Source organism: Corynebacterium propinquum DSM 44285, from assembly GCF_000375525.1.
GTDB lineage: Bacteria > Actinomycetota > Actinomycetes > Mycobacteriales > Mycobacteriaceae > Corynebacterium > Corynebacterium propinquum.
In genome coordinates, this window is the sequence record NZ_AQXC01000002.1 from 1 (window position 1) to 115,343 (window position 115,343).

Annotated in this window: 105 protein-coding genes, 1 tRNA gene and 2 pseudogenes (1 of these 108 running past the window's edge); 55 read left to right on the top strand and 53 right to left on the bottom strand. The window is 55.5% G+C overall.

The genetic code is table 11. From position 1 onward, the window contains the following. The 3 genes and pseudogenes from B142_RS11580 to B142_RS13125 all read left to right on the top strand — a co-directional run. Nucleotides 1–246, top strand: a pseudogene (locus B142_RS11580) (IS256 family transposase); the annotation flags it as partial. A gap of 154 nt (nucleotides 247–400) precedes the next feature. Continuing rightward, the gene (locus B142_RS0102025) at nucleotides 401–688 is read left to right on the top strand and encodes a transposase (RefSeq protein WP_018119877.1); all 288 of its coding nucleotides are present in this window, start codon (nucleotides 401–403) and stop codon (nucleotides 686–688) included. Between the two features lie 115 nt (nucleotides 689–803). Further along, nucleotides 804–1,616, top strand: a complete 813-nt coding sequence (locus B142_RS13125; protein WP_018119878.1) for an IS3 family transposase — start codon at nucleotides 804–806, stop codon at nucleotides 1,614–1,616. Nucleotides 1,617–1,640: 24 nt separating this feature from the next. Here B142_RS13125 and B142_RS11585 read toward each other — a convergent pair. Beyond that, nucleotides 1,641–2,312, bottom strand: a pseudogene (locus B142_RS11585) (IS3 family transposase); the annotation flags it as partial. A gap of 18 nt (nucleotides 2,313–2,330) precedes the next feature. Further along, nucleotides 2,331–2,519: a hypothetical protein gene (locus B142_RS13130; protein WP_018119880.1), complete on the bottom strand. Its 189-nt coding sequence runs from the start codon at nucleotides 2,517–2,519 to the stop codon at nucleotides 2,331–2,333. A 335-nt stretch (nucleotides 2,520–2,854) separates the two neighbouring features. On the opposite strand from B142_RS13130, the gene B142_RS11595 reads away from it, so the two are divergent. Then, nucleotides 2,855–3,160: a DUF6973 domain-containing protein gene (locus tag B142_RS11595; protein ID WP_375544281.1), complete on the top strand. Its 306-nt coding sequence runs from the start codon at nucleotides 2,855–2,857 to the stop codon at nucleotides 3,158–3,160. Then, entirely contained in the window at nucleotides 3,157–3,636 is a 480-nt protein-coding gene (locus tag B142_RS12810) for a hypothetical protein (protein WP_018119882.1), read from the top strand. The genes B142_RS11595 and B142_RS12810 overlap by 4 nt, the downstream gene beginning before the upstream one ends. A gap of 206 nt (nucleotides 3,637–3,842) precedes the next feature. On the opposite strand, the gene B142_RS0102055 is transcribed toward B142_RS12810, so the two are convergent. From B142_RS0102055 to B142_RS0102095, 9 genes are all read right to left on the bottom strand, one after another. Further along, nucleotides 3,843–4,136, bottom strand: a complete 294-nt coding sequence (locus B142_RS0102055; RefSeq protein ID WP_018119883.1) for an antibiotic biosynthesis monooxygenase family protein — start codon at nucleotides 4,134–4,136, stop codon at nucleotides 3,843–3,845. A gap of 102 nt (nucleotides 4,137–4,238) precedes the next feature. Further along, nucleotides 4,239–5,060, bottom strand: coding sequence for a class I SAM-dependent methyltransferase (locus tag B142_RS0102060; protein WP_018119884.1), 822 nt, complete (start codon nucleotides 5,058–5,060; stop codon nucleotides 4,239–4,241). A gap of 324 nt (nucleotides 5,061–5,384) precedes the next feature. Beyond that, complete coding sequence (gene glnA, locus B142_RS0102065) at nucleotides 5,385–6,821, bottom strand: type I glutamate--ammonia ligase (protein WP_018119885.1); 1,437 nt, start codon at nucleotides 6,819–6,821, stop codon at nucleotides 5,385–5,387. A gap of 125 nt (nucleotides 6,822–6,946) precedes the next feature. Next, complete coding sequence (pth, locus tag B142_RS0102070; RefSeq protein ID WP_018119886.1) at nucleotides 6,947–7,531, bottom strand: aminoacyl-tRNA hydrolase; 585 nt, start codon at nucleotides 7,529–7,531, stop codon at nucleotides 6,947–6,949. A 67-nt stretch (nucleotides 7,532–7,598) separates the two neighbouring features. After that, nucleotides 7,599–8,285, bottom strand: a complete 687-nt coding sequence (locus B142_RS0102075; RefSeq protein ID WP_018119887.1) for a 50S ribosomal protein L25/general stress protein Ctc — start codon at nucleotides 8,283–8,285, stop codon at nucleotides 7,599–7,601. Between the two features lie 244 nt (nucleotides 8,286–8,529). Continuing rightward, entirely contained in the window at nucleotides 8,530–9,300 is a 771-nt protein-coding gene (locus B142_RS0102080) for an SDR family NAD(P)-dependent oxidoreductase (RefSeq protein WP_018119888.1), read from the bottom strand. Continuing rightward, nucleotides 9,300–10,289, bottom strand: a complete 990-nt coding sequence (locus B142_RS0102085) for a ribose-phosphate diphosphokinase (RefSeq protein WP_018119889.1) — start codon at nucleotides 10,287–10,289, stop codon at nucleotides 9,300–9,302. Before B142_RS0102085 ends, B142_RS0102080 begins: the two co-directional genes overlap by 1 nt. Before the next feature lie 25 nt (nucleotides 10,290–10,314). Continuing rightward, nucleotides 10,315–11,823: a bifunctional UDP-N-acetylglucosamine diphosphorylase/glucosamine-1-phosphate N-acetyltransferase GlmU gene (glmU, locus tag B142_RS0102090; RefSeq protein WP_018119890.1), complete on the bottom strand. Its 1,509-nt coding sequence runs from the start codon at nucleotides 11,821–11,823 to the stop codon at nucleotides 10,315–10,317. A 90-nt stretch (nucleotides 11,824–11,913) separates the two neighbouring features. Beyond that, nucleotides 11,914–13,185 carry an MFS transporter gene (locus B142_RS0102095; protein WP_018119891.1) on the bottom strand — a complete coding sequence of 424 codons (1,272 nt, stop codon included), beginning with the start codon at nucleotides 13,183–13,185 and terminating at the stop codon, nucleotides 11,914–11,916. Between the two features lie 364 nt (nucleotides 13,186–13,549). Here B142_RS0102095 and mfd point away from each other — a divergent pair, with 364 nt between their 5' ends. The 3 genes from mfd to B142_RS0102110 all read left to right on the top strand — a co-directional run bounded on the left by mfd (nucleotide 13,550) and on the right by B142_RS0102110 (nucleotide 18,618). Further along, nucleotides 13,550–17,290, top strand: a complete 3,741-nt coding sequence (mfd, locus tag B142_RS0102100; protein WP_039733645.1) for a transcription-repair coupling factor — start codon at nucleotides 13,550–13,552, stop codon at nucleotides 17,288–17,290. Nucleotides 17,291–17,304: 14 nt separating this feature from the next. Continuing rightward, nucleotides 17,305–17,913 (top strand): DNA-3-methyladenine glycosylase, encoded by a 609-nt coding sequence (locus B142_RS0102105; RefSeq protein WP_018119893.1) that lies wholly within the window; start codon nucleotides 17,305–17,307, stop codon nucleotides 17,911–17,913. Between the two features lie 105 nt (nucleotides 17,914–18,018). Next, nucleotides 18,019–18,618 (top strand): TetR/AcrR family transcriptional regulator, encoded by a 600-nt coding sequence (locus tag B142_RS0102110; RefSeq protein WP_161797457.1) that lies wholly within the window; start codon nucleotides 18,019–18,021, stop codon nucleotides 18,616–18,618. Here B142_RS0102110 and B142_RS0102115 read toward each other — a convergent pair. From B142_RS0102115 to B142_RS0102130, 4 genes are all read right to left on the bottom strand, one after another. Continuing rightward, on the bottom strand, nucleotides 18,581–20,659 hold the full coding sequence (locus B142_RS0102115) for an FAD/NAD(P)-binding protein (RefSeq protein ID WP_018119895.1): 2,079 nt from the start codon (nucleotides 20,657–20,659) through the stop codon (nucleotides 18,581–18,583). The genes B142_RS0102110 and B142_RS0102115 overlap by 38 nt on opposite strands. Next, nucleotides 20,656–21,618 (bottom strand): carboxylating nicotinate-nucleotide diphosphorylase, encoded by a 963-nt coding sequence (gene nadC / locus B142_RS0102120; protein WP_018119896.1) that lies wholly within the window; start codon nucleotides 21,616–21,618, stop codon nucleotides 20,656–20,658. The genes B142_RS0102115 and nadC overlap by 4 nt, the downstream gene beginning before the upstream one ends. Then, the gene (gene nadA / locus B142_RS0102125; protein WP_236658163.1) at nucleotides 21,619–22,734 is read right to left on the bottom strand and encodes a quinolinate synthase NadA; all 1,116 of its coding nucleotides are present in this window, start codon (nucleotides 22,732–22,734) and stop codon (nucleotides 21,619–21,621) included. A gap of 139 nt (nucleotides 22,735–22,873) precedes the next feature. Next, nucleotides 22,874–24,439: an amino acid permease gene (locus B142_RS0102130; RefSeq protein WP_081604905.1), complete on the bottom strand. Its 1,566-nt coding sequence runs from the start codon at nucleotides 24,437–24,439 to the stop codon at nucleotides 22,874–22,876. Between the two features lie 82 nt (nucleotides 24,440–24,521). On the opposite strand from B142_RS0102130, the gene B142_RS0102135 reads away from it, so the two are divergent. The 8 genes from B142_RS0102135 to B142_RS0102170 all read left to right on the top strand — a co-directional run bounded on the left by B142_RS0102135 (nucleotide 24,522) and on the right by B142_RS0102170 (nucleotide 30,809). Further along, nucleotides 24,522–25,157, top strand: a complete 636-nt coding sequence (locus tag B142_RS0102135) for a MazG nucleotide pyrophosphohydrolase domain-containing protein (RefSeq protein WP_026167760.1) — start codon at nucleotides 24,522–24,524, stop codon at nucleotides 25,155–25,157. Between the two features lie 12 nt (nucleotides 25,158–25,169). Continuing rightward, complete coding sequence (locus tag B142_RS0102140) at nucleotides 25,170–25,973, top strand: lytic transglycosylase domain-containing protein (protein WP_049148224.1); 804 nt, start codon at nucleotides 25,170–25,172, stop codon at nucleotides 25,971–25,973. A gap of 108 nt (nucleotides 25,974–26,081) precedes the next feature. Next, entirely contained in the window at nucleotides 26,082–27,359 is a 1,278-nt protein-coding gene (gene eno / locus B142_RS0102145; protein ID WP_018119901.1) for a phosphopyruvate hydratase, read from the top strand. A 31-nt stretch (nucleotides 27,360–27,390) separates the two neighbouring features. Beyond that, nucleotides 27,391–27,996, top strand: a complete 606-nt coding sequence (locus tag B142_RS0102150) for a septum formation initiator family protein (RefSeq protein ID WP_018119902.1) — start codon at nucleotides 27,391–27,393, stop codon at nucleotides 27,994–27,996. Nucleotides 27,997–28,049: 53 nt separating this feature from the next. Next, entirely contained in the window at nucleotides 28,050–28,595 is a 546-nt protein-coding gene (locus B142_RS0102155; RefSeq protein ID WP_018119903.1) for a DUF501 domain-containing protein, read from the top strand. A 24-nt stretch (nucleotides 28,596–28,619) separates the two neighbouring features. Continuing rightward, nucleotides 28,620–29,606, top strand: a complete 987-nt coding sequence (locus B142_RS0102160; RefSeq protein WP_018119904.1) for a Ppx/GppA phosphatase family protein — start codon at nucleotides 28,620–28,622, stop codon at nucleotides 29,604–29,606. A 46-nt stretch (nucleotides 29,607–29,652) separates the two neighbouring features. After that, nucleotides 29,653–29,729: transfer RNA gene (locus tag B142_RS0102165), tRNA-Leu, on the top strand. A gap of 237 nt (nucleotides 29,730–29,966) precedes the next feature. Then, entirely contained in the window at nucleotides 29,967–30,809 is an 843-nt protein-coding gene (locus B142_RS0102170; RefSeq protein WP_026167761.1) for a Bax inhibitor-1/YccA family protein, read from the top strand. 140 nt (nucleotides 30,810–30,949) lie between these two features. On the opposite strand, the gene B142_RS0102175 is transcribed toward B142_RS0102170, so the two are convergent. The 3 genes from B142_RS0102175 to B142_RS0102185 all read right to left on the bottom strand — a co-directional run bounded on the left by B142_RS0102175 (nucleotide 30,950) and on the right by B142_RS0102185 (nucleotide 32,842). Continuing rightward, entirely contained in the window at nucleotides 30,950–31,570 is a 621-nt protein-coding gene (locus B142_RS0102175) for a hypothetical protein (protein WP_018119906.1), read from the bottom strand. A 14-nt stretch (nucleotides 31,571–31,584) separates the two neighbouring features. Beyond that, a complete protein-coding gene (gene greA / locus B142_RS0102180) occupies nucleotides 31,585–32,109 on the bottom strand; it encodes a transcription elongation factor GreA (protein ID WP_018119907.1) in 525 nt (174 codons plus the stop codon). 259 nt (nucleotides 32,110–32,368) lie between these two features. Then, nucleotides 32,369–32,842: a DUF4307 domain-containing protein gene (locus B142_RS0102185; RefSeq protein ID WP_018119908.1), complete on the bottom strand. Its 474-nt coding sequence runs from the start codon at nucleotides 32,840–32,842 to the stop codon at nucleotides 32,369–32,371. Between the two features lie 92 nt (nucleotides 32,843–32,934). Here B142_RS0102185 and mca point away from each other — a divergent pair, with 92 nt between their 5' ends. Genes mca through B142_RS0102200 form a run of 3 tightly spaced genes read left to right on the top strand, consistent with a single transcriptional unit; the run spans nucleotide 32,935 to nucleotide 34,897 of the window. Continuing rightward, nucleotides 32,935–33,801 carry a mycothiol conjugate amidase Mca gene (gene mca, locus B142_RS0102190; protein ID WP_018119909.1) on the top strand — a complete coding sequence of 289 codons (867 nt, stop codon included), beginning with the start codon at nucleotides 32,935–32,937 and terminating at the stop codon, nucleotides 33,799–33,801. Next, nucleotides 33,801–34,127, top strand: coding sequence for a hypothetical protein (locus B142_RS0102195; RefSeq protein ID WP_018119910.1), 327 nt, complete (start codon nucleotides 33,801–33,803; stop codon nucleotides 34,125–34,127). Before mca ends, B142_RS0102195 begins: the two co-directional genes overlap by 1 nt. 2 nt (nucleotides 34,128–34,129) lie before the next feature. Continuing rightward, entirely contained in the window at nucleotides 34,130–34,897 is a 768-nt protein-coding gene (locus B142_RS0102200) for an isoprenyl transferase (RefSeq protein ID WP_018119911.1), read from the top strand. Nucleotides 34,898–34,936: 39 nt separating this feature from the next. Here the strand turns inward: B142_RS0102200 and coaA are convergent, their stop codons facing one another. Continuing rightward, nucleotides 34,937–35,851: a type I pantothenate kinase gene (gene coaA / locus B142_RS0102205; RefSeq protein ID WP_018119912.1), complete on the bottom strand. Its 915-nt coding sequence runs from the start codon at nucleotides 35,849–35,851 to the stop codon at nucleotides 34,937–34,939. 81 nt (nucleotides 35,852–35,932) lie between these two features. Between coaA and glyA the strand changes: the two genes are divergently transcribed. The 4 genes from glyA (at nucleotide 35,933) to B142_RS0102225 (ending at nucleotide 41,247) form a co-directional block, all read left to right on the top strand. After that, the gene (glyA, locus tag B142_RS0102210; protein ID WP_018119913.1) at nucleotides 35,933–37,201 is read left to right on the top strand and encodes a serine hydroxymethyltransferase; all 1,269 of its coding nucleotides are present in this window, start codon (nucleotides 35,933–35,935) and stop codon (nucleotides 37,199–37,201) included. Between the two features lie 3 nt (nucleotides 37,202–37,204). Then, complete coding sequence (locus B142_RS11605; protein ID WP_018119914.1) at nucleotides 37,205–39,394, top strand: chorismate-binding protein; 2,190 nt, start codon at nucleotides 37,205–37,207, stop codon at nucleotides 39,392–39,394. 101 nt (nucleotides 39,395–39,495) lie between these two features. After that, nucleotides 39,496–40,428, top strand: coding sequence for an ABC transporter substrate-binding protein (locus B142_RS0102220; RefSeq protein WP_018119915.1), 933 nt, complete (start codon nucleotides 39,496–39,498; stop codon nucleotides 40,426–40,428). A 27-nt stretch (nucleotides 40,429–40,455) separates the two neighbouring features. After that, nucleotides 40,456–41,247, top strand: a complete 792-nt coding sequence (locus tag B142_RS0102225) for an aminotransferase class IV (RefSeq protein WP_144736693.1) — start codon at nucleotides 40,456–40,458, stop codon at nucleotides 41,245–41,247. A 22-nt stretch (nucleotides 41,248–41,269) separates the two neighbouring features. On the opposite strand, the gene B142_RS11610 is transcribed toward B142_RS0102225, so the two are convergent. After that, the gene (locus tag B142_RS11610; RefSeq protein ID WP_039733647.1) at nucleotides 41,270–41,620 is read right to left on the bottom strand and encodes a DUF5997 family protein; all 351 of its coding nucleotides are present in this window, start codon (nucleotides 41,618–41,620) and stop codon (nucleotides 41,270–41,272) included. A 177-nt stretch (nucleotides 41,621–41,797) separates the two neighbouring features. Continuing rightward, on the bottom strand, nucleotides 41,798–42,163 hold the full coding sequence (locus B142_RS0102235) for a PH domain-containing protein (RefSeq protein WP_018119918.1): 366 nt from the start codon (nucleotides 42,161–42,163) through the stop codon (nucleotides 41,798–41,800). Between the two features lie 129 nt (nucleotides 42,164–42,292). On the opposite strand from B142_RS0102235, the gene B142_RS0102240 reads away from it, so the two are divergent. Both B142_RS0102240 and B142_RS0102245 read left to right on the top strand, forming a co-directional pair. Beyond that, a complete protein-coding gene (locus tag B142_RS0102240; RefSeq protein ID WP_018119919.1) occupies nucleotides 42,293–43,087 on the top strand; it encodes a type 2 periplasmic-binding domain-containing protein in 795 nt (264 codons plus the stop codon). Nucleotides 43,088–43,232: 145 nt separating this feature from the next. Next, nucleotides 43,233–43,760, top strand: coding sequence for a GNAT family N-acetyltransferase (locus tag B142_RS0102245; protein ID WP_018119920.1), 528 nt, complete (start codon nucleotides 43,233–43,235; stop codon nucleotides 43,758–43,760). Between the two features lie 69 nt (nucleotides 43,761–43,829). Here the strand turns inward: B142_RS0102245 and B142_RS0102250 are convergent, their stop codons facing one another. The 4 genes from B142_RS0102250 to B142_RS0102265 form a co-directional block, all read right to left on the bottom strand. Continuing rightward, nucleotides 43,830–44,684: a 5-oxoprolinase subunit C family protein gene (locus tag B142_RS0102250; protein WP_018119921.1), complete on the bottom strand. Its 855-nt coding sequence runs from the start codon at nucleotides 44,682–44,684 to the stop codon at nucleotides 43,830–43,832. Further along, on the bottom strand, nucleotides 44,678–45,304 hold the full coding sequence (locus B142_RS0102255) for a 5-oxoprolinase subunit B family protein (RefSeq protein ID WP_018119922.1): 627 nt from the start codon (nucleotides 45,302–45,304) through the stop codon (nucleotides 44,678–44,680). Before B142_RS0102255 ends, B142_RS0102250 begins: the two co-directional genes overlap by 7 nt. Further along, the gene (locus tag B142_RS0102260; protein WP_018119923.1) at nucleotides 45,298–46,071 is read right to left on the bottom strand and encodes a 5-oxoprolinase subunit PxpA; all 774 of its coding nucleotides are present in this window, start codon (nucleotides 46,069–46,071) and stop codon (nucleotides 45,298–45,300) included. The genes B142_RS0102255 and B142_RS0102260 overlap by 7 nt, the downstream gene beginning before the upstream one ends. A gap of 93 nt (nucleotides 46,072–46,164) precedes the next feature. Continuing rightward, entirely contained in the window at nucleotides 46,165–47,454 is a 1,290-nt protein-coding gene (locus B142_RS0102265; protein ID WP_018119924.1) for an NRAMP family divalent metal transporter, read from the bottom strand. Nucleotides 47,455–47,684: 230 nt separating this feature from the next. On the opposite strand from B142_RS0102265, the gene B142_RS0102270 reads away from it, so the two are divergent. Genes B142_RS0102270 through B142_RS0102280 form a run of 3 tightly spaced genes read left to right on the top strand, consistent with a single transcriptional unit; the run spans nucleotide 47,685 to nucleotide 50,441 of the window. Then, nucleotides 47,685–48,305, top strand: coding sequence for a GntR family transcriptional regulator (locus B142_RS0102270; protein WP_018119925.1), 621 nt, complete (start codon nucleotides 47,685–47,687; stop codon nucleotides 48,303–48,305). Nucleotides 48,306–48,324: 19 nt separating this feature from the next. Then, nucleotides 48,325–49,479: a hypothetical protein gene (locus tag B142_RS0102275; protein WP_018119926.1), complete on the top strand. Its 1,155-nt coding sequence runs from the start codon at nucleotides 48,325–48,327 to the stop codon at nucleotides 49,477–49,479. 38 nt (nucleotides 49,480–49,517) lie between these two features. Further along, nucleotides 49,518–50,441: a hypothetical protein gene (locus B142_RS0102280; RefSeq protein WP_155860912.1), complete on the top strand. Its 924-nt coding sequence runs from the start codon at nucleotides 49,518–49,520 to the stop codon at nucleotides 50,439–50,441. Between the two features lie 33 nt (nucleotides 50,442–50,474). Here B142_RS0102280 and B142_RS0102285 read toward each other — a convergent pair whose 3' ends face one another. The 5 genes from B142_RS0102285 to glpX all read right to left on the bottom strand — a co-directional run bounded on the left by B142_RS0102285 (nucleotide 50,475) and on the right by glpX (nucleotide 57,518). Continuing rightward, nucleotides 50,475–52,421, bottom strand: coding sequence for a hypothetical protein (locus B142_RS0102285; protein WP_155860913.1), 1,947 nt, complete (start codon nucleotides 52,419–52,421; stop codon nucleotides 50,475–50,477). A gap of 78 nt (nucleotides 52,422–52,499) precedes the next feature. Next, nucleotides 52,500–53,159, bottom strand: coding sequence for a DUF3558 domain-containing protein (locus B142_RS0102290; RefSeq protein WP_018119929.1), 660 nt, complete (start codon nucleotides 53,157–53,159; stop codon nucleotides 52,500–52,502). Between the two features lie 1,151 nt (nucleotides 53,160–54,310). Next, a complete protein-coding gene (locus B142_RS0102300; protein WP_026167764.1) occupies nucleotides 54,311–54,676 on the bottom strand; it encodes a zinc ribbon domain-containing protein YjdM in 366 nt (121 codons plus the stop codon). Nucleotides 54,677–54,929: 253 nt separating this feature from the next. Further along, the gene (locus B142_RS0102305) at nucleotides 54,930–56,333 is read right to left on the bottom strand and encodes a class II fumarate hydratase (RefSeq protein ID WP_018119931.1); all 1,404 of its coding nucleotides are present in this window, start codon (nucleotides 56,331–56,333) and stop codon (nucleotides 54,930–54,932) included. A gap of 174 nt (nucleotides 56,334–56,507) precedes the next feature. Then, nucleotides 56,508–57,518: a class II fructose-bisphosphatase gene (glpX, locus tag B142_RS0102310; protein WP_018119932.1), complete on the bottom strand. Its 1,011-nt coding sequence runs from the start codon at nucleotides 57,516–57,518 to the stop codon at nucleotides 56,508–56,510. Nucleotides 57,519–57,710: 192 nt separating this feature from the next. On the opposite strand from glpX, the gene B142_RS0102315 reads away from it, so the two are divergent. Then, a complete protein-coding gene (locus B142_RS0102315) occupies nucleotides 57,711–58,286 on the top strand; it encodes a DUF4245 domain-containing protein (RefSeq protein WP_026167765.1) in 576 nt (191 codons plus the stop codon). Nucleotides 58,287–58,336: 50 nt separating this feature from the next. Here B142_RS0102315 and glnA (B142_RS0102320) read toward each other — a convergent pair whose 3' ends face one another. The 4 genes from glnA (B142_RS0102320) to xseA all read right to left on the bottom strand — a co-directional run bounded on the left by glnA (B142_RS0102320) (nucleotide 58,337) and on the right by xseA (nucleotide 62,762). Then, nucleotides 58,337–59,773: a type I glutamate--ammonia ligase gene (gene glnA / locus B142_RS0102320; protein WP_018119934.1), complete on the bottom strand. Its 1,437-nt coding sequence runs from the start codon at nucleotides 59,771–59,773 to the stop codon at nucleotides 58,337–58,339. A gap of 121 nt (nucleotides 59,774–59,894) precedes the next feature. Further along, nucleotides 59,895–61,040 (bottom strand): ornithine cyclodeaminase family protein, encoded by a 1,146-nt coding sequence (locus B142_RS0102325; RefSeq protein WP_018119935.1) that lies wholly within the window; start codon nucleotides 61,038–61,040, stop codon nucleotides 59,895–59,897. Between the two features lie 117 nt (nucleotides 61,041–61,157). After that, nucleotides 61,158–61,445: an exodeoxyribonuclease VII small subunit gene (locus tag B142_RS0102330; protein WP_018119936.1), complete on the bottom strand. Its 288-nt coding sequence runs from the start codon at nucleotides 61,443–61,445 to the stop codon at nucleotides 61,158–61,160. Nucleotides 61,446–61,523: 78 nt separating this feature from the next. After that, nucleotides 61,524–62,762, bottom strand: a complete 1,239-nt coding sequence (gene xseA, locus B142_RS0102335; RefSeq protein WP_026167766.1) for an exodeoxyribonuclease VII large subunit — start codon at nucleotides 62,760–62,762, stop codon at nucleotides 61,524–61,526. 107 nt (nucleotides 62,763–62,869) lie between these two features. Here xseA and B142_RS0102340 point away from each other — a divergent pair, with 107 nt between their 5' ends. Further along, nucleotides 62,870–63,859 carry a 4-hydroxy-3-methylbut-2-enyl diphosphate reductase gene (locus B142_RS0102340; protein ID WP_018119938.1) on the top strand — a complete coding sequence of 330 codons (990 nt, stop codon included), beginning with the start codon at nucleotides 62,870–62,872 and terminating at the stop codon, nucleotides 63,857–63,859. 44 nt (nucleotides 63,860–63,903) lie between these two features. Here B142_RS0102340 and B142_RS12815 read toward each other — a convergent pair whose 3' ends face one another. The 3 genes from B142_RS12815 to B142_RS0102355 are packed head-to-tail and all read right to left on the bottom strand — an operon-like array spanning nucleotide 63,904 to nucleotide 67,475. Continuing rightward, nucleotides 63,904–64,737, bottom strand: a complete 834-nt coding sequence (locus B142_RS12815) for a DUF6542 domain-containing protein (RefSeq protein ID WP_155860914.1) — start codon at nucleotides 64,735–64,737, stop codon at nucleotides 63,904–63,906. A gap of 11 nt (nucleotides 64,738–64,748) precedes the next feature. Beyond that, nucleotides 64,749–65,945, bottom strand: coding sequence for a DNA recombination protein RmuC (locus B142_RS0102350; RefSeq protein WP_018119940.1), 1,197 nt, complete (start codon nucleotides 65,943–65,945; stop codon nucleotides 64,749–64,751). A 27-nt stretch (nucleotides 65,946–65,972) separates the two neighbouring features. Continuing rightward, complete coding sequence (locus tag B142_RS0102355) at nucleotides 65,973–67,475, bottom strand: AI-2E family transporter (RefSeq protein WP_018119941.1); 1,503 nt, start codon at nucleotides 67,473–67,475, stop codon at nucleotides 65,973–65,975. A gap of 86 nt (nucleotides 67,476–67,561) precedes the next feature. Here B142_RS0102355 and ychF point away from each other — a divergent pair, with 86 nt between their 5' ends. Genes ychF through B142_RS0102370 form a run of 3 tightly spaced genes read left to right on the top strand, consistent with a single transcriptional unit; the run spans nucleotide 67,562 to nucleotide 70,153 of the window. Then, on the top strand, nucleotides 67,562–68,647 hold the full coding sequence (gene ychF, locus B142_RS0102360) for a redox-regulated ATPase YchF (RefSeq protein WP_026167767.1): 1,086 nt from the start codon (nucleotides 67,562–67,564) through the stop codon (nucleotides 68,645–68,647). A gap of 5 nt (nucleotides 68,648–68,652) precedes the next feature. After that, nucleotides 68,653–69,345, top strand: a complete 693-nt coding sequence (locus B142_RS0102365; protein ID WP_018119943.1) for a queuosine precursor transporter — start codon at nucleotides 68,653–68,655, stop codon at nucleotides 69,343–69,345. Nucleotides 69,346–69,388: 43 nt separating this feature from the next. Next, complete coding sequence (locus tag B142_RS0102370) at nucleotides 69,389–70,153, top strand: PIG-L deacetylase family protein (protein ID WP_018119944.1); 765 nt, start codon at nucleotides 69,389–69,391, stop codon at nucleotides 70,151–70,153. Here B142_RS0102370 and B142_RS0102375 read toward each other — a convergent pair. After that, complete coding sequence (locus tag B142_RS0102375; protein ID WP_155860915.1) at nucleotides 70,134–70,880, bottom strand: hypothetical protein; 747 nt, start codon at nucleotides 70,878–70,880, stop codon at nucleotides 70,134–70,136. The genes B142_RS0102370 and B142_RS0102375 overlap by 20 nt on opposite strands. A 139-nt stretch (nucleotides 70,881–71,019) precedes the next feature. On the opposite strand from B142_RS0102375, the gene zupT reads away from it, so the two are divergent. Further along, nucleotides 71,020–71,787 carry a zinc transporter ZupT gene (gene zupT / locus B142_RS0102380; RefSeq protein WP_018119946.1) on the top strand — a complete coding sequence of 256 codons (768 nt, stop codon included), beginning with the start codon at nucleotides 71,020–71,022 and terminating at the stop codon, nucleotides 71,785–71,787. A gap of 11 nt (nucleotides 71,788–71,798) precedes the next feature. On the opposite strand, the gene B142_RS0102385 is transcribed toward zupT, so the two are convergent. Together B142_RS0102385 and B142_RS0102390 are read right to left on the bottom strand one after the other, a co-directional pair. Next, nucleotides 71,799–72,425, bottom strand: coding sequence for a ribonuclease FAU-1 family protein (locus tag B142_RS0102385; RefSeq protein WP_018119947.1), 627 nt, complete (start codon nucleotides 72,423–72,425; stop codon nucleotides 71,799–71,801). 14 nt (nucleotides 72,426–72,439) lie between these two features. Next, nucleotides 72,440–73,162: an Rv1157c family protein gene (locus B142_RS0102390; protein ID WP_018119948.1), complete on the bottom strand. Its 723-nt coding sequence runs from the start codon at nucleotides 73,160–73,162 to the stop codon at nucleotides 72,440–72,442. A gap of 371 nt (nucleotides 73,163–73,533) precedes the next feature. Between B142_RS0102390 and typA the strand changes: the two genes are divergently transcribed. The 6 genes from typA to B142_RS0102425 all read left to right on the top strand — a co-directional run bounded on the left by typA (nucleotide 73,534) and on the right by B142_RS0102425 (nucleotide 80,914). Further along, nucleotides 73,534–75,438, top strand: a complete 1,905-nt coding sequence (typA, locus tag B142_RS0102395) for a translational GTPase TypA (protein WP_018119949.1) — start codon at nucleotides 73,534–73,536, stop codon at nucleotides 75,436–75,438. 72 nt (nucleotides 75,439–75,510) lie between these two features. Then, the gene (locus B142_RS11625; RefSeq protein WP_018119950.1) at nucleotides 75,511–77,445 is read left to right on the top strand and encodes an ABC transporter substrate-binding protein; all 1,935 of its coding nucleotides are present in this window, start codon (nucleotides 75,511–75,513) and stop codon (nucleotides 77,443–77,445) included. Nucleotides 77,446–77,541: 96 nt separating this feature from the next. Next, complete coding sequence (locus B142_RS11630) at nucleotides 77,542–78,393, top strand: PIG-L family deacetylase (protein WP_018119951.1); 852 nt, start codon at nucleotides 77,542–77,544, stop codon at nucleotides 78,391–78,393. Between the two features lie 397 nt (nucleotides 78,394–78,790). After that, the gene (gene fdxA, locus B142_RS0102415; RefSeq protein ID WP_018119953.1) at nucleotides 78,791–79,123 is read left to right on the top strand and encodes a ferredoxin; all 333 of its coding nucleotides are present in this window, start codon (nucleotides 78,791–78,793) and stop codon (nucleotides 79,121–79,123) included. 80 nt (nucleotides 79,124–79,203) lie between these two features. Continuing rightward, nucleotides 79,204–80,298, top strand: coding sequence for a succinyldiaminopimelate transaminase (gene dapC / locus B142_RS0102420; RefSeq protein ID WP_018119954.1), 1,095 nt, complete (start codon nucleotides 79,204–79,206; stop codon nucleotides 80,296–80,298). 112 nt (nucleotides 80,299–80,410) lie between these two features. Next, nucleotides 80,411–80,914, top strand: coding sequence for a GtrA family protein (locus tag B142_RS0102425; RefSeq protein ID WP_049148251.1), 504 nt, complete (start codon nucleotides 80,411–80,413; stop codon nucleotides 80,912–80,914). A 21-nt stretch (nucleotides 80,915–80,935) separates the two neighbouring features. On the opposite strand, the gene dapD is transcribed toward B142_RS0102425, so the two are convergent. Both dapD and B142_RS0102435 read right to left on the bottom strand, forming a co-directional pair. Next, nucleotides 80,936–81,907, bottom strand: a complete 972-nt coding sequence (gene dapD / locus B142_RS0102430) for a 2,3,4,5-tetrahydropyridine-2,6-dicarboxylate N-succinyltransferase (protein ID WP_018119956.1) — start codon at nucleotides 81,905–81,907, stop codon at nucleotides 80,936–80,938. A gap of 151 nt (nucleotides 81,908–82,058) precedes the next feature. Continuing rightward, entirely contained in the window at nucleotides 82,059–83,465 is a 1,407-nt protein-coding gene (locus B142_RS0102435) for an amino acid permease (RefSeq protein ID WP_018119957.1), read from the bottom strand. A gap of 283 nt (nucleotides 83,466–83,748) precedes the next feature. Here B142_RS0102435 and dapE point away from each other — a divergent pair, with 283 nt between their 5' ends. The 6 genes from dapE (at nucleotide 83,749) to B142_RS0102470 (ending at nucleotide 88,750) form a co-directional block, all read left to right on the top strand. Next, entirely contained in the window at nucleotides 83,749–84,885 is a 1,137-nt protein-coding gene (gene dapE / locus B142_RS0102445; protein ID WP_026167769.1) for a succinyl-diaminopimelate desuccinylase, read from the top strand. A 122-nt stretch (nucleotides 84,886–85,007) separates the two neighbouring features. Then, nucleotides 85,008–85,742 (top strand): LOG family protein, encoded by a 735-nt coding sequence (locus tag B142_RS0102450; RefSeq protein ID WP_026167770.1) that lies wholly within the window; start codon nucleotides 85,008–85,010, stop codon nucleotides 85,740–85,742. Then, a complete protein-coding gene (gene folP, locus B142_RS0102455) occupies nucleotides 85,735–86,559 on the top strand; it encodes a dihydropteroate synthase (protein ID WP_018119961.1) in 825 nt (274 codons plus the stop codon). The genes B142_RS0102450 and folP overlap by 8 nt, the downstream gene beginning before the upstream one ends. A 53-nt stretch (nucleotides 86,560–86,612) precedes the next feature. Beyond that, complete coding sequence (locus B142_RS0102460; RefSeq protein WP_049168439.1) at nucleotides 86,613–87,386, top strand: glucosyl-3-phosphoglycerate synthase; 774 nt, start codon at nucleotides 86,613–86,615, stop codon at nucleotides 87,384–87,386. A gap of 2 nt (nucleotides 87,387–87,388) precedes the next feature. Next, nucleotides 87,389–87,844, top strand: a complete 456-nt coding sequence (locus B142_RS13935) for a DivIVA domain-containing protein (RefSeq protein WP_018119963.1) — start codon at nucleotides 87,389–87,391, stop codon at nucleotides 87,842–87,844. Nucleotides 87,845–87,853: 9 nt separating this feature from the next. After that, entirely contained in the window at nucleotides 87,854–88,750 is an 897-nt protein-coding gene (locus B142_RS0102470; RefSeq protein WP_018119964.1) for a methyltransferase domain-containing protein, read from the top strand. A gap of 13 nt (nucleotides 88,751–88,763) precedes the next feature. Here B142_RS0102470 and B142_RS0102475 read toward each other — a convergent pair whose 3' ends face one another. Both B142_RS0102475 and B142_RS0102480 read right to left on the bottom strand, forming a co-directional pair. Beyond that, entirely contained in the window at nucleotides 88,764–90,245 is a 1,482-nt protein-coding gene (locus tag B142_RS0102475; RefSeq protein WP_018119965.1) for a GH32 C-terminal domain-containing protein, read from the bottom strand. A 120-nt stretch (nucleotides 90,246–90,365) separates the two neighbouring features. Next, complete coding sequence (locus tag B142_RS0102480) at nucleotides 90,366–90,995, bottom strand: O-methyltransferase (RefSeq protein ID WP_018119966.1); 630 nt, start codon at nucleotides 90,993–90,995, stop codon at nucleotides 90,366–90,368. Nucleotides 90,996–91,173: 178 nt separating this feature from the next. On the opposite strand from B142_RS0102480, the gene sigE reads away from it, so the two are divergent. From sigE to tatB, 3 genes are read left to right on the top strand one after another with little or no spacing between them, the layout of a single operon-like run. After that, the gene (gene sigE / locus B142_RS0102485; protein WP_018119967.1) at nucleotides 91,174–91,881 is read left to right on the top strand and encodes an RNA polymerase sigma factor SigE; all 708 of its coding nucleotides are present in this window, start codon (nucleotides 91,174–91,176) and stop codon (nucleotides 91,879–91,881) included. Nucleotides 91,882–91,895: 14 nt separating this feature from the next. After that, the gene (locus B142_RS12820; RefSeq protein WP_018119968.1) at nucleotides 91,896–92,447 is read left to right on the top strand and encodes a hypothetical protein; all 552 of its coding nucleotides are present in this window, start codon (nucleotides 91,896–91,898) and stop codon (nucleotides 92,445–92,447) included. Between the two features lie 40 nt (nucleotides 92,448–92,487). Next, entirely contained in the window at nucleotides 92,488–93,009 is a 522-nt protein-coding gene (gene tatB / locus B142_RS0102495; protein ID WP_018119969.1) for a Sec-independent protein translocase protein TatB, read from the top strand. A gap of 74 nt (nucleotides 93,010–93,083) precedes the next feature. Here tatB and B142_RS0102500 read toward each other — a convergent pair whose 3' ends face one another. Beyond that, nucleotides 93,084–94,208 carry an Mrp/NBP35 family ATP-binding protein gene (locus B142_RS0102500; RefSeq protein WP_018119970.1) on the bottom strand — a complete coding sequence of 375 codons (1,125 nt, stop codon included), beginning with the start codon at nucleotides 94,206–94,208 and terminating at the stop codon, nucleotides 93,084–93,086. A gap of 45 nt (nucleotides 94,209–94,253) precedes the next feature. On the opposite strand from B142_RS0102500, the gene B142_RS0102505 reads away from it, so the two are divergent. After that, the gene (locus B142_RS0102505) at nucleotides 94,254–95,003 is read left to right on the top strand and encodes a type 2 periplasmic-binding domain-containing protein (RefSeq protein ID WP_126843874.1); all 750 of its coding nucleotides are present in this window, start codon (nucleotides 94,254–94,256) and stop codon (nucleotides 95,001–95,003) included. Here B142_RS0102505 and B142_RS0102510 read toward each other — a convergent pair. Beyond that, nucleotides 94,987–95,889: a fumarylacetoacetate hydrolase family protein gene (locus B142_RS0102510; protein WP_018119972.1), complete on the bottom strand. Its 903-nt coding sequence runs from the start codon at nucleotides 95,887–95,889 to the stop codon at nucleotides 94,987–94,989. The two genes, B142_RS0102505 and B142_RS0102510, sit on opposite strands and share 17 nt — an antisense overlap. A gap of 128 nt (nucleotides 95,890–96,017) precedes the next feature. Continuing rightward, a complete protein-coding gene (locus B142_RS0102515; protein WP_018119973.1) occupies nucleotides 96,018–99,794 on the bottom strand; it encodes a multifunctional oxoglutarate decarboxylase/oxoglutarate dehydrogenase thiamine pyrophosphate-binding subunit/dihydrolipoyllysine-residue succinyltransferase subunit in 3,777 nt (1,258 codons plus the stop codon). A gap of 172 nt (nucleotides 99,795–99,966) precedes the next feature. Here B142_RS0102515 and B142_RS0102520 point away from each other — a divergent pair, with 172 nt between their 5' ends. Further along, a complete protein-coding gene (locus tag B142_RS0102520; protein ID WP_018119974.1) occupies nucleotides 99,967–101,544 on the top strand; it encodes a carboxylesterase/lipase family protein in 1,578 nt (525 codons plus the stop codon). Between the two features lie 24 nt (nucleotides 101,545–101,568). Then, nucleotides 101,569–102,267, top strand: coding sequence for a hypothetical protein (locus tag B142_RS0102525; RefSeq protein WP_018119975.1), 699 nt, complete (start codon nucleotides 101,569–101,571; stop codon nucleotides 102,265–102,267). A 48-nt stretch (nucleotides 102,268–102,315) separates the two neighbouring features. Here the strand turns inward: B142_RS0102525 and B142_RS0102530 are convergent, their stop codons facing one another. Next, nucleotides 102,316–102,822 (bottom strand): hypothetical protein, encoded by a 507-nt coding sequence (locus tag B142_RS0102530; protein WP_018119976.1) that lies wholly within the window; start codon nucleotides 102,820–102,822, stop codon nucleotides 102,316–102,318. Between the two features lie 127 nt (nucleotides 102,823–102,949). Here B142_RS0102530 and B142_RS0102535 point away from each other — a divergent pair, with 127 nt between their 5' ends. Next, entirely contained in the window at nucleotides 102,950–104,242 is a 1,293-nt protein-coding gene (locus B142_RS0102535) for an MFS transporter (protein ID WP_018119977.1), read from the top strand. 43 nt (nucleotides 104,243–104,285) lie between these two features. Here B142_RS0102535 and hutG read toward each other — a convergent pair whose 3' ends face one another. Further along, a complete protein-coding gene (gene hutG, locus B142_RS0102540) occupies nucleotides 104,286–105,230 on the bottom strand; it encodes a formimidoylglutamase (protein ID WP_018119978.1) in 945 nt (314 codons plus the stop codon). A gap of 114 nt (nucleotides 105,231–105,344) precedes the next feature. On the opposite strand from hutG, the gene B142_RS0102545 reads away from it, so the two are divergent. Continuing rightward, nucleotides 105,345–107,285, top strand: a complete 1,941-nt coding sequence (locus B142_RS0102545; RefSeq protein WP_018119979.1) for a DEAD/DEAH box helicase — start codon at nucleotides 105,345–105,347, stop codon at nucleotides 107,283–107,285. Nucleotides 107,286–107,428: 143 nt separating this feature from the next. Here B142_RS0102545 and B142_RS0102550 read toward each other — a convergent pair whose 3' ends face one another. From B142_RS0102550 to putP (B142_RS0102560), 4 genes are all read right to left on the bottom strand, one after another. Then, nucleotides 107,429–107,902 carry a hypothetical protein gene (locus tag B142_RS0102550; protein WP_018119980.1) on the bottom strand — a complete coding sequence of 158 codons (474 nt, stop codon included), beginning with the start codon at nucleotides 107,900–107,902 and terminating at the stop codon, nucleotides 107,429–107,431. A 70-nt stretch (nucleotides 107,903–107,972) separates the two neighbouring features. Next, nucleotides 107,973–108,764: an HNH endonuclease family protein gene (locus B142_RS13135; protein WP_081604908.1), complete on the bottom strand. Its 792-nt coding sequence runs from the start codon at nucleotides 108,762–108,764 to the stop codon at nucleotides 107,973–107,975. Nucleotides 108,765–108,877: 113 nt separating this feature from the next. Next, nucleotides 108,878–110,443, bottom strand: a complete 1,566-nt coding sequence (gene putP / locus B142_RS0102555) for a sodium/proline symporter PutP (protein WP_018119981.1) — start codon at nucleotides 110,441–110,443, stop codon at nucleotides 108,878–108,880. Nucleotides 110,444–110,665: 222 nt separating this feature from the next. Continuing rightward, on the bottom strand, nucleotides 110,666–112,237 hold the full coding sequence (gene putP / locus B142_RS0102560) for a sodium/proline symporter PutP (RefSeq protein ID WP_018119982.1): 1,572 nt from the start codon (nucleotides 112,235–112,237) through the stop codon (nucleotides 110,666–110,668). A 374-nt stretch (nucleotides 112,238–112,611) separates the two neighbouring features. Between putP (B142_RS0102560) and B142_RS0102565 the strand changes: the two genes are divergently transcribed. After that, nucleotides 112,612–115,343: the 5' portion of a DEAD/DEAH box helicase gene (locus tag B142_RS0102565; protein ID WP_018119983.1), read on the top strand. It continues 373 nt past the right edge of the window; only the first 2,732 of its 3,105 coding nucleotides appear in the window; it begins with the start codon at nucleotides 112,612–112,614; its stop codon lies off the right edge, out of view.

The window sequence follows — 115,343 nt, forward strand, 5'->3', positions numbered from 1 at the left end:
AACAATGAGCTGCGAAAAGCCACCCGCAATAGGGTGCAGTTCACCAACGATGAATCAGCACTGAAGACGTTGTGGTTGATGATCTGCAATATCGAAGATAAACGAGCTGCAAAGAGGGCGAAGCAGGGCAAACGAGTCTCGGCGACAGCCGGAAGGCTCATGGAAGGAGCCCGAGTTTCCGGCTGGAAACAAGCTATCAACCAAATGGCCGTGGCCTACCCCGACCGCTTCGACAAATACCTATAAACCTAACCCCACACACAAACAACTTGACACGCTCTAAAATTCGGTCTTCAATGTCGACCAAAATGATTCTGACATCGCGTTATCAAAGCACACACCAGTGGGGTGTGATGATTCTTGTTGACGGGGAAACCCGTAACCGACAAGGATTGAGAGTATGCCAAAGGCTTTTCCACCACAGTTTAAGCAGCAATGCGTTGATGCAGTGCTAGTGCTAGGAAAGACTCGGGAAGAAGTGGCCCGGGAATACGAGGTCTCAGCATCAGCGTTAGGACGCTGGGTAGCTGCTGCACAAGGCACGCAAGGTACTGGCTCCGGCTCGCACCTACGCAAAGCCGATCCCAACTCGCAGGATGCGGCCGAGTTATCTAAACGAGTTCGTGAACTGGAACTAGAGAACGAGTTTTTAAAAAAAGCGGCCGCCTTCTTCGCCAAGGGCATGTAGACGAGCATTCCTTTCCCGTGATCTGTCATTATGAAGAAGAAGGCTCACACAAGCCACGGTATACGGTGACTATGATGGCCAAGGTTCTACAGGTAAGCCGTGCCGGCTACTATCGGTGGAAAAGCGCCAAAACCAGAGTTATCCTTTATCTACCCCACGAGGATTTCGTGACCAGATTGCCGATGACGTCAAAGAAATCTTCGCCAAGCATAATGGTTTCGCCGGCGTACGTACCATCGCCACAGAACTGGCCACACGTGGTATTACAGCCACCTTGTACGCCGTGCGTAAAACCATGCGGAAGCTGGGGCTAGTAACTAAGTATCGCCGAGCGTTTAAACGCACGACTATTGCCGATGCCAATACTCAAGACCGCAGTGATCTTGTACGACGTAATTTCACACCACCAGTTCCCACAACGTATTTGTGTGGTGATATCACCTACCTTCGTACCGGGCAGGGCTGGATGTACCTGGCTACAGTCATTGATTTATCAACCAGGATGGTCACAGGCTGGCAAGTAGCTGATCGTATGACCAGCCAGCTGGTCATTGATGCCCTAACAATGGCTCAAAACGGTGGCTATGTAGCAGGTAACGCCATATTTCATTCCGATCGTGGCAGCCAGTACACCAGTGCGGAATTAAGTCAGTGGGCCGCAAACCATGATGTTCGCTTATCAGTCGGCGAGGTCGGCGTGTGCTGGGATAACGCTGTGGCGGAATCGTTCTTTTCTACCTTGAAGCTACATTTACTCTACGGGCGGAAACAGTTCGTTTCCAAGCTCGAAGCACGAATCAGCGTGGGCGAATGGATCGAGGCCTACTACAATCGTCGACGCATTCACACCAGCACCGGTGAAATCCCTAAGAAAGCAATGGACGACTTCCTGACCCCACCTGTGACTACCGCCGCGAAAGCGGCCTGACCAACAAACTAAAGAGTTTCACCGTCAACAAAAATTGACACAGCCCACAGTACGGCCGACCGATTGTGCAATCCCTAATTCTTGGCAGACCTGCCACAACTTCTCGCTCGTAAACTGAGTGCCGCGATCCGCATGGAATACAAGGCCATCTGGCACATCACCACGCAGGGTGTAAGCCATACGCAATGCGCGTTCAACCAGGTAAGAATCTTGCACACTATCCATGGACCAGCTTAGGACTCGGCGGGAGTGTCCATCGCGGATAACACACAGATATAGCCATCCTTCTCCGGTGCGTAGATAGGTTATATCTGACATCCACACCCGGTTGAGCTGACCTTGATCACATAGACGTTTCACCAGGTCTGGAAGCGTGGACTTCCGCCTGGATTGAATCGTCGTTACGGGAACAAACGCCCTCGGTGAAATACCCTCAATACCCATCATCCGCATACGCTTGGCCACGGTTTTGCGATTCACATAGACCCCATCCTCAGCGAGTTCTGCGGTAATACGTGGGGCACCGTAGACTTCGTCAGAATCCTCCCAGATTTCATGAATTTTCCTGTCTAACTGGTCGAGGAATCTTTGGCGCTGATTTTCACCACGATGCCGTACTGCTTGAGCCTTTTCCCATTTATAGTAGCCAGAACGGGAAACCTCTAATAACCTGCTCATACGTTTGATGCTGTAGTTCGCCTTGCTCTGGCTGCATTAGCTCAAATTTTTCCGATCGCGTTGCGACGCCACGAAGAAGGTGGTGGCTTTTGACAAGAACTCATTATCCATCTTGGCCTCAGCTAACTCGCGACGCAGACGAGCGTTTTCGGCTCGTATATCGGCATCACTGCGGCCATCTACCGAGCCTTGACGTTCTCGTTCAAGCTTGACCCATTTGCCCAAGAGGCCTTCGGCTACACCGATCTCCTTGAGCTACATGAGCGATTGGGCGCCCGGACTCAATGACTAGTCTGGCGGCCTCCTGCCGGTATTCCGGGGTGTACTTTTTCCTTGACGAACTCACAATGAACATCCTCTCCTACGGCCACAAGATCCGTACTAATTGGGTGTCCACTAAACGAGGGGTAACCTCAAAAACATAAAAAATCGGCTACGATCGAGGTTTGTGGGCTATACTCAAGGAAGGTTGAGGGAACTGTTAGAAGCTGCACGCTGTGTCTCGGTAGTTGATGTGCCCTCATGCTATAAAGCTAAAGAACTAGGAAGCAAAGCAGAGGTTGCGACCCAAAAAAGCTTTCGCCAAGTATACCCATAAAAATGGCCAGGGGAATGTTTTCCGGCACTGCTACTGGAGCGGATTGATGACTTTGCATTTGTCTGAAGATGCAGCGTTATGGATTGCGAATAACCACGAAGACGTACGGCCGAATGATCCAGGCGAAGCGGAGATGGATGTTTTTAACAATGCTGCAGGACGTGCTATTGGGTTGGTGATAAAAGGAAAAGGGAGTACGGATAAGGGAATCTTTTATGTCTGTAAGCATATGGCGAATACATCTTTGCTAAAGGCATTGCCGAAATGAGATATTCTTCCAGTTTTTCCTTGAGGTTTGGGCAGGGTAAAGCACTCCTTGCGTTGTCCTTGATGGCATTCTTGGTGGCTTGTTCAAGCGAAATTGAACAAGCGTTACCAGCTGCAAGTGAATCTGGGGGTCCGGTTACTATCTCGGTTCGCGATGCTTATGGTCAGCATTGGGTAGAATTTGGTGTCCAATGTCCATACACCAGTGCTGATGATATTTCCGAACATCTGGGTCTGGAGCCTGATGAGGCTTATGACTTAGGTAGCTACGACACTCAAGAGGTGGTGTACCTGAAAGATGCCGACGGTGACGTTGATTTTGACGTGCTCGATAGGCTAGATGTTACTTTGTGCTCCCATAGGGCCCCGGAATACTTTGGTTATCGTGGATGGTTACCGGCAGACCTGCCTCTGATTTTTGAGGTTAATTATGATGGCTGGGCCCTCACAGGGGTGGGGGATACAACCACGGAATAGATCATTCTGTAGCCTAAGTAGCTATACACCATGCCGGCCATTTGTGGGCAGCGGGTAAGCGGCCACGTGTGCTGCCGCACCGCAGTCCAATCAGCGAACTGGAAGTCGCGAGGAGTTGATGCACGGGTACTAGTGCCAGTGCCGATCAAAGCCGCGGGATCCGAGATTGGACCCGCGGCTTGTTTTATGTTTGCGTGGTGCCTAGGCTAGCTTTCCAGCTGGATGGATTCAAAGCCCAATACGTCGACAGACATGCCACGTTTTTCATCTTCCGTGTGATTGCCTGCCGGGCGGGCATCTGCCCACTTTTGGTAGTTTTCCTGGCTATCCCAGCGGGTGATGACGAAGTAACGATCTTCGCCGGAAACAGGACGGAGCAGTTCAAAGCTTTCAAAACCTTCGGCCTTGTCGACGCCCTTTGCGCGTTGCGCGAAGCGCTGCTCAATTTCTTCGCCAGCACCTGCCGGGAAGGTTAGCGCGGAGATATTTACATAGGTCATGGCTCATCCTTTCTATGGTTCGATCTATCCACAATTTTATCTAATGCACGTTATCGGCATGGTAGAAATTGTGTGATTTTTTACCAGGGTTTCTTGTGGTTGTTACTCTGGCTTCCTGGCCACCAGCGCTACACCGCGCAAGACATCGCTGTGTTGGCTGAAAAGCTTGCGCATCGCCAGCATTCGGCGCCTGGCGTCTGCATCGCGGAGTGCGTTTTTGAGAATGCGCAGGGTGCCCACTACACCTTCGTCAGCAAGATTTCGGCGCAGTTGTAGCAAGGCCATGGGGGCAGTGTCAGTCCATTCCACCTGCAAGCCCGCTTCTTCCACAAGCTGAGTCCACTCAGCAATGGTCAGCGGCCGGGCATTAACCTTAATCACTCGGGCGAGATTCTTGCGCAACTCGGTTTTGAAATCATTGTCAAGGTCGTCGGGTTGCAAACCAAGTTCGTGGATGGCGTACCTGCCACCGGGGCGCAGCATTCGGGCTGCTTCCTGTACGATTTTTTGCTTGCCGGTGGGTGACTGCATCGTCAACATCGCTTCGCCAATCACGACGTCTGCATGAGCATCGGGAATGCCGGTATCTGCCGCATCTGCGTGTACCATGCGGCCGGTATCTTTGACGATGTCGCCAGTAATGCGCACTGCATCTTCGTCTTTTTCGACGCCAATATAGCTGGCTGGCTGGTGTGTGAGAATCTCGCTGGCGGTGCGCCCCAGCCCGGGAGCAAGTTCGACGACGTCAGCGTCAGTGAGCTTGGCATTCTGTAGTAATGCGCGGGTGAGCTCTAATCCGCCTGGGCGCAGTACGCGTTTTCCGAGCCGTGCAAGCAGCCAATGTCCGGGCGCATCTTCTGCGCGGCGCTGCGCGTAGGGAAGTGGATTTGTCTTGCCATCGTTGTTCGAGGAGGTACGGGGCATGGTGAAGTCCTTTCTTTAAGGCCCACCAGCGTTAGACAGCGTTAGTCAACGTTAGTCAATGACAGATACATTAAGGCAGGCCTAATTCCGTATCTAATTCTCAGCCTACTAAAAGGGGCCTGTAAAGAATAGGATTACCAAAATTCTGTGATTTTTTCCGGGATATAGCGCCCCCGTTTTGGGTGAGCCAAGCTGATCTGTACGGCCGCGATGCAGCAGCGTAAATAGACGACCTAAAATTCGGTGGTTTAGTTTCCGCGAGATGATAGCCAACCAAAAAAGCGCCCCACCGAAAGTGGGGCGCTGGTGCGTGAAGCTTGGTGTTTAGCAGTCGTAGTACATCTCGAATTCCTGCGGGGTTGGGCGCAGGCGAACCGGAGTGATTTCCTCGTCGTACTTGTACTTGATGTAGGTATCGATGAGGTCTTCGGTGAAGACATCGCCCTCGGTTAAAAACTCGTTGTCTTCTTGCAAGGCCTTCAGCGATTCTTCCAGCGAGGTTGGTGCGGTTGGGATGTCCTGGGCTTCTTCCGGTGGGAGCTCGTAAAGGTCTTTATCCACTGGAGCGTGTGGTTCGATCCGGTTTTTAATACCGTCGATACCAGCCATCATCATCGCCGCAAAGCCCAAGTACGGGTTACCCGAAGGGTCTGGTGCACGAAATTCCAAACGCTTCGCCTTCGGGTTGTTGCCGGTGGTGGGAATACGCACGGCTGCCGAACGGTTGCGCTGGGAGTAGACCAAGTTGATTGGCGCCTCGAAACCAGGGACCAGACGGTGGTAGGAATTCAGCGTCGCGTTGGTGAATGCCAGAACCGCGCCCGCGTGCTCCAGAATGCCGCCAATGTAGTAGCGGGCCATATCGGACAAACCAGCGTAGCCGTCTTCGTCATGGAACAACGGCGAGCCATCTTTCCACAGGGACTGGTGTGCGTGCATGCCCGAACCGTTGTCACCTGCTACCGGCTTCGGCATGAACGTTGCTGTCTTGCCGTGCTGAAACGCAGTGTTTTTGATGACGTATTTAAACAGCTGAATCTGGTCTGCAGAGTGCAGCAAGGTGGAAAAGCGGTAGTTAATTTCCTGCTGCCCACCGGAGCCGACCTCATGGTGGAAGCGCTCCAGCTCAAAGCCGACCTTTTCCAGGTTCAACGCCATGGCATCGCGGATCTCTACGGATTGGTCATACGGCGCAGTAGGGAAGTAGCCACCCTTGGGGCGGGTCTTGTAACCAGGATTGGGTAGACCGTCGATGGTGGTTTCCTTATCGGTGTTCCACCAACCCTCGTCTGAATCCACCTCATAGAAACCAGCGTTGCTCGAGGTGTCGAAACGCACCTTATCGAACAAATAAAACTCAGCTTCGGCGCCGAAGAAGCAGGTATCAGCGATGCCGGTGGATTTCAGGTATTCCTCAGCCTTGCGCGCGGTGGTGCGTGGATCGCGCGAGAAAGGCTCACGAGTAAACGGATCGTGCACAAAGCACTTAATGTTGAGAGTCTTGGTGCTGCGGAACGGATCAACCACTGCAGAGTGAGGGTCCGGCAACAGCATCATGTCGGATTCATCAATGGTGGTAAAACCGCGAATCGAGGAGCCGTCGAAAGCTAGACCTTCTTCTGCTGCCTCCTCAGTAAACTCCGAGGCGGGGATGCTGAAATGGTGCTCTACACCTGGAAGATCGGTAAATTGAATGTCGACGAATTTAATGTCTTCATCTTCGATATGTTGGACGACATCCGAAATGGATTCGAAACTCAAGGGAACTCCTCGTTTTGGGTGCAACTGTGCAGTCGTGATTCCCACTATACCGACTAAGCGTGATTCATTTCTGAGATTCGTGGCACTGATTGCTTTGCGGCTTTGATTGATGCACCGTTGTGAATCTAGAGTAATTCCCGCCGGAGATAATCAGCAGCATCTGGAATCACGAAATCCAGCTCGTGTTCTTGGGCACCAGAAAATCTGCCCAGCACAAACGAAGAAGCATCCATTTTTCCGGGTGGGCGTCCAATCCCGATGCTCAAACGGGCATAATCTTTCGTGCCCATTGCTTTCGTAATCGATTTCAAGCCGTTATGGCCTTTATCGCCGCTGCCGTGTTTCAGGATAAAAGACCCAAAATCACGTTCCATATCGTCGTACACGGCGATGATTCCCGCCGGGGCGATACGATAGTACGTTGCTAAGGCATTAACCACGCCACCAGAGGTATTCATTGGCGTGGCGGTACGCGCCAAAATTAGCTTCGGAGCCCCGGAACCTAGCGCACCGGCCGGCATTTCAGCGACAAAAGCCCCGGTGCGTTTATGCAAACTAAAAGGCACCGGTTGAAAAGCAGTAGTTTCTGCTAATTCCTGCACAACGCGGTAACCGATGTTGTGCCGGGTGTCTGCATAACGAGCACCGGGGTTGCCGAGCCCAACCACAAGAACGCTGGAATGCTGAGAAAAAGCAGGTGCAGCAGGCATGGTCGGGGCTCGGCTTTCGTGTTTATTTGTCGACGCTACTCGGCGTCGATCTTATTCGGCGTCGATTTTAGTTATCGTCGGAGGACTCGGTGTCAGGGTCCAGACGGTCTGCAGGGGTCTCCTCGTCGGCTTCCTCTTCGGAGTCTGCACCAGCATCGGCGCCGCCTTCTTCGGCAGCGGCAGCAGCAGCCTCGAGCTCTTCGTCTTCCTGTGGCTCCATGACGGAGACGATGACGGTGTCTTCTTCCGCTACCAGCGTGGTGTTGCCAGGCATATCCAGCTCAGCTGCAGTAATGACGGTGCCGTCTTCTGCGCCTTCGATGGAAACTTCGATCTCTTCCGGAATGGAAAGAACGTCGGCCTCAACCAGCAGAACGTCGTTGTCCTGGATGAACATCAGGCCTGCAGCAGGCTCGCCGGTGATGGTAACTGGAACTTCAACCTCGACCTTTTCGCCGCGCTTAATCGACAGTAGGTCTACGTGGTCAACGTCGAGGGTCAAAACGTTCTGGTCGACGTTTTTCACCATGGACAGGTGCTTTTCGCCATCCACTTCCAACTCCAAAACGGCGTTCAAGCCGTTGTAACGAATCATGGTCTGCAGTTCCAGCAGATCTACAGAGAAGTGGATTGGCTCGGTGTTGGAGCCGTACAGAACGCCAGGTACGCGCCACTCACGGCGCAGACGGCGGGCAGCGCCCTTACCGAATTCGGTGCGTGGTTGTGCTGCAAGAGTAGGGGTCTTTTCAGCCATAATGGATAACTCCTCAGTGCGGTGAAAAATTTATACTGTGGACAAACGTGCACAGGCAAGGGCACATCCACGACCGGGGAGCTACCGGGTTAAGTGTAGATCGCGTCGATAACGGCCAAAAATGAATGGCCCTCGCCGAGACGAGAGCCATCATAGCAAAAAGCGTGCTAGCTAAGAAATACTGCGTCTGGCACGCGCCATCCAGTAACCGCGCAGTTACTGGTCAGGCAGCGCTGCATTTGGGCTAGACCGCAGTGTATCCGCCGTCCACAGTCTGTGCACTGCCGGTAATAAACGAAGCATTGGACGACAGCAAGAACAACACCATCGCTGCTACTTCCCGTACAGAGCCCAGCCGACCCAATGGGTGATCGTTGATCAGCTTGGTCAGCTCATCTTCATCCATGAAGTTAGCCAACAGGGCATTGCGGATATAGCCTGGGCAGACCGCATTCACGCGAATCGCCTTGGAACCGTATTCCACAGCAGCAGAACGTGTCAGACCAATGACACCGTGTTTGGCGGCAGAATAGGCCGCCTTGCCCTTGGCGGCAACGAGACCGTGTACCGAGGCGACGTTGACGATGGAGCATTCTGAAGTCATGTCCATGTCCAAGAATTGATCAATTTCATAACGCATGGCGTAGGCTACACCGTTCAAGTTGAGGTCGATCAAATCGCGCCATTGTCGGCCGCTCATCTTCCCAGTGTATTCACCTTCTCCACCGTAGCCTGGCGAATTAACCGCGTAGTGCAAGCCACCGAATTGCTCCACGGCGGTTTGTACCGCAGCCTTGTAGTCCGATTCGGCAGTCATGTCGATGTCAATGGCATAGGCCGAGCCTCCGTCTTCACGGATCTTTTCCGCGACGGCGGACGGTGCGTGTTCTGCGGTGTCGGCGACCACCACGTGGGCGCCTAATTCACCCAATTCATAGCAGATTTCTTCACCAATACCGAAGCCACCGCCGATGACCAAGGCTACTTTCCCACGGAATTCGTCAAAGCTTTTCATTAGGCAGACCCCTCGAACAGCGTCGTTACCGAACCGTTTTCAAAGATTTCATTGATGGTACGTGCCAGCAACGGAGCAATGGACAAAACGGTGAGGTTGTCCCAGCCCTCGGTTGATTGCGGGATGGTGTCAGTGGTGATGACCTCTTCAGCGCCACAGTTCGAGAGCTTCTCGCGGGCTTGGCCGGAAAATACGCCGTGGGTGCAGGCTACAACGACGGATTTGGCGCCTTCATCCTTCAAGATCTTTGCGGCACCCGCGATAGTTCCACCGGTGTCAATCATGTCGTCGACCAGGATGCAGTCTTTACCTTTGACATCACCGACGACTCGGTTTGCAACTACCTCGTTGGCAACATCGACGCTGCGGGTCTTGTGTACGAACGCCATTGGGGCGCCGCCGAGAACGTTCGCCCATTTCTCAGCGACCTTGACACGGCCCGCGTCCGGAGAAACGATGCACATGTTTTCGGTTGGGTAGTGCTCTTTGATGTAGTCAGTCAGCACAGGCATCGCGTGCATGTGATCCACCGGACCATCGAAGAAGCCCTGGATCTGGTCAGTGTGTAGATCTACCGAGACGAGGCGGTCAGCACCGGCAGTTTGCAGCATGTCGGAGATCAGACGGGCAGAAATTGGCTCGCGACCGCGGTGTTTTTTATCCTGACGTGCATATGGGTAGAACGGCAAGATAGCGGTGATGCGCTTGGCGGAACCACGCTTGAGCGCATCAATCATGATGAGCTGTTCCATCAGCCACTTGTTCAGATCGCCGCCCTCGACGGTTGCGTGAGATTGCATGACGAAGCAATCTGCGCCGCGGACTGATTCCTCGAAGCGCACGAAGATTTCCCCGTTTGCGAAGTCTTCAGCGCGCATCGGGGTGATGTGGGTGTCGAGTTCTTTGGCGACGGCTTCGCCAAGATCTGGGTGTGAGCGGCCATTGAAGACCATCATGTTCTTTTGGTTCATAGCGATCTTGCCAGTCATAGGATTAACCCTTCTGCTTTGGTGTCTACGCTTGTTCGGAACCCTGGTCACTGCCTGCGTCGGTGCTGCCGTTAGTGGCCTCGCCATTGTCAGCGTGGCTCTGTTCGGCAGCTCGTGCGGCCTGCGCAGAGGAGGTGTCGGGACGCTTTTTTGCGACCCAACCCTCGATATTGCGCTGTCGACCACCCGAGACGGCCAGTGCCCCTGGAGGAACATCGTCTTTAATCACTGTACCTGCCCCGGAATAGGCGCCATCACCGACGGTCACCGGTGCGATAAACATTGTGTCGGAACCGGTGCGCACGTGATCGCCCACCACGGTGTGATTCTTGTTCACGCCGTCGTAGTTAACGAAGACCGAAGAAGCACCAATATTTGAGTGCTTGCCGATTGTCGCATCACCCACATATGTCAGGTGCGGGACCTTGGAACCTTCACCGATCGTGGCTTTTTTGGTCTCTACAAAGCCACCAAGCTTGGCGTTATTACCCAAGTCTGTGCCCGGACGAAGGTAGGTAAACGGTCCGACATTTGCTTCTGCACCAATGCGCGAGCTTTCTGCGTGGGCACGGACCACACGTGCATTCTTGCCGACGGCAACATCTGTGAGCGTGCTATCAGGCCCAATCTCTGCGCCGTCCGCGATGGAGGTTTTTCCCCACAGCTGAGTGCCCGGGTGGATGGTGACGTCTTGTCCCACGGTGACACCAGCACCGATCCAGGTGGTGGCAGGGTCGACAATGGTTGCACCCCCGAGCATGGCTGCTTCTACGGTGCGGCGGTTGAATTCCTTGCCCGCTTCTGCCAGCTGCACGCGGTTGTTGACACCAGCGAGCTCGCCAGCGTCAGCTGCGACATAAGCACCGACTCCATGGCCCGCCTTGCGCGCAATTGCCAGGACATCAGTGATATACAGCTCGCCCTGTGCGTTATCCGTGTTCAGTTGTGTGAGCGCATCGCGCAGAACGGCGGCGTCGAAAGCAAAAACCCCGGAGTTGATTTCTTTAATTTCGCGGATCTCTTCCGAAGCATCCTTATGCTCGACAATTGCGGTGACCTGCTTATTATCATCGCGCACGATGCGGCCGTAGCCGGTGGCGTCGGCAAGTTCGACGGACAATACCGTAACGCCAGCTCGCGCGGATTCATGGTGCTCGCGTAGGTGATCGAGGGTTTCTGTACGCAGCAGGGGGACATCGGCATTGGTGACAATCACGGTGCCCTGGAAATCTTCCAACCCAGCCATCGCACATTGCACCGCATGTCCGGTGCCAAGCTGTTCTTCTTGCACGGCGGTGGTCAGCTCTGTGCCGAGCTCGTCGGCAAGCGCGTCGACGGCCGGTGCTACCTGCTCACGCTGATGGCCGACGACCACTACGACATTGTCTGGCTCTAAACCAGCCGCAGCGTGCACACTATGGGAAAGCAGCGAGCGCCCGCCAATTTCATGCAGTGTTTTCTGGGTCGCAGATTTCATCCGCGTACCGGCGCCGGCAGCTAAGACGATGACCGCGCAGGAAGATTGTTGAGCCACAGCGAGAATTCACTCCTGAACAAATGGGGGTTAACTAATGGCATCAATCATAACGATGTGTTCGCACACGCGCGGTTGACCGCGGGGCGGTTAGCTACCTTGTGAGACTTCCGGAAGCTTGCGAGCGGCCCAAACACCGACGAAACCGATAAGAGCCAAAAACACTAATGCCCAGGCAGGGCCTTGGAGTGCGATGACCGACGACAATGCGCCGACACCTAACAGAATTACGCCCATCAGTGTGTTTGCGGCACCGGTATAGCGGGTGCGTTGGTCGTTTTCAGCCATATCCACGAGATAGGTCGAACGAGCCACGCGTATGGCGGCGTGGCTGAGGGAAACTAAGAAAAATCCCAGTGGAAATAGTACGGAATTCCAGCCGGGAGGAAGAGTCAGTGAGCTTGCTACCAGCAGCAACAGCACCAATGAGGCCGTGCCAGCGGCGACGGACATCACGGTCTTGGAGGAACGATCAGACCAGATCCCGGAAATCCTTCCTGCAAGCAGCGCTGAAAGGCCAGAGACAAACACGAAAGCGCCCAAATCGGCGAAACTGCTGTCGTTGCGCGCGCTCAGTGTGACGATAAAAGCGGTGGAGAACGAAGAGACCAAGAGTAGAGAGCGCACGATGACGAATTGTCGGAAATGGGCGTCGTTAAGCAATAACTGCCAGGTATCGCTATACCAGGGAAGTGTGGTGCTGGGAAGGGCTGATTGCGCAGCATTCTTGGCCGGTCGAGTGCTGAGGTTTTCGTCGACACGCGCGAAAGATAGCGCTGCCACACACCAACCGAGTGCACCAATGCCAATGAGGACTGCACCGACCCAAACAGGAATTGGGGAGGGGACGAACAACAGCACGCCACCGACAGCGATAGTGACGATGCCCGATAACGTGGTTGCGGTGCCGGTGACCGCGCCGCGTTGTCCTTTGCTGACAGCCCGGCCCAAAACGTCTTTCCCGGAAAGTGAACACAAGGAACGAAAAATCGCTAGGCAGGCTAAAAGCGCCACGATCGCAACCCCCAGCGAGGTTCCGGTCAGTACTAATGCGGCAATTGCCATGAGTGCAGCACAGAGCGCTTGACCTAGTGAGCCCAGTAGCCAAATCCGTTTCCGGGATCCTTGAGATGTGACCCACCCCCGCAGTGCAGCCTGTGGGAGCATGGCTAAGGACTCGCGAACCGGCACCAGCAAACCAGAAAATGCTGCTGGCACTCCAGCAGCGGTAAATAGCCAGGGCAAGACAGTTTTGGCTGAGGCCGTCTGGTCACCAATGTTTTGTAGCGCGTTGGCGATGGCAATGTGGCGGCCATTGCTCTGCTGCTGATTGCGTGCGGTGCGCGGGGAGCCGAGATTCATAGTTCAAGGCTAATGATAATGGCGAGTGCGGGGCGAAAAGTCCTGGCTGTGTGTTGTATGGCCTGTTGTATGGAGCTTTGTGTGACCGGTGGTTTTTATTTCTTCACCTAGTTGTGTAAGATTGCAAGCCGTTGGTGCACAACTGCACATTCGTCTCGATGTCATCATCTGATGATGATTATCCCGAATGGCAACGTAATGATAATGCAGTAGCGCTGACGTTTCCCCATGGTGTAATCGGCAACACTACGGTTTTTGGTACCGTCATTCTAGGTTCGAGTCCTGGTGGGGAAGCTTTTTCATATCAAGGGGTAAGGCTCCAGCCACCAGCCATTTCAGTCAGGAGAATGATCCCGAAGTGAATATGCTCGCCGGCCTATTAAAAGTTGCTGCCAGCGATCCGAAACTCAAAGGGCTCATCAATCATGTTGGTGAACCAACCCTGCACATCACCGGCATTACGCAAGCTCGGCCCTGGGCTATCGGCACCCTGGCGCACCATGCCCCGGTGGTAGTGCTCACAGCCACCGGCCGTGAAGCTGAAGACCTACAGGCAGAATTAGCTGCCATGCTGGGTAATAAGGTCGCGATGTTTCCCGCGTGGGAAACTTTGCCACATGAGCGTTTGTCTCCGGGGGCAGATATCGTCGGTAAGCGTGCTGACGTGCTGCATCGCTTAGACGAGCTGGACGTTATCGTGACCCCAGCACGCGGATTGGCGCAACCAGTGCTGGAATCTGTCGACGGCCGGGTGCCGATTAGCCTGGCTGAAGACCAAGAATATGACTTTGACCAGCTGGTTGCTGAATTAGAATTCCGTGCATATTCGCACGTCGATATGGTCAGTAAAAAAGGCCAATTCGCCAAACGCGGCGGCATCGTCGATGTCTATCCCACGACCCTGGACTATCCAGTGCGCATCGAATTCTGGGGTGATGAAATCACCGATATCCGCCAGTTTTCTGTGGCAGACCAACGAACGATCTCTGAGATCGAAGTTGGCAAAGTTGCTATTTTCCCGGCTCGTGAACTGCCCATTACCGATGCGGTAGCAGCGAAAGCGGAAAAACTCGCACGCGAGTATGCTTCCAACGCGACGCTAGCGGAATTGCTCACCAAGATCTCGGAAAAGATCCCATCGGAAGGCATGGAAGCGTTGCTTCCGGTGCTGGCGGATACGCCGATGGTGTCGCTGTTGGACCTGGTGCCTGATAACACGCATGTTCTGGTCATGGACCCAGAAAAGGTGCGGCGTAGGGTAGAGGACCTGCACGATACCGACGCAGAATTTTTGGCCGCGAGCTGGGAAGCAGCAGCCATGGGGGCGGATGGCCCGGTGGCCCACAACAAACTTGACTTGTCGGCAGCAAACTACTTGTCCCTGGAACAATTAGAAGACATCACCCGGGAACGTGGCAGTTCCTGGTGGACGTTCGCCCCTCCAGGAATGTTTGCCGCAGATGAGGCCGCGACGTTGCCGCTCGAATTTGAGGCTGGTCCGCAGCCAAAAGGCGATGCCAAAGAAATCGAAGCGATGATGTCGCAGCTTCGCGCCCATTGCCAGTCGGGTGGACGCGCAGCATATATCGCCCCGGCAGCCGGTGCTATCAAACGCATGGCGGAACGATTCCGCGAAAACGGCATCTCGGCGCACGTGGCAGAGCCCGGCTGGCAACCCAACGCTGGCGAGATCACGCTGTATCAAGCATTGAGCCACGCCGGATTGGTCTTTCCGAAAGTCTGCAACCAGCACGACGGTGCGACACTGCCGTTGGTCGTGGTTACCGAAACCGATCTGACCGGTAACCGTGTCGGCGATATCGCCGGTGCCAAACGTCGACCCGCCAAACGGCGCAACCGAGTGGACCCGCTGGCACTGAAAAAAGGCGATTTCGTCGTCCACGAAACCCACGGCATCGGCAAGTTCATCAAGATGGCTGAGCGCACGATCAATGCTGGTGGGGAAAGCTCCCGCCGCGAATACATTGTGCTGGAATACGCCGCTTCGAAGCGCGGACAACCCGCAGACCAATTGTGGGTGCCCATGGAATCACTGGACCTGCTGAGCAAATACACCGGCGGGCAAGCACCGACGCTGTCGAAAATGGGCGGATCGGACTGGAAAAACACCAAGAAAAAGGCGCGCGCAGCGGTCCGCGAAATCGCTGGCGAGCTGGTGCAACTTTATGCGAAGCGCCAAGCCGCGCCGGGATATTCTTTTGCCCCGGATTCTCCTTGGCAAGCGGAGATGGAAGATAACTTCCCGTTCGTCGAAACCGAAGACCAGATGCTGGCCATCGAAGCAGTGAAAGCGGATATGGAATCGTCGGTCCCGATGGACCGTGTTGTCGTCGGCGACGTTGGCTATGGCAAAACCGAGGTTGCGGTGCGTGCTGCTTTCAAAGCGGTGCAAGATGGAAAACAAGTCGCGGTATTGGTGCCGACCACGCTGTTGGCACAGCAACACTACGACACGTTTGCTGAACGCATGGCAGGCTTCCCAGTTGAGATGCGGGTGCTTTCGCGGTTTAGTACCGCGGGAGAAGCCAAGCAGATCATTAAAGAGCTTGCCAACGGCACCGTCGATATCGTGATTGGTACTCACCGGTTGCTGCAGACCGGCGTGCAGTGGAAAAACCTCGGCTTGATCGTCGTGGATGAGGAACAGCGCTTCGGTGTCGAGCACAAAGAACACATCAAAGCCTTGCGTTCATCCGTCGACGTACTCACGATGTCTGCAACCCCAATCCCACGCACCCTGGAGATGTCGATGGCGGGTATCCGGGAAATGTCGACGATCCTTACCCCACCGGAAGACCGGCACCCGATCCTGACGTATGTCGGTGCCTACGAAGACAAACAGGTTGCGGCTGCGATCCGCCGCGAGCTGTTACGCGATGGTCAGACCTTCGTGATCCACAACAAGGTCGCGGACATCGAGAAAAAGGCCCGGGAAATCCGCGAACTGGTGCCTGAGGCTCGCGTCGTCGTCGCCCATGGGCAAATGAACGAGGACCTGCTGGAACGTACCGTGCAGGGGTTTTGGGATCGCGAATACGACGTGCTGGTATGCACCACGATCGTGGAAACCGGCTTGGATATCGCCAACGCCAACACCTTGATCGTGGAAAATGCCCACCAGATGGGGCTGTCACAGTTGCACCAGCTGCGCGGTCGCGTCGGACGTTCCCGGGAGCGCGGGTACGCCTACTTCTTGTACCCGCAAGGAGCCACACTTTCTGAGACCAGCTATGACCGCTTGGCGACGATTGCGCAAAACAACGATCTCGGTGCCGGTATGGCAGTGGCCATGAAAGACCTGGAAATGCGCGGAGCCGGAAACGTGCTGGGCGCCCAACAATCCGGGCATATCGCAGGCGTCGGCTTCGATATGTATGTCCGGTTGGTCGGCGAAGCTGTCGAAACCTTCAAAGCGCTTTCCCGCGGTGAGGCACTGGATGCCACAGATCAGTCGCCGAAAGAAATTCGTATCGACCTGCCGGTGGATGCGCATATCCCGGAACACTATATTTCTTCGGAACGCCTGCGTTTGGAGGTCTACCGCAAGTTGGCGTCGTCGCAGGATAATAAAGACCTACGCCTCGTCGTCGAGGAAATGGAAGACCGTTACGGCCCGATTCCGGAAGAGGTCGAGCGTTTGCTGGCCGTGGCACGCCTGCGCCACCAGGCACGGCGCGCCGGGGTTACCGACATCATGGTGCAAGGCACCCGGATCAAGGTCGGGCCGGTGGAATTGCCGGATTCGAAACAGGTACGACTGAAACGCACGCATCCTGGTGCGAATTATCGTGCCGCCGCCAAGGCTATTCAGTTGCCATTTCCGAAGGCTGGCCGCGGCAACGTGACGGACCCGAAGCTGCGCGATGTGGAACTTTTGCAGTGGATGGCGGATTTCCTGAGCGAGATGTTTGACGTGGAAGCCACCGATGTTTCTGGTGGCAAGAAACCGAAGGCACCCGTGCAGGATTCCGCTGGCGCCAGTTCCGGTGCCACCGGCACAACCACGACGCGGCGTAAAGGCTCGGCTAAGACTAAGACGCGGGCGCAAAAATCCGGTGGATCCGTGTTCTCCCTCAGTGAATAGGTGGTAGCGCGACGATGCTGGATTTTGGTGCAGACGCAGATGTCGTTGCTCCACAACTATTGGGCTGCACGTTGTCCTATGGACCCGTGGCGATTGAGATCACGGAGGTGGAAGCCTATCTGCATGGCACCGACGAAGCTGCGCACAGTTTCCGCGGCAAAACGCCTGCCAATGTTGCATTGTGGGGGCCGGGTGGCCATCTATATGTGTATATCTCGTATGGAATTCACCGCTGCTGCAATCTGGTGTGTGGGCCAGACGGCACTGGTCAGGGATGTTTGATCCGCGCCGGACGCGTGCTTAGCGGCGAGGAAGAGGCGCGTAGCCGCAGGGGTGAGGTGAGTTTTGCACGGTTAGCCTCTGGTCCGGGTAACGTAGGCAAGGCCTTGGGGCTGGGCACCGAGCACAATCATCTTCCCGTGCACCAGATTCCACACGACGCCCCGGACACGCATATTTACGCCGACGCACCGATGCATCCGCGACTTGAGGCGCGCTCGCAGGAACCAGCATGGGTGGCTGGGCCACGCATCGGCATATCCAAAAACGTCGATGCCCCGTTGCGGTTTTGGATTCCGGGTGATCAGACTGTGACCAGCCCGAAGCGCCCGCCGAAGAAGTAGACCGGTTTCATAGGGCCGGTGTACTAAGATAGGGCGGAAGAAAAACACCCCAGCACAGGCATAGTGACCGACTGCCTGATCCGCTCCGAGAAAGGAGCCGCACCAGTGCGCGCAGATGCCCAAGCAAACCGCGAAGCCATCATCCGGGCTTCTCATCGTCTGTTCCGGCAACAAGGGATTGATGTGACATTTCGCGCCATCGCTGCAGAGGCCGAGGTTGGCGTGGCCACAGTGCACCGGAATTTTCCGGACCGGTGGGCACTAATTTTGGCGGTCGGTGATTACGTCTACGCGCAACACCGTGAAATCATCGAAAAATATGATGCGCGCTGGGATGACGACCCGTGGCAAGCGTGGACCAATGTGGTCGTTGAACTCGTGGAACAGGGGATAGGTCCGTTGAGCGAGCAGGTCTCGCGGTATGCCGAACGCGAAGACCTTGTCGAACAATTCGCCAGCGTGGTGCGCAACCGCGATATGCAACCATTCGAAAAATTACTGGCAAAGGCCGCGCACCACGGTTTTGTGTCGGAGGATCTGCACGCCAAACGATTTATTATCACCATCGGCGTGCTGTCCCGGAAACTCACCAGCGTGGCCAGCGATATTATGCCTGACCACCAGCGGTGGATGACGCAGCTGGTGCTTGCAGGCCTTGCACAAGCACCTACGACTGTGGAGTTGCGTCGGGTAGATCCCGAATAATCGCGTGCAGGCTGCGTGCGGTGTGATCCGTTTCTTGCAGCATCAGTGGATCCGTTCCCGGCATCGGGGAAATCGTGGTATCAGGCATCTGCGCATGCGTAGGAATACCGATGATGTGCAGCCGAGAATCCTGGACGCCGTCCGGGTGAATCGTCCGGCGAGTATTGGTGTCAGTTTCCGGCGAACCAGTCTGGACACCGTCGACCACAAACGGACGGATTCGACCAGAAGCATACAACGACTGGCTGAGCAGATCCGCGGGGAAGCGGATATCGGGCTTCGGCAACCAAGCGTCGACAAGTGTGGCGGCACTAGCCCGGCGCGCAGTAACCCCAGAACCGCAGGTCAGCGTGAACTCGTCTGCGCTGATTTCCAGTTGTGGATAAGCCCCGAGGAATTCCACCAGGCCGGCGTCGACAAGCGCAAGCAACTGCTGGGACCGAAATAGTGGTGGTCCTGACCCCACCATCTGGCCCAAAGCCATGACCTCTTGCAGGCTGGGTGATGCGGAATCCGGGGTGAATTTGCCTTGGCTACCGGCAATGCCGACGTGTTTGCGACAGGAGGCAAATACCCACAGGGCGGCTTTGATCGGCGAATCTGTGCCCTTGAGGGCCTCGTCGATATCGCGGGCCAGGGAATCTGCAACCTGGCTGGTCGATTCTGCGCGCGGATGAAAATACGGCTGCAGATCACAGAAATCCGAAGTATGCCGTGCCAATGCGCTGTGGACACCGTGCGAGTCCAGCAGCACGTGCACCGGGGTGGAATCAATGACCGAGACAATCTCATCCAGACTGGTCACAATCGTGTCTGGGCGCACGTGTGCCAGGGTGCGGTAAAAAGCTTCGAACGCATCACGGATAATCGACGGGGCGAAATCGATGGAGAAATCAATCCGTTCCCAGTCTTGCGCTGCCGCCAATGCGTCCTGCAGCCGCGGCATCTGTGCCTTGGGTGGGAGTGATCCATAATCCGACTTGGGTAAGAAAGGATAACCCCGCCGGGAAGTCACCACGAACTGCGGCTCAGTGCCACTAGCTCGGTACCGTAACCCGGAACGGCTGGTGGGGTCCACCTCAAAGAAGCCGCCGCGCCCCAGGGTGCACAATGCCATGAGATCAAAAAATCCCATGCCCAAACCACGCACGAGCACCGGTTTCCCGGCAGGTATCGTCTCGACGGGCTGTTCCACAGGGTTATTTGGGCCGATCCAGCGTAGGTATTCCGACTGGTTGGCAGCACGCAATTGGTATTGTTCGTCGTTATCTGCGTTTAGTACCCAACCGGTGGCCAGCACGGTGGCGTGCGCGGAAATGGTGGTGCCGTCGGCCAGCGTGATGAGGTCATAGTTCGGGCTGCCAACATCTGCGGCGTCATAGTCTGATGCGCTGTCCGCGTTGCCAGCCTGCGCATCCCGGTCGGCCTGTTGGATGTCGGCCTGCTGGATACTGATAGCACGCGAGTTGTGCTCGACAACGTCCACGGAATCCGGCAATTGTGCCACGGCGACCCGGTATACCCAGCGTAAATACTCGCCATAAAGTGCCCGCGAAGGATTAGATTGTTCCACGCTGCCGGCTAGTTCCTCGCGGTAATCCTCAGCTATGCCATCCCGTGGTGGGTGCTGGCGGAAAAGCTCTTGTTTCGCTGCGACTACCTCGGCAGCAGTATCATAATTCAGAGAGCCGGCCTCGAGTGCTGCCAGCAGATCATCTCCACGAAGCAGGCGAATCCATTCGTAAAGCGTTGGCCCGGACAATACGGGTGCGCCGACCGAGGAACCGGGCTCTGTGAACAATGTGACGGCATCTGCCAGTGTGTTCATGCACAGCGTGCGGGTTTGGTCGGTATCCCAGACGCGCCCGGCACCGATTTGTGAATCATCGATGATGTGGACGGTAACGCGTGGGGCGCTCGGCTGCGCGTGCCCTGGCCGGGAGTGCTTGCCAGACGCTTCCTGCAGATACGCCGCTAGACGTTCTAGCACGGAGATTCCGCGCGGGCCGGCGCCAATAAGCGCGATGTGGGTTGTGCTCATGAAAAATCCAATCCAATATCCAACACGCGCACTGAATGGGTCAGTGCACCTACCGCAATATAATCAACCCCGGTGGTGCCATAGTCACCGGCCTGATCTAGCGACAAACCTCCGGAGGCTTCCAGCTTGGTGGCAGGGCTAAGCTCTTGCCGACGCGCTACGGCGGCGTGGACTTCAGCAGGAGTGAAATTATCGAGCAACACGATGTCTGGGTGCAGCGGTAGGATGTCGTCGAGTTGTTCCAGGGTATCGACTTCTACTTCGCAAGGAACACGCGGGGCGTGTTCGCGCACCAGGCGTAGCGCCTGGCTGACACTACCTCCGGCGGCGTGCACATGGTTGTCTTTGATCATGGTGGCATCGCCCAGGCCCATGCGGTGATTACTGCCACCACCAGCGCGGACCGCGTATTTTTGCAGCTCGCGCATTCCCGGCAAAGTCTTGCGGGTATCGCGGACACCGGCTTGCGGAATCACGGTGTGGTGTGTCGCTTTGTGGGCCGCCGCGTGCTCGATTGCACGCACCCACCGGCGGGTTTCCGTTGCAATACCGCTGGCGTGCGAGATGATATTGAGCAGTGTGCGTTCGGCAGCGAGTACCAGACGAGTGTTCGCAGTAATCGTCGCCAAGCGCTGCCCCGCGGCAACCTCCGTGCCGTCGCGGCATTCCAGCGTCAGGCGGAAAGCCTGTGGTGAGTGAGCATCGGCACGGCTATCGTCTGCGGGTGCGTCGGCAAGCGAGATGCCCAAGCTGGCTAGCCGCTGGGCGGTAGCGGAAAATACTGGCTCGATTAGCCCCAACCCAGCGATGACTCCATCCTGGCGCGCATTCAATTCGGCGGTGCAGGTGGCATCAGCGGCTACCGTCGCCACGGTGGTGTGGTCTGGCCCGTACGCGAAATCTTCTTCTAAGGCTCTGGTGATTAGGGCAGAGCAATCAGGTAACTGCAGGTGCGCCATTTACTCGGCACCACCGGGGTTGCCGATGGAGATCATGGCCTCGAGGGATTTGCGCGCAGCATCCGCGATATTGGTGTCCACCGTGACTTCGTCGGTTTCGGTTTCCAGGCAGCGCACTAGGGCTTCCGGCGTGATCATTTTCATGTATTTGCACTCAGCGCGGTCGTTGACGGCTTGGAAATCAATGTCCGGTGCTGCCTGGTGCAGTTGGTGCAGCATGCCGGTTTCGGTAGCCACAAGCACCTTGTTGTGCGGCTGCTTTTGTGCCTGCGTGATCATCTGCCCAGTAGAAAGCATGTGCACACGCTCCTGCGGCACCAAGCCTTCGTTCGCTAAGTACAGCGCGGAATTCGCACAACCACATTCGGGGTGGATATAGAGATCAGCCGAGGGGTTGTCCTGGGTTTGTTGCGTTAATTGTTCCGCACTGATCCCGGCGTGCACGTGGCATTCGCCAGCCCAAATGTGCATATTTTCTCGGCCGGTTTCGCGTTTGACATAAGCGCCCAAAAACTGGTCTGGGCAGAAAAGAATTTCTTGGTCGGCAGGCAGGGAGTTGACGACATCGACGGCATTCGACGAGGTGCAGCACACGTCGGTCAGGGCTTTTACATCAGCGGTGGTATTGACGTAGCTGACCACCAGTGCATCGGGGTGCTCGGCTTTCCACTCGCGAAGTTGTTTCGCCGTAATCGAATCGGCCAAAGAACAACCAGCGCGCGCATCCGGAATCAACACCTTCTTGTTTGGCGAGAGAATCTTCGCGGATTCTGCCATGAAGTGCACACCGCAAAACACGATGATGTCTGCGTCGGTTTCTGCGGCCTGGCGGGACAGCGCCAGTGAATCACCCGTGTGATGGGCGACGTCCTGGATTTCTGGAATTTGGTAATTGTGCGCCAAGATCACAGCGTTGCGTTGTTCTGCCAGCTCGCGCACCCGGTTGGCCCATGCGGTGTAGCCGCCTGCAAGGCTCCGGTTTGCGGCGGTTGCGGTCTTGTGCGGTGCGGCATTGTGTTCCGCAGTAGTGCTGGCGTCGAAATGAGGATCAGAAACAGTGTCAGTAGTAGCAGCGTCAGTAGTTGGACGCGTGAGATGCGCGCTGGTACGAGTCACAAAAGCTCCCAAAAAGAAGTCAAAGTCACAGGAAATAGTCACAGGAAACAGTTGTACATACCGTACTAAAAACCTTCAGCGAACTACCAGCTACGGCTAATTCGCGACCAGCGCACCCAGGGCATACAACACCGCAGAATTACAGCTGCAGCGAACCATTCGCCAGTCCCACGGCAGCGATAATCGCAGCGACGAAGACCAGGACCACGATTGACCACTCAAAACCGTTGAATAGCTTTTCCCGGCGCGAGATTCGCGTGAGCACGTAGGGGACAATTCCGGGCACAACTGCGAGTGCGCCGAAAAGAATATAAACCGGATCGGCGGCATAAATGAGCCACATCGAATAAATAAAAGCGACGGCGCCGATGAATAAATGCTTGCGGTTTTCCCGCCGGGAAATCTCGGGCCCGGAGAGATCAAACCTGGTGCCTGCGTGCGGATGGGTGATGCCTTTGCCACGCAGAGCCAGCAGCAATAGGTACAGCGAGGAGAAAATATAGGGCAGCAGGTACATGACGGTGGCCAGCTGCACCATGGAAATATAGGCAGTTTCGTTCAGGAAGAATACGATGACGGCGAATTGAATGACCGAGGTGGAAATCAACTGTGCCATCCATGGTGCCCCGGCCGCATTGATGGATCCGGTGCGTTTGGGCAGCAGGCCGTCGATAGCCATCATGGTCAGGGGTTCAGCACACAGCATCTGCCAGGAAACATAGGCACCCAGCACGGAAATGCACAATCCGATCGAGATCAGCAGCCCACCGACCGGGCCAATCGCTGCTTCGAGTACTGCAGCCATGGAGTTATCGGGCAAGGCGGCTAATTCCTCTTGGCTTAACACACCAAAAGACAGCGTTGCCACCGATACCAACAGCACGAGAACGGAGACAAAGCCCAGGACAGTGGCGCGTCCGACGTCGGTACGCTGCCTAGCCTGCTTGGAATACACCGAGGCGCCCTCCACACCGATGAATACCCAGACGGTAAACAACATGATGCCTTGCACCTGCTCGAACACAGAGCCTTCGCTGGAGTCATGGCCCCAAAAATCCAGGGTGAAGGTATCCCAGCTGAACCCAAAGAACAGCAGCAACACGATAAACGCCAGGATGGGCACCAGCTTGGCGACGGTCACTACGGTGTTCATGATCGCTGCTTGTTTCACCCCACGGCTCAGCAGGGCGAAAATCACCCAGGTCATCACACTGACCGAGAGGAAAGAGGCCCACCGGTTGGACTCGTGAAACAGTGGAATGTAGTGGCCGATGGTGTTGAAAAACAGCGTGGCGTAGCCCACCTGGGCGATCACCGAGCCCAGCCAATAGCCCCAGCCTGAGGCAAAGCCAATGAAATCGCCCAACCCAGCGCGCACATACGAATACACCCCGGAGTCCAAGTGCGGTTTGCGGTGCGCCAGAATCTGGAACACAAACGCCACTGAGAGCATGCCCACACCGGCGATTGCCCACCCAATGAGCATCGCGCCGGGCGCGGCAACCGAGGCGATATTTTGCGGCAATGAGAAGATGCCGGCGCCAACACAGGAGCCGATGATCAGTGCCACCAGTGACCACATTGTCACGGTGTGCTTGGATTTTCCCTCTCCTGAGTGCTGCGAATCTGCGCCGGTGGGGGATGTGGCTGCAGCCCCGCGTGAGGTTGCGGTGTTCGAAGTTCTCGCATGTGGCTCGCTGTGCATGATGGTAAAGCTACCCTGGAAAACTCTGGATGCGAAAGGTGGGGTGGGTATAGCGGGCATGGTTGCTTATAGGATTGTGGCCATGACTGTTCTGCTTCTTGATCCTCGTTGGCCCGAACAAATCCCGTTGGAAGTATTCAGTGGTGTCTATGGGCCAGTGAGTTATACCGAGGAAGTGCCTGTGTCGGTGCGGTGGACCCTCGGCGACATCATCAGTGGAACAGACCCTGTTGGCCAGGGTCTTTTGGTGAGTACTAACGAGGCAGATCAGCGAGTACTGGACCGACTGGATCGCGGCGAGCGTGTGATCGCTGCTCGTTCACGCGATGATCAGCTGCATATTGCCCGCCAGGTGATGCAGCGAGCCCGCGATATTGGCGAGTTTGAACTGCTGCAGACGCATAAAACTCTCGTGCCGTATTTGCGGGAGGAAGTCGCTGAGCTTGCCGACGTTATCGAGTCTGCCGACACCAATAGCGATATTGACGACGGCCAGCTGGTGCGCGAACTCGGGGATGTCCTGCTGCAATTGCTGTTTCATGCGGAGCTCGGGCGGCGTCGGCAAGCGTTTAGCTTGGATGATGTGGCAGCGAGTTTCATCGCGAAAATGCGTTCACGGGCGCCGTACCTTTTCGATGGCACCAGCACTGTGGTTTCGCAAGAAGAGCAAGACCGGCTGTGGGCAGAGGGTAAGCGTGCGGAACAGGCGCGAGGGTAGGTTTATTCCACCATGGATTATTCAGTGCAAAGTGGGAGATCAGGCTGCCTAAAAGTCGGTTGTGCTTCAGTGCTGGGGATCGTGTTGATCATCTCTGTGGTGCTGTGGCTACTGTCATTTGTTGATGGACCGTCGGTGACCCGCCAGTTGCAGCCGGTGCCGGATAACGTGCCGCCGGCGGCTGGGCAGGAAGTGCCCTCGATTGACGTGCATAGCGAAGGACGTACCGCCGATAAGCTCACCTACTGGTCTGATGGGCTTGCCGACGACACCGGGATCCCGGAGCAGGCGTTGCGGGCGTATGGCAACGCGGAGTTGATTGCCCGCGATGCGTGGCCGTCGTGCAATCTGGATTGGACGACGTTGGCGGGCATAGGTTGGGTCGAAACCCGCCACGGCAGTTATGCCGGTAACTGGTTCGATAGGCCTTCCATTGGGCAGGACGGCCGGGTAGATCCACCGATTATCGGGATCGCGCTGGATGGCACCAATAACACTGTGCACATCCCGGATACCGACGGCGGTGAATTTGATAACGACGAGGTTTATGACCGTGCGGTTGGTCCAATGCAGTTTATTCCGCAAACCTGGCACCGCTATGGTCTGGATGCTTCCGGGGACGGGTTTGCGGATCCACAGCACATCGACGATGCTGCGCTGGCAGCTGCGAAATTGCTGTGCACTGATGGCCGAAACTTGGATGATGCCCAAGCATGGACCGAGGCGATCCTGTCGTATAACAACTCGAATGATTATGTCCTCAAAGTCCGCGATGCCGCGAATTCTTATGCCATTGACCAGCCCGCATCCCGCTAGTGCGGGGTGCCTGTTACAGCTGGGAAGAAAATCTGGAACAATTAAGTGTGTTCACTGCACCTGACAAGGCGCACGACTGCGCATTAATTCTCTGAGGAGGCCCAGCCAGTGGCTGATATCATGCACGTTTTCGCTCGCGAGATCCTGGATTCGCGAGGCAACCCTACCGTGGAAGCAGAAGTTGTTCTAGACGACGGCGCCCATGGCCGCGCCGGGGTACCGTCTGGAGCTTCTACTGGTGAGCACGAAGCCCATGAGCTGCGCGACGGTGGCACGCGTTACCTGGGGAAGGGTGTTCTGCAAGCGGTCGAAAACGTCAACGAAGTCATTGCTGATGAGTTGGCTGGCCAGGTAGCTGATGATCAGCGCCTGATCGATGCAGCAATGCTGCAGCTGGATGGTACCGAGAACAAATCCAAGTTGGGCGCCAATGCGATCTTGGGTGTATCCATGGCAGTGGCCAAGGCTGCCGCTGATTCTGCAGCGCTGCCGCTCTACCGCTATATCGGCGGCCCGAATGCCCACGTGCTGCCGGTACCGATGATGAACATCCTCAACGGTGGCGCGCACGCGGATTCCGGTGTCGACGTGCAAGAATTTATGATCGCACCATTGTCTGCCACCAGTTTTGCCGAAGCGTTGCAGCAGGGCGCTGAGGTCTATCACGCGCTGAAGGCCGTGCTGAAAGAACGCGGTCTTTCCACTGGTCTCGGTGATGAAGGCGGATTCGCGCCGTCCGTGGAATCGACCCGCGCTGCCTTGGACGTGATCGTCGAAGCCATCAAGAAGGCCGGATACCAGCCAGGTAAGGACGTCGCACTGGCACTAGACGTGGCATCGTCTGAGTTCTACGACAACGGCTCGTATAAGTTCGAAGGCTCTGAGCTGTCCGGCGAGGAAATGGCACAGGTCTATGCCGAACTGATCGACGAGTACCCAATCGTGTCGATCGAGGACCCATTGGATGAAAATGACTGGGACGGCTACGTTAACCTCACCCGCGAGATCGGCGACAAGGTACAAATCGTCGGTGATGATTTCTTCGTCACCAATCCGCAGCGCTTGCGTGAAGGAATCGACAAGGGTGCAGCGAATGCGCTGCTGGTGAAGGTCAACCAAATTGGTACCCTGACAGAAACTTTCGATGCGGTGGAACTGGCACACCGTAACGGCTATCGCACGATGATGTCGCACCGTTCCGGTGAAACCGAAGACACCACCATTGCCGATTTGGCGGTTGCACTATCGTGCGGTCAGATCAAAACGGGTGCACCGGCCCGTTCTGAGCGTGTAGCCAAGTACAACCGTTTGCTGCGTATCGAAGAAGAACTCGATGCTGCAGCACGTTACGCTGGACGGGACGCATTCCCACGTTTCCGGGGCTAAAACCTGCGCTGGATGCTAATTCGAGGAGATCATGACTGAGCGTAAAAAATCTACGCTGCGGACACGGACCACCGTGCCCGTTTCTTCTCGTACCACCGGGCAGAATGGTGCTGCCCGGAATCCAAAGGCCACGAAAAAGCTGCACCAGCGATTCGATCTGGTCAGCATCGGCGTGATGGTCTCTGTGGTGCTGGTGATTTTGGTCTCTGTGGCAGTACCACTGCGCAATTATTATGAAGGCAGGGCAGAAATTGCCCGTTTGGAAGATTCCATCGCCGCGAAACAGGCCGAAAAGTCGGCGCTGGAAGAAGAAATAGAGCGTTATCACGACGAAGATTTTGTTCGTGAGCAAGCGCGACGCCGCTTTGGCTTGGTAGCACCTGGTGAGACTGCTTACCGTATTTTGGATCCACGTATTACCGATAATGATTCGGTCACGACTTCACGGCAAGACTATGAAGAAGCCCGGCCGTGGTATGAGGTGTTGTGGGATTCGATCACGGAACCACCGCAGGCAGTAGAGCCACCTGAGGCACCGGAGCCTGCCGGTGCGGGCGAAAGCTCGGATAATCCGGAAGAGCCGGGCGCTGAGTCAGCCCCGGATGCTCCAGAGCCAGCAGAAGAACCCGCCCAGTAAGCGTACTGGTACCGGTTGCGCGTAGCGAGTCGTTTCATGCGAGAATAGGCGGCATGAGTGTTTCTTCCGCCGAGCTTGCTGTCGTCGAAAAACAATTGGGGCGGCGACCACGCGGCGTCGTCGAGATCTCTTATCGCACCCCTGATGGTCAGCCCGCTGTGATTAAAACGACGCCGAAACTTCCCGACGGCACCCCGTTTCCCACGCTGTTTTACCTCACTGATCCGCGTCTTACGGCGGAGGCTTCCCGTCTCGAGGTGGCGCACGTGATGAAGTGGATGGAATCACGGTTGGCCGACGATGACGAGCTTGCCGACGATTACCTCCGCGCACACGAGGCCTTTTTGCGTGAGCGCAACGAATTGGAAGATCTGGGCACAGATTTTTCTGGCGGCGGTATGCCGGAGCGAGTGAAATGCCTGCATGTACTGATCGCCTACGCGTTGGCAAAAGGCCCAGACCACTTCCGCTTGGGGACGGAAGCTGTGGCCATGGCGGCAGATCATGGAAACCTGCGCGGGATTGCTATCCCGGTGGATTGGCCCTCGTGCGAAGCTTTGGGGATCAATCTCGACGATTTTGATTTCAGTAACGCCTAAATAACGCCAAGACGAAGGACTTTTATGACGCGCATTGCAGCCGTGGACTGTGGCACGAACTCGATCCGTTTGCTGATCAGCGATATCACCCGCACGAGTAGTGCGCCGTCGGGATTTACGGCTCACGAAGTCACGCGCCGGATGGAGATCGTGCGCCTGGGGCAGAGTGTGGATGCTACTGGCGAGCTTGCCCCGGATGCGATTGAACGTACTCGTAGAGCCTTGCGGAATTACGTCAACATCATGAAATTCGAGAATGTGGAAAAGGTGCGCATGGTTGCCACGGCCGCGGTGCGTGATGCGAAAAACAACCGCGAGTTTTTTGCCATGACTGCGGAGTTGCTCGGTGAAGTAGAAAGCGGCGCGCAGGCCGAAGTTATTACCGGCGAGGAAGAAGCGGAGCTGTCCTTTTTGGGGGCTGTGCAGGATCTTGCCGACGATGCCGGCCCGTTTTGCGTCATTGATTTAGGTGGTGGCTCGACAGAATTTATCGTCAGTGAAAAGGGCGAAGAGCTGCTTGGCGCACATTCTGCAGCAATGGGCTGCGTGCGTATTACTGAGCGTATGATGCCGTCTGATCCACCGAGTGAGACGGAGATTGAAATAGCTGATGATTTCGTCGCCGAGCGCATGTCTGAGGTGGAGAAACTGGTTCCGATTGACAAGGCACGTACCGTCGTTGGTTGTGCTGGAACCTTCACGACGCTGTCGGCGCTGGCACAAGGCCTGGAACACTACGAGCCGGAACAGATCCATGGTTCGGTGTTACGCTTTGCAGCGCTGCGAGTGTTGTTGGAGCAGGTAATTCATACTTCTGCTGCGCAGCGTGCGCAAAACCCCGTGGTGCACCCTGGCCGTGCCGATGTACTTGGTGGTGGGGCAGTGGCTGTGCGCGGCATCATGGATATGATTGAACGTCACAACGGAGTGCGTGAGTTCGTGATTAGTGAAAAAGATATCCTGGATGGGGTGATCTGGAAACTAGCGGGAACGCTTCCTGTGCTAAAGTAAGTATCCGTGCCACCCGCAGCTCGTAGTAGCTGATGGCGTGGTATTTGCCCCCATAGCCCAATTGGCAGAGGCGGTGGACTTAAAATCCATACAGTGTCGGTTCGAGCCCGACTGGGGGCACCATGACCAGCGGAAACTCTGGAGACGTGGGCACTAAAACGTGGTTGGTGTCCATGTAGTGTCCGTTATTAAATCACCCTCCCCATGACACCCCACAATATCCACAATGATGAGACGCACCGGTGATCAGGCACACCGCTGATAATTCATTCATGATTGTGGGAACTATTTTGCCTTTCGCATCGTTACACTAGATGAGAAACGTACAACCCATGACACGAAAGGCACGGGATTTCTACAGTGCGTAACAGCAACCCCGTTATGAGCAATTTGTCTGCTGGGGCCAATGGAAATGGCAACAGTGCTGGTTTCCAGCAGCAGATGGACTACAACGCTTACGATAATTACGGCGGGCAGGGCGGCTACGCCCCAATGAGCCAGCAGCAAGAAGCTGACCGCCCGATGACTGTCGACGACGTCGTCACCAAGACTGGTATCACGCTGGGCGTAATTATCTTGTTTGCCGTCGTGAACTTCGGCATCGGCATGGTGAATCCACAGATCGCGATGATGGCAACGTTTGCCGGTGCCATTGCCGGATTTGTCACCGTGTTGGTCGCTTCCTTCGGCAAGAAATGGGGTTCACCGGTTGTGACCCTGCTCTATGCCGTTTTTGAAGGCTTGTTTGTCGGTGGTATCTCGCTGGTCTTTTCTGGCATGTACGTCGGCGAAGCCAATGCGGCGAGCCTGATCGGTCAGGCCGTCCTGGGAACCGTGGGTGTCTTCTTGGGCATGCTCATTGTGTATAAGACCGGCGCAGTGAAAGTTACCCCGCGTTTCAACAAGATCCTGACTTCCTGCATCATTGGTGTCGTTGTTTTGATGCTGGGCAACTTCCTATTGGCGATGTTTACCGGCAATAACCCGTTGCGTGATGGTGGAATCCTGGCGATTATCTTCTCGCTGGTCTGCATTGGTTTGGCCGCTGCATCGTTCTTGACGGATTTTGACGCTGCTGATCGTATGATCCGCGCCGGTGCACCATCCAAGATGGCCTGGGGCGTTGCATTGGGTCTGGCTGTGACCTTGGTCTGGCTCTACACTGAGATTCTGCGTCTGCTGTCGTACTTCCAGCAGCGCTAGATGGTCGACTATTCGTAGCTTTCGCACGGGTAATTACCGTGCGAACAGTGGAAAACTCCGGTGGGCGTGTGATTGCTAATAAGCAGTCCGGCCCACCGGAGTTTTGTGTGTGCTATTCAGCGGCTACGGATTAACAGCGGTTATGGAGTAACCAGTTGTCCGTCGACCCAGATTTCTGAAAAGACGGTGCCCTGTGCAGACTCCACAGGGCTGCGGAGAACTAACGTCACGGTGTTATTGTCTGCATCTTGTGCGCTGGCTTTCGCCGAATCGGCATCCCACGAATCCCACTTGAGCTTGGTTAAGCGGTCGTCGGGGTGCGCGCAGTTCAACACGATATGGTCGGGTTTTTTCTCAGGGGTTCCTAGGCAGTTGATGAACCCGATTGTTTTCCCGGTGGATTTGCGCGGGCCAGTGGTTTTCGTGGCCCCTGCAGAACCCCTCGCGGAATCTCCAGAGGCCTTGGCTAATTCAGCGTCTTCGTCGTCGTCCAGCTCGGACTCGGTTCCACCGATGACGGTTTCCGTGGTCTGTACGGATTGACCGTTTCCACTGGTGCCAGTGCCTGTGGTGCTGTCGGTAGCAGTGGTGCCAGCTTCAGCGGTCTCAGTGCCCGTAGGGGCGCTGGAGGTTGGTGCCTCGAAAGTATTACCAGTTTCGACCTTCTGATCCGAAGGGTTTTCATTCGGAGGGGTGCAGGCAGCCAATGCGAGGGCTGCTGCAGAAACTCCGGTCACGGCGAATTTACGGTAGTTAGTCATGGGAAATTCCTTACTTATTTTTCGTCGCGTGGGGTAGCGTACAACGCGGAGTCATAAGGTGCGGCCGAGTCAATGGTGACCTTGATGACGTTGCCGTTTGGTGCGGAGTACTGGCGGGTTTCGCCTTCTTCGGCGCCCAGGATTGCTGCACCGAGCGGGGATTGCTCCGAGTAGGTTTCCAAGTTTTCGTTGTCGGTGGCCGCGGCGCGGGTACCGATCAAGAAGGTTTCTTTGTTTTCTGGATCCTCGTTGTAGTGCACGTGGACGACGGAACCGACGTTGGCAACACCTTCTTGCACACCGGTGCGCTCGGTGGTGGAGTTCGCGAGAATCTCCGAGATGTGCTTGATGCGGGCCTCTTCCTGGTCCTGCATCTCACGCGCAGCGTCGTAGCCGGCGTTTTCTTTCAAGTCGCCTTCTTCGCGGCGCTCGTTAATCTCAGCAGCGACTACCGGGCGGTGGTCGATCAGAGCCTGCAGTTCCTCTTCCAGCTTTGCCTTGGTTTCTGGCGTAATGTACTGCTTTCGGTTTTCAGCCATGTCCGTGTGAAGCCTTCCTTAGATTCTTCTGGTTGCGCAAATGGTTGTGCAAAAATTCTGGTGTTTGCACTCGCTGCGTTGCGACGATTCTGCCTAGATCTTAACGCATATGCCCGTGTAATTTTGCCCAGGGCTTCAGATATTCTGCCCGCACCATTCTCTGCGTAGTCTCCGTGCAAAGCCTTCTCGACGTACTCGGTGCGTGCGATGAATTACGGTAGGGTGTCTCCGCACTAGCTAATCGCTATCTAGTAACGAGCTAGTCACCGAGTTTCAGATGGGCTGGGATAGTGCCGGAACAACCATAGACACCACCCGCCACGGCTTTTTCGCCTGCGCGTACCGGTACATCGACGCTGAGGCGTTCAGTGCGTTTCTCACCGGGGGCCATGGGGATTTCTACACGACCCACCTCGGCCTTTTCATAGTTAAACGCTTGGACGATGCAATACGCAGGTACTTCCGGGTCATCGCGGGTGATATCTACCCATACCCGCAGCGTGTCATCATCGGGGTATTCCTGGCTTAAAAGCGTGATTTCGGCGGCGGGTGTGTCGGCATTAAATAACCGGAATAGCCCCCAGGAACCGATTGCCAGCATCAGCACTACAAGGGCCACGAGAATTTTGCCGGTGAGGTTGTTCCCGGAAGTAGTAGAGCCAATTGAGCCCTTCGAGCCATTCGGGCCTGTGGAGCCACGTGAACCGTACCGTGCGCGCTTGCGAGTGCTCATTCTTCGCATCTTAAGGCAGGTGTATCGGCCAGTACAATTAGGTAATATAATCAGTTCGAGCAAATATCTAGCGACTGTGCGAAAGGACCGATGTGAGCTACCGGTTGCTGTCTATCCATGCCCACCCCGATGACGAGGCATCAAAAGGCGCAGCGACGACCGCGATGTATGCGCACAATGGTCACGAGGTCATGATTGTCACCTGCACGGGTGGTGAGCGCGGCGATATTATCAACCCGGCAATGGATAAGCCCGGGGTGAAAGAAAACATACAGGCTGTGCGCCATGAAGAAATGGCCGAGTCAGTGCGTGCATTGGGGGTGCAGCACAAGTGGATGGGCTATGTGGATTCAGGCCTGCCGCAGGGGGACCCGATGCCGCCGCTTCCCGACGGCTGTTTTGCTCGTGAGGACAGCATGAAGGTCGCCACCGAGCTGATTGAAATCATTCGTGAGTTCAAGCCGCACGTCATCATGACGTATGACGAAAACGGCGGCTACCCGCATCCGGATCACTTGAAGGTCCATGAGATCAGCATGATCGCGTGGGAGCGCGCTGGTGATCCAGAGTTTCTTCCGGAAGTTCCTGCCTGGGAACCACTGAAGCTGTATTACAGCCACGGCTTCGTGTACCAGCGCATGGAAATGTTCCATAACCGGCTGTTGGCACAGGGGAAGTCCTCGCCGTATGGTCCGATGATGGAACGTTGGGATCCGCACTTGGCGGATATCATGTCGCGTGTGACCACGCAGGTGGAGTGCAGCGACTATTTCTCGCACCGTGAGGCTGCGTTGCGCGCACACGCCACCCAAATCGATCCTGCGGGTGCGTTCATGGCTACTGATGTGTCCACCCAACAGGAACTCTGGCCCACTGAAGAATATGAACTGGCGCGCAGCAGGGTAGCAACCGAGTTGCCGGAGACTGATTTATTCGCCGGTTTGGAGGGGACCGACTGATGCAGATTTCACTGCAGTCACTGCCGTCGACGTTGCATGCCTCAGTAACGCACGTCGCCTACACCGCCGATGAGGTATTTTACTGGGCACAAAACCAGGTGCACGAAGGCCCGATGGGGCCAGAGTTTGGCAAAGCCTCGCCGATCGGTTTGCTGGTTATCGTGTCCTTAGCGGTCGCGATTATGGTTTTGGGCTGGTCTTTTCACCGTCGCCAGTCGAAGTTCCGCCGTCGGCGCGCGTTTGCGGAAGATCATGGTTTGGATCCTTTTGACGTCGAGGCTGTTGAGGCTGCAATGCGCGAAGCCGGCGTGCACGATCGGCGGTAGAGATGAAACTGCGGGAATTGGTCTATCCAATTTATGAAGCACGCATTCGTCGTGGCCTGAAAGGACGCCCACAGCCGAAACACGTCGCGATCATGGCCGATGGAAACCGGCGCTGGGCGCGCGAAGCCGGGTTTACCGATATCAGTCAGGGGCACCGTCGTGGTGCACACAAGATCGCCGAATTAGTCTCATGGTGTGCAGAGACCGAAGTCGAGGTTGTTACCTGCTATTTGTTGTCCACGGAAAACCTGCGGCGTGCCCCAGAAGAGCTAAATCTGCTTTTCGACATCATCACTGACGTTGTGGTGCAGCTTGCACAGGGGGAACCAGATTGTCAGGTTCGCTTGGTGGGCCATTTGGATCTGTTGCCAGACGAGGTGGCCCAGCGCATGGAGCAAGCAGCGGCAACGACCCGGGACAACACAGGTGTGATCGTCAACGTGGCCGTGGGCTATGGTGGCCGACAAGAAATCGTGGATGCTGTACAAAAACTGATACGCGCCGAGGCGAACAAGGGGCTATCTGCCGACGAAATCGCAGAGGCCGTTACCGCGGAATCTATTTCGCGCCACTTGTACACCAAAGGTTTGCCCGATCCGGATTTGGTGATCCGAACTTCGGGTGAGCAGCGGTTGTCGGGTTTTTTGCTGTGGCAGGCAGCGTACTCGGAAATCTGGTTTACCGATACTTACTGGCCCGCGTTTCGCAAAATTGATTTCTTCCGCGCACTGCGCGAATTCTCGCAGCGTTCACGACGATTCGGTAAATAGGCAACCACGCGGGTAGATTCCCGCACACAGGTGCGGCGGTTATAGTTTGCGTAGCCGCACCTTTTCTACCAGGTGATCCTGGTTTTTTCGTAGGACCAACGACGCCCGCACGCGCGTCGGCAAGATATTTTCCACCAGGTTGGGCAGGTTGATGGACTGCCAGATCTCGCGGGCTTCGCCGCGTGCGGCAGCTTCGTCTAAATCCGCGAAGTGGGCAAAATGTGCGCCGGGCTCCCGGAATGCAGTGCGTCGCAGTTTTAAGAATCTCTCGATGTACCAGCTCTCGATATCGTCGATATGAGCGTCGACATAGACGGAAAAATCCACAAGGTCCGAAACCATGAGCGTGCGCCCGGTTTGCAACACGTTCAGGCCCTCAATGATCAATATGTCTGGTTGGCGGATGCGCTGGACTTCACCAGGCAAAATGTCATAGGCGGTGTGGGAATATACCGGTGCATGGGCCTCAGGTGCGCCGGATTTCACCTCTGTGACAAAACGCAATAACCCACGCTGGTCATAGGATTCTGGGAATCCCTTGCGCTTCATCAACCCACGCTTCTTCAATTCTGCGGTGGGCAACAAGAAACCGTCGGTGGGCACGAGGTCAACGCGCTGGTGTTTATCCCACTTTTGCAACAACACCTGCAGCAGGCGGGCGGTAGTGGACTTGCCGACGGCTACTGACCCCGCGACTGCGATGATAAACGGCACCTTTTCTGGTGGATGCCCCAAAAACTGCTGGGCGGCATCGTTGACCCGGCGGTGGGCTTCGATCTGGAAATGCAGCAGACCAGCCAGTGGCAGGTAGACGTCGGCGACTTCGTCGAGGTCGATATTTTCCCCGATCCCGGCAAGTTCGGCGACCTCATCTTCCGTCAATAATTGGGGAACGGATTTACGCAGGTTACGCCAGTGTTCGCGGGAAAAATCCAGGTAGGGGCTGGTAGTCATAGTAGGTATTGTCTCATTGCTGCTTGGTGTTATTGTTATAAGCATCATAATCGCCACCTGCGTGCAGAAAGGCCCGCTTTGATGTTTGAATCCCCGCTGTCTGAGTTTGACCCAGAGGTAGCTGCTGCCATCGACGGAGAAATCTCCCGTCAACGTGGAACCTTGGAAATGATTGCCTCGGAAAACTTCGTGCCACGCGCGGTGTTGCAGGCACAAGGTTCGGTACTGACCAACAAGTACGCTGAGGGCTACCCGGGTCGTCGCTACTACGGCGGTTGCGAGCACGTCGATGTTATTGAAGATCTTGCACGTCAGCGCGCCAAGGAACTGTTCGGAGCGGAATTCGCTAACGTGCAGCCACACTCCGGTGCACAGGCCAACGCTGCGGTATTGGCATCGCTGATCAAGCCAGGTGACAAGATCATGGGCTTGTCCCTGGCACACGGTGGCCACCTCACCCACGGTATGAAGCTGAACTTCTCCGGCAAGCTGTATGAGGTTGCTGCATACGAGGTGGATCCAGAAACCCACCGCATCGATATGGACAAGGTCCGCGAGCAGGCTCTGGCAGAAAAGCCACAGGTGATCATCGCTGGCTGGTCGGCGTATTCGCGTCGTTTGGATTTCGAAGCCTTCCGCTCCATCGCCGATGAGGTGGGCGCTTATCTGTGGACTGATATGGCGCACTTCGCTGGTCTGGTGGCTGCGGATCTGTACCCATCGCCAGTTCCACACTCCGATATCGTCTCTTCCACCGTGCACAAGACCTTGGGCGGCCCACGTTCTGGTCTGATTTTGGCGAAGCAGGACTATGCTAAGCAGATCAACTCCGCTGTATTCCCGGGCCAGCAGGGCGGCCCATTGATGCATGCTGTGGCTGCGAAGGCAGTGTCTTTCAAAGTTGCTGCTACTGAAGAATTCCGCGAGCGCCAGCAGCGCACCATCGACGGAGCGCGCATCTTGGCGGAGCGCCTGACGGCGCAGGATTGCTTGGATTCTGGTATTTCCGTGCTCACCGGTGGTACTGATACCCACTTGGTCTTGGCTGACCTGCGTAACTCGGAACTAGACGGCCAGCAGGCAGAAGACCGCCTGCACGAGGTAGGCATCACCGTCAACCGCAACGCGGTGCCGAACGATCCGCGTCCACCAATGGTGACTTCTGGTCTGCGCATTGGTGCCTCGGCGTTGGCCACCCGTGGTTTCGACGAGAAGGCATTTGAAGAAACCGCTGACGTTATTGCCCAGGCATTGCTGGGCAAAGATGTCGCACAGCTGCGTAGCCGCGTTGAGAAGCTCACCCAGGACTTCCCACTGTATGAGGGCCTGGAAGACTGGAAGCTGGTTTAGTAATTGAAGGTAGTCCTGGTTGATAACCACGACTCGTTTACCAATAACCTGGCTAGTTATGTGCGCATGGCCGGCCAGGAGGTTGTGGTTATTGCCAATGACGCTGATCTCGGCGGGCTAGATTTCGCCGCTTTCGTGCGTCAGGCCGGCTTCGGTGCAGTGATTATTTCGCCGGGGCCGGGAACACCGGAAAACCCGTCTGATCTGGGGCATTCCGCAGCCGCGTTACACGTTGGGTTGCCGGTGTTGGGGGTGTGTTTAGGCCAGCAAGCCATGGCCTGGGTGGAAGGCGGCTCGGTGGTAGGTGCACCCGAGCCGTTTCATGGTCGCCGGAGTCGGATTACGCACGATGGTACCGGGTTGTTTTCCGGTATTGACGTGGATTATCAGGCGGTGCGTTATCACTCGCTGGTGGTGGCCGACGACGTTAACAATCTCGTCCCGGACTGTTTTCGTGTCACCGCGCGTACCGCGGACGCGGATAAATTAGTGATGGGTTTGGAGCACAAGCACAAGCCGTGGTGGGGCGTGCAGTTCCATCCAGAATCCATTGCTGATGCGCATGGCATGGGCATCGTGCGTAATTTCTTGCAGCTTGCTGCGCGGGATAGTTTTCCTGGCGGTAGTGCTGGTTGCGAGAGCACGGGTTGTGAGCGCACGTATTTCGATGATGTGAGGTGCGATACAGACACAGATACAGATAGAGATACAGAGTGTGCTGATTTCGCCGAATCGAATGAGCATGGCATCAAGCCCTGGCTGATTTCCCGAGCTTTTCCGGCAGAAGCGCTGGCCACCGACCCGATGCGTGCCTATGAGCATTTGCATGGGCAGCGCTGGTGGATCGAAGACGGTTCCGGGGCACTCTGTATGGGGGATGATTCTGGCCCGCTTGCTCGGCATATCAAAGCTTCTGTTGCGCGCGGGGAAGTCGAAATCTCTCGCCTTGGCGATGCGGGGGAACAGGAAAGCCCTGCACTACACCGCGAGTCCGTGTTCGCTACAATCGAGCGCCTGATGCAGCACTATTCCGCGGTGCAACCACCGGTGCCTGGGTGCGAATTTAGCTTGGGGCTAGTGGGCTATTTGGGCTACGAGCTCAAGGCGGATTGCGGCTATTCTGCTCCCCATGCGCGTGAGGATTTTTGGGATGCGCAGCTGTTGTTGGCGGATCGGGCGCTCATTCTTGTCGACGGCCAGTGCCATGTGGTGGCGCTGTGTGAGAATGCAGAAACGGCTGCTGTACAACAGGCGTGGGTGGATGCCATGGTTGCAGGATTACAAGAAGCTCAGGTGTTCAAGACTGCAGACGCTGGCGTCTCTGTTCCTGGTCCGGAGCACTCCCTGGCTACTGAGCAGCAAGGCGCACCACAAGGCGTCGCGCAGCAACTACATTCGCGTGCGGAATACCTAGATTTGATTGCGCAGTCCCAGGAACTCATTGCAGCCGGTGAGTCTTATGAAATTTGTTTGACCAACCGGCTGACTATGCCAGCTGCCGGGCATCACCCGAAAGACGCGTTCGCGTATTTGCGGGCCAACCATGCGTCGCCGCGAGCAGGGTTGCTGGAATTTGCTGATTTTGGGTTGGCGTCGACAAGCCCGGAGTGTTTCGTGCGCATCGCAGGTGGTGTGGTTACCAGCAAACCGATTAAAGGGACCCGCCCGCGGGGAGCGAGTGATGTTGAAGATACGGCGTTGCGCGAGAGCCTCCAGAAGGCTGAAAAAGACCGCGCGGAAAATCTGATGATTGTGGATCTGGTGCGCCACGATATGAACGCCGTTGCGGTGCCCGGCAGCGTGGAGGTGCCGAAATTGTGGGATGTGGAATCATTTCCGAGCGTGCACCAGCTCGTGAGTACGGTGTCGGCGCGGTTGGGCGCGGTCAGCCCAGTTGCGGCCGTGCGTGCGCTGTTTCCCGCGGGTTCGATGACCGGCGCGCCGAAAAAACGCACGCTTGACATCATTGACCGGCTGGAAGGCAGCCACCGCGGTGCATACTCCGGTGCCTTTGGTTATTTTTCATTTCATGGGGCAGTGGATTTGTCCATGACAATTCGCACCCTGATTTTTGAGGGCAGACAGGTGACTTATGGCGTGGGCGGAGCGATCGTGTCCTTGTCTGACCCGGAGGACGAATACACTGAGACCCAAGTGAAGGCCCGGCCATTGTTCGGGTGGCTACGCACATAGCCAATTCAGGTTAGGCTGTGTTAATATAGGCGAGTTTTGTTGGCTGCACCACGCTAATTGGCAGATTTCCTGCGCTATGGTGCTCGAACTAGGAGAAACTCGTGAGATTTTTGCGTATTCGACAAGCCTGCGCGGCACTGGCTGGTGTTGGAATGCTGGCCGCACTGACAGCATGTGCTACTGAGCAATCTGAGCCCGAAAGCAACTCAGCGGATGCTGCCAGCGAGGAACGCGTGGTTGTCCTGAATACGGGACAACTGGAAAATGCCCTGCAGCTTGGAGTGGTTCCGGTAGGTGTCGCCGTCGCTAAAAATGCAGAGGCGATCCCGGAATTTGTGCACGAAGAATATGGTGATGAGGTTGACCTGGACGGAATCGAAGTCGTTGGTGAACGCGCGAATCCGGATATTGAAGCCATCGCAGCACTGAAGCCAACGCATATCTTCGCTAACGAGCGCACGGATTCCGAGATTGTGAAAAAACTAGAGCAACTCGCACCCGTGACATTGGGTAAAGGCGGCGGTGAAAATTGGAAAGGTGATTTCAAGATTCTTGCCGACGCGCTCGACAAAACCGAAGAATACGACAAGTTTATGAAGAACTACGAGAAGCGTGCAGATGCATTGGATGCCGCAATCGACGATGGCGTCGGCACGATTTCTCTGTTACGCCCGAAAAATGATTCCTTCAATATTTTCGGTGTCGAATCCATGGCAGGAATTGTCGCTGCAGATGCCGGATTACAGCGGCCGGATAGCCAGCAATTCACGGATAAATCCAGCCACGATATTTCTGCCGAAGAACTCGGACTCGCCGACGCTGACTGGATCTTCTACGGCGTAGTACCCGGCAGCCCAAATCCCACGGAAACCTCTCTGTGGGGAAGCCTGGGTGCGGTACACAAAGACCACGCTGTTGAAGTGGACAATGATGGCTGGTACCTGAATGCCTCGTGGCTGTCGGCAACGCTGATTCAAGACGGCCTGGCCGAGCATCTTGCCGACGGCACGCAGCTGCCCGAACGCGCTTCGTAAAACGTCGGGGCTTAGCAGTTCCGCTGAGTGCGTAGGCGAGATGGAGACTCTGGCATAATCGGGCAGGCGATGAAGATCCTGGATTCTTACCTCATTAAAGATGGCCGCGTGGTTGGCCGTGAAGCCCACGAACACCGGTTCAGCCTTGGCGCGCGCGAGGCCGGATTAGACCAGTGGGATATCGAAGCGTTCCTGCTGCGGGTGCGCGATGAACTGCCCAGTGATGGCACATATTTCCCGAAAATAGAAGCCGATGCACGCGGTGCGCTTCGATGGCAATTGCGGCACCCACCTGTATTACGAAGCACCACGGAGTTGTATATCCCGGCTGAACAGGATCAACGCATGCACCCACGGGTCAAAGGCCCTGATCACGACTACCTGCAGCAATTGCGTGAACGCGCTCGCACCGTCGGGGCCGACGATGCGGTGTTGCACCGCAACGGGAAGGTGCTGGAGGCAGCGAATGCCGCGATCATGTTCTTTCCGGATTGGAAATCGGGTAGGCAACCGGAACTGCAAGAGAAAACTCAGGACACGGCACCGGACAAAATTGCCCTGCTGCCACCGGAACAAGCCCAAGTCCTGGCATCGGTGACAGCCCACAGTAGCGTCAGCGTCCTGCAAGAGGCCGACTGGCAGGTCCACCGCGGGGTGTTGAGCTTGGCAGAAGCTTTGCAAACACCAGCCTGGGTGGGTAGCTCATTGCATGGCTGGACTCGTGTAACCGCGTGGCGCACTGATGCCGGGCGTCGGCAAGCGGTTGCAGCGCCTGATCCAGCCCCGATTAATCAGGCCTTGTGGGAGCGCGCTCGCTAGTCAGCACGCCAGAACCAGCTAGTTATACGTTAGAATCAGCGTCGTTTCCCGGCTTTGCGTTTTCCCTGCGAGATTCCGCCAGCTGGGTGCGGGCTTTGGATAACCATTCCGGCTGATCTTGTAGTAGTTCCTTGATTTCTGCCGTGGTCAGCGCCTTATCCAAGTGAGTTTTTACCGCATTGACGGAAATGCCGAGCTTGCGGGCGACTTCAGCACGCGGGTGCGGGCCTTCTAAACGTAACTGCTGCAGCCACTGCGGTGGCTCGTGCTGCAATGAGCGCAGCTGCGCATGGCTGATGCCGCCGTTGCGGAATTCCGGCGGGCAGGCTGGCAGGTGGATGCCGAGCTTTTTCGCCGCAGTCTGCGGTTTCATGGCTGTGCTGGATGGGGCGGCAGCATCGGCACCGCGGACCGTAACATCAGGGGTATCGGCGGCCTCGGTGGTGTTGTTGTGGTTAGCGCTTGCTTCCGAGTTATTGCTTTCGTTCACACCTGCACACTACAACACTGGGGACAGATCAACCCAGCAACCATGAAGACACCCAAGCGCCTAGCCCAGCACGCAGTCGCCAATGAGTTTATCGATCGCGCGTACATCCAGCTTACGGCCGATCTTGATCTTGATGTGTCCGGCGCGGGTCCACAGCTCAATCTCGGCGTTGAAATCCAGGCTGCCAGCATTTTCTGTTGACCACATATTGATTGCAGAATAGGGCAGCGAATACATTTCTACCTTCTTGCCCCGTAGTCCTTGTGAATCCCGAACGATTAGTCGCTTGTTGGTGAAAATGGCGCTGTCGCGGAAGGTCTTGAAAGCGACGTGGGCATGCTCACCAGCGGTCAGTAGCGGATAGACGTCATCGGGGATGGGCGCTTCTTCGAATAACGTCCATTCGGCAATAGCTTTAAACTCCATGGGCAGTGTCCTTCTTTTTAGTTAGTTGCAGACCAGTGTGTCAGCGTCGGCATTGCCAGAGCTGATATTGTCAGCGTCAAGATTGTGTGAGTTCTTTTACTATATGCCAGGCGCGGTAGCATTGCCGTCATGTTGCACCTCGCATTCGCCACCGGCACAGAACCAGGCAAATGGTTCCAGCGATTCCAACGCGATACACCGCACGGCCTCGACGCGGCGGCCGCAGATGATCCTTTCGCAGCGCTTGCCGACGGCGCGGGCGCTGCCGGTGCAGATGATGCCGGTCCTGCCGAGCTGGCGCTGATGCGCCTACCGGATTCGCGTGTCGACGAAGCGGCAATCGGGCACCAGTTGCACGTCGTCAAGCTTTATACCGAACAATGCGGGATCGCGGTGCCGAAAGATAGCGTGTTCGCGGAAGTCGGCGAGGCCGTCGGCCCGGCGGACATCGACGGCGAGATCATTAACTTCGTGGCAGAAAAGCAGGGCCCGATCAACGTCGACAAGCTCCGGGAAGCTCTGCAAGTAGTGGCCGCCAATGTGGGGGTGGCGATTGGGCCGCTGCCGTTGCTGAAGATGCTGTCGAAAAACCAGATCAGCGTGCTGCCGTACCACGGCGAGTATGTACCAGAAGCAGGGGAGCACTCCGGGGAAAAGACTGCCGTGCCGCAGTCCGAGATCGCCTTGGTGTGGAAAGTCTCCGCGGACGGGGATGCGATTCAAGATTTCGTTGGGATCGCGAAAGGGCGCAAATCCGGATCAACGCGGCATCGGGCGGTCAAAGAGACGCGGCACAAAGGCGGGCAGAAAAGCGTCGGCAAGCATAAAAATGCTATGCATAAAGGCAACAAACCGAAGCACGCAGGAAAGGGAGCGCGGCCACGCGGGAACGCGCCGGGAGGGGTGCGCAAAAAGAAACGCTAGTAAAACCGGGTGCATAAAACCGGGTGTAAACTGGGCGGCTGATAAAGGCGAAATGTACTTCACGCATTGCTGCGAGTCGTACCAATCTATTTAGTGAACTCGACTTTTCAGTGAATTCGACACAGCTACGGAAGGACCAACAGCAATGTCCGATGACTTCAACCTGCGCCCCATCCGGCCAGACGATTACCCACAGGTGCGCGAAATCTACGAACTCGGCCTTGAGACCGGCCATGCTACTTACGAGACAGAAGCGCCAACCTGGGAGCAATTCACTCGTTTGAAGGTCATGGAAACCGTCTTCGTGGCCGTGGAAAAAGACAACGATTCCAAAATTTTGGGATGGGTTTCTGGCGCGCCTGCTAGCCACCGTCCGGCGTTCCACGGTGTGTTGGAAGATTCCATCTATCTGCACCCGGATGCGCAGGGGCGCGGTGTGTCCGGAGCGCTGTTAGATAAGCTGATTGAGGTGGCAGAGGACCTGCACAAGTGGGCCATTCACGCGTGGATTTTCCCGGAAAATGAGGGTTCTGCGAAGTTGCATGAATCTCGTGGCTACGAGAAGGTTGGAACGTTTAGTCACATGGCGAAAATGACCTACGGTGAGCGCGCCGGGGAATGGCGCGATACCGATGTTTGGGAAAAGCTGTTAACGAAACCAGACGAGAAATAAGCGTGCTGGCTGGCTGGCGCTAGTGTGTAACCCGCCAGCTGGCGCTAGTGTGTAACCCGCCAGCTGGCGCTACTTTATACCCCGGAACGTCACGATCGTGCCGGGGCTTAATTGTGCCATCTTGTCGACGGACTCGCTGGTCAACACCCCAATGACTGGGTAGCCTCCGGTGATTGGGTGATCAGCACCGAAGGCCACCGGGTGCCCACTGGGTGGAACCTGCAGGGCGCCGCGCAGCGCTCCCTCGGAAGCCAGCTCACCGTCGTGGGCCCGCTGCAGTGGTCGAGTTGCCTCAAGATTCACACCGATCCGGTCGGAGTCAGACGAGACCCGGAAATCCTGGTTAAACAGCTCGGCGGCATCTGCGAACCAATCCTGGCGCGGCCCAAGCACCACCTCGAGGACCTCGCGTGCCTGCGGCACGAACTGAGCGGGTAGGTGCTTGATTTGCGGTAGGGCAGGGGTGACGGTGCTAGTATTCGTCGGCAAGTTTGCGCCAGGTTCGATGGGGGCAGGACCGATGCCAGAAAGCGTATCTGTGGCGACTGAACCCAGCACCGGTTCGACCGCAAAGCCACCGGCGACCGCTAAATAAGCGCGCAGCCCGTTACCGACGTCCAATCGCACGGTCTGGCCTTTTCGAATATCAAGAACCGTGTTGGTACGCATCCGCCGCTTGTCGACGAAGACATCTGCATCTGTGCCAGTAAACACGATGCGTACCGCCTGTTGAGCGGTGACCTGAAAGCCGCCGAACAGGATCTCGACGACGGCAGCGTTGTCATCGTTACCGAGCATGCGGTTGGCACGCCGGGCAGCACCACGGTCAAATGCGCCGGAAGGGCCGACACCCAATCCGGAATATCCACTGCGCCCGAGATCCTGAAAAGTTGCCTGTGGTCCGGTTTCTAGCACCTTTAGCATGTTTTCTCCTGGAATCGCACGGTATCTCCGGGTTGTAGCAGAGCTGGCTGGTCGCGGTCTAAATCCCACATGCGCTCTTCGGTAGAACCGATTAACTGCCAGCCGCCCGGTGAACTTTGTGGGTACACGGCGGAAAAGCCTCCCGCCAGCCCTACAGAGCCGGCCGGAATGGAGGTTCGTGGTTGGCTTCGGCGAGAGATATCGGCAAACACCTGGGCATGTGGGCTTTCTTGGTCTGGGCGCAAGTATAAAAAACCTGGTGCGAACCCGGCGAAGGCGGCTGTCCAGGTGGTTTCTGTGTGCGCTTTGATGAGCTCAGCCGGGGTGAGGCCCAGGTCGTCGGCAAGTTCGTCTAAATCCGCGCCGTCGTAGGTGACCTCGATGGTGTGTGCAGCACCAGTTTCGCTTGTCGACGCCGCGCTATCGAGTTCGGGCAGCGTGATTTCGTTGGGGTTGCGGTCGAATGCGATGAGCAGCGTGTGTGCTGCAGGAATCAGATCAACGACCGCGTCGAGGTTGTCGCGTTCCAGTTGTGCCTGGTAAGCGAGTACCTGGCCGAGAGGATCATCGTGGTCGCTGAAATCGATCAACAAACCGCGGTCGCCATAGGGGATCAGCATATGGTGATTCCCTCCTTTTTCAGCGCTGCGATGATAGCTTCGACGATTTCCAGGGCTTTGGCGTTGTCGCCGTGGACGCAAATAGATTGGCCCGCAACCTGGACTGGGTTGCCGTTGACAGACTGGAAAGGCTGCCCGGTGGCAATGGCAAGGGCTTGGTTGACGACGGTGTCGACGTCGTCATGCACTGCACCTGGTTGTTTTCTGGGAACCAGGCGGCCTTCGTCGGTGTAAGCGCGATCGGCGAAGGTTTCTTCGATGACCTCGAGCCCGGCCGCGCGAGCTTCACCGACGACCGGGGTGCCGGACATGGCCATGAGTTTGAGCTGTGGGTCGACGGCCAGTATTCCGCCGATGACGGCCTCTGCCTGGTAGCTGTCGGTGGCCATGCGGTTATAGAGCGCGCCGTGTGGTTTGACGTAGCTGACTTTCGCGCCGACGACGGCGGCTGCGGCTTTGATAGCGCCGAGTTGGTAGATGGTTTCTGCTAGTAGCTCTTCGGCGTTGTAATCGATGAAGCGGCGGCCGAAGCCGGGGAGATCCCGGTAGCCGATGTGCGCGCCGATGCGGACGTCACGCTCGTGGGCGGCTTTGACGGTATCGAGTAATACCTTGGGGTCACCGGCGTGGAAGCCGCAGGCGATATTGGCGGAGCTGACCAGATCCAGTACGGCATTGTCGTTGCCCATGGTCCAGTTGCCGAAGCTTTCGCCGAGGTCGCTGTTGAGGTCGATGTGCAGTCCGGTGGTGTCGGATGCATGAGCCATCGTTGTCATCTCCTGACAGTGTATTGCTGTGTATTGCTGTTTTTGGGGTGCTGTTGCGGCCGTTACGTACCAGGCGCAGCGATCAGTGAATGTCTAGAACACGAAGTCCCAGACGCCGCCGAATGAGCGAATGGCAAGGAACCAGGCGATAACCACGCCGATCATGCCCAGTCCGATCAGCCAGCGTGGGTAGTTGTATCCGAACAACAGGTCTTTCTGGCGGAACACAGCGACGTAGATGATCATCGTGAAGCCAACCGGAAGCACGAGTCCGTTGAATGCGCCGGCGAATACTAGCAGTGCAGCAGGGGCGGAATCGACGAAAGCGAAGGTGGTAGCTGATGCCACGATGAAGACGATAGTGACAATGTTCTGCGCTTTACGCAGGTGATCTTTCTTCGGGATGATAAACGTCGCCGAGGTATACGACGCGCCGATGACTGAGGACAACGCCGCAGCGAAGAGTACGGCGCCGAATGCGCGCATTCCGAAATCACCCGCGGCGGCCTGGAAGGCCTCTGCTGCTGGGTTGTCGTCGATGTTCAGCGCGATGCCACCTGCGACTACGCCCAGGATGGCCAGGAAAAGCACGAAACGCATGACGCCGGTAAGCACAATGGCGGTCACCGATGCGCGGGTGACAGCCTTGACATTTTCCGGGCCGGTGGTGCCGGAATCAAGCATCCGATGTGCACCGGCGTAGGTGATATAGCCACCGACGGTTCCACCGACCAGGGTGGTGACTACGACCCAGTCGACGGTTTCTGGCCAGACAGTTTGGGTTAGAGCTTCGCCAACTGGTGGTTGGGAGACGAAGGCGACGTAGATGGTCAGCGCAAACATGACGACGCCGAGAACCACCAGGATTTTGTCCAGGGCGGCACCCAGGCGCTGGATAGAGAAAATGATGATGGCCAGGCCTGCGGTGATCAAGCCGCCGATCTTGGCATCAATGCCCAGCAAAGCGTTCAGCCCCAGCCCGCCACCGGCGATATTGCCGATGTTAAACACGAAGCCACCGATGCCGATCAGTGCGGTAAGCAGGTAGCCAAGACCTGGGAATACGACGTTGCCGAGTTCTTGGGCGCGGAGGCCGGAAATGCCGATAACGCGCCAGACGTTCATCTGTACTGCGATGTCAATGATGATCGAGACCAGAATCGCGAACCCAAACGCGGCGGCGAGCTGGTTGGTAAACACGGCTGTTTGGGTCAGAAAACCCGGGCCGATGGCAGAGGTAGCCATCAAGAAAATCGCACCCATCAGGATGCTGCGCGTGGATGCGGTCGCTGCTGCCTGTTTCAGGTTTGGCTGAGGTGCGTTAGCACCCCGCTGCGAGCCGGAACCGGCTGCTGCGGTGCCAGCGTTGCTTGATGGTGACATGTCTGGATCCTTGCTCTTCGGAGGTGGATTTGTGTGGCATAGATCAGCGTTGTTGATGATTGTTGAACAACGATAGCATAACTGTGTGTTAACTCACGAAAGTAGTATATGTGGCGTCGGTGCGTCGGTATGCGATCTTGTTCCGGCCCTCACCGAATGCGGGAATACCAGCACAGTAAGGTGCTAGCACCAGTTTGCTAGCGCCAGTAAAGTCGATAAAATTACTATGCATGATCGCTGATTCTTTGGCGCGCGAGATTACTCAGCGCATCACGCGCGGGGATCTCCGCCCCGGCCAACGTTTGCCCGAAACCCGCCTTGCTCAACAGCTGGATTGTTCCCGGAATTCCTTGCGTGAGGCTTTTCGCTTTCTGGCTAATGACGGGCTTGTCGTACACATTCCCAACCGGGGAGTATTCGTGCGCACCCTGACGGCCGAAGCAATCAGCGAAATATACACCTACCGCCGGATTGTCGAATGCGCCGCGGTCGCAGAATCCGATTTGGATGCCATCGACCTGTCCAGCCTGGACATGATTATTACTGAAGCGCGCCGGGCTGCCGAACATGATGATTGGCATGTTGTCGGCAGCCTTAACGCACAAGTGCATTTGGAATTGGTAGCACTAGCAGGGGTACCCCGGCTAGTGGAAGATATTCGCCCGGTGATTGCCCAAGCACGCATCGCCTTTTTGTCGCTGGCACAGCGCGATATTCACGAACCATTCATTTCCCGAAACGAGGAAATCATCGAATTGCTACGCAAGAAACAGCGTGACGACGCCGTCGTTGCGCTGCGCAACTTGCTGAATACCGCGCAGCAACACGTGCTCGAACGCCTGGAATCCTAGATGCCGTTACACTAGGTACATGATGTTCCGACGCTATCGCCAAAACCGCCTGTTGCGGCAGCCGGACCTGTCGTTTCCTAGCTTGAGCCGGAAAGATGCCGATCAGTTGCGCTCGTCGCTGCGTCGCCAGTTGGCAGCTGAGGGCGCGTCGATTCGCTTCGACGGCATGGCAGCGACCATTGAACACCCGCGACGGGGGCGGATGTCGGTGCGCCTGGATGATTTGGTGCGCCAAGTTGCAAGCTCACAACACCCGAAAGCAATCCCGAATTTGGCGGCATCGTTTATGACTGGATTAGACGACGATACCTACATGGAACAGCTGGATACCGCGTCGTTGTATTCGCGGTTGCGCCTGCGTTTGGTCTCGACGCGGGATTTGAGCGCAGAAGAGCAAAAGGTCATTGACGCGGCCACGCTGTTTGATTTCACCAATGACACTTCCGCAACGATTGCGCTGGATACCGCATCTTCCATTCAGACGATTGCGTTAGAAAAGTTGGCTGAGATCGATGATGTCGATGCATTGGAGCGTGCCGCGCGGACGAACCTGCGTGAGGAATTACGCAATACTGACATTGACGTGCAGTTTCATAACGGCCCCGTGGAATCGCCTGGCGCGTCGGCGTGGACGTTTGAATCGAGTTCGCACTATCTTGGCTCGGCGCCGTTGTTGCTCGAGGAATTTATCGATATGTGGGCCCCAGAGATCGATACTACCAATGGTTTGTTGTTTTCCATGCCTACCCGGCACCTGTTGCTGGTCCGTTCGGTGACCGAGGGCACGGACTTGCTGGAAGGTATTTCCCGTATGGCGCCGGTGGCTGCTCAAATTGCGGATAGTGCAGAATCCACGGTGTCACCATTGGTACACGTTTACGACGACGGGGAGATCACCACGATTTCCAATTGGACTCCCGGCAGCCAACAAATTGAGATCGCGCCTAATACGCACATTATGAACCAACTGATTAAAGGCGGTTTTGACCCACAAGCGGCGATCGAATCAGGTGGTGGCGTATGGGAATCTGGCGAATTGCCACCATTGCCGGATGATTTTGAGCTGCCGGATACCCCGGCCGATATTGATGAAGTCGATGGCGATGACAATGGCGAACCCGGCTTCGGTGACGATCGTGGCTTCGGCAACGATCACCCGCGTCGGGATACTTAATTGCCACCATCAAAAACTGGTAGCACCCGCGAGGACATATGTGGCCGAAAAGGTTAAACCCGAAGCCAAAACTCACCTCTGCCCGCGGTAGAAAGCACTGGGGATTGCCCGCTGGGCAAGCAAAGGACCTGGAAGCAGAGCTGGAGACGACTCTCGGGGTCGCCGGGATAGCGATGCAGACTACTGGGCGTAAGATTCACCTGCGGTGGCGGGAAGGCCATGAAACGAGCAGGGATTTAGCGCCCTTGCTAGAAAAGATATCGGCCGGTGCGCCTGTGCAGGCAACCGTGGATGTTTTTGTGTCGAATATTATTCGCACCGAGACCGATACGGTGGCGCGTGGGCTGAGTCTGTCTGAACTTTATCGTGGGGCGTATCTACACCTGGATGCCAAGCGTGGTGGTGAATGGGGAAGTTTTAGTTTCGACCTGGCGCGGTATCTGGTGGTTGGTAATGCGGGTAGTTACCTGCGGTTGCCAGCACACGTCGTACGTGAGATTGATGATGATATTCCCACGATTTTGGGTATTGCTCGGCGGAATCTTTTCCAGGCTTTAGATAATGCCGAGGTAGACGTACAACGTCGGCGCAGTGGGCCTGGTGGGGAATATGCCTATGTGCTGCGTTGCTCGAGCCCGCACTGGTCGTCTGCTCCGATATTTCTGGATTGGTGTGTGCAGCGTTTTATCCCCGGTGAAGATTTCAGTGCGGGGATTTTATTCGCCGTCCCACAGCCAGATATGGCGTTGTTTCGCCCGGTGACCTATGGCGATGATCTGGCAGAGGGAATGGCCACGATGGCAGGCGCGGCGTTGACACTTTTCGCTTCTGATAAGCGGGGTATTTCACCGCGCCTGCACGTCAGCGTTGAAGAAGAGATTCATACGATTTCTGATGTCACAGATAACAGTTACCTGCTGTACCCAACGGATTACCTAGTTTCCCGAATTAAGGGGACCTAGGTGTGAGTGAACTGGTGTGCACAAGACTGTTGGTTAGTCGCGCACCCAGGCACCAATGACACCGGGTACTACCGGACGACGTTCACCAAGCAATGCTTTTTGGTTGCCTTCGCGCTCGACCGCGGTGGTGACAGCTTTGGCCCGGCCTTGTGTGGAGTTGTTTCCGGAACCGGATTGCGGTTGCCCAGCACCACCCATCATCGGCATCATTCCGCGCCCCATGTGCCCGGAGTTAGAGCGCGAAGAGTGCCCTGACTGGGAACTACCATTGCCGGAAGCAGAATTTCCGTGTGGATTATGCCCGCTGTGGTTGCCAGATCCGTTGCCGGAGCTGCCGTGGTTTCCAGCCCCATTATTGGATCCATGAGAACCGCTGTTTGCGCCTAGGCCACCATGCGCGTTGTGACCATTGTGTGCTCCTGGCGTGCCGGATGCTCCGGGATGTCCGGCTCCACCGGATCCTCCAGCACCGCCAGCATAAGGAACAGTGCCGCCCGAACCAATAGGGCGGGCACTGAAAGAGTCACCGTGGTTAGTTCCGATAGCACCGGTTTGAGGTAGTCCTGGTGCGTTTATACCGCGTGAACCGGCACCTAGTGGCGTACCAGAATGACCGCCTCCACGACTTACACCGTTGCCGGTGGCGCCGTTTCCAATACCCTGTATCCCTTGTCCGCCGAGGTTTGTGTTTGCCGCACCCACACCACCGACAGCGGATGGGTTGTGTCCGGCAGCTCCCGTAGTAGTTGGGGCAGAAGTGTTTCCGGCACCTAAAACACGAGATGCACCAGCATTCGGGGAATTGTTTGCTGGCATTGTGCTTGGTGCGCCGTCAAAACGATTGAGTCCTGGTGAAGCCGTGGGGCCGTGTCCAGGAGAAGGCGCTCCTGCGTGCTGGGCATTTACTGGATTCGTGGCTGCTGTGTGGGAACCAGCACCGGTTGCAGGTCCATTGGTAACCGCGGGATTGGCGGTGGCAGCAGCATTGGTGTGGGCATTGGATTCGCCAACGTTGGAAAGCTGAGCTGCACCGTCATCTGCTGCGGCAAATGTTGCCTGGTTTGGTCCGTAATCCGCCACAACTTGCTGGACTTCACTGGGAAGTTGTACTGCATTGCGCGCTTGTTCTGCAGTAGAACCTGCAACTTCTGGTGCGATCGCTTCGTTTTCGCCGCCGCTTGCTTCGAGATGTGGAATGCTCAGACCAAGCAAACGGGGGACGGCTGGTTGTAGCGCGGCACTGAATTGGGCAGGGAATAGGTTTAAGTACGCTTCTTCGATCGCTTTACCATCTGCCGATGCTTGTTTCAGATTCACCGTGGTTTGCACAATTGTAGTGGTTTTTCGCGTGGTCTCAATGGCATTGGCCAGGTTGTCGATGGTTCCCTTCATGATGTGGGAGTTGGCGTTGAGGATGCGACCAGTTTCTGCGAAGCCGCGGAGTTTTTCTGCTCCGGCAGAAATGGATTCTCCATAGTTGTTGGCCTCGAGCTCTGTAGCTACCTCTTCTAACCCATCAGAAATCTCGGAAGCCGTATCGCCAAGTTTTTGCCAGAGGTCGGCGTCATGATGCGCAGCAGAATCAACTGTAGATGAGAAATAGCTGGCCAGGAGATTGATATCTGGTACGCGGCCGATGGCTGGACTATTGATTCCCACCGGGGCTGATTTGGCGGATGGCTCAGCTGCAGTGAAGAAGTTGATATGTCCGCCGGGCCGGCCGGAGTACATGTGGGTTAAGCTGCTTGAAAGAAATTCGTCTTGCTCATAGACAGCATCTGCCAAATTGTGCAGATTGTTAGCGGCCCAAGCAATTTTTTGCTCTAGCGCGTTGAATTCGTCTACCGCAGAACCTGGATTGCCTGCAAGCGTCCTTCCGTGTTCTGCGGCGAGGAAACCGAGGCCAGGGATCTGTGAAAAGGCTGTCGATAGTTGTGAACGCCCAGAATCTTGACTTGCGTAGAATGCCAACTTAGACAAGTTCTTTAACTTTTCCTGACTAGTCGACAGCGAATCGATTGAAATATTGAGTCCCATAGTGCATCCCCCAGTTCAAGTTTATTTAAGGACGATTTTTTCTAAGTAATTTAGGGCAAGTGCGCAGCTTTCTTGCATCGATAATCCTCGGAATTTGCCGTGATCACCGATGTCAATTCGGCCCTCAACTGTTTCGATGCCAGCGGTGCACTCATTACTATGAATTAATTCTCGGAAATGAACATCAGGTAGTACCGATTCCAATGGCATATCGATGAGTTCACCTCTTTCTCCGATATCTGTCTTCGAATGGTTATCGACCGTGATAGTTATACTCCCTGCTTCACCCCTATGGTGTGATTCGTTTTTGTCTGCCGATCGTCCAAGCGAGCAGACGTTAAATGATCCATACTCACGCGTCTCTGAATGGTCCGGGTGAAAATGCAGCCCGGCTTTCTCCCACACCTCATCGGGTGCTTCGTCGCAGAGGTTGAATAATTCGAAGCCTGGGGCAAGCCGGTCGGTGGGACCGCGCTCTGGTACCCAGTCAGCGAACTCCACGTTCTGTTCTGAAGAGTTCTGAGCTGAATCCTCTCGTGCCGCAGACCCGGTGTCTGCAGTCTTATCTGAATCATGGCTTAATTCATCTTGTGCGTCAGTGGAAGCACCATTTGGGCTGCACCCGGCAACCAGGACGCCGGTTAGCACCGTCGTCGCCAAGCCTATTCGGTTCCAGCTCATCGAATTCCCCTTTTCTTTCACAACCGCGTGGCCTTGGTCATTAGCGGAGTAGTGGTCTCACAATGTGGTTAGACTTTGTGGTTTGGTTCAGGGTTCCCAAGAAAAGAAAATATTTCAGTTCCTGCGGAACCCCGGGTATACGCGAAAGCGCCCCAGACCAACACCGTGGTGAGATCTGGGGCGCTCTCGCGAACCAAACGCTATGGAATTTTCTAAATCAGCCGGATTCCGGCCCGAGCAATCGATGCGGTGCATTGATTGCTTTAAACCCCCTGTGGGCCGGAATCCTGTCGCCTTCTGGAAAGCGCCCCCGAAAGCGCTTTCCGAGAGCACGCTGGCGATACACGAAATAGCCCCCAACGTGTATCCGCTGAATAGGCGGTCCCGGCCGCAACCACTTCTCGGGCCTCCTTGGTCTTCGCAGGCTGTGCCCGAGCAATTGATGCAGTCCTTGACCCCGAGACGTGCCAATCAGCGAATAAGCCTTGGCCACCGCGGTTAGCAGCGTTCCCCCAATACACGCTAGCCACGCCAAAGCTTAACGCTGAATCGGTCGCCTGCATGAGGCCGTTCCGGAGTAACTGCATCAATGATCCCCCGCTTATTGCCGGTGATTACAAACGTGCTCTCAGCGAATGATCAAGCGATTGTGATCCGTTCGCCAGGATTTATTGTGCATGAAACCCCGTGATTTGTCCCACCAGGGGCAGTGCTGTGAGATTATGTGATTAATCAACAAAGTTCGATAAGTATCAAATATAAATATTGGTTCGGGGATGTGTTCGAAGGCAATTTTAAATGTGAAATTTTTGTTAAAAAACAACTGGTTGCGGTGGGTTTTGCTATGTACATCCATTCGAATGTTTAGTATTTTCCAAGGGCAGTGTCATTAAAACGGACAATCTACAGTTTTCCTATGGTTTGAGCCCAGGGCGGTTCACGGTGGAGCTGGAGGAGTAGCGTGCCCCGTGAATGATTTTCGAGGGGCGGGAGCCTGTTCGAACCAAGGGGTGACCATCACTGTCAGAAGTGCCGCTGATGGGGAGATGTAACGGCTCCCGGTTTTACCCTAATTTGGGGGTCCGAGCGCTGCAGTGGATCTTATCCAAATTGGAATAAAACGCTTCTCAAGCGGCACCGAATCTGAGATTTTAAGACTTCTTTACGACAGCTGGCTTCAACGTCATCGCGCCGAAACCATCGATCTTGCAATCGATGTTGTGGTCTTCAAGGCCCGTCCCAGCATCGAAATTGAGCCGGATATTACGCACTTTTGTGCCAGACTTCAGCGCCTGCTGAGCGCCTTTGACCTTCACAGTTTGGGTAATCGTAATGGAGTCACCGTCGGCAAGCTCATTGCCCACGCTGTCCTTAATAACTGAGTTGGAAGGCGTCGTGGCCTCGTCATGTGAATCAGTGCTTGGGTTCCACTCGTGTGCACACTCGGGGCAGACGATCATGGGTGGGAGTTCGTAGGTGAACTCGCTGGTGCATTTGGGGCAAGCTGGCAAAGTCATTGGCTAATAATAACTGGCAGATCCCCGAACACAGGAATTAATAGCGACCAAAATTAGCGGCCATGCACCGAATGAGCTGTCGCTGTTGCAACGGCCCTCTGAACTCAAGAGACACTAGCGGACGCAAAACGCCCCGGGCAGTAAGCCCGGGGCGCGACATCGATGCAACGCTGCGAACATAGCGGCGCTACGTAGGTGGTGCTGCGTTCACAGCTACCTACATTAAGAGCTGGAGTTGGGAGCCAGCGGTGCGCTAGAAGCGATCGCGGTCCGTGTTCGCCATGGCCAGAACGTCGAGACGCTTGTCCAGCTCTTCTTCAGACAAGTCGTCGCCAACGAAGCCCAGGTCAATGACGGCCTCACGGATGGTGATTTCCTTGGCGAGTGCGTGCTTAGCCACCTTTGCGGCGTTCTCGTAACCGATCGCCGAGTTCAGCGGGGTCACAATCGATGGGGAAGACTGCGCGGAAGTCTTCATTATCTCGCGGTTTGGCTCAATGTCATCAATCAGGCGCTCAGCACATACGCGGGAAGTATTTGCCAGCAGGCGAGCTGATTCCAGAACATTGCGGGCCATCATCGGGATAAAGACGTTCAACTCAAACTGACCCTGGGTACCACCGAAGGCAACAGCGGCATCGTTACCAATGACCTGGGCGGAAACCTGGGTAGCGGTCTCACACAGAACCGGGTTGACCTTACCCGGCATGATGGAAGAACCAGGCTGCAGATCAGCCAGACGAATCTCGCCCAGGCCAGTCAGTGGACCAGAACCCATCAAGCGGATGTCGTTGGTGATCTTGTACAACGAGCCAGCGACGACCTTCATAGCACCAGAAAATTCCACCAGTGCGTCGCGGTTGGCCTGTGCCTCGAAGTGATCGACGGCCTCGCGCAGTTCGTCGAGATCTGTCAGCTTATTGAGCTCCTCGGTAACCTGTGCACCGAAGTCAGCGGACGTGTTCAGGCCGGTTCCGGTAGCAGTACCGCCGATAGGCAGTTCACCCAGGCGTGGCAGGGTGGCCTTGATGCGCTCGATGCCCAACTCGATCTGGCGAGCATAACCGCCGAATTCCTGTCCCAAGGTGACAGGCACGGCGTCCATCAAGTGGGTGCGGCCGGACTTCACGACGTCCTTCCATTCCTTGGCCTTATTCAACAGCGAATCGTGCAGCTGTTGGAGACCAGGGATCAGATCTTTCACGGCAGCTTCGGTTGCTGCGACGTGGGTAGCCGTCGGGAAGGTGTCGTTCGAGGACTGGCCCATGTTGACGTCATCGTTTGGGTGGACCTCGGTGCCAGCCTGCTTTGCCAAGGAGGCGATGACCTCGTTGGTGTTCATGTTCGACGAAGTGCCGGAACCAGTCTGGAAAACGTCGATTGGGAATTCGTCGTCGTACTTGCCGGACGCAATATCCTTAGCAGCGGCAATGATGGCATCGGCCTTGTCGGCATCCAGCGAGCCGTTGTTCTTATTAACCTGCGCACAGGCAGCCTTGAGAAGCCCCATCGCGCGGATCTGTGCAGACTCTAGCCCACGACCAGAAATAGGGAAGTTCTGCACCGCACGCTGGGTTTGTGCACGCCACAAAGCGTTTTTCGGAACCTTAACTTCGCCCATCGTGTCGTGTTCGATGCGGTATTCTTGCTCGGTCATTTTCTCACCTTCAACTCAATACGTAAGTGCGTAATACGTGCAAATGTGCATCTGTGTAGTCATGCACCGGGCCAAGCTGTGAACGTCAAGCCGTGAACTTGAGGCATAAGCTTAAGCCCGTGCTTCCTACCAGTATTCCAGCGTTTGGGAATTATTTCCCGTAGAAGTTACTGATTATTTGCCGCTGTAATCGACCACGGAGTATTCCTGCAGCTTAGCCAGTTGGTGAATTGATTCGACATAACGGGTGGTGCCGGATTTCGAACGCATGACCAAGCTGCGGGTCACTGCACCGGCAGGTCGGTAGGACACCCCGCGGACCATGTCGCCGTCGGTGACACCAGTGGCAGCGAAGTAGCAGTTGTCGGAGGACACCAAGTCATCGGTGGTCAGCACCTTGTCCAGGTCGTGTCCAGCAGCGCGTGCCTTTTCGGCCTCTTCCTCACTCTGCGGCCAGAGTTTGCCCTGAATTTCGCCACCCATGCACTTCATGGCACAAGCTGTGATGATACCTTCCGGGGTACCGCCAATACCCATCATCATGTCCACGGTGTTTGAATCATGCGATTGTGCCGCTGCAATAGCGCCTGCGACGTCACCGTCCATGATCAAGCGCACTTTGGCACCTGCCTCACGGATTTCTTTGATCAGCCTCTCGTGGCGTGGACGGTCCAGCACGACGACGTTCATCTCTGCGATCTTGATGCCCTTGGCCTTGGCGACGGCGGCGATGTTGTCTGCCACGGATGCGTTGATGTCGATCGCACCACGTGCTTCTGGGCCAACTGCGATCTTGTTCATATAAAAGACCGCGGATGGATCAAACATGGTGCCGCGTTCTGCAGCGGCAATCACGGAAATAGCATTTGGGCGGCCTTCCGCCATCAACCGGGTGCCGTCCACCGGGTCGACGGCGATGTCAACCTGCGGACCTTCACCCGTGCCGACGTTTTCGCCGTTGTAGAGCATCGGAGCTTCGTCTTTTTCGCCCTCGCCAATCACGACAACGCCGTCCATGTGCACCGAATTAATCAGGCTGCGCATGGCATCTACTGCGGCACCGTCGCCCTCATTTTTCTGGCCACGACCTACCCAGCGGCCCGAGGCCAAAGCAGCAGCTTCGGTGACGCGGACCAGCTCCATGGCAAGGTTGCGGTCAGGAATATACGAGGTGGGAGCGGACATGAATCCTCCTGTGTCATGAGCCTTAGCTCTAGTACGGTTCAAGTGTTTTTCGTGTGTGCGCGTTCTAGGCAGCTAGCACGAGCACAAACATTATTTCCATTGTTCCACTAAATTGGTCAACTGTTGTGGGGCGCACCCTATAGAGGGCTAATAAAGGCGACAAAATGCGGTAGTCATGCCATACTGTTGAACGTGGCTGGCGAATCTAAAAAACCCGCAATTTTTCAAGGTGGCCGAGACATGGTGATCTCTGTCGCCGTCATTGTTATTGCCATGATCGTGGTGGTCGCACCGACCGGCCTCTGGTCATATAGCCCCGGTGAACCGGAGTTTGAGCCTGTTCATGAGGTCGACCCGCAGGCTTTTATCGACAATGAAGCTCGCGCCGCCGACTATGACATCTTTTTTCCAGACACGCCAGATAATTGGGTGCCGAATTCCGCACGACGGAAGCTGATCGATGGTGAATCGTCGACCGTCGTTGGCTGGGTTACTGCAGAACGCGGCTTCATCCAAATTGCGCAGACTGGTGTTCCCCTCGACCAGGCACTACAAGCCTTTGATAGTAAGTACCGGCCGCATGAGGAAACCCGGCAGGTCTCTGGCCGCGAGGTCACGCTGAAATTCGCCGATGATGATTCGGTGAGCAGGTTGTGGGGCGTAGAAAAAGACGGCACGACGGTGCTTTTCGACGGAGTGGCATCGGATGACGAATTCGCCACGATCATCGAGGCAACCCTGCAGGCTGAGGCTTATCAGCCTGCTTAATCGGCTCGCTGAGCGCTAGCCAAGGAAAGCCTAGGAAAGCCTAGGAACCATTACACGTTGTAATACAGCTCGAATTCCTTCGGTGTTGGGCCTTTACGCAGCGGCATGATCTCTTTGTCGTATTTCAACTGGATGTGTGCGTCGATCAGAGAATCACTAAACACCCCGGTTCGGGTGAGGAACTCGCGGTCGCTATCCAATGCTTCCAAGGAACGCTCTAGGGAATACGGCACGCGCTTGACGTTCTGGGCCTGGTCGCTGTCGGCAGCAGATAAATCGAAATCTGCTGGTGGTCCTGGATCAATCTGGTTCTGAATCCCGTCCAGCCCAGCTAACAACTGCGCGGCAAAACCCAGATAGGGGTTACCCGAAGGGTCTGGAGCACGGAATTCTAAGCGCTTGGCTGCCGGGCTGTTACCGGCTGCTGGAATTCGAATCGCTGCCGATCGGTTTGATTCCGAATACGCCAAGTTAACCGGAGCTTCAAAACCGGAATACAAACGTCGGTAGGAGTTCGCTGTCGGATTGGTAAAAGCCAACACTGCACCTGCGTGTTTGAGCAACCCACCGATATACCAGCGCCCCAGATCCGAGAGTCCGGCATAGCCGTCGCCATAGAACAGCGGTTCGCCGTTTTTCCACAGCGACTGGTGCGCGTGCATGCCGCAACCGCCGTCGTTTTCCAATGGCTTGGGCATGAACGTCGCGGTTTGTCCCATCGCTTCGGCGGTATTTTTCACGATGTATTTGAACGTTTGCAGATCATCGCCGGCTGCTAGCAAGGTGTTGAACTTGTAGTTGACTTCTTGCACGCCGCCAGTGGCAATTTCGTGGTGAAATCGCTCAACCTCAAAACCACAGGTGGTGAGGTGGTGTGCGATCTCATCGCGCACCGCGATGGTTTTGTCGTACGGGGCGACGGGGAAATAGCCATCATTGATTTGGATTTGGTTTCCCCGGTTTGGTTCGCCATTAACCATGGTCTTTTCCCCGGAACGCCACCAGCCCTCGTCGGAATCAACGTGGTGGAATGCAGAGTTGACCGCGGTGGAATAGCGTACGGAATCGAAGACGAAAAATTCCGCCTCGCAGCCGATATAGCAGGTATCAGCGATGCCAGTTTCTTTCAGATACTCCTCAGCATGCCGTGCAATACTGCGCGGGTCTCGGGAATATGCTGCACCATCGGAATCCGGTTTGTGCACGAAAAACTTCATATTGACGGTCTTGCGTGCCCGGAAAGGATCGATATAAGCGGTCGAAATATCCGGGTGCAGCATCATGTCGGATTCATCGACTGTTGCGAAGCCGTCGATAGAAGAACCGTCAAAGGCAAATCCTTCATTCGCCGCCTCTTCGGTAAATGCGCTAGCGGGAATAGTCAGTGCGTGTTCTATGCCTCGCAAATCAGTAAAGCGCATGTCCAAATATTCGACGGAATGGGCTTCAAAATAGTCCAATAACTCGGTCACAGTAGTGACTGCCATGGCTGCTCCTCGCAGAATTATCGATGTTCAGCAGAAGTAGAAGTATCAATAGTAAGAGGGTTGGTAACAAAAATTGGTAGCAGACGCGTTGCTTGGAAGGCGTCTGCGCAAGCGCGGAGTGCTACTTCAGCGCCGGGACATCCCACAAGTTAAGTGAGGTGCCAATGCCTTTGTCCACCGCATTGTGGTACACATCCGTTGCCCAAGCGACGTCTTCGACCGGCATACCGCCCACCGAATAACAAATAATCTGCTCATCGTTTTCCCGGCCAACAGCCTTGCCCGAGGCAATATCACCCATATTGGTGATCTGTTGTGGATCCAACCGCGACTCTTTGATCATGTCATACCAGTGGCTGCCAATGATGCCGAGTGATTTATACGTCTGGCCTGGACCGTTTTCCCGATACCACTCGTCATACAGGCCTTCATAGTCCCAGACCAGGGTGCACTCGTCAGACGTTAGGAAATCTTCATCCATACGCGCTGCTGCAGGGCAGAGCAACAAGGCACCTGGTTTGATCCATTCTTTTTTGAAATACGGATAAGCTTCCGGGCCATCTGCTGATGTCGTCGTTGCGGAAATGCAGATATCTGAACCTTCAATGGCCGCTTGCTCGGAATCAACGACAGTGACCTTGACGTCGTAATTGTCACGGATCCAGTCCGCAGCCTTCTCTGTAGAGCCAGCGCTGCGGCCTTTCAACTTCACATGTTTAATGGATGGCCGCTGCGAAATAGCAGAACCGAGGATGGTCCGGGCCATCACACCAGGACCAATGATGCCCACGGTTTCTGCATTCTCCACCGCTAAGTGCTTGACACCAACGCCTGGGACAGCTCCGGTGCGATAGGCCGAAAGCAGGTTCGCCGACATAATCGACAATGGAGCACCGGTATCGGCGTCGTTAAGAACAAAGACGTGAATGGAACGGGGCAGATCTTTCTTCCGGTTTTCTGCATTTGAGCCGTACCATTTCACGCCAGTATTACGGAAACGGCCCCCGAGATATGCCGGCATGGCCATGAAGCGGCGATCCGGACCGTCGGCAGGCATGGACTTGTGTTCAGGATTAGTCGGAAAACTAATCTGCGCGCCGTGCGAATTCGCAGTAGCCCCAGCCATGCGGTAATCGCCTTCAGCGAGCAAAATAAGAGTTTCTTCCATCGCCTCGACGCACTGAGCAGAGTCAGTAACCCCGGCGTCGATCATGTCCTGCTCAGACAAATAGAGAAAATCAATTCGAGTATCGTTTTCCGTGCTCAATGGTATTCCTTTCCAGAAAATCGCCCTGCTACCGGTACTGGCCACAGTGGCGTCATCCACGCTACACAGAAATGATATGCCGCGTTCGAGGCGAGAGCTTCTGGACGGCAACCAGGCTTAAGAATCGCCGTTCACATCAGTGTCAGTATCAGCATCGTGGTGATCCCGACCGCCCCGGGCATTCATCGCCTCGTCGACGCGTTTACTGGCGCGGTCTAAATGCTCTTCACAACGCTTAGCCAACGCCTCGCCGCGTTCCCAATACTTCAGTGATTCATCCAGACCCATCTGTCCCAGCTCCAGGATTTTCACCGTTTCGATGAGTTCGTCGCGGGCTTGTTCATAGCTGAGGTTGTCGACAGGGGTTTGCTCGCTCGGGTTTCCGGTGCCAAAAGAATCGTTCATGGTGCAACCTTTCTTGAAAATAATTTGCTCACTGGCTAACTCGCTCAATGGCTAACAGCGATCACGCTTGTCAACGGACTAATCCGCGCGTTGGGTTCCCATGCCCGCCGCGGTGATCGAGCCATCAGAGACACGAATGCGTAGCTGGGAACCAGGAGGCGACTGGTCGATGGTGGTCACCACTTCCGCATCACCGTCACGCGGAAGCACCTGCACGATGGAATAACCACGTTCCAAGGTCGATGCCGGACCCAACGCCGAAACCTGTCCGCGTAATGCAGCCACCCGAGAAGTCTCTTGACCGAGCACATGCCGCATCTCGCGCCGAATTGAACTCAGTGCAGTGTCGAGCTCATCGCGCCGGGCATTAATGGGCGTGCGTGGGTCTGCCAGGACAGGACGAGAACGCAACGAATCCAGATTGTTCCGTTCCCGGGCCACCCACTGACCGACGGCTTGTGCCATGCGGGCGCGTGCTTCGTCGAGAAGCGCGTGCTCCTCGGCAACATCCGGGACCACCCGTTTGGCCGCATCTGTTGGGGTTGCTGCGCGCAGATCAGCTACATTGTCTAATACCGGGGAATCAGGTTCGTGCCCAATCGCCGAAACCACCGGGGTGCGTGCGGCAGACACAGCACGCTGCAGCGCTTCTTCCGAAAACGGCAAAAGATCCTCGACACTGCCACCACCGCGCGCGATGATGATGACATCCACCTCATCATCGGCATCCAATTTCTCTAGCGCTTCTATCACCTGGCTGACGGCTTGGGCACCCTGCATGGCGGTGTTGAGAACCCGGAAATTAACCTGTGGCCACCGGTCGCGGGCGACAGACAACACGTCGCGCTCTGCCGCCGAACCGCGGCCAGTGATCAAACCGATGGTGCGCGGAAGATAGGGAAGTGGCAGCTTCCGCGAGGCGTCGAAAAGCCCCTCCGCAGCCAATGCCCGCCGCAGGTTTTCGATACGGGCCAGCAATTCGCCGACCCCGACATGCCGGATTTCGGTGACCCACAGCGAAAATGAACCCCGGCCGGCATAAAACGCGGGCTTGCCATAAACCACGATGCGGTCGCCGTCTTTGATCGGGGTCGGTAAGTTTTGCAACAACGCCGTCGAAGCCGTCAATGAGACCGACATTTCTTGGTTCACATCGCGCAGGGTGAGGTAGGACAGCTTCCACGAAGGCTTCATATTGATTTGGGTGAGCTGACCTTCCACCCACAAATAGCCAAGCCGCTCAATCCAGCCTTTGACCTCGGTATTAACAGTGCTGACTGACCATGGATTCTCGAATGTTGCGGGTGGTCTACTCAACAATGATCCCTTCGCTTCACGACGAGTGTGTGCTGGCCGACCTGAAGAAGCCGTCCTAATGCTCGCCCATTGTACTGGGTGTTGACGTATTGGATACCCTGGAAGGCATGACTGAACAGGCTGTGCAAGAACCCAATGTTCTCCTCGCGGCACCCCGCGGATATTGCGCCGGAGTGGACCGTGCCGTTGAGACGGTGGAAAAGGCCTTAGAAAAATATGGCGCGCCCATCTACGTGCGCAAAGAAATTGTGCACAACAAATACGTGGTGCAATCTTTTGAAAAGAAAGGCGTTATTTTCGTCAATGAAGCCGAAGAAGCGCCTGAAGGTGCGCACTTGGTGTTTTCTGCGCACGGAATTTCACCGGCTGTGCGCGCCGAAGCCTCGGAGCGTAAGCAGCTCACGCTGGATGCAACCTGCCCGCTGGTGACCAAGGTACATCGCGAGGCGGAACGCTTTGCCCGGGATGGTTACCATATTTTGCTTGTTGGTCACGAAGGCCACGAGGAGGTCGAAGGTACCGCTGGGCACGCGCCAGAAGTAACGTATCTTGTCGACGGCGTCGAGGGCGTGGATCAGCTTCCGGAATCACTGGTGGATGAAAAAATTGTGTGGCTTTCACAAACCACGCTGTCGGTCACTGAAACCATGGATATCGTGAACAAGTTGCGCGAGCGTTTCCCACACCTGGAAAACCCACCGAGCGACGATATCTGCTATGCGACGCAAAACCGCCAGGAATCGGTACGCGCGATTGCTCCGCATTGCGAATTGATGATCGTGGTGGGCTCCACCAACTCATCGAATTCCAAGCGTTTGGTTGAAGTCGCGCTTGATGCCGGTTCCACAGCGTCGTATTTGGTGGACTTTGCCGACGAGATCAAAGAAGAATGGCTGGATGGCGTGAAAACAGTCGGCGTAACCTGCGGTGCTTCGGTGCCGGAATTATTGGTGCGTGACGTCGTCGAATGGTTGGATCAGCGCGGTTATTCTCGTGTCAAAGAAGTGACGACGACTACCGAAACCATCCAATTTTCACTGCCCCGCGATCTGCGTCCAGCGCGGAATCGTAATCGGAAAAAACCGGCCCACAATTAAGCTACTAAGCCCCATTTAATCGGCCGCGTTATTCACTAACTGTGTTAATAACGCGGCTGATTTGTTCTACGTTGCCGCGTTGTGCTGCTGGAATTATTATCTTGTGCGTCAGTCGCAGACTGCCGGTAAGTAGACCGCCGGTTAACCGTACGCCGTGGTTCTGCCGGCCGGATATATTCTGTCTGTCCGTTTTCGGTCTCCGCATTTCGACGCTGTTGTTGTGGTTGTCGTTGCGGCTCTGGTTGTGGGCGCAGCCGATTTCCGGTTTGCGATTGTGGCAAACGCGAGGATCGAATAGGCGAGCGCGTAGCGTTATCAGCGCGATTGCGGGCCATGAGCTCTTCCACCGTTACCCGGTTGGTGCGCTCGCGGGCCCGGGATGCTGAGCGGATATTACGGCGGTCAGATTCCCGCTGGCTGGAGCGTCGCTGACGATGTGAGCGGTCATGAATCTTGGCCTGCCCGCGCAACAGCATGAGACGTACAACAGCGATGGCTATCGTGAGCACCGTGATCAGTGCGAGTGCTGGGAAGTATTCGACCACCGCATAAATTGATGTCCACACCATCGTCCGAGAAGCCCAATTGGCCCCGTCTGGCGCTGCAGCTGCGTTGCTGGCCCACGAAGTGAAAAACGCGAAAATACCAAAAAATAAGGGCAGTGGTGCCACGGTAAGAAACAGCGATTCTGGCTCCACAAACAGTGTGACAAATGCTGCAGCGACTAAAAAGCACAACAAAAACGGCCAGCCGAGGCCATTAGCCAAAATACTCAGCAATAATCCTGTCACGCTGGCGGCCAGCACTAGTACGAGTGCAAGCGGCAACGACAGGCCGGTGAAACCTGGCGCGGGGGACCTTCGAGACTGGGTAGACACAATCGATTATCTTAGCCCAAGTTAGGGCCGCGATAGTCTGCGACATCTGGGTTTAGCGGGGTGGAGCTTACCCCCAGTTCTCCGTCATCAGTGTACGGATTTGCGACGCTGTGCCGAGCTCGCTGTGCAGCGTGGTACGGCTTGGTTGCCTCTCGTGAGCTCACGCCCATCCCGGCGAGTCGCCGTGCCGTGACCATCACTCGGGAATCCAGCGAGGAAAGCGTTGAATTATACGCTTCTACTGCTTTGTCGAGGCTTCGGCCCACGCGATTATAGTGCTCTCCGACGGTATTCAGCCGAGAATACAATTGTCTGCCCAGCTCGTGAATTTCTTTTGCTTTATCGGAAAAATCTTCTTGGCGCCACCCCAACGCCACCGTGCGCAGCAACCCGAAGAGACTGGTCGGCGTTGCGATCACGATATTGCGCTCGAAAGCGTATTCCAGCAAGTCTGGGTCGGTATTCAAGGCAGAATCCAGAAATGGATCTGCGGGCACGAACATGACGACGAACTCCGGGCTCGGCTGGAAAGCATCGAGATAAGGCTTGGCGGAAAGATTCGCCACGTGTGTGCGTAATAAGTGCGCGTGCCGACGCAAATAGCCGGCGTGTTCTTCTGGATCATTAGTATCCAGCGCATCCAGATACGAAGAAAACGGTACTTTGGCATCAACGATGATCTGCCTACCACCTGCCAAATGGATGATCATGTCGGGGCGCACGATTTTCTCACCCAGCCGCGCAGTTGCTTGCGCACTGAAATCGCAATGCTCAACCATGCCACCCAGCTCGACGACGCGCTTGAGCTGCATCTCACCCCAGCGCCCGCGTACGTTTGGGCTGCGTAACGCATTGACCAGCTGATCAGTCCGTTCGTTCAAGTGGGTGGAGGTACGAGATAGCGCTTGCATTTGACTGCTCAGCGAAGCCGCGGTGTGGCTGCGCTCTGTCTCCATAGCGCGCAACTGCCCGTCGATATTTGCAAGTGAGCGTTCGACGACCGCCAGTGACTCCAGGGCAGGCGTTAGTGCGGCCGGTTCCGGGCCTGCCGGAACTGAGCCGTCTGGGGCTGCTGCTGTATCAGAGGCGCCGACAAGCAGCCGCTGTGTGTTGTGCGGTTGCCGGCTGCCATGGGCAAACCACCCGAGCGCGATGCCCAAAAGAAGCGCGATGATCATGCCAACGACGGAGGCGGCGGAGATAGTCATGAGATTACTCGTAGATCTTCGTGTTGCTTAGGTTTTCTCGCTGCTGTCGCGGTCGGTTGGTCTGGATTGCGACAGCTTCGACCACCAACGTTCCAAACGTTCGGTGGCAAGACGGTGGTCGTGGCGTTCTGGATTGTTGTTTTGTGGACGTGCATCCAAATCGATGCGTTTTTCTAAGTGATCCTCGAGATCGTCGTCAAGATGGATTGTGGCTTCTTTAGTGTATTTGGCGGCATCCTCGTGGGCGTGGGCCTGCGAGCTGCCATCTTGGCGCCAAGTACGACGCAGGCTGCGGCCATTATCTTCGGTAAATTTTGCAGCGAGCTCACCGGCGATGGTGACAGAAGTGATATCGCGGGCGCGGCGTTCTCCAGAATCCAATGTCAGCAGATCCTGAATATAGCGGTAGCAGACCGCGACCATCGCGGCGACAGGTACGGCCAAGAACGCACCGATGAGACCAAACAAGGCGGCGCCGGTGATCACAGAGATCAAAACGACGACTGGGTGCAGGTTCATCGCGCGTGCCTGGAACCACGGCGATAGGATATTGCTTTCGATTTGTTGGACAGCAACGACGACGATCAACACAATAATCGCCTCGGTGAAACCGAGACTCACCAGCGCGATCAGCGTCGACAAGGCGCCTGCGGTGATAGCACCGGCGAAGGGGATGAATCCCGCCATGAAGGTGATGATCGCAAGAGCTAAAGCCAGTGGCACGCCGATGATGACTAAGCCGAGGCCGATGAACACCGCGTCGATCAGCGATACTAACGCTTGTGCGCGGATGAATCCGCCGAGGGTGAGCCATGCGCGGGTGAACAGCTCGGTCAAGTGCCAGCCGGTACGACGTCCGGTGGCGCGGCGTAGCCAAGGCAAAAATTTATGTCCGTCTTTGAGGAAGAAAAACGTCAAAACTAAGACCACGAAAATAGTGATAACCACCGATGTTGCGGTCTCTATACCAGCGAATACGCCGCCGACAATGGTGTCGGCCTGTTCCTGTAACCAGGTGAATATTTCTTCAATGACGTTGGACAGGTCTTCACTATTGAGATGCAGCGGCGGACCTTGTAGCCAGACCTGCACGCGTTGGATGCCTTCAACCGTTTGTAAGTAAAGTCCCTGGGATTGACGCACAAAATCCGGCGCAATATAAAAAATGGTGCCGCTGACCAGACCGACGAATCCACCCAACGTCACTAATGCCGCGAGTGCACTGGGAAAACCCGCTTTGCGTAAGCGGCTCGAGATAGGGGCCAAAACCGTGCAGATGATCAGCGCAAAGGTGATCGGAAGTACGCCTGCCCAGAAACGACCGAGGATGCGGCCCAAAAAGTAGACAAAAGCACCCAAAATAATAAGGCGCAGCGCCCAGGTGGCGGCCTGCTTGATGACGTGGCCGAGCACCACTGAACGATCGACTTGATCGCCGGGTGGGTGCGGTGTGATTTCCGACCACTCGATATCCTGCGGAGCAGACTCCGCTTCTACGGAATCGCTTGCTCGGTTTGGCTTCGTACTCACGTCTATTATCATGCCTTATTCACAGCAGTGAGGCGAGAAAGCCCAAAGGTCGAAGCTTGTGCAGCTAATAAGTTAGGATGAGCGCTGTGAGTCTTACTTTAGGAATCGTCGGATTGCCCAACGTCGGCAAGTCCACTTTGTTTAATGCCCTGACCCGTAGCGAAATTTTGGCAGCGAACTATCCGTTCGCCACCATCGAGCCCAACGTTGGCCAGGTGGAATTGCCGGATCCGCGATTGCGTCGTTTAGCAGAAATCTTTTCCTCAGAACGTATTCTGCCAGCCATCGTGTCTTTCGTTGATATTGCTGGCATTGTGAAAGGTGCCTCGGAAGGCGAAGGCATGGGCAATGCTTTCTTGTCGAATATCCGCGAGGCTGATGCGATCTGCCAGGTGGTTCGCGCCTTTGCTGACGATAACGTGATTCACGTGGATGGCAAGGTGGATCCCACCAGCGATATTTCGATCATCAACACTGAGCTGATTCTCGCGGACCTGCAGACACTGGAAAAAGCGCTGCCACGGCTGGAAAAGGACGCGAAAAAGAATAAAGATTTAGGCGAGGTTGTCGAAGCAGCGAAAGCAGCTCGCGCAATTCTGGAAGATGATCGCACCCTGTATGCAGCGGCCAAAAACGGTGAAATTGAACTAGCTCCACTGCGTGAGCTGCACCTGATGACCACCAAGCCGTTTTTGTACGTCTTTAACTCCGATGAGGGAGTACTGACCGACGAGGCGAAGCGCGCGGAATTGGCGGAACTGGTTGCACCAGCAGACTGTGTGTTCTTGGACGCGAAAACCGAAACCGAGCTGTTGGAGCTGGAAGAAGACGAAGCCGCTGAGCTTTTGGAATCTGTCGGACAAAATGAACCAGGACTGAATACGCTGGCTCGTGCCGGCTTCGAAACCTTGGGATTGCAGACCTACCTGACGGCAGGGCCGAAAGAAGCCCGTGCCTGGACCATCAAAAAAGGCGCTACCGCACCACAGGCAGCTGGCGTGATCCACTCCGATTTCGAAAAAACTTTCATTAAAGGCGAGATCGTGTCGTTTTCTGACTTGGATGAAGCTGGCTCGATGGTTGCTGCCCGCAACGCAGGTAAGGTGCGTTTGGAAGGCAAGGACTACATTATGCAGGACGGCGACGTGTGTGACTGGAAGACCGGCGCGTAACCGCAATGGCTACTAATTCCGCAGAACCGCTGATTGATCAAGCAGATAAGAAGTCCACAGCGAGGTATATCCCAGTCCGTGCTGGGTTATACCCGATTTTCGTAGCGGCTTTTGTTGTGGTGTTCGTAATTTCGAATATCACGGCCAGTAAAGGCGTCACCATCGGCCCGTTGGTGACTGATGGTGCGTTTTTCTTGTTCCCGATCGCCTATGTCATTGGTGACGTGTTGGCAGAATGCTATGGCTTTAAAGCCACTCGCGTTGCGATCTGGACAGGTTTTACCTCCGCACTGGGCGCGGTCATCGCGTTTTATATTGCTATTTGGTTACCCGCGGCGGATTTTTACGAAAACCAAGAAGCGTTTTCTACGGTGCTGGGGCTGGTGCCACAGATCGTCGCAGCGTCGTTGGCTGGATATGCCGTTGGCCAGTTGCTGAATGCCTGGGTGTTGACGAAGATGAAAAATCGTGACGCCTCGGCACCGTTGTGGCAGCGGCTGATGGGCTCTACCGTGGTTGGCGAATTCGGCGACACCCTCGTGTTTTGCCTGATCGCTGCTACCGCGATCGGCATTAGTACGCTGCCTGATCTCATCAATTACGTCGTTGTGGGGTTCGTGTGGAAGACCGCGATGGAAGCGATCTTATTGCCCGTGACCTACAGCGTGGTTGGTTGGGTGAAAAAGCGCGAACTGTAGTAGCTGAGGTCGGTGCCAGCAATCGGGCGGCATAATGGGGTGCATGAGCACAAAACGCAATCACAATCATTCGCATACCCGCCAACACGGCGGCAACAGTGGCACCGCACTTGCACCGCTGGAGCTCACTGACATCACAAAGGTGCTGGTGGTCGTTGCACACCCGGATGATCCGGAATACGGTCTCTCGGCGGCATCGCATGCTTGGATCCAGCAAGAAGGCATCGAGGTCGGTTATTTGCTACTGACTTCTGGCGAGGCAGGTATTGCTTCGATGGCCCCAGAAGAGTGCGGCCCATTGCGTGCCGATGAACAGCGGCATGCGTGCCAGGCAGTGGGGGTGGATTCGTTGGAGATTTTAGACTTCCCGGATGGCCACTTGGTTTATAACCTCGAACTACGACAGGCCATCGCACGCAAGATTCGCCAGTTCCAACCTGATGCCATCGTGACGCTGCCCATGGGGATGGAATTGCCGGGTGGGCTAAACCAAGCTGATCACCGAGTAGTAGGGCTTGCTGCCCTGGACGCCACGCGAGATGCTGCAAACCCGTGGGTATTTCGGGATATGGACGAACCAGCGTGGTCAGCTCAGCAATTCTGGATCGTCAGCGATATAGACTCCGACCACATTTATTACGTCAGTGATGACGACGAACAGGCAGCGATTTCCTCGCTGGCCTGCCACGAACGCTACCTAGCTGAGCTGGAAGATCACCCGGCGGCGAATGATTTCATTCCCACGGTATTGCGTGGAAAGGACCGTAGTGGTCCGCCGCACGTGAAGTTTAAAGTTTATCGTCTGTAGGTGCTTCATGAAGCGGAGTTTCCGGAAGCACCGGTTGGTGAATAACGCGGTTACCGTGCGGTAACGGTTGAACGATCGCCGCGGCCGGGTAAATATCTAATGGCTGTGCTAAAGCCGGTATTTCCACGAAGCGTGGCGTACCGGTAGGTAGTGCCACCACCATCTGCCCGTCTGCACAATATGTCCGTACGTTGATTGGGGACTCAACTGGCTCTGGCAGCGCAAGCGTGCCTAATTTATTGCCATCGAGAAACACGCTGGTCCCTGCAACAACCGCATACATATGCGAGGTGCCGTAATTACGCATGTCATATCCCGACTGCACCGGGAAATACCGTGATCCCACAACGACTGGGCCTTCGGGGTTGTTCACCGCTACGATCCACGGAGCGATGGGTGCGAGGATTTCGACCCGGATCCGGCCGGTGCTGAGACTGATTCGTGCAGTCGCCGAAATTTTCACCGTGCGTAGCGGCCGCAGGGCGTCGACGTCGGCAAGCAGGGCAATAACGCCCGTGGCTGCATGGACGCGCCAAGCTCCGTGGAAGGTCATAGTGACGGGAAGTTCTATTTCGACTGGCTGCCCGCCAGTTTCACGTGCATGTCGGCCTTGCGGCTGGTCTACCTGCACCATGGGCAGGCTGAGTACGGCTGCACTGAATGCGCGCTCGGCCACGATCGGGTCGCTGATGTGGACGGCGCTAGCTGGCAGCGGAAAATTCTGCACTTGAATCACCCTGACTGTCGCGCAATGTGCACGGCACGTTTAACATGCTTGGTAATAGATCTTCGCCAATGACGATCTGCAATACCACTCTGCAATACAACACCGCTTAGTTTAATCAGTCACCGACTTTCGGGAAACGATGTACGACACTTCCACGATCTTATTCGCGTTCGCACTCACACTTGCCGCCGGGCTTTCCACCGGAATCGGCGGCGCGATTGCAATTGCCAAAAGACGCCCCGGTCCAGCGTTTATGGCCGCCTCATTAGGGTTATCTGCTGGTGTCATGCTCTACGTGTCGTTCGTCGAAATCTTACCGAAGGCCATGGAATCTATTGGTGGTTGGGCGGTCGCGGGATTTTTTGCCGGAATTCTCATGATTCTCATCATCGATCGGTTGGTTCCCGAAGACGTGAACCCGCATGAGCCGTTACAGCTGCAAAATGACCCGAGAGCTCGATTTCTTAAGACCGGGGTGTTTACTGCCGCAGCGATTGCCATTCATAACTTCCCGGAAGGCTTGGCGACGTTCATCGCTGGCCTGGAAGAGCCTGGTATCGCTGTCGGTGTGGCGGTAGCGATTGCTATTCACAACATCCCGGAAGGCATTGCGGTTGCGATCCCGTTGCGCGAAGCACTGGGTTCTAGGTGGAAAGCGTGGGCGGCAGCAACCTTGTCGGGCTTAGCAGAACCACTCGGTGCCGTCGTGGGGTTTGCTCTATTAATGCCGATCATGGGGCCTGCGGCGTTGGGAGTTGTGTTCTCCGCGGTCGCCGGCGTGATGGTGTTTATCAGTTTGGATAAACTCTTGCCGACGGCCGAGGTGACCGGGCGACACCATGCCGCCGTATACGGGCTGATAGCGGGCATGGCGATCATGGCGGTGTCACTGTTGCTCGGTGCCTAGCTGCTGGGAGCCTAGTTTTGTAGTGGTGGGGTGAGCTCAATAGTTGCCGGATCCGCCCAGGAAATGGGGATGTTCAAAGAATCCAGCCAGGCGAGGACATTATCATCGTGGCGAGTAATGCCTTCTACCGCGCGTAGCGTGGCCTCGATGGCGTGTTCGGCATCCTCGGCACTGATGAGGCCTTCGGCGGTGGCCTCTGCGAGTTCGTCAATATCGAGTACGTCGACTTGCTTCCCAGTTAATGAGACGATGTCAACGTATAAATCCCGGGTGTGCCAAGCACGCGTTGTTTCGGCGGATAGTGATCGCGGGATGGTGGAGGTAACTGCGTCTAGGTTGCTGATATCGGCTTTTTTGATATCGGCATTGTTGATATCGACCCTGCTAATATCAACAATGTCAATGTAATAGTCTTGCGGCCTTTCATAACCTGGGCGGTAGTGAAAAATGCTCACACGCAGGGAAAGATCTGGCAGTAGCCACGACTCCAAATAACCGAATTGTGGATGATCAGCGCCCCGGGCCATGTACAAACCGAATCGTGTTTCACGGTAAGTATCGACCACGCGGTGGAAGCCTTTCGGGTCGATATTGATGCCGCATTCGGTGGCGAAAGTTTCTTGTTTAACTGGGTGCATGATCTCAACGAAGTTTAACTGGTGATGATGGCTGCGGTGGGGAAATAGTTGCACTTACTGTGTTCTGTGTGCACGCTGCCTTCCAGCAGGGCCACGATGGTTCCGCGACCAGTATCGGCGACGCCAGAAATGGTGGCTGGGCCTTCGGGATTGATGCCGTGATTGCCCAAGGCGGCAGTACCGTATTTGCCATTGCTCAGGTTGAACCAATGCGCCCGCATATCTTGGCTGTGGGCAGCTGGGGCGGTTCCTAGTGCAGTGAACAGGAAGGCGGTTTCGTGGGCGCGCGCGCCCGGAGCTGGAATCTCCGCTGGCCCCGGTACTGCTATTGCTGTGCCGACGCTGTTGTGTGTGCCGTTGATGCATGAGCCTGCCACCGTTGGCCAGCCAAACTGTGTGAAATTCGGGCCTTGTTGTGGCAGGTCTGGCCCACCAGTTTCACCGGCGCCGATGGCGAAATCGAGTGCCTGCAAGATTGCATCCCGTGCTTGGGGTGGTATCCACGGTTGGTGGGCGAAATCACGGATTTGTGTGGCTGTTTTCGGAGTGGGACGCCCCAAATGGTCAACCGGAGAGTAGCGCTCGAAAAAGTCATTGAGCTGGTGCTCAATTGTGGGCGTCGACGGCAGGCTGGAAGGCATCGGCGCTGCCTGAGCCTGCAGGGTCGATGCTGCGATGAGGGCGCAGCCAGCGGTAATGCTAGCCATAATGGTGCGTGGGCGAATGGCTGCGGCCATGTGATCCTCCGTGTACCGGGTTTGGGGATAAAGTCTGCCTGCGGTCAGTGCCTGAGTGTAACGGCTGTGCAGGTATTTCTTTGCCTCTGGTGATGCTTACTTGGTATTTACTATTGTCACTCTAATAACAAACGCAACATCTGTCACAATTTTTATAAGGTTAGTGGCCCACAGTACTTAACGCAATGGTTAATTCCCGGGGTGTTTGCTGGGCTGTTTGTCAGGTTGTTTGCCGTATTGGGGATTGTGCTGTTTTCGATTTACGGGGTTGGGGTTGGAGCTCGCGGGGGATGGGGCGATCAAGAAGATGCATGTCGGCTGCAAGGCGAGTATCGTTGAAGCGTTAAAACCCACAATCTTTCAGGAGTACTGTGAACACTGAGTTCCGCAACGTCGCAATCGTCGCACACGTCGACCATGGCAAAACCACGCTCGTCAACGGAATGCTCGAACAATCCGGTGCGTTCGGTGAACATGGCGAAGTCAATGATCGCGTCATGGACTCGAATGACCAGGAAAAAGAGCGTGGCATTACGATCCTCGCGAAAAACACTGCGGTCCGTCGTAAGGGGCTGGGTAAAGACGGCGCCGACCTTATTATTAACGTCATCGACACCCCGGGCCACGCTGACTTCGGTGGTGAGGTCGAGCGCGGAATCTCGATGGTTGACGGCGTAGTGCTGCTTGTCGACGCCGCCGAAGGTCCACTGCCACAAACTCGATTCGTTCTCACCAAGGCTTTGGAAGCAAAGCTGCCGGTGATCATCGCCGTCAACAAAACGGACCGTCCAGATGCCCGCATCGACGACGTCGTGCAAGAATCCCAAGACCTACTCTTGGAAATCGCAGCTGGCCTCGAAGACGAAGAAGCTGCCGCGGCAGCCGAAGAACTGCTGGATCTGCCTGTCCTGTACGCCTCTGGCCGCGAAGGCAAAGCCTCGACGGAGAACCCGGGCGATGGCAATGTGCCAGATTCTGAGGATCTGCAGCCATTGTTCGATGTTATCTACGACGTTTTGCCGGAACCATCCGCCACCGTTGATGCTCCACTGCAAGCGCACGTCACTAACTTGGACTCCTCGGACTTTTTGGGACGTCTCGCGCTACTGCGTGTATACGCCGGTAAGATCACCAAAGGCCAGCAGGTTGCGTGGATTCATTACGACGAAGACGGCAATGAAAAGACCACTACTGTCAAGGTCGCAGAGTTGCTGCGTACCGTAGGTTTCGACCGCCAGCCGGCGCAAGAAGCAATCGCTGGTGATATCGTCGCTATCTCTGGTATCCCGGAAATTATGATCGGCGATACCGTCGCTGATCCAGAATCTCCGAAGGCACTGCCACGCATCGCTGTCGATGAGCCAGCAATTTCTATGACCATCGGCGTGAATACCTCGCCATTGGCTGGCCGCGGCGGTGGCGACAAGATGACCGCCCGCTTGCTGAAAAACCGCCTGGACCAAGAACTGATCGGTAACGTTTCGCTGCGCGTGCTGCCCACCGAAAAGCCAGATGCTTGGGAGGTGCAGGGACGCGGCGAAATGGCGTTGTCTGTCTTGATTGAATCCATGCGCAGGGAAGGCTTCGAACTGACCGTCGGCAAGCCGGAAGTTGTCACGCAAACCATTGATGGTCAGGTGCACGAGCCTTACGAGATCATCACTATTGATGTCCCGAGCGAATTCCAGGGTGCTGTGACCCAGCTGTTGGCTGGTCGAAAAGGCCAGATGCAATCCATGGACATCAAAGAAGGCGACTGGGTCCGCATGATCTTCCGCATTCCGGCCCGTGGTTTGATTGGTTTCCGCACGCAATTTATGACAGAAACCCGCGGTACCGGTATCGCGAACTCCATGTCCGATGGCATGGACGTGTGGGCCGGACAGATCAAGTCTCGCGCCACCGGTTCGCTCGTTGCGGACCGTTCCGGCAAGATCACCCAGTTTGCGCTGATGTCGCTGGCTGACCGCGGCAACTTCTTTGTGGAACCAGGCGCAGAAGCCTACGAAGGCATGGTTGTTGGTGCCAATAACCGTGATGAAGACATGGATATCAACATCACGAAGGAAAAGAAGCTGACCAATATGCGTGCAGCTTCTGCGGATACCACCGTCACCCTGGCAAAAGCCAAGACTCTGTCGCTGGAAGAAGCACTGGAATTCTGTGGCAACGACGAATGCGTCGAAGTTGCGCCAGAGGTACTGCGCGTGCGCAAGGTAGAGCTTAACGCTGCTGAGCGTCGTCGCGCTGCATCTCGTGCGAAAAACCAGAAATAGGCAGACAGCCACGCAAGCCAGATAGCCCAGAACTCTTGGCACTTAAGTGAGCTAAGAAGAATACTTACAGCCATGATGCGCAGACACGAAACAGCCGCATTGCCTGCGGAAGACACAGATGCTGGTTCGGGAAAGACCCGGCGTCGTCGAATGTTTCCTGGTGCCATCGTGGCTGTTGCTGGTTTGTTGACCGCATGTGTGGCTAATCCTGGCCCACCACCAATTGAGACCGGGCAAGAGGCTGAATCCAGCGCTGCTGATGTTGCTCGCGGAGACAACCCATCGGCGTCAGAAGCCGGAGCAGGGCAGTCTCGTCCAGGTGAATCCGACGCGGAAGAGCGCGAGCATCGCCGAAATCCAGCGGAAAAGTCCCAGGTTGGTGTCGGCATCGACCCGATCCATTTTGGTTTGAACCCGCACCTGAAAGCTAACCAACAAGCCGTCGTCGACGATATCGCCGCGCTTGTGTTGCCGTCGGCGTTTGTCAACGGTGAAATCACGGAGCTGTTAGATTCCGCAGAAGAAGTTCCAGTGCGTGAACACCACACCAGAAGCGACGAGCACCAGGCCGAATCTGAGTCGTCGGGAGGCACATCCACGCAACAGGTGGATCCGGCGGACCAGCCCGTCGTCCAGAAGGTACGCTATGAAATCTCACCCCAGGCACAGTGGTCCGATGGCACCCCAATCACGGGTGAAGACTTTATTTATTTGTGGCAGCAGATGACGTCCACGCCGGGGGTGGTCGGTGCTGCTGGCTATTTCGCGATTTCGAACATCACGACTACCGCCGGTGGCAAAATTGTCGATGTGGAGTTCTCGCAACGTGTCAATGACTGGCGCGAATTATTCCACTATTTATTACCTGCGCATTTGATGAATGCGCCGTTTTCGGCAGCTCGGGAAATCCCTGCTAGCGCAGGCCGTTATCACATTGACGGCGTTGATTGGGCTCGCGGAAAGGTAACCTTGCACCGCAATGATCGTTTCTGGGGTGCTGATCCTGCTCGGATCGACGTGCTGGAATTGACCGAGATTCGCAATCCAGCGCAAGGACTTAATCTCATGCGTTCCGGGCAGATTGCATTCGCTGATCTCACGCCCGGAGAAACGACATTTTTATCGTATAGTGCTCTACCAGGTACCCAGGTGTTCCGTTTGAATACTTCGCGACAGCTGCAGGTGGAGCTACTGAGCCAATCCCCAATTTTCCGGGACCACGACATGCGTGCAGAGTTTGCGCGTGCGCTCGATATTTCTTCGCTCGCGGTGCAGGCGACTGGTCGGCGTACTGACCTTCGGGTTCCTGGACACTCGGACGATGCCGCCAAGACGGTTGGTAGCGATGGGGGCGCAGTAGGCGATGGCACGATGGGGCCCGGGGAAGTGGCTGAGCAGCACGTAAGCCTTTTGCGGCAACAGACGAGCAACCGGCGCCCGCTTCGGATTGCAGCAGATCCGGCCGATACCGTGGCCAATGCCGCCGCGAGCGTTCTCGTGGATCGGATGGTAGCAGCCGGTGTAGCCGCGGAAGTGGTGGCCGATGATTTTGTCTCAATCAGCGAAGAATTGGCACCAGATGGTGCTGTCGATGCGGTAATTAGCTGGAACGATACAAGCACGACGTCATTGAACATTGCCGATGAGTTGCTCTGTCGTGCACCAGCGACCAACACTGCATATGCTGATTGGTTACCGCAGTGTGCACCCGAGGTTGAAAACGCGTGGGCAGACGTGCTTAGTGGGGCAGTAGATAATGATCGAGCGAGCCAATTGGTTTCGACGTTGGAATCGGATCATATCCTGCACATCCCGGTGCTCGATGAGCGACGAATTCGGATTCTCGGCAGCGGTATGGTGGGGCCGGAACCAGAATTAGGCGACTGGCCTGCCGGGTTAAAATTGGCCCCATATTGGGATTTGGCAGGTCCAGCAGATCCAACGGGTTCCGCTGATAAGCGGGCTGCAGCTCCACTGACCGCGGAACCGGATATCCCAGAACCTTAACTAATAACCGCATGCTGCTGATACGTTGAACTGATTTATAAACCCATGACACCCCGTGCATCGGCATGAGACAGAAATGTAGCTGGAGGTAGAGCAATGAAGGTGTTGGCGGTACACGCGCACCCGGATGATGAAGCAATATGGACAGGCGGCGCCTTGGCACGTTTCGCTCGGCAAGGTGCTCAGGTCACCGTTTTGACGTGTACGAATGGTGAAGAAGGCGAGATTATTGGGCGAGCGGAAATCGTGGAGGATTTAGCCGAGTTTCGTCTGCATGAATTATCCGACGCCCTCGATATCTTGCGAGTACGTGGCCAAAGAATAAATCTTCGTGATTCGGGTATGGCAGGGTCGGAGTCTGCTAAACATCCACGGGCATTGGTCAATAACGTCGATAGTGCAGCCACTGCCGTCGAGAAGTTCTTGCGGGCAGAACAACCCGATCTGGTAATTACCTACGGTCCTGACGGAGGATATGGGCATCCGGATCACATTGCTGCGCATGATGCCACACATGAGGCGTTATCCCGGGTGCATGCCGACGGCATCGACCCCGAAGTCTGGTGGACAGTTTTGTACCGCGACGGGGTTGTGGAAGGCCAGAAACGATTCGCTTTGCCAGCAGGCTGGCAGTGGCCCAGCCAGGAATATTTATTCAATGGCACTGACGAGATTACCGATGTGGGTTTGGAACTATCTGAGGCGGAAGTTACAGCAAAACGCGAGGCCATGGCTGCCCACGCCACGCAAGTGTGGCTTGCCGACGGCCGGGCCTCGGAAGTTAATCCAGAGACCGTGACGACCACCCACGATGACGCGCTCGCTGGGGTTTATGCCCTGTCAAACTTGTATGCCTACCCGATAACTCGCACCGAGCATTATCAGCTACCGTTTGGTCCTGGGCCGATTGCGCGTGCACAGGAGCAGCATCGGTGGGTAAACGAGTAATACGCACCGAATTCAGTCGCGGAGAGGTTGTCGGAGCCCTCGTCTGGCTGAGCATTTTCGCTGCAGTCGGTGCAGTTTTTTGTCTGCAGTATTTGCCCGCTACCATCGAACTCAAGGTTACGAGCCTGCCGTGGACTATCCCATTAGCCTTCGGCTGGTGCCTGGTTTTGGTGAAAACCGCCACGTTGTGGTCGTCGAACTACCTTGTTCAGCTACTTCCCACGGTAATCTGGATGGGTGTGGTTTGGCTGATGTTGCCCACGTCAGCTGCGGTTGCGTACGTGGTGGGTTTGGTGTGTGCCGTCCTGGCAGGAGCAGCTTGGCCGGTCATTGCTTACCACAAACACCAAAGAAGAAGCCGTCGTACCGAAACAGCACAAAGTATTCAGGAGAACCCATGACCTATATCATTGCCCAGCCGTGCGTCGACGTGATGGACCGCGGCTGTGTGGAAGAATGCCCGGTTGACTGCATCTATGAAGGCAAGCGCATGTTGTATATCCACCCGGATGAATGCGTCGACTGCGGTGCTTGTGAGCCAGCTTGCCCGGTAGAAGCAATTTTCTATGAAGACGATACCCCGGATGAGTGGGAAGAATACTACGATGCAAACGTTGGCTTCTTTGATGACCTTGGATCTCCGGGCGGAGCTGCGGGCTTAGGACCACAAGATTTCGACCATCCGATGATTACAAAACTGCCTCCGCAAAATCAGGACGTCGAGATTTAAATCTCCGGTGGCATCCAGGGGCGACGCCAGCTCGCCTGGGATAAAATCGGCTGTACACGACCGATTAAGGATAAGAAACGATGATGCGCACACCTTCGCTCCCAGATTTTCCGTGGGATAGCTTGGCCGAGGCCAAGAAAACGGCAGAATCCCATGCCGACGGGATCGTGAACCTGTCTGTAGGTACACCGGTTGATCCGGTCGCTCCAGGCATTCAATTGGCATTGGCAGAATCTGGTGCAGCACCCGGGTACCCGCAAACAGCAGGCACCGAAAAACTCCGCGCATCCATTTCTGCTGCCTTGCAGCGGCGTTATAATATGCAGGCCGAATCCGTGCTGCCTGTCGTTGGTACGAAGGAAGCGATTGCCTGGTTGCCCACTTTGCTGGGAGCGAAGTCCGTTGTCATTCCAGAATTGGCATACCCAACGTATGAGGTTTCTGCGCGGTTGGCGGGTGCGAATGTGTTGCGCGCAGATTCGCTTACCCAAATTGGTCCAGCAAAACCAGATTTGTTGTATATCAACAGCCCGTCGAATCCGACAGGCAAAGTCTTGGGCATCGAGCACTTACGCAAAGTAGTGGGCTGGGCGCAGTCGCGTGGTGTCATCGTCGCCTCGGACGAGTGTTATCTGGGATTAGGTTGGCAAGGCGAAGACGAAGATCAACCCCTGTCTATTCTGGACCCACGGGTGTGTGATGGCGATACCACTAACTTGCTTGCTATCCACTCGCTGTCGAAAACGTCAAACCTGGCGTCGTACCGGGCTGGTTACCTGGCCGGCGACCCGGAAATCATTTCGGCGCTGCTGCAGGCACGCAAGCATGCAGGTCTCATTGTGCCTGGGCCCATTCAAGAGGCAATGGTGGCCGCTCTGGATAACGATGCTCACGAACTGGAGCAGAAACAGCGTTACGCGCGCCGTCGCGCACAACTATTAGGTGCGCTGCTGGACGCTGGTTTCCGGATTGATAATTCTGAGGCCGGATTGTATTTATGGGCGACCCGCGATGAACCATGCCGTGACACCGTTGATTGGTTTGCTCGACGCGGTATTCTTGTCGCGCCCGGAGAATTCTACGGCCCGAAGGGTAAAAACCATGTGCGCGTTTCGTTGACTGAAACCGATGAACGCATTGATGCAGCCGTAGCCCGGTTGCGCGCAGAGCAGTAGCTTTTTGCTGCTGTTTGTTTCTTGTTCGGTCGTCGAAAGGGACTGTGTGGTCGAATCTTCACCCAAGACGGTGCAGGCGCTTGCGCACTTCCGCCAATTTATCCAATTTGGGATGGTGGGCGGTTCTGGGGTCATCGTCAATCTCACCGTGGTGTATCTCTGCAAAAAATTTGCTGAGGCGGCCTTCGCGCTCAATGAACGCGAAATTTTTCTGCCCTTGTTAAACACGGATTTTAATATTCGTTGGTACAACGTGTTCACCATAGTGGCGTTTGTCGTTGCGAATATTTGGAACTACCAACTTAACCGTTCCTGGACATTCAGAGGTGTTTCCTCCGTCGGGTGGCTCCGTGGATTAGTACCATTTATGGTCACAGGGCTTGGCGCACTGGTTGTTTCGCAAATTGTTTTGGTATTGCTGATGAACCCCGAATCGCCCATGGCATTGCCAGAGCACATCTTTGATGATTCTACTGGGTTGCGTACAAAGTTTTATTGGGCGAGCGCCATGTCAATCCTGGTTTCGATGCCAGTGAATTTTGTGATCAATAAAGTCTGGACGTTTCGGAAAAGCCCAAAGGGGAGCCGAGTGGTCCTCGACTCCCCAGCAACTTAGCGTTGTACAACTAGTTTGTCACTAGTTGTTGTGCAAATCTTCGTTGAGTTGTACAGCAGAGGCTTTCCATTCCGTAGCCTCGACCGAGCCAGATACCGAATTCCGGCGGAATAGGATTCCGCTGGCGCCACTGAGTGTGCTGGCTTTGACCGTGGAACCATTCGAGACCCCGATGGCTTCTGCCACGGAACCGAAGACGGTTAATTTGGTACCGCCGGTGATGTAGAGTCCGGCTTCTACTACGCAGTCATCGCCCAGGGAGACGCCGATTCCAGCGTTAGCTCCCAGCAGGCAGCGTTTGCCCACGGAAATGACTTCTTTGCCGCCGCCCGACAAGGTGCCCATGATCGAAGCGCCGCCGCCGACATCCGAACCGTCATCGACGACCACGCCGGCCGAAATACGGCCTTCGACCATGCCGGAGCCCAAGGTTCCGGCATTAAAGTTGACGAAGCCTTCGTGCATCACGGTGGTGCCTTCTGCGAGATAGGCGCCTAGGCGTACGCGGTCTGCGTCGCCGATGCGCACACCTGATGGGACGACATAGTCCACCATTCGTGGGAATTTGTCGACGGAGTAGACGATTACTGGCCCGCGGCTGGCCAATCGGCCCCGCACCATTTGGAAATCATCCACTGCGCATGGTCCGTAGTTCGTCCAGACGACGTTGGCCAATAGGCCGAACAGGCCCTCGAGGTTTTGTTCATGTGGCTTGACCAGGCGGTGGGACAGAAGGTGGAGACGCAGATACGCATCGTAGGTGTCTTGTGGTGCCTGATCTAAGTCTGCGATCTCTGTGCGTACGGCGATCCGAGCGACTCCGCGCTCTTCGTCTGGGCCAACGAGATCAGCAAATTGCTGTGGAACCTCATCCAGTTTGTTTGTTGCGCTGGTGGAGACGGATTCTCCAAGTTTTGGCGCTGGATACCAGACGTCGAGAACCGTGCCATCGTGGGTAACAGTGGCAAGTCCGCGTGCCGATGCTGAAGTCATAGAAAAGCTGCAACCTATTCTTTATCGGGGACTGTCATCACGAGCCACACTTGTGAGTGAAGTTATAGTTGTGACTCGCCTTTGCTGACACGAGCATACCCGAAAAAGATACGCTAGTTTAGCGCCCTCGACGCTTATTTCTGGGCCACGATTATTGCTTGACGACGTTGGACAAACCTTTACGTTTGCGGTTTTGCCCGACGAATACTGCCGCAACCAGCAAAATGGCAACGAGTACAGCGACTGCTACCAACTGGCCGCGAGCTCCGGCGTCGGTGAGCATCAAGATGATGATTCCAGCCAGCGCTGCCAGTGAGATGTATCCATCCCAGGGGTAGAAGCCGGCTTTGAACTCATCGAGTTCGCCATTGCGTTTCATCACTGGGTGCAGCTTCAGGTACGACAAAATTGTGAGGATCCAAATGACCAGCAAGCATCCGCCAACGGCGTTGAACAGGAATGCTAACAGTCCTGGAGGATTCCACCATTGCAGTGCAACCGAACCGAAGGCAAAAATCACGGACAAAATAACTGCATTCTGCGGCGATGAGGCCTTGTTGGTATGGGAAAACACTGCCGGGGCGTTGCCATCTCGGCTCATATTGAACACCAGACGTGAGGTGGCATAAATCTGCGCATTAAACGCTGACAACAGCGCAATGACGATGATCAATTCCATGAATCCGGCTGCGCCGGGGATATTAGCCAGTGAGAGGATCTGGGTGAATGGTGACTCTGCAGCAACGTCTGCATCCTGGATGGAATCAAACGGCAGCAGCAGCGTGATCACCAGCACTGAGCCGATGTAGAAGAACAGAATTCGGAAAATAATCGCATTGACCGCAGTTTTCACGTTTTTCGCTGGGTCTTCCGACTCAGCAGCCGCGATGGTCACCAATTCGATACCACCGAATGCGAAGGCTACTGCCAATAAGCCAGCAGCGATTCCGGAAAGCCCATTCGGGGCGAAGTTCTCGACAAATTCACCGGGGTTTGCGCCGTCTGCACCCGGCCATAGACCGAAGATCATCAACAAGCCGATGCCGATGAATCCCACAATGACCACGATTTTGATGATGGCGAACCAGAATTCGAATTCGCCAAAGCCGCGGACATTAGCGAAGTTGACCAAAGCAAAAAATACGACGGTGATCAATGCCGGAATGACTGGAGCTATACCGAACCAACTGCCGATGATGGCGGAGGCACCAGTGATTTCTGCGCCCATGACCATGACGAGCATGAACCAGTAGATCCAACCGTTGGTGAATCGTGCCCAGTTGCCGAAGGCCATGCCAGAAAACGTCGAAAAGGAGCCGAGGGAGGGGCGAGCGGCGGCCATTTCACCCAACATGCGCATGATGAGGGTGACCAAGATTCCGGCCACGATATAAGACAATAAAACTGAAGTACCCGAGATTTGGATGCCTAGGCCGACTCCCAGGAATAATCCCGCACCCACGGCAGAGCCGAGTCCCATCATGGTCAGGTGTCGGGTTTTCATCAGGTTCCCACCCTGTTTTTGTGCCGGAGATGACCCGGCTTGCGGTTGCGTCATGATTAGCGCCTTTCTCGTCCTCGCAGAATATAAACACCCTAGCCCAGAACGTTTGCTGGATCACGTCTTGGGGTGTAATAAATGCACGTTACGGTTTGCAGGCTGGCACCACGTGGTTGGCAATACCGCAATCTATGAACACCATCCTGAAGCCCTCGCGAATATTGGAAAAATCGCGGTAGGCTAGGTGACTGTGAATACACCAGAAGCCCGAGACACTCAACCACGCACGGAACAAGCAGAATCTGCCCAGCCTTCTGGCAAACAATCCCCTCAATCCGCTCTGCGCTTGGATTTTCACTCTGATCCAGTAGCGCTGACCGCGGCGTTAGTGGATATTGCGTCGCCATCCCATCATGAAGACACCATTGCCGATGCCATCGAGATGGCATTAATAGATGTACAGAAGCAAGCGGCTGTAGATATCGAGGTGCAGCGCTATAACAACACAGTGTGTGCAAAGACTAATGCGGGGTTCGATACCCGCGTGGTACTCGCAGGCCATGTGGATACGGTTCCGATTGCCGATAACGTTCCGCATTCTATTGCTCACGATGCTGCGGGGCAGTTAGTAATGCATGGGTGCGGCACGACAGATATGAAGTCTGGTTTGGCCGTGTACCTGCATGTTTTTGCGCAGCTAGTGCATCACGGAAATCTGTCGTGTGATCTGACGATGATTGCCTACGAGGGCGAAGAGGTCGCTACTCAATACAACGGTTTGTACCATCTGCAGCGTGATCACCCGGAATGGCTATCCGGCGATTTCGCCCTGCTAGGAGAGCCGTCCGGCGGAATCATTGAGGCCGGTTGCCAGGGGACTTTGCGGCTGAAAATCGGGGCGCGCGGGCACCGAGCGCATTCGGCGCGGTCATGGTTAGGTTCCAATGCAGCGCATATTTTGGCCCCGGTCATGGTGAAGGTTGCAGACTATCAAGCACGCGAGGTGGTCATTGATGGTTGCACGTATCGCGAAGGTCTGAATATCGTGCACCTGGAGGCAGGCGTGGCAACCAACACGATTCCCGATGATGCCTGGATGTTTGTGAATTTCCGCTTCGCGCCCGATCGCAGCGAGGACGAGGCATTAGCGCACGCGCTCGAGGTATTGGGATTGGATGATCTTGCCGACGACTCGCCCCTGTATGTGGAGGTTGATGACAGCGCTGGCGCTGCACTGCCAGGACTCGGAGCGCCCGTGGCTCAGCGTCTGGTTGAAGCAGTGGGCGGTAATTTCCGTGCGAAACTGGGCTGGACGGATGTGTCCCGGTTCAGTGCGATGGGCGTACCGGCGGTGAACTTTGGTTGCGGCGATCCAGGTTTTGCACACAAACCCGATGAACAATGCCCGACGGCGCAGATTACCCAGGTCGCGGATCAACTTATTGACTACCTGAAGAAAGAAGAAATACCTTCCTAGTTATGGCTTCTCACATGGCTGCAGATCCTTCCCACACTGGTGCCACAGGCGGCTCGTCGGCGTCGGCACGTAGTACGAACGCAGAACCCACTGCGGACCGTTCGCCGCGGCGTGATGCTAGCATGCGTGGTCCCGTGATCACGCGTAATGAGACCCAGTCTCAATCGACCTATGACCAGCGGTTACTGGAGCGATCCGCTGATCACGACTGGATGCACGCGGACCCGTGGCGCATTTTGCGTATCCAAGGCGAATTTGTTGCTGGTTTCGACGCTCTCGCCAAGCTCCCGAAAGCCGTCACTGTGTTCGGCTCAGCTCGGATCCCGCGGGGCCACCAATACTATGACTGGGGTGAACAGATCGCGGCGCGACTCGTGGAACGCGATTATGCCGTGATCACCGGTGGCGGTCCAGGACTAATGGAAGCAGCTAATAAAGGCGCATTCGAGTCGGACGGGCGATCCGTCGGGCTTGGCATCGAACTGCCCTTTGAGCAGAGGCTCAATGACTATATTGGGCTGGGAATTCACTTTCGCTACTTTTTTGCTCGCAAGACGATGTTTTTGAAGTATTCGCAAGGCTTCGTCTGCTTACCAGGTGGGTTGGGGACCCTCGATGAACTCTTTGAAGTGCTGTGCATGGTGCAAACCAAAAAAGTCACGAGTTTCCCCATAGTGTTGGTTGGTAAGAAATTCTGGTCGGGATTGGTGGATTGGTTGCAACAGCGCTTGTTAGCCGAAGGCATGATTGATCACGCTGATATGGATCTGTTTATTCTTACCGACGATGTCGAGGAAGCCGTTGAGCACATCGTTTCCGTGCACACGCGCATTGCAGAGGCAGATGTGCATGACTGAGATCATGGCGATTATTAATCGCACCCCGGATTCGTTTTATGACAAAGGAGCGACCTTTGCTGAAGATTCCGCGCTGGCACGAGCAGATCAGGCCATTGCCGACGGTGCGAGCATCATTGACGTCGGCGGAGTGAAAGCAGGCCCCGGCGAAGAAGTCACGGCTGCAGAAGAAATAGATCGCGTTATCCCGACGATTTCTGCTGTACACGAACGTCATCCAGAAATCACGATTTCTGTTGATACTTGGCGGGCCGATGTTGCCGACGCCGCTATTAGAGCCGGCGCTGGATTGATCAACGATACGTGGGCAGGCTATGAACCCGAATTAATCGAGGTTGCTGGGGCACACCAAGTGGGATATGTCTGCTCGCACACGGGGGTTAATACACCCCGTACCCGGCCACACCGGGTTCACTATGACGATGTGGTTGCCGATGTCATTAAGCAGACCACAGCCCTGGCCGAACGTGCAGTATCGTGTGGGGTCCCAGAGCACAAAGTTTTTATCGATCCCACTCATGATTTCGGAAAAAATACCTTCCATGGCCTGGAATTGCTGCGGCGCTGCGATGAGCTCGTTGCTACCGGCTGGCCAGTGCTGATGGCATTGTCGAATAAAGATTTCATTGGCGAGACCCTGCAACGTGCCCCGCGTGAACGAGTAGTGGGAACGCTGGCAGCCACGGCCTGGGCGGCGGCCCGTGGAGTAGCCGCATTCCGCGTACACGAAGTGGCAGAGACTTTAGACGTCATCAAAATGACTGCTGCAATCAGCGGCGACCGAGCACCCGATAACACCATCCGTGGGCTGTTATGAGACCACGGCAAGGCTCAGACGCTCACGATCGCGTCTTTCGCGGGATCGACTTTATGCGTCACGTGAGTGTCGTCATCCCGGCGCTGAACGAAGAAAACACTGTTGCCTCGGTGGTTTCCGCCATCCAGGACGAAGCACCAGGTGAAATCATCGTCATCGACGCGGATTCCACCGACGACACCGCAACGCGTGCTAGGAGCGCGGGGGCACGCGTGGTCAACTGGCAGGACGCCGCGCCGGGGCGTGGGGTTGTGCCTTTGCCGGGAAAAGGAGAATCGCTTTGGCGCGGGGTAGCTGAGGCACGACACGACTTTGTGGTGTTCGTCGATGCGGATCTGGTCGATCCACCTGCCGGATTAGTGCGTTCGTTGGCGCAGCCGTTAGCCAACGATGCCAGGTTGCAACTCGTAAAACCCATCTATCGCCGCGGCTTCCACGGCGCGAGCGACGGTGGAGGCCGCGTTACAGAATTAACCGCGAAGCCGCTGCTGCGGCTATTTTTTCCTGAATTAGCGCAAATAGCACAACCGCTGGGAGGAGAATATGCGATTCGCCGTTCAGCAGCGCTGCAGTTGCCGTTCGTCGGCGGTTTCGGTGTGGAGGCTGGATTGCTCATTGATACCGCAGAAAAATTCGGGGTTCCAGCGGTTACCCAGGTAGAACTTGGTACCCGCCATCACCGAAACAAACCATTAGCCGAACTTGCACCGATGGCAGATATTGTCGCGACTACGATTAGCCAGCGCGCCGGCCTGGTGCCAGATTCTGTGCGAAAAGACTGCGCATTTGTAGAACGTGCGCCGTTACACGATTATGGGGTGCAATAACAGTGACGATCTTTTTGTCATGGATTTTTCTGCTCATTATTACCGCGATCATCGTGATATGTGGGGTCGTGGCGTGGGCCAAACTTTTCGGAACCGATGGTGCCGATGATGCAGCCGCCCGAGTCAGCGGTGCGAGCAACAGCGATGCGTATGCAGATTACGCACACGCGGAAAATTGCAGTGCGATTGGGCTAGCGAATCGGCAGGCAGTGGCTGCGGGAGACCTTGACGCCGTGGAATTTTCGGTGGTTCCACGCGGATATCGTGCTGATCAAGTCGATGCTGTTTTAGCCGAATGCCAGCGTGAGCTCACGAGATTACGCAGCGAACTGGAACATTTTCAGCAGAACGACGCCGATGCCGGAGGGCCCGCAGATACGGCTGCTGACAAGACTGCCGATACGCAACAGCAGACAGCTGAACAACCAGAAGAAACACGCGGGATAAACGAAGGATAATCTAGCACCATGCTTGCTGAGGTAATTGATGTACTCGCTGACCCCAACGATGGCACTCCACTGCATGGAGACAACGACTTTCGCCGGTTAGTGTCAGAATCCGGACACAGCTTTGACGTCGCTAAGCAAGGCTATGTCAGTTTGCTTGCCGGGGCGGGAAGAAAACATGATGGCGATAGTGCTGGCATGATCCAAGCCCGGGAGACGTTTCTTGCCGGAGGGCATTTTGCGCCGTTTGTTGAAGCGGTCACCGAGGCGATGGTGGCGGCGACGGAATCGTCACTGGAATCTAGCCAAGATTCGGCACCAGTCATCATCGAATCCGGCGCGGGCACAGGATATTATTTATCTCATAGCCTCGACAGCATCTCCGGTGCTCGCGGGGTCGGATTAGATATTTCGACGCCTGCGGCAAAGCAACTAGCGAAATGTCATCCGCGGGTTGGAGCGGTGGTTGCTGATGTTTGGCGCAGGCTACCGCTTGCTAATGACTGCGCTGATGCACTTTCGGTCGTGTTCGCACCACGAAATATGCCAGAATTCGCCCGGGTATTAAAACCTGCCGGGCAAGTGGTAGTACTCACACCAGATACCGGGCACCTGGATGAGCTGCGGAAACCACTGGGGATCGTGTCGGTGGAAGAAGACAAAATCGCGCGGTTATATCAGCAGGCACACGGGATTCTCGAGCCAATTGGTAGCCCGCGCACGATTGAATTCGCCATGCGGTTAGAAAAAGCCTCGATCGCCGCCCAGGTGAAAATGAGTCCGTCTGCGCGGCACATTAGCGCTGAAGAATTAGAGCACCGGCTGGCAGGCTTACCAGAAACTATGACGGTGACCGCCCGGGGCAGGATCGACTGTTTCACAAAACCAACCGCGCCCAACTACGCCACGAGCAGGTAACCGAAATTATTGGCTAGTGCTCGTGGCCACTGCGGTGCCAGTCGCGCTCGATCTTGGCAGCACCGGTGGTGGAGGCGTCGATTCTCGAGCAGCCGCCAGCGAAATATACCCGCGAGGTCATAGCGACGCAGCCGCCATCGGCAAATACCTCCACCGTCGAGCCATCAACGATGATGGTCAGTGAATCACTGTCGCTGTCGGCAAGTTCTGCGGTGGCTGGTGCCTCATCCCGATAACGATCACTAGGGCCGACACTACGGTCGATGCTGAGCGTGTGACCAGTATGCGTGATGCGGGCGGTTTCGTTGTCATCGGCGTCGAAAAGCGAGACTGTCAGTGCAGAGTCTTCATCGGAAGGGACCTCGCAAAGCACGGTATAGGCGTGGGCGCGCTCCGATGACGTAATTGCTTCTGGCAGGCCTGCTGGAGGGGTTTGATATAAGCGACCATCTTGCAGTGAAATCATGCGTGGCAGCGTGAGGGCGTTGGCCCAGCCTTCTTCGACAAGCGATGGATGCTCGGTGGGGTCATCATGGCGGCCGATGCCATTAATGAAACCGAACAACGCCGCCTCGGTGTAATAATCAGCCGGATTGTGTGATTTTATGGTGGACCCACGCACCGTGGTGCCTTTGGTGGTGTTTGTGTTACGTGGACGAGTGAAATCATGACCGTGATCAATACGGCGGAACGCACTGCGTACATGGAAGGTGGTGCCGCGCAACGTGCCGACCAAATAACCGGAAATATCGATGCCTGCGCGCTCCAAGGTCAACAGCAAAATATCGTAGATTTCTCCGTCGACTTCATCACGCAAACGCAGAATACGCGGTGCGACGATTGTCGACAGTTGGCCTTCCTCCGGGGACAGGTCCAAGCCAATCTCGCCATCGAATTCCAGTGCGCCTTGCAGGTCCCAGGATTGGCCGTCCTGAGAAGTGGCAATAACCGGAGTGGGGGTTTCCGCATCACCGGTCAGGGCAAGCATCAACCAGCCCGCATGCCCTGCTTCGCGGTCCACCGGGGTTTCCCAATTTGGTACAACGCACGGGGAACGAAACCGTTGGAAACCTTCCTGTGTTTCCAATACCGCCGAGACCCGGTTAACCGCCGGGTTTAATGCTGCGCGGTCTTCCGACAGTGGACAATCTGCGGTGAGCTCCCGCATTTTTGCGAGCTGAATATTGGTGCCGCCGGAGGTCACTGAGGTGAAATACAGGTTGGCATCCTGCTCACCTTCGCCATCGATAGGCACGACGGAACCGGCACGAACAGTGAGCTCACCGCCGACTGGTGCGAGGACATCATCGCATTCAAACCATGAGAATGGGTCGCCCTGAGAGACAGTATGTGCCCAGCGTGCGGGGCCCGGAACCTCTGGGCGATACTGGTAGAACACGTGCCAATCATTGCCGTCGAGCAGAACTCCAGCGGGGGCATCAAGTACACCGTGTTCCGGGGTGATGTGGAGTTCCGGTCGATGGATTTCCGTCATGATTTCTCCTTGCGTCATTGAACTCCCGACCAGGGTAGTGATGTTCGCGCCATCGTGCAGGAGTCGGTGAGTTGGGGCTAAGAGTTTGGCGAATAGAGCCTTGTAGTTAGAGCTTTGTGATTAAAGCTTGGTGACCAGCGTCAGCCCAGACCCCAGCGGGAGCCGGGTGACGATCGCGCCATCGAGTTCGCGACAATACTCGTCGGCAGCCAGCGCAGCCTGGGTAGCACGGTCATTCCGCGAAGAATCAGCCACCGTGCCGTCGAGAAGCGAATTAGCTAAAACTAAGGTGCCGCGTTGCCCCAGCAAAGGCCAGGCGAGTTCGACGAGCTTCGGTAGGTCGGTCGGCGTGACATCGGCATAAATTACCTGGTAGGCAGCAGTGGCTAACCGGCCCATCACGTCGAGCGGGCGCGAGGGCAAGAAGCGAATCCGTGATGGTCCATACCCGGCTTCACGAAAAGCTTGCTTGGCGTGTTGCTGATGTTCCACTTCAGGGTCAATGCAGGTGAGCACACCTTTGTCTGGCAGCCCCTGCAGAAGATACAACCCAACGACGCTCGATGCCGGGCTGACTGCAATGACTCCGGCGCTTTTTGGATTATCCGGATGCGTCGCGCTGGCGGTAAGCGTGGTCAATAATTGGCCCACCGTCGCATCAGGGGCTGGTAACGAGTATTCCGCGGCGTGGGCATGCGCTGCCTGCAAGCCTTCAGAAACCACGGCAGTGGAGTTGATGTATCCAAGCATTGCTGACACCGACGAAGTGTACGGGGAATTTTCTGAAGTAGACACACCAACAGTCTAAATCAGTCTTTGTGCTTTGTCCTTGTAGCGGGGAAGGCTGGGCCAAAATCTAGGCTGCTACGTATTCACAGTTAATGCTCAGCAACCGGGCTGGCTTTATTGAGAGACGTGTAGCACAATAATGAGCATGACGTTGCCGGAGGGTGTCCAGTACAGCCAGTACAGCCAGTACAGCCAGTACTGTCAGCACAGTGCAGAAAACGCAGGAAAGCCAGAAAACGCGAAAAATACCAAAGGCGCGGAGCCTGCTGAAAAATTGCGCGGAACAGAAGCTTTCGACGAAGGCGTTGGAGCTATGCCTAGCTGGGACGAGCTAGTTGCCGAGCACGCTGACAGTGTGTACCGACTCGCATTTCGTCTCGCTGGTAACCCGCAGGATGCCGAGGACCTTACGCAGGAAACGTTTATGCGCGTCTTTCGTTCTCTGCAGGATTACCAACCCGGCACTTTTGCTGGTTGGCTGCATCGCATTACGACGAACCTATTTTTGGATATGGTACGGCACCGGTCGAAGATCCGGATGGAATCGCTCCCGGAAGATTATGAACGATTTGCCGGTAATGGGATAACCCCCGAACAAGCGTATAACGTCGCCAATTTGGACCCAGCATTGCAAAAAGCGTTGGATGAGCTAGCCCCGGATTTCCGTGTTGCCATCGTTTTGTGCGACGTAATGGGGATGAGCTACGAGGAGATCGCCGCTACGCTGGGAGTCAAAATGGGTACCGTGCGCTCGCGGATCCACCGTGGCCGCTCCCAATTGCGTGCCCGCCTAGAAGATGACGCGGTACACAACGAAGAAACGCAGATCCTTTTGCGCACCCGCTAAAATCGTGGGGCACAATGCACAGTAGTTACACAGGAGGCGAAGCAATTTTTACGAAGACGCCTTCGACGCAGTCTGGTTCAGACAAACCTAAGCGCGCCCCGAAGACCCCAAAGACCCGGCGTCGCTTTGACCACTTGGGCCCAGAAGCCGTCGCTGCTTTTGTTGATGGCGAGATGTCCAGCAAGTCTGCTCATAATGCCCGGGTGCACTTGGTATTGTGCGAAAACTGCCGTGACGACGTGCACAAACAACGGCACGCGGCGCAAGCCCTGCGCAGCTGCAACGGGAATGATCAGGTGCAAGTTTCGGAATCGCTACTGAACCGATTACGCCGCATCGCCGGTGATGCCAGTGGTGCTAGTGACGCTAGCGCTGCAGCAGAAGACAATTCAACAGAAGGCAATAGAGGCCAAGCCGCTGAAGTCTCGGAAATAGGGGGAAAAACTTCTGCCTCTGCGGGAAATCCCCGAGCTGAGCATGCTGAGCGCTCCCAGAAACAGCCTGATCTGCTCGAGCGTTTGGAAAAACTTGCCCGAGCGGTGCGCCGCAGTAGCAACGGTAAATAGCAACCGAGAAATAACGGCGCTTAGACGTTAAGATAGATTCGTGTTTTCCAATATCGGTTGGTCGGAGATAGGCGTCATCATTGTGGTGGCGATCATTGTCATCGGTCCCGAACGTCTACCCGGGTTGCTGCAGGACGTCCGCGCAGCGGTTTTTGCGGCACGGAAAGCGATCAATAACGCGAAACAAGAACTCAATGGCGAGTTTGAGGAACTTGGTTCAGAATTTGAACAATTCCGAGAACCTATTCAAAAAGTCAGCCAGCTTAGTCGCATGGGCCCGCGTGCAGCCATCGCGAAAACGCTGTTCGACGAAGATGATGATTTCTTCCAGCAGTTTGATCCGCGCACGATCCTGAAAGACGAAGGCCCTGCATCGACTGCTTCGCGCGGGCCAGCAGCTAATCCAGCTAAGCCGCAGTCACACAACCAGACTCCACGAAACCAACAGTCACAAGCGCAATCACACGTGCAGTCACGACCGCAATCACAAGCACCGCGGGGAATGCACTCTCCGAATAGTGGTGGAGGAAAAGCCGAATTTAGCTGGACCGATGTTATTTAGTGCGGTGAATTAATACGGCTAGCAGCCAGCGCGGCGTCGTAACGCAACGAGGCCGCGGTCAGCCTGAATAAGACTTAATTCACGCCCAGGCTGAGTGGTTTACCGGCCAGGGAATTGCGTCGTTTCGCTAGGCCATCAGCAATTTTGGTGATCTCTTGTGACGAAGGGCTGTCCGGCTCAGACAAGACCACCGGGGTGCCCTGATCACTGCGGGAACGCAGCGAAGGATCTAGCGGAACCTGCCCTAATAACGGCACGTCGGTGCCGACCAACGTCGTCAAGCGCTGCGCCACGATCTCGCCGCCACCGGAGCCGAATACATCCATAGTGGAACCATCAGGCAAAACCATTGCGCTCATATTCTCGATCACACCTGCCACGCGCTGCCGAGTTTGCTGCGATAACGAACCAGCACGCTCCGCAACTTCTGCGGCGGCTGCCTGAGGGGTGGTAACCACCAGCAGTTCGGCATTGGGAATCAACTGCGCAACCGATAACGCGACATCACCGGTTCCCGGAGGCAGGTCCAATAGCAGGATATCGAGATCGCCCCAGAAGACGTCGGCAAGAAATTGCTGAATTGCCCGGTGGAGCATAGGGCCACGCCACACAACAGGTGCGTTGCCCTCAACGAACTGACCAATGGAAATAAACTTCAGGTTATGTGCCTGCGGCGGCAGCAACATATCGTCGACAACCGTCGGCGCCTCGGTAGAACCGAGTAAATTTGGCACCGAATGGCCGTAAATATCAGCATCAACAATGCCGACCTTCAACCCTTGGTTTGCCAACGCGGCACCCAGGTTGACGGTCATAGAAGACTTACCGACGCCGCCTTTACCGGAAGCCACCGCAAATACGCGGGTGGTGCTTTCTGGTTTGGCGAAAGGGATCTCTGGTTCCCGCTGCGAACCGCGCAAAGAATTACGCAGCTCTCGGCGTTGCTCATCACTCATGACATCGAGCGAAACCGAAACATTTTCCACACCATCGATGTCCTCGACGGCGGCTTGGGTATTGGACTGGATGGTCGATTTCATCGGGCACCCAGAGATTGTCAGATAAACTTCGACGTTGACGTCGGCGCCGTCGATGGCAATGGATTTCACCATGCCGAGATCAGTGATTGGCTTTCCAATCTCGGGATCTTCGACGCGCGCTAATGCTTCGCGGACTGCAGTTTCTGTAATGGCACTCATTAGTGTCCATCTTAGTCCTGCTGGTGAATCTGTAAACTGCACAGCGTGGCTACCATTAAATACGTGAGAAATCGCTCGCTATCAGCAGCATGTGCAGGCCTAGTCCTGCTGCTGGCGGGATGTACGTCGGCTGACGACACAACTGGTGCTGTGGGAGCAAGTACTCCTGGGCAGGCGGGGTCTGGATTCGGTGCTTCGTTGGACGAAAACCACGCAGTACGTATTACTGCTGATAGTTCTTCGACTGAGCAGGTGCTCTGGGCTTATATTTATCGTGACACGCTGCGCGAAGTTGGTCGAAAGGCGCAGGTGATTGCTGCCGAAGGTGCAACCACCGCGGAGCGTTGGGAATTGCTGCGCACGGGTGAGGCCGATTTGATGATCACATGCACCGGTACTTTCGTGGAAGAACTTCACCCCGCGTTGGCTAAACAGCTTGTCGACGATGTGGATGGGCAAGAACCGAATACCGCAGATATTCATGAACAGATGCATCGTGAAGTGATGGGGCTGCTCCCGCCGGATATTGTGACGACTGCACCTTCTTCTGCTGAAGGATGCGCGCACGCAGGCGATGCGCTGCCGCAGGATTTCACTCCACTATTTAGCTCACGGCTATTTGATCGAGATACGACCGGTGAAATTCAAAAGGTCACTCGGTTAGTCGATGACCGTGCTTTAGAAGAATTGGAAGAAAAACTGGCCGACGGTCTCAGCATCGAAGATGCTGTAGGCCAATGGGCCAGCGTCAATGTCACGGGTGAGTCACCAGACTCCGTTAGCGATGATGCGTAATACGGGTAGTATTCGCAATAGTTCCTAGCCCGTCAATGGTGATCGTGACGGTTTCGCCATCGCGGATAAACCGTTGCGGGGTTCGCGCAAACCCGACGCCGTCTGGGGTTCCGGTTGCGATCACATCACCTGGCCGCAGAGGGTATATCTGCGAAATGAAAGAAATGAGCTCCGCCGGTGGGAAAACCTGATCGGCTAACGGAGCCTCTTGCATTAACTCGTCATCGAGGTAGGTGCGCAGGCTTGCGGTGGAAAAATCAAAGTCGTCCGGGGTCGTTACCCACGGGCCAAAACCACTGCTGGCACGGAAAGATTTGCCTTGGTGCCACTGGGGCGTGCGCCGCTGCGCGTCCCGCAAAGTGTAGTCATTAAAAACCGCGTAGCCGGCAATATAATCTTTGGCCTCAGCAGCGCTCACCTCATTAGCGTAGTCGCCGATAATGACGGCAAGCTCGCCTTCAAAATCGAGTTGCGTGGCTTTGTCTGCAGGCACCTCGACATCCGCATAGGGGCGGGCTAGTGCTTCGGGAAACTTTGTGAACAGCGTCGGATAATCCGGAAGATCACGACCCATCTCGAGAATGTGCTCGGCGTAGTTAAGGCCTTGACAAATAATCTTGCCGGGCCAGGGAATGACAGTATCGAGCTCACTCTTGGCGATGTCTACCGGATCACCGGACTCGATCAAAGCTTCGTTGAGATGCTCACGCCATCCTGGGATGGCTAATAATTCCCCGACGTTGCGTACCGGGGTCTGCGCAGCAGAAAAGCCATGCAACGGCCGGACTGTCACGGCAGCAGAATCAAGAAAATTCCTGGATTCTGCGTCGTCGACAATCGCTACGTAGTGATCTCCATCGGGGGTTGCTACAGAGGCAAGTCGCATGGCTGTCGGGCCTTTCTCCGGTGGGGTACTGTGTTGTATCCCACCGTAGTCGTATTAGGCTCCGAATGTTGCTGGAAGTGAGGGGCTTCCTAATCAGCGCTAATCAGCGCTAGTAAGCACCGGGAACACTAGTCGGCGAAAGCTTCGTCGATAAGCTGCTTTTGCTCCAACTGGTGCACCTTGGCGATACCGGTGGCAGTCGAGGACTGCGCGCGGCGAGAAATGCGGCGCATCCGTGGCATATCCGGAAGCAACTCGTGCAGGTGCTCGTTGTAGAACGGCCATGGGCCCTGGTTGGCTGGCTCGTCCTGCACAAAGCGGACTTCTTCCATGTTCGGGAAGTTATCGAATGCTTCCGACAGGCGGTTGAACGGAATTGGGTGCAGCATTTCGATGCGTACGATCGCGATGTCATCGCGCTCGTCCTTCTGCCGACGCTTCTCCAGCTCGTAGTAGACCTTGCCGGAACACAGCATCACGGTTTTCACCTTGTCTGCATCGCCGATGACGTTGTTGTTGGCATCAACCAACCGTGGGTCATTGATGACGGAGCGGAACGAGGTGATGTCGGTGAATTCCTCAACCTCAGAGGTTGCCGCCTTGGCACGCAGCATCGACTTTGGCGTGAAGACCACCAGCGGACGAGACATGGTGCCCAGCGCGTGACGACGCAGCAGGTGGAAGTGGTTTGCCGGGGTTGATGGCTGGGCGATGGTCATGGAGCCTTCTGCAGCCAGTTGCAGGAAGCGTTCGATGCGAGCAGAGGAGTGGTCTGGTCCTTGGCCTTCGTAGCCGTGTGGCAACAGCAAGATCACCTTGGACAACTGGCCCCATTTGGCTTCACCTGAGCAGACGTATTCGTCGATGATGGTCTGTGCACCATTGACGAAGTCACCGAACTGAGCTTCCCAAGCGACAACAGCGTCGAGGTTTCCGACGGAATAGCCGTATTCCACGCCCAAGCCAGCAAACTCAGTCAGCGCAGAGTTGTAGGCTTCGAAGCTACCGCCATTACCGGCTTCTTGAGCCAAGGCATCCAGCGGGTTGTACTGCTCGGCGGTATTCGGGTTGTAGGTGACAGCGTGACGCTGGGTGAAGGTACCGCGCTTGGAATCCTCGCCGACAAGGCGTACTTGCTTGCCTTCGCTAGCGAGCGAGCCCAGAGCGATCAACTCGCCCCAGCCCCAGTCGATGCCGCCTTCGACAGCGGACTTGGCGCGCTTTTCGGCGATTGGTGCCACGCGGTTGTGCAATTCGAAGCCTTCTGGCAGATCCAGGTAAGCTTCGCCCAACTCGCGGAGGGTGTCGGCAGAAATCGACGTGTCCAGCCCACGCGTAAGTTCCTGGGAAGCAGTGATACCGGTCTGTTCTTGTGGACCGTTTTCTTCTGCTTCTTTGACTTCGTTGAATACGGATTCCATCTGGTCGCGGAAGTCGCGGGCAGCTGCCTCAGCGTCTTCTTCGGACAGATCACCACGGCCGATGAGTTCGTCGGTGTATTTCTGACGCACGGAATCGCGGTTACCGATGCGCTCGTACATCAACGGTTGCGTCATTGATGGGTCATCAGCCTCGTTGTGGCCGCGCAGGCGGTAGCAAATGAGGTCAATAAAGACATCTTTGCCGAAGCGACGGCGGTATTCGGTAGCCAGCTGACCAACCCAGACCACTGCCTCCGGGTCATCGCCATTGACGTGGAAGACCGGGCAATCGAAGCCCTTAGCCAGGTCAGTGGAGTACAGGGTAGAACGTCCAGAATCCGGGGTAGTGGTGAAGCCGACCTGGTTGTTCACAACGACGTGGATAGAGCCGCCGACGTTGTAGGCATCCAGTCCCATCAGGTTGATGGTCTCTTGGACGATACCCAGGCCTGCGAACGAAGCATCGCCGTGCAGCAGCAATGGGACGACGCGTTTGTCGTGGCTGCCTTCTACACGGTCCAGAATGTCCTGCTTGGCGCGTGCAATACCAACGACTACCGGGTTGACTGCTTCCAGGTGCGATGGGTTGGCGGTCAGTGTGACCTTGATTTCACCATCGCCGAACATCTGCAGGTGTTCGCCTTCAGCGCCCAAGTGGTACTTCACGTCACCGGAACCGCCAGCTTGGCCGCCCTTGTAGTTGCCATCGAATTCGTTAAAGACTTCTGCCAGTGGCTTGCCGACGATGTTGAACAGCACGTTCAAACGACCACGGTGTGGCATGCCGATAACCACTTCGTCGAGGTTTTGGCCAGCGGCGGTGTCGATGACGGAGTCCATCAGTGGAATTAGTGCTTCTGCACCTTCAAGGGAGAAACGCTTCTGGCCGACGTACTTCGTTTGCAGGAAGTTCTCGAAAGCCTCGGCTGCGTTGACCTTCTGCAGAATATATTTCTGTTCCGCATTAGTTGGCTTTGGCATCCCGGCTTCGAGTGCATCACGCAACCATTCACGCTCGTCGCGATCCATGATGTGGGTGAATTCCGAACCGACCTTCAGCGTGTAGGCAGCGCGCAGGCGAGAAAGTACCTCACGCAGAGTCATGGATTCCTTGCCGCCAAATCCGCCGACGTGGAAGGTCCGGTCCAAATCCCACAGGGTCAGACCGTGGGTGCGGATATCCAGATCGCGGTGGTCCGGTGCTGGCAAACCAGGCTGCTTCCAGCGCAGCGGGTTGGTATCAGCAATCAAGTGACCACGGGAACGGTAGGCCTCGATGAGGTTCATGACACGGGTGGACTTATCAATTCCGGTATTCGGAATGTCTTGTGCCCAACGCATTGGCTCATACGGGATTTCAAGGTCGTTAAACAGCTCATCCCAGAAGGCGTCGTCGACAAGCAGCTGCGACATGGTGCGCAGGAACTCACCAGATTCGGCGCCCTGAATCACGCGGTGGTCATAGGTGGAAGTCAGGGTGACCAGGCGGCCCACACCGAGTTCTGCCAAGCGGTCCGAGGAAGCGCCTGCGAATTCAGCAGGGTAGTCCATCGAACCAACACCGATGATAGTGCCCAACCCCTTGGTCAACCGGGCAATGGAGTGACGGGTACCGATGCCACCCGGGTTAGTCAGGTTGATCGTTGCGCCCTGGAAATCAGCCGCAGTCAATTTGTTCTTGCGGGAACGGGCAACAATGTCGTCGTAAGCTTCAATAAATTCTGCGAAGTTCTTATCCTGCGCCTTCTTCAACGCGGCAACGACAAGCGCGCGGGAACCATCTTTTTGCGGCAGGTCGATAGCCAAACCCAGGTTGATGTCTTCAGGGTGGACTACGGTTGGCTTCTTACCGTCGACCAACTCGTAGCGCACGTTCATGTCTGGGTGCTTTTGCGTGGCCTTGACCAACGCATACCCAATAATGTGGGTGAACGAAATCTTGCCACCACGGGTGCGCTTTAAATGCTCATTGATAAGGGAGCGGTTTTCCCACATGAGCTTGACCGGAATATCACGCACAGAGGTAGCGGTAGGAATCTCGAGGGATTCGTCCATGTTCTTCGCGATAGCTTTGAACATGCCCTTGAGCGGCTTGGACTCGCCGCCGTCGTAATCCGGAAGATCATCCAAAGGCGATGGTGCCTTCTTCGGTGCCTTCGGGGCGACACCGCGCTTGTCGGCGCCGACCTTACTCTTAGCCTTCTGCGCAGACTCTTCCACGACAGATTCACGCTGTTGCTGCTTATGCGCCAGCGATTTCTGGGTTGGCGGGGCAATGTCTGCGGCTTCCTTACCGCCTTGGGCTTTAGTGGAATCAGAAGCTGATGCAGCGGACTCCGATGATGCCGCGATATCGGATGGTGCGCCGTGCTTGTCAAATAATTCGCGCCATTCTTTATCTACCGACTGCGGATCTTTTTTGTACTCCTGATACAACTCGTCCGCTAACCAGGTGCTCAAGCCGAAGGGATTGTTAGTGCTCACGGCAGGTGCTCGCCTCTTTCCGTTGATTTGCGTGCATTTGTTCTATCTGCGCTTTTGCTGTCATATCGACGCTTTCACCAAGCCTAATAGACAGTTTGCATTCATTCTACGCGCTTATTGCTCTGGATTTGGCACATGATATTCCTTGGTGTGGTCACTAATCTGGAATGCTATGGAAGAATCAGCGCATGTAACGGCAGACTACCCGCGTGTGCGCGTTAGCGGCGGCGAGATTCAAGGAGAAATCGTTCGCGATGGCACCATCGCCACATGGAAAGGCGTGCCATTCGGTGCACCGACCGGCGGCAAAGCCCGCTTCCGGCGACCGCGTCCCGTTCGTGGGTGGCTAGGAGTTCTGGATTGTACCCGTTACCAATCGCCGGCTCCGCAGCCTAATTATGGCCTAAACGATCGGCTAATTGGTGATGAAGACTGCTTGCACCTGGACATAGTTCGCCCACACACCACGGAAAAATTGCCCGTTGTGGTTTATTTTCATGGTGGATCATTCCTGATGGGGGCAAGCCACCAAAACATGTTGCGTGGGCACCGGCTGGCTGAAGCAATGAACGTGGTCTACGTATCGTTGAATTTTCGTCTCGGGGTTTTGGGATATCTTGACCTGCGCAGCCTTGGCGGCGATTGTGTCGCTAACCCTGCGTTGTGGGATCAAGTTTTAGCACTGCAATGGATCCAGGAAAACATCGCCAAGTTTGGTGGGGATCCAGATTCTGTGACGATCATGGGAGAATCTGCAGGTGGAGCCGCGGTACTTGCCTTATTGTGTTCTCCACCGGCACAGGGGTTGTTTCATCGGGCTATTGCACAATCGCCACCGATCGGACTGATCCATTCCAAAGCGCAATCCCAGTTATGGGCGCGCCAATTGCTTGCGCGATTAGGGATGGTTCCGGAAAGTACGGTAGAAGATTTACGCCAAGTCAGTGCGGATGAGCTGGTACGCGCTGGCATGTCGATGATGTGGCGGGGTGGAGAACTACAGTTTTTGAATTCCACTTTTGGCCCGACAGTGGAATCGGAATCCCTGCCAGAACACCCAATGGTTGCGTTCCAACAAGGCAAACAAGCTCGGGTGCCGCTCATGTTGGGCACCAACCTCGATGAAGCTGGGATAACGCGATATTTCTTTCAGCGCAGTACCCGCCGTGCAAAAGCTGGACGGCGCTTGCTGTATCCGTACGATCCAGAACATACCGATACGGTGCTAGAAGCGTATGGCGGTGCTCGTACGAGAGCAGAGTTTGCGGATTTAGTGACGGATGCTTTGTTTTGGGCGCCGACTATTCGTATCGCCAGTCATCACAACGAGTATGCACCGACGTGGATGTATCGGTTTGATTTCGCGCCCCAGCTGATGCGGAAATTGGGGATCGGAGCTGCGCATTCTTCGGAACTATCGAATGTCTTCGGCACCCCCGAAGCGTCGAAAACTCGGATGTTGGCAAAATTCGGCCGCGATGAAGCTGCCATGCAGAAATTGACCGACGAAATGCAGCGACACTGGGCGAGCTTCATTCGTAACGGAGCACCTGGATCAGATTGGCCACAATATAAGCCGCCAACTGAGGAACATCATTCACGCCCGACAATGATTTTTGATGCTGAGTCACATGTTGAATATGACCCGAAAGCAGAAAAACGCCGGGCCTGGAAAGGCTATGACGTCTTAGAATGGGGAGCTGGCCGGCCGGAGTTGTTGCGGGATTTGGGATTTTCCGTCGGTGATTAGCTTTGCCGTAGTACATTAGCGGTTATGAGCTTCTTCGAAGATATTGCTTCCGCACTCGATGCTGAAGGTATTGAATCTCGGGTTAATGGCGACGTTTTGTTCGTGCCAATAACATCAGATGTAGAAATTCAGTTTGTCGAAATCGATGCGGTTTTGCCTGCGGCAAATGTGTATATTGCAGCAGCTGATGTTGACGAAGATGATGAATACTTTGATGCAGCATTAGTATCGGTGGCATTCTCCGTGGATGATGCGGTCGCGACCGTAGCGGAACACATCGCTACTGATCAAGTCGTGACCGTGCTACGGGATTTGCTTGACGGACACGATGACCGCATTGCGGACCTAGAATTTGAGCACCACTATGTCGATCCCGGCGTGGTTGTGGCGCAAGTCGCGAGCTATTCACAGTTGCGGGTGCTCATCGAGGTCGTGGACGGCGATCCTACAGCGAAGCTGTCATTTATCACCTTCGATTCCGAGATGATAGAAGCTTGGTCACAGAATACTCAGGAAGGCACTGTGAGCGATCAAGCTGTAGAAGAATTCAACGAGGCAGCGTTTGCTCCTGGTGAGTTGATTCATGGTTATGAACCCGAGATTTTGGAGTTAGGTAGCTATACCGACTTTGACCGCTTGTTCGACGTGTTGTCATTGTGCGCGGACCAGGCCGAAGATTGGGAAGCGCGGCTGACACCGTGTGACGACGGTATTGAGCTTTAGCTCATTGCGCCGTAGTCCACTGAGTCATAGCCCAGTTGTCAGGCGGTGCTAGGCAGCCCTGGAAAAACCAGCAAAAATCGATGCTGGTGAATGCACAGGAATATAGTTGGCGTCGACAAGCCAGGCATATATCGCTGCTGTTTCAAAGTTGGTATCGATCCGGTGGACCGCGTTAATGAACTCTCGTGGAACGAGTGCGCGGATCCAGGCTTCAGCCAAAGGTGCGGACGGGGCAGCGCCGGATGGGTCGGTAATGCGTACGCTAACAACATATGCAGGGGTGCGTTGCTCGCCGTAGCCCCGAACGCGAGATTGTGCTAGAGGGCCTACTCGATAACGTGAAAGCGCTGCGGTTAATGCCTGGTGTTTACCGGCAGTGAGCCTAGCTTGCGGTGGTCGCCAACTAGCCGTGGGGCGTGCTAGTGAACGCGGATGGCGCAGGATTGAGCGTACTGCAGTGAGCTGATCCTGGGCAGTGGTGTGTAGCTCGGTGACGATTTTATGGATGTCGTGTGTAGTGCGGCCAAAATCCGATAGATAATTGTGTGTGCTCATGGCATAGACCGTAGAAAAGCAGGCTCACATACAAGCCTCTGTCATCGAACATGTATTCGCCATGATTCATGGGGGTGCATACATCTCGGGCCAAAAATCTGAATCGAGGAGTAGGCTCGCAAGAACTATGCCTATTGCTAACTCCAACTCGAACGATACAAATACTCAGGAATCCGAAAGTCCCGACCGCGAACAACCGAAGATCCCCAAAGAAATCTGGGTCTTGGTCGCGGCGTTTTTCTTGGTTGCTTTAGGTTATGGACTGATCGCCCCATTATTGCCACAATTCGTGGTGAGCTTCGACGTTGGAATGGCTGCTGCCGGTGCTGTCATCTCTATTTTCTCGGTGTCCCGCCTGATTTTTGCCACCGGGGCGGGAGTCTTGGCAGATAAATTTGGGGTCCGCAGAATCTATATCACCGGTATTTTGTTGGTAGCGATCAATACCGGGCTGATCTCCATCGCCCAGGAATACTGGCAGATTCTGCTCTTAAGATTCTTGGCTGGCATCGGATCGACGATGTTTACGGTGTCGGCAATGGGCTTGATCGTCAAACTTGCGCCACCGGAAATCCGGGGAAAGTGTTCAGCAACGTATGCCACCAGCTTTTTGCTCGGTAGCATCTTGGGGCCATTGGTTGGCTCTGCGCTTGCATTCTTAGGCTTCCGGTGGCCTTTTTTCATTTACGGAATCGGTTTATGTGCTGCGGCTGCTGTGGTCTGGCTGCTGATGCCCAAAACGAATACTTCAGCGAACCAGTCTGCAGACAATGCGCAATTCACCTACGGTGAGGCATTCAGGGATTCTGCATTTCGTAGCGTGCTGGTCTCAAATTTTGCCCACGGATGGGTGAATATGGGCGTACGCGTGGCCGTGATTCCATTATTCGCGGCAGCTGTTTTTGCTGATAGTGGTGCCGCCGCCGGCTATGCGCTGGCCGCGTATGCCGCGGGAAACGCAGTTGTATTGCAGTTTTCCGGCAGGCTTTCGGACCGCATCGGCCGCAAACCAATGATCATGACCGGCTTCGCTGCTAGCACTCTCTGTGTAGCGCTGTACAGTACTGCTGACACGTTGTGGCTTTTGATTATCCTCTCCAGCTTGAGCGGTGCAGCTGCAGGTATTGCTGTTCCCGCACAACAGGCCACGCTTGCCGACGTCATCGGCAACGACCGCTCGGGCGGAAAAGTACTGGCAGGATTCCAGATGTCGATGGATCTGGGAATGATCTTCGGCCCATTGGCGATTGGTGCGGTTGCTGATAACTGGGGATTCACCTGGGCATTTTTCGGGAGTGCTGCGGTGGCAGCGCTGGCATTTCTGGCGTGGATTCCCGGGCGCGAGACCTTACACACCAGAGATACCAATATGCATGAAATGCCGGCAGAATCTAGCACCGCAAGGCACGCTAACGGGTAGAACTACCAGTACTCCCGCTGGCAGTGCGTTTCACCAAAAATTACTATTGTAGCTTGGCGTGTTCGTTGATCATGTCGTCGAGAAGACGGGCGGCAACACGTGCGGTGCGGCCATCGACGTCGTAGTACGGATTCATCTCAGCAACATCGACCAGCCGTAATTTTCCGGTAGCCGCTAAGGCCTTACACATTGCACGCATCGGTTCAATACCAATCCCGACTGTGCATGGGGACGATACGCCCGGGGCAACGGCGGGGGAAATGGCATCCAAGTCGATGGTGACGTAAAGGTCGTCATGGACATCAGAAATTTCCAGGGCACGCTCGGCGGCCTCGCGCGGGGTCATGTTGTGGATTTCGTCGTCAAGAACGATTTTGGTACCAAGCTCCTCAGCGAAATTAAACAGCTTTCCGGTGTTATCCGCAGTGGAAACACCGATGACTGAGTAATCGAAATCATCGCCGACCATCTCGGCCACCTGAGTGAACGGGGTGCCGTGGGTTGGGATTTCGGTCTGTCGCAAGTCTAGATGTCCGTCGAAATTCACGATGGAAATGGGGCGCTGCAAAGCTTTGTGTAGGCCAAGGTAGCTGGCGTAACCTACCTCGTGCGAACCTCCAAGCACGACTGGCAAATGCCCGGCGTTGACTAGATCTTTGATGCGTTCAGAAAGCTCTTCCTGAGCACCTTCCATATCGGTACCGTTGACGGTCACTGTGCCAGCGTCGTAGCGAGGCAGGTCGTTGTGGACAGGAAGATTAGCCAAAGCCTCACGCAGAACATGGGGGCCTTCGGCAGCACCGTGGCGGCAGCCATTACGACGAGCACCTTCATCGCAAGCGAAGCCCAGGACTGCGGCGCCTGGCGTGTTTTGCACCGTGTCGATGACCGAATGCCAGCGGCGGAATTCAGATCCATCGCCGTCGTGCCGGCCATCCCAGTGATGTGGAGTACGTGAAACAGGGGAATGTGAATTCTCGTTAGCCATGTCACCATTATAGGCATAATTTATGTGTGTTAGTTCACTATGTATCGGGAGGTGTAAAAATAGCTCCCCACTGAATGGTGTTTTTCTCCGCGCTCCCGTAGTGTATGTCAGGCAATGAGCATTACCGATTACGCCACCGGCGGCGACAACGAGCCGGATAATTTCAGTCAGTCTCCATCGACTATGTCGGAATCTCAGGAAAATTCGCAGGGCAATAACACGGCTACCGCAAGTGCCGTTGCCGAGAGTGGCGAAACTTCTGAGCACACCGACGCTGCAGCGCAAGCTCCAGCCAGCGACAGTCCTCAGGGTTTTTCCAACCTCGACCTGCCTACCAACGTGGTAGATGCGGTTACAGCCGTAGGTTTTGAAAAACCATCCCCAATTCAAGAACAAACCATCCCGATCCTTATGCAGGGCCGCGATGTGGTTGGTCTAGCCCAAACTGGTACCGGTAAAACCGCCGCCTTCGCGTTGCCGGTGCTGGCCCAGCTGGACCCAAAGGAACGATTCCCGCAAGCATTGGTTTTGGCGCCGACTCGTGAGTTGGCACTGCAGGTTGCAGACAGCTTTGAATCTTTCGCTAAGCACCTCGGCGGAATTGAAGTGCTGCCGATTTACGGTGGCCAAGCCTATGGAATTCAGTTGGCAGGCCTGCGCCGCGGTGCGCAGATCATCGTCGGCACGCCAGGCCGCGTCATTGACCATCTGGAGAAGGGCAGTCTGGATATTTCCAAGCTGCGGTACCTCGTGCTGGATGAAGCCGACGAGATGCTGAACATGGGCTTCCAGGAAGACGTCGAGCGTATTTTGGCGGACACGCCAGAACAGAAGCAGGTTGCTTTGTTCTCAGCGACGATGCCTAATGGCATTCGCCGTCTTTCAAAGCAGTACCTGAACGATCCTGCTGAAGTGACGGTGAAATCGCAGGCGCGTACGAACGAAAACATCACCCAGCGCTTCCTTTTCACTCAGCACCGCGCGAAGTTCGACGCTTTCATTCGCATTTTGGAAGTTATCGACTACGACGGCATGATCGTGTTTACCCGCACGAAGCACGAAACTGAAGAAGTCGCGGAGAAGCTGCGCGCCGTCGGCTACAGTGCAGCTGCTATCAATGGCGATATTGCACAAAACCAGCGTGAGCGTACGGTGGAGCAGCTGAAGTCGGGGAGGTTGGATATTCTGGTCGCGACCGATGTTGCCGCGCGAGGTCTGGACGTCGAGCGCATCTCGCACGTCATTAACTTCGATATTCCTGGCGATACCGAATCTTATGTCCACCGTATTGGACGCACAGCACGCGCTGGGCGTAGCGGTGAAGCGATCCTTTTCGTTACCCCACGTGAGCGCCGCATGCTGCGGTCGATCGAAAAAGTCACTAAGGCAACGCTGGAAGAAATGCAGCTGCCGACGGTCGACGAGGTCAATGAGGTGCGCAAGAAGAACTTTGCCGAAGGCATCACCGGGGCCCTTGGTGCCAAGGACAAAGATTTCTTCCGCACAATGATTCGTGAGTACTCGAAGAACCACGATGTGGCGATGGACGATATCGCTGCTGCGCTTGCTGTGAAACTGCAAGGCGACAAAGATTTCTTGTTGAAAGAACAGCCAGTCGATAAGCGGAAAGATCGTTTTAACGATAAGCGTGGCGGCCGCGATTTCGACGACCGCGGCGGGCGTGATGGCCGGGGCCGTGACCGTGGTAGCCGTGACCGCGGCGGACGCGGGGGCCGAGACGCTAATTTCCAGCCATACCGTTTGGCGGTGGGTAAGCGTCAGCACGTGCGCCCTGGATCAATCGTTGGTGCGCTGGCAAACGAAGGTGGCTTGAACAGCAAGGACTTTGGTCGTATCAATATTGGTGCCGATCACACCATTGTCGAACTGCCAAAGAACCTGGATCCGGCTGTATTGGACCGTCTGTCGGATACCAGAATTTCTGGTGAGCTGATTAAGATCCGTAAGGATCACGGTGCTCCTAATCGTGGCGGATTCCAGGGTGGTGGACGCCAGAACCGAGGTGCCAGAAAAGGCGGAAAATTCCGCGGCTAGAGGTGCCCACGCATTCTTAACAGCTACTATCATGCGGTAGCGCTAGCGCAATATGGGCACACGGCAAAGCCCGGGGCAGGATACTCATCCTGGACCCGGGCTTTGTGCTTTGCTACGAGCGTTGAGCTCGTCGTGGATGGTAGCTATACGAACATCAAGATCAATACTACGATCCAGAGCAAGTTGAAAATTCCGCCGTACATGGATAGTTGCTTTTTCAACTGGGTCCAATTACCCACTTTATCTTCGTCCGGCGATGCTTCGCTTTCTGGCAACATGCCTAATGCGCCGAGTGCAGTGCGCTGGCGTGGCAAAATAACCACGAGCAAAATAACCCAAGCGATAATTGCGAGCAGAATGGATGCATGGAATTTGCCTTGGCTGCCGTAAGTATCCATATCGCTCAGGAACAAGACAAGTCCGAGCAAAGGAACCAGTGCGGAGAGGAACCCGTAGACTTTGGTGATGCGATAGAGTACCGATGCTGCGCCTTGTGCAGTGGTGTTACCCGATTTCGCTTCGAATATTTGTGCAGGAAAGGCCGAGGTAGCCACCATAATTGGGCCAATGAATAACACGGCAGCTGCGATGTGTAGGACAAGCATGAAATCTGTCATGGAAAATCCCTTTCGGTAGAGGAAATTAAATAGGGACAAAAGCTCCGTGTGCCACTCTACCAGCGCATACCTAGCGTCCAAGAAGGCTAAACAGCGTACATGCCTCAGTCATTTTTCGTGCGTCTACCTCGGGGATTTTAAGATCGTACAGCACTGCTACGAACGCGACCCTGCGTGCATACCAGCAATGTGCGGAGTCATCAGATGGCATCCAGGCTGCTGGTAATGAGTCTGATTTTTCTCGATTGGCACTGGCGTCTGTGGGAACGAGGTTTCGGCCATCATTGGCGAATTTTCTGCGCTGCTCGTGGTCCCATGAATGTGCGCCTAAATCCCAGGCAGCAGAAAGCGGAAAAATATGGTCGATATCAATCTCGCGCGGAGAATCTGTAATGGGTATGGGGGTCCCGGCATATTCATCCCAAATCTGGGTATCAACAATTGTGCATGCTGCTAAATCCGTTGGTTCTGGAAGTTTTCCGGTGCGTTGCGGTGCAGGTTGTGGGGTTGGCTGGGCGTACTGAGTATCGCTGTAATCCTCAGCTCTAGGGGAATGATAGGTGGTTGCAGCAGAGAGCAAGGCGGCTTCACGGGTAGTACAGACGCCTTTTCGTCCCCAGCCACTGCCGAATTGTTCTCTTTCATATCCGGGGATGCGTTGGCGCTGTGGTGTTGTTTTGAGTTGTGTTGACAGCGCATCCCATGATGGAAGATTCAGGTTTTCGTCGTATGTTGTGGGCTTAAGACGCGGCCATGCAGTAGCGAGTGCGATTACAACGGTAACTATGGTTAACAGGAAAATATACCAGCGAAAGATGCGCCGCTGTATACCACTGGTTGGCCCCGGGAGATAAGACTGCATGCACTATAAGACTGCATAAGCGCCTTACGGGTTCCGGGGTCGACCAGCTTTGCACATGAGTCGTGAACTCAGCGTTGTGAAAACAGCGACTGGCAGTTTGGCCGAGGCCACAGCTACTTGACTTTGCTGGCTGCCTGGTCGAAATCGAGTCCACCGGCGTCGGCAAGGTTATCCAGTTTGGCAGCCTTGTCGAATTCTTGTTGGATTTCTTCACTCGGCGCCTTGGTAGCTAGGGTGACAAGAACCAGTGCAACGGTAGAAGCTATGAAGCCCGGAACCATTTCGTAAATGATACCGCCGAACCAGATACCCCAGACAATAGAGACCACCGCTCCAGTGATCATTCCGGCGATCGCGCCTGGTGCGTTCAGCCGCTTCCAATACAGTGCGAACAGCACAAGGGGACCGAAGGCAGAACCAAAGCCTGCCCAGGCGAAACCGACCAGTCCGAGGATAGTATCACTTGGATTAACCGCAAGCAGTGCACCGATTATGGCGATGACGACGACTGCGGTGCGTGAGAGATTGATCAGCACGAATTGGGAGGGGTGCTTTTTCGCTAGCCCCATGTAGATGTCTTCGATGAGGGAAGAAGACAAGATCAACAGCTGAGATGACATCGTAGACATAATGGCGGCCAGCACTGCTGTGAGTACTAATCCGGCTGGCAGTGGATGGAACATGACGCGCGCCATGTCCAAGAAAACCGTTTCAAAGGCGTCTTGGTCGGTGATGCTGTGTCCAGTCTGGGTGAAAAAGACGGTGGCGATCAAGGCCACGAATGTTGCCCCCGCATAGCAGATTGCCAGCCAGAAAACGCCGTAATTGCGTGATGCTTTGGCATCGGCGGGGCTTTTCAGCGCCATAAAGCGGACGATGATGTGTGGTTGGCCAAAGTAACCGAGACCCCAAGCGGCGTTGCCAATAATAGTCGCAATACCGGCAGCGGAAGCGACGTTGAACAAATTAAAGAAGTCAGGGTTAGCTTCGACGACGCCGTTTGTGCCGTAATCATTGTTGGCTGCAAAGCTGAAAATATCACTGGGTTGGTCTAGTGCAAGCAATGCCATGATGGGCACGATGATCAACGCACTAAACATCATTAAGCCTTGAACCATATCGGTATATGAGACCGCGAGGAAACCGCCGACGAAAGTGTAAGCCACTGTCACCGCCGCAACAATGAGCAAGCCGACTAGGTAATCACCGTCAAAGGTTGATTCGAAGTATCGTCCGCCGGCCACCATGCCAGATGAGACGTAAAACGTGAAAAAGAAAATAATAATCGCGGCCGATACCATGCGCAGCAGCCGTGATTTATCGCGCAGACGATTTTCGAAAAACGATGGAATAGTGATGGAATTTTCCGCAATCTCGGAATATGCGCGCAATCGGGGAGCAACCCATTGCCAGTTCGCGATCGCGCCGGCAAACAAACCGAACACGATCCACAGCTCAGAAAGACCAGAAAGAAACAAGGCCCCCGGAAGACCCATTAACACCCAGCCGGAAAGATCTGAGGCTCCAGCTGATAACGCTGCGACGAATGGTGGCAGGCCTCGGCCGCCAAGGACGTAGTCGTCATATTCCGAAGTTTTGGTATAACTCCAATATCCAATCGCCAACATCGCCATGAGGTAGGCGATAATCGCTATCACAAACCAGGTTTGTTCTGACATTACTGCTCCGCTCCCTTGAAGTGCGTAGATTAATCGATCTAGGCCAGAATTTGTGATGTGACCCACTTTGTAGTGACAGTGGCCAGGTTAGCGCAAAAGCTGAGAGATGTCAGATAGATAACAAAAAATCCCCTGTGGATGAGCTGATCCCATCCACAGGGGAGTGGCGCACCGCAGAAATGCATCTCCTGCGGTGTTAAGCGCCGAAGCTGGTTAAGAAACTTACTTCTTAACTTCTTCCGCGGCCTCGTCGAAGTCAACGTCTTCGTTTTCGGTCGCGATGTCGGTTAGCTTGGCAGCCTGATCAAACTGCTTCTTGACCTTGGTGTCTGGTTCCTTGGTTGCCAAGGTGACCAGTACGAGGGCAATAACAGCTGCTGCGAAGCCAGGCACGATCTCGTAGATGATGTCGGAGAACCATACGCCCCAAACTACGGAGACGATGGCACCGGTGGCCATACCTGCGATGGCACCTGGTGCGTTCAGACGCTTCCAGTACAGCGAGAACAGGACGACAGGACCGAATGCGGAACCGAAGCCTGCCCATGCGAATCCGACCAGTCCCAGGATGGAGTCGCTTGGGTTGACTGCCAGGATAGCGGCCAGAACAGCGACGGCAACAACGCAGGTGCGGGACAGGTTGATCAAAACCTGTTCTGCTGGCTTGCGCTTCGCGAACATCTTGTACAGGTCCTCGATCAGCGAGGAAGAGACAGCCAGCAGCTGGGAGGACATGGTGGACATAATCGCAGCCAGAACTGCGGTCAGAACCAGGCCTGCGATGAGTGGGTGGAACATGACGCGGGCCATGTCCAAGAAGACGGTCTCGAAAGCGTCCTGGTCGGTAATGGAATTGCCGGTCTGGGTGAAGAACACGGTGCCGACCAGTGCGACGAAGACGGCGCCGATAACGCAGAGCAGCATCCAGCCGATGCCCCAGAAACGACCTGCGCGGGCGTCGGTGGAGTTACGCAGGGCCATGAAGCGCACGATGATGTGTGGCTGGCCGAAGTAGCCCAAGCCCCAGGCGAAGTTACCAACGATAGCGGCAACTGCTCCGGCAGAAGCTACGTTGAACAGGTTGAAGAACTCTGGGTTGGCCTCGACGATGCCGTCGGTGCCGTAATCGTTGTCAGCTGCGAAGCTGAAGATGTCCGAACCACTGTCAAGAGATACGAACGCCATGATTGGGACGATCATCAGCGACAGGAACATGATAATGCCCTGGACAGTATCGGTATAAGACACAGCCAGGAAGCCACCGATGAAAGTGTAGGCAACAGTGATGGCCGCGACGATCAGCAGGCCGATCAGGTAGTCGCCATCGAAGGTGGACTCGAAGTAACGACCACCGGCCACCATGCCGGAGGAAACGTAGAAAGTAAAGAAGAAGATAATAACCGCTGCGGACAGAACACGCAGGATGCGAGATTTATCTGCTAGACGGTTTTCGAAGAAGGAAGGAACCGTAATCGAATCGTCTGCGATCTCGGAATATGCACGAAGACGTGGTGCAACAACCTTCCAGTTCACCCATGCACCGATCGTCAGACCGATCGCGATCCACAGTTCAACCATGCCGGATGCGAACAAAGCGCCCGGAAGGCCCATGAGCAGCCAGCCGGACATGTCCGATGCTCCGGCAGACAGCGCGGCGACAAATGGCGGAAGGCCGCGGCCTGCGAGGACGTAATCGTCGTATTGATCTGTTTGCTTATAGCTCCAGTAGCCAATCGCGAGCATCCCGAACATGTAGATGATGATCGCGATGACAAACCAGGTTGATTCAGTCACCGTTTCTCCTTGTAAGTAGACATCTGGCGCACCGGGAAGTGCGCATAATTTGTGCATTGCCTGGCATGTGGTAGCCGGGCGATACAGTTTGTCGAGCTCTGCTTACCACTTGAAAACTCAGCGACCTGCTGTTCGACGTTGCCATCGCGAATACTTAATCAGTAGTCACAGTGGCCTATCCGCACAGCAAAACGACTGGTTTTAGTGGACCAATGATTTACCGTAGTGAGAATTCGCAGCTCACCCAAATGTTACCTGCGTCAAACTCAGCTAAATTTCAGGTTTTTTAGGCTCTTAGCAGGCAACACTGCGGAGTATAACAGGATGATAACAATTAGATTTCGGCTCTGGTGCAAACTGGTAGTCTGTCCCTTATGTCTTCGTTCCTTCTGCACGGTCTGTGGCTGCCAGTTTCCGGGTTGAGCTTATGGATTGAAAAGGTGGAAGGGCGGAAGATTGTTCTGCCGGAACAGGTTCCATCCGGGACTTTTCCACCGATCGTCGAGTCCTTATTGCAGCGGCGTAGCTTCCGAAACCGTGCCCGCATTTCCTTGCGTACCCCCAAAGGCAAAGACGTCTCGCTTATGGTGCCCATGGGCCTTTTCGCTCCAGAAGATTCTGTGAAAATACTGAGCGAATTAGAATTTTTAGATAATTCCTCCCCGGCAGCAACGGAGTCCCAACGCAACGCGATCGCACCGGATCTTTATTGGTTGATTCGCATGTATACGGGACTAACCCAATTTGTCCGTGCCGGGCGAGTTACTGTTCGTCTGAGCTACCAGGCGGGTGAGTGGTTCCCCCAGTGGCATCTTGCCACGGGGCTGGCGGAACGTGGTTGGCTTAGCGAGATGATTGCGGCTTGCCCCGGAATTCTCACGGTCAATAATCGCGATCTTGCCGACGAATTAGCTCATCACCTGGTCCACTGGATCACCATCGCGCAACTGCAATCACTAGCGGCAGAACCCAGGCCGTACCCGTGGCATGAATTTTCCCAAGCGTTATTGAAAGGCCAACCAATTCGGCGCGGTAAGGGAGCGCTGTTGCGTGGGCTTAATGAGTGGAATGACTCGATCACCTCGGTTGATTTGCAACTGGTTATCATCGTGAATGAACCTCCGGATGAACCGCATGCGCACTGGCCTATCCGGGTGCAGGTGCGCTCTGGTACTGACTCGCCGCAGCCCATTCGCACAGACCAGCTTGACCAGTCGAGTGTCGAGTCTCTTCGTAAATCGCACCTGGAAGCAATCCGAGTGTCGCCGATGCTGGAACCGAACCTGGACCCGGTAGAGCGCATGCGTCGTCGACAAGAAGATGCTAACGCAGGTGATTGGGACGTCTACGTCGATACCGAAGATGTTGTTGCCTTCGTGAGTTCAGATATTACTAATCTTCGTGCAGCAGGGTTTACTGTCATGCTGCCACGTGCCTGGTCGCAGATGGAAACCACCGCCAAACTAGAAACCCGCGAGGTCAATGAGAAAGCGACCCAATCGCAACTGGGCATGGATAAGCTCGTCCAATACAACTGGCGGCTTTCCATCGGTGACCAGGAATTGAGCGACGAGGAAATGTCGGATTTGGTCAACTCGAAATCTGGGTTGATCAAGCTGCGCGGTAATTGGGTCATGGCGGATACCCAAGCACTGAGTCGAATCAGTGAGTACATGGACCAGTTGTCCGAAACGGCGTCGAAACGCGCGAAAAAACGGATGGAAAAAGCCGCACGCTTAGCGGAAATGGCACGCTTGGCGGAGTCCCCCGACGCTGACGAACTGGCTGCAGAAGCCGAAAGATTGCGGCAGGCCTACAACGATGCTGTCAAAAACAGCGCAGGTGCCGCCGACGCAGATGGCGCAGCAGGCGAGGGGGCGTTTACAGCTCAGGAAGTCACCGTCGGTGACCTCCGCGAGCTGGCGCTGCAGTCTATGGCCGATGAGCCCATCGAATTTACCGGATCGAACTGGCACGCGAGCCTGCTCGGAGGCATGGAAACGCCAGCGCCCCAGAGGGTAGAGATCCCAAATACCGTGCATGCGCAGTTGCGTGATTATCAGCGCCGCGGCGTGGATTGGATGTACTGGATGTCGCGCAACAACCTGGGGGCCGTGCTTGCCGACGACATGGGCTTAGGAAAGACACTGCAATTGTTGTCTTTGACTGCGATCGAAAAACACCGCGAACAATCGACTGGTCCCACGCTCGTCGTAGCGCCGACCTCAGTGGTAGGAAACTGGGCCCGGGAGGCAGCGAAATTCGTCCCTAGCCTACGAATCTTGGTGCACCACGGCAGCCAGCGTGCCACCGGGGATGAGTTTGTTCGTGTGGCGACAGAACGCGATCTCGTTATTACCTCGTATGGCACTGTGAGCCGCGATTTTTCTGCTCTGGGACGCATAGAATGGGATCGCGTAGTGCTGGATGAGGCGCAGGCTATCAAAAACGCGTCGACACGTGCGTCGAAAAGCGTTCGTTCTCTGCCTTCTCGCCACCGCATCGCTTTGACGGGTACCCCGGTAGAAAACCGCCTGTCCGAGATGCGTTCTATTGTCGATTTCACCAATCCGGGTGTGCTGGGCTCGGCAAGCTTTTTCCGACACCACTTCGCGAAACCAATTGAACGCGATAATGATGAGGAATTAACGGATCGTTTACGACGTTTGACAGCACCGTTTATTCTTCGACGCCTGAAGACAGATCCCGCCATCATCGATGACCTTCCAGAAAAAACAGAGGAAGTGCTCACCGTCACGTTGAGTGATGAACAAGCTGCCCTATACAAAGCTTTAGTTGATGACGTGCAACGCCAGCTCGAGACCAAAGATAAGGGCATGGCGCGCCGGGGCATGGTATTGGCCAGCCTGACGCGGATGAAACAGATTTGTAATCATCCGGCACATTACTTAGGCGATGGCTCACCAGTGACGTTGAAAGGCCAACATCGCTCAGGAAAAATCGAAAAGCTCATGGAGCTAGTGGATCACGCCGTGCAGTCGGGCCAGCGCATGCTGGTATTCACGCAATATCGGGCATTTGGGGAGATTCTGCAGCCATATTTGAGTGAGCAACTCGGAGAAAGCGTGCCTTTTTTGCACGGTGG

Excerpts from the sequence above, each read along its gene's own strand:
- B142_RS0102025 (WP_018119877.1), top strand. The coding sequence starts at position 401 with ATGCCAAAGGCTTTTCCACCACAGTTTAAGCAGCAATGCGTTGATGCA.
- B142_RS12810 (WP_018119882.1), top strand. The coding sequence starts at position 3,157 with ATGAGATATTCTTCCAGTTTTTCCTTGAGGTTTGGGCAGGGTAAAGCA.
- B142_RS0102055 (WP_018119883.1), bottom strand. The coding sequence starts at position 4,136 with ATGACCTATGTAAATATCTCCGCGCTAACCTTCCCGGCAGGTGCTGGC.
- B142_RS0102060 (WP_018119884.1), bottom strand. The coding sequence starts at position 5,060 with ATGCCCCGTACCTCCTCGAACAACGATGGCAAGACAAATCCACTTCCC.
- pth (WP_018119886.1), bottom strand. The coding sequence starts at position 7,531 with ATGCCTGCTGCACCTGCTTTTTCTCAGCATTCCAGCGTTCTTGTGGTT.
- B142_RS0102075 (WP_018119887.1), bottom strand. The coding sequence starts at position 8,285 with ATGGCTGAAAAGACCCCTACTCTTGCAGCACAACCACGCACCGAATTC.
- B142_RS0102080 (WP_018119888.1), bottom strand. The coding sequence starts at position 9,300 with ATGAAAAGCTTTGACGAATTCCGTGGGAAAGTAGCCTTGGTCATCGGC.
- B142_RS0102085 (WP_018119889.1), bottom strand. The coding sequence starts at position 10,289 with ATGACTGGCAAGATCGCTATGAACCAAAAGAACATGATGGTCTTCAAT.
- B142_RS0102095 (WP_018119891.1), bottom strand. The coding sequence starts at position 13,185 with ATGAATCTCGGCTCCCCGCGCACCGCACGCAATCAGCAGCAGAGCAAT.
- mfd (WP_039733645.1), top strand. The coding sequence starts at position 13,550 with ATGCTCGCCGGCCTATTAAAAGTTGCTGCCAGCGATCCGAAACTCAAA.
- B142_RS0102105 (WP_018119893.1), top strand. The coding sequence starts at position 17,305 with ATGCTGGATTTTGGTGCAGACGCAGATGTCGTTGCTCCACAACTATTG.
- B142_RS0102115 (WP_018119895.1), bottom strand. The coding sequence starts at position 20,659 with ATGAGCACAACCCACATCGCGCTTATTGGCGCCGGCCCGCGCGGAATC.
- nadC (WP_018119896.1), bottom strand. The coding sequence starts at position 21,618 with ATGGCGCACCTGCAGTTACCTGATTGCTCTGCCCTAATCACCAGAGCC.
- B142_RS0102130 (WP_081604905.1), bottom strand. The coding sequence starts at position 24,439 with ATGCACAGCGAGCCACATGCGAGAACTTCGAACACCGCAACCTCACGC.
- B142_RS0102135 (WP_026167760.1), top strand. The coding sequence starts at position 24,522 with ATGACTGTTCTGCTTCTTGATCCTCGTTGGCCCGAACAAATCCCGTTG.
- B142_RS0102140 (WP_049148224.1), top strand. The coding sequence starts at position 25,170 with ATGGATTATTCAGTGCAAAGTGGGAGATCAGGCTGCCTAAAAGTCGGT.
- B142_RS0102150 (WP_018119902.1), top strand. The coding sequence starts at position 27,391 with ATGACTGAGCGTAAAAAATCTACGCTGCGGACACGGACCACCGTGCCC.
- B142_RS0102155 (WP_018119903.1), top strand. The coding sequence starts at position 28,050 with ATGAGTGTTTCTTCCGCCGAGCTTGCTGTCGTCGAAAAACAATTGGGG.
- B142_RS0102160 (WP_018119904.1), top strand. The coding sequence starts at position 28,620 with ATGACGCGCATTGCAGCCGTGGACTGTGGCACGAACTCGATCCGTTTG.
- B142_RS0102175 (WP_018119906.1), bottom strand. The coding sequence starts at position 31,570 with ATGACTAACTACCGTAAATTCGCCGTGACCGGAGTTTCTGCAGCAGCC.
- greA (WP_018119907.1), bottom strand. The coding sequence starts at position 32,109 with ATGGCTGAAAACCGAAAGCAGTACATTACGCCAGAAACCAAGGCAAAG.
- B142_RS0102185 (WP_018119908.1), bottom strand. The coding sequence starts at position 32,842 with ATGAGCACTCGCAAGCGCGCACGGTACGGTTCACGTGGCTCCACAGGC.
- B142_RS0102195 (WP_018119910.1), top strand. The coding sequence starts at position 33,801 with ATGCAGATTTCACTGCAGTCACTGCCGTCGACGTTGCATGCCTCAGTA.
- B142_RS0102200 (WP_018119911.1), top strand. The coding sequence starts at position 34,130 with ATGAAACTGCGGGAATTGGTCTATCCAATTTATGAAGCACGCATTCGT.
- coaA (WP_018119912.1), bottom strand. The coding sequence starts at position 35,851 with ATGACTACCAGCCCCTACCTGGATTTTTCCCGCGAACACTGGCGTAAC.
- glyA (WP_018119913.1), top strand. The coding sequence starts at position 35,933 with ATGTTTGAATCCCCGCTGTCTGAGTTTGACCCAGAGGTAGCTGCTGCC.
- B142_RS11610 (WP_039733647.1), bottom strand. The coding sequence starts at position 41,620 with ATGAAACCGCAGACTGCGGCGAAAAAGCTCGGCATCCACCTGCCAGCC.
- B142_RS0102235 (WP_018119918.1), bottom strand. The coding sequence starts at position 42,163 with ATGGAGTTTAAAGCTATTGCCGAATGGACGTTATTCGAAGAAGCGCCC.
- B142_RS0102240 (WP_018119919.1), top strand. The coding sequence starts at position 42,293 with ATGTTGCACCTCGCATTCGCCACCGGCACAGAACCAGGCAAATGGTTC.
- B142_RS0102245 (WP_018119920.1), top strand. The coding sequence starts at position 43,233 with ATGTCCGATGACTTCAACCTGCGCCCCATCCGGCCAGACGATTACCCA.
- B142_RS0102250 (WP_018119921.1), bottom strand. The coding sequence starts at position 44,684 with ATGCTAAAGGTGCTAGAAACCGGACCACAGGCAACTTTTCAGGATCTC.
- B142_RS0102255 (WP_018119922.1), bottom strand. The coding sequence starts at position 45,304 with ATGCTGATCCCCTATGGCGACCGCGGTTTGTTGATCGATTTCAGCGAC.
- B142_RS0102260 (WP_018119923.1), bottom strand. The coding sequence starts at position 46,071 with ATGGCTCATGCATCCGACACCACCGGACTGCACATCGACCTCAACAGC.
- B142_RS0102265 (WP_018119924.1), bottom strand. The coding sequence starts at position 47,454 with ATGTCACCATCAAGCAACGCTGGCACCGCAGCAGCCGGTTCCGGCTCG.
- B142_RS0102270 (WP_018119925.1), top strand. The coding sequence starts at position 47,685 with ATGATCGCTGATTCTTTGGCGCGCGAGATTACTCAGCGCATCACGCGC.
- B142_RS0102275 (WP_018119926.1), top strand. The coding sequence starts at position 48,325 with ATGATGTTCCGACGCTATCGCCAAAACCGCCTGTTGCGGCAGCCGGAC.
- B142_RS0102280 (WP_155860912.1), top strand. The coding sequence starts at position 49,518 with ATGTGGCCGAAAAGGTTAAACCCGAAGCCAAAACTCACCTCTGCCCGC.
- B142_RS0102290 (WP_018119929.1), bottom strand. The coding sequence starts at position 53,159 with ATGAGCTGGAACCGAATAGGCTTGGCGACGACGGTGCTAACCGGCGTC.
- B142_RS0102300 (WP_026167764.1), bottom strand. The coding sequence starts at position 54,676 with ATGACTTTGCCAGCTTGCCCCAAATGCACCAGCGAGTTCACCTACGAA.
- B142_RS0102305 (WP_018119931.1), bottom strand. The coding sequence starts at position 56,333 with ATGACCGAGCAAGAATACCGCATCGAACACGACACGATGGGCGAAGTT.
- glpX (WP_018119932.1), bottom strand. The coding sequence starts at position 57,518 with ATGTCCGCTCCCACCTCGTATATTCCTGACCGCAACCTTGCCATGGAG.
- glnA (WP_018119934.1), bottom strand. The coding sequence starts at position 59,773 with ATGGCAGTCACTACTGTGACCGAGTTATTGGACTATTTTGAAGCCCAT.
- B142_RS0102330 (WP_018119936.1), bottom strand. The coding sequence starts at position 61,445 with ATGAACGATTCTTTTGGCACCGGAAACCCGAGCGAGCAAACCCCTGTC.
- B142_RS0102340 (WP_018119938.1), top strand. The coding sequence starts at position 62,870 with ATGACTGAACAGGCTGTGCAAGAACCCAATGTTCTCCTCGCGGCACCC.
- B142_RS0102350 (WP_018119940.1), bottom strand. The coding sequence starts at position 65,945 with ATGACTATCTCCGCCGCCTCCGTCGTTGGCATGATCATCGCGCTTCTT.
- B142_RS0102365 (WP_018119943.1), top strand. The coding sequence starts at position 68,653 with ATGGCTACTAATTCCGCAGAACCGCTGATTGATCAAGCAGATAAGAAG.
- B142_RS0102370 (WP_018119944.1), top strand. The coding sequence starts at position 69,389 with ATGAGCACAAAACGCAATCACAATCATTCGCATACCCGCCAACACGGC.
- zupT (WP_018119946.1), top strand. The coding sequence starts at position 71,020 with ATGTACGACACTTCCACGATCTTATTCGCGTTCGCACTCACACTTGCC.
- B142_RS0102385 (WP_018119947.1), bottom strand. The coding sequence starts at position 72,425 with ATGCACCCAGTTAAACAAGAAACTTTCGCCACCGAATGCGGCATCAAT.
- B142_RS0102390 (WP_018119948.1), bottom strand. The coding sequence starts at position 73,162 with ATGGCCGCAGCCATTCGCCCACGCACCATTATGGCTAGCATTACCGCT.
- B142_RS11625 (WP_018119950.1), top strand. The coding sequence starts at position 75,511 with ATGATGCGCAGACACGAAACAGCCGCATTGCCTGCGGAAGACACAGAT.
- B142_RS11630 (WP_018119951.1), top strand. The coding sequence starts at position 77,542 with ATGAAGGTGTTGGCGGTACACGCGCACCCGGATGATGAAGCAATATGG.
- fdxA (WP_018119953.1), top strand. The coding sequence starts at position 78,791 with ATGACCTATATCATTGCCCAGCCGTGCGTCGACGTGATGGACCGCGGC.
- dapC (WP_018119954.1), top strand. The coding sequence starts at position 79,204 with ATGATGCGCACACCTTCGCTCCCAGATTTTCCGTGGGATAGCTTGGCC.
- B142_RS0102425 (WP_049148251.1), top strand. The coding sequence starts at position 80,411 with ATGGTGGGCGGTTCTGGGGTCATCGTCAATCTCACCGTGGTGTATCTC.
- dapD (WP_018119956.1), bottom strand. The coding sequence starts at position 81,907 with ATGACTTCAGCATCGGCACGCGGACTTGCCACTGTTACCCACGATGGC.
- B142_RS0102435 (WP_018119957.1), bottom strand. The coding sequence starts at position 83,465 with ATGACGCAACCGCAAGCCGGGTCATCTCCGGCACAAAAACAGGGTGGG.
- B142_RS0102450 (WP_026167770.1), top strand. The coding sequence starts at position 85,008 with ATGCGTGGTCCCGTGATCACGCGTAATGAGACCCAGTCTCAATCGACC.
- folP (WP_018119961.1), top strand. The coding sequence starts at position 85,735 with ATGACTGAGATCATGGCGATTATTAATCGCACCCCGGATTCGTTTTAT.
- B142_RS0102460 (WP_049168439.1), top strand. The coding sequence starts at position 86,613 with ATGCGTCACGTGAGTGTCGTCATCCCGGCGCTGAACGAAGAAAACACT.
- B142_RS0102470 (WP_018119964.1), top strand. The coding sequence starts at position 87,854 with ATGCTTGCTGAGGTAATTGATGTACTCGCTGACCCCAACGATGGCACT.
- B142_RS0102475 (WP_018119965.1), bottom strand. The coding sequence starts at position 90,245 with ATGACGGAAATCCATCGACCGGAACTCCACATCACCCCGGAACACGGT.
- B142_RS0102480 (WP_018119966.1), bottom strand. The coding sequence starts at position 90,995 with ATGCTTGGATACATCAACTCCACTGCCGTGGTTTCTGAAGGCTTGCAG.
- sigE (WP_018119967.1), top strand. The coding sequence starts at position 91,174 with ATGAGCATGACGTTGCCGGAGGGTGTCCAGTACAGCCAGTACAGCCAG.
- B142_RS12820 (WP_018119968.1), top strand. The coding sequence starts at position 91,896 with ATGCACAGTAGTTACACAGGAGGCGAAGCAATTTTTACGAAGACGCCT.
- B142_RS0102500 (WP_018119970.1), bottom strand. The coding sequence starts at position 94,208 with ATGAGTGCCATTACAGAAACTGCAGTCCGCGAAGCATTAGCGCGCGTC.
- B142_RS0102510 (WP_018119972.1), bottom strand. The coding sequence starts at position 95,889 with ATGCGACTTGCCTCTGTAGCAACCCCCGATGGAGATCACTACGTAGCG.
- B142_RS0102520 (WP_018119974.1), top strand. The coding sequence starts at position 99,967 with ATGGAAGAATCAGCGCATGTAACGGCAGACTACCCGCGTGTGCGCGTT.
- B142_RS0102525 (WP_018119975.1), top strand. The coding sequence starts at position 101,569 with ATGAGCTTCTTCGAAGATATTGCTTCCGCACTCGATGCTGAAGGTATT.
- B142_RS0102530 (WP_018119976.1), bottom strand. The coding sequence starts at position 102,822 with ATGAGCACACACAATTATCTATCGGATTTTGGCCGCACTACACACGAC.
- B142_RS0102535 (WP_018119977.1), top strand. The coding sequence starts at position 102,950 with ATGCCTATTGCTAACTCCAACTCGAACGATACAAATACTCAGGAATCC.
- hutG (WP_018119978.1), bottom strand. The coding sequence starts at position 105,230 with ATGGCTAACGAGAATTCACATTCCCCTGTTTCACGTACTCCACATCAC.
- B142_RS0102545 (WP_018119979.1), top strand. The coding sequence starts at position 105,345 with ATGAGCATTACCGATTACGCCACCGGCGGCGACAACGAGCCGGATAAT.
- B142_RS0102550 (WP_018119980.1), bottom strand. The coding sequence starts at position 107,902 with ATGACAGATTTCATGCTTGTCCTACACATCGCAGCTGCCGTGTTATTC.
- B142_RS13135 (WP_081604908.1), bottom strand. The coding sequence starts at position 108,764 with ATGCAGTCTTATCTCCCGGGGCCAACCAGTGGTATACAGCGGCGCATC.
- putP (WP_018119981.1), bottom strand. The coding sequence starts at position 110,443 with ATGTCAGAACAAACCTGGTTTGTGATAGCGATTATCGCCTACCTCATG.